Here is a 113,085-nt window from a genome sequence, read left to right on the forward strand (position 1 = left end):
TTGATAGGCCGGATATGGAAGCCCTGTAAGGGGTGGAGTTGACCGGTACTAATAGGCCGAGGGCTTGTCCTCAGTTGCTCGCGTCCACTGTGTTGTTCCCAGACAACGAACAGCGTTGTCGGTTTGAACACCACTTAATTGAAAAGTGTGCTTGTTCGCTGACCCTGTTCAGCTCCGCACCTCGTGCGGAGAGTCTGAAAGGGTTTCGGTGGTCATAGCGTGAGGGAAACGCCCGGTCCCATTCCGAACCCGGAAGCTAAGCCTCAAAGCGCCGATGGTACTGCAAGGGGGACCTTGTGGGAGAGTAGGACGCCGCCGAACAATCTTTGGAGGACCCCCGGTCCCGGCGTACACGCTGGGACCAGGGGTCCTTTCTGTTTTTCGTACACTTTTTCTGTAGGACCACCGCTCGTCAGGTACGCGGTGGCAGCCAGTCCCGAGGAGTTCCGCATGTCCCCCAACCCTTCCGACGAGCGTCCCGAGCGCCGAGGCCGCGACCGGGACGGCGGTGAGCGGGGCGGACAGCGCGGCGGCTTCCGCCGTGACGGCCAGCGCGACGGTCAGCGTGGCGGCGGTTTCCGCCGTGACGACCGTGGCGACCGTCGTGACGACCGTGGCGGTTTCCGCCGCGACGATCGGGGCGAGCGGCGTGACGACCGTGGTGGTTTCCGTCGTGACGACCGGGGTGACCGGCCGGCCTTCCGCCGTGACGACCAGGGCGGACGCCCCCCGTTCCGTCGCGACGACCGCCGTGACGACCGGCCTCCGTTCCGTCGCGACGACCGCCGTGACGACCGGCCTCCGTTCCGTCGCGACGACCGCCGTGACGACCGGCCTCCGTTCCGTCGTGACGACCGTGGCGACCGCCCCGGTTTCCGTCGTGACGACCGCCGTGACGACCGCCCCGGTTTCCGTCGCGATGACCGTGGTGACCGGCGTGACGACCGTGGTGGTTTCCGTCGTGACGACCGGGGTGACCGGCCGGCCTTCCGCCGCGACGACCAGAGCGGACGCCCCCCGTTCCGTCGCGACGACCGCCGTGACGACCGGCCCTCCTTCCGCCGTGACGACCGCGACGCTCCCCGTCGTGACGACCGCCGTGACGACCGCGCTGGGTTCCGACGTGACGACCGAGGCGACCGCCCCGCCTTCCGCCGTGACGACCGGCCTTCGTTCCGCCGTGACGACCGCGACGCCCCGCGTCGTGACGACCGCCGTGACGACCGCGGTGGGTTCCGGCGCGACGACCGTGGCGACCGGCCCTCCTTCCGCCGTGACGACCGTGACGCCCCCCGTCGCGACGACCGACGTGACGACCGTGGCGGTTTCCGTCGCGACGATCGGCCTCGGCGTGATGACCGGGGCGGGTTCCGTGGCGGACGTGACGGGCGGCCCTCCGGCGGGCCTCGGCGGGACGACCGGCGCGACGACCGGCGTGGTGGCGGGTTCCGGGGACGCGACGACCGCGGGGGTCGGGACCGGGACCGTCGTGACGACCGCGGTGGTTACCGCGGGGACCGGGACCGGGAGCCCGTCAAGCGGCTGCCGATCCCCGAGGAGGTCACCGGCTTCGAGATCGACGGCGCGGTGCGCCAGGAGCTGATGAGCCTGCCGAAGACACTCGCCGACGACGTGGCGCGCAACCTCGTCATGGTCGCGCAGCTCATCGACGAGGACCCCGAGAAGGCGTACGGCTACGCGAAGGTCGCCCTGCGGCTCGCCTCGCGCGTCGGCGCCGTCCGCGAGGCGGCCGGCTTCGCCTCGTACGCGACCCAGCGCTACGACGAGGCGCTCAAGGAGTTCCGCACCGCGCGGCGCATGTCGGGCAGCGTGGAGCTGTGGCCTGTCATCGCGGACTGCGAGCGTGGGCTCGGACGGCCCGAGAAGGCCCTTGAGATGGCCGGGGCGCCGGAGGTGCAGAAGCTGGACAAGGCCGGGCAGGTCGAGATGCGGCTCGTCGCCGCCGGGGCCCGTCGCGACCTCGGGCAGCTCGACGCCGCGATCGTGACCCTTCAGAGCCCCGAGCTCGCCTCGAACGGCGTCCACCCCTGGACCGCGCGGCTGCGTTACGCCTACGCCGATGCGCTGCTCGCCGCGGATCGTACCGAAGAGGCCCGCGAATGGTTCGCGAAGGCCGTCGAGTCCGACAAGGACGGCACCACCGACGCCTCCGACCGGCTCGCGGAGCTGGACGGTGTCGAGTTCACGGACGCCTACGAGGAGGAGGAAGCGGAGGCCGGCGAGGAGCCCGGCGCCGCCGAGCACCTCACTGCCGAGGACGCGGAGCCGAAGGACGTACGGCCCGAGGGCGCGCGTGGCGTGGACGACGGGCGCGAGGCGCGGCAGGACGACTGACCGACGCGGTCATTGAGCCACCGGCACGAAAGCGGGCGGTGCGCCCTCGACGAGGGAGCACCGCCCGCTTTCGTCTGTCCGGTGCCGGCCGGAACACCGGATCGCTCAGACCGTCAGATCGCGGAGGACGAGACCCGTCGCCGGTTTCGGGCCGAACGAGGTCGATTTGCGGGGCATCCGCACGCCCTGCCCGGCCAGTTCCCGTACGACCGCCTCGGAGACAGGGTGGAGGAGGACCGCCGTACCGCCCGTGCGCGCGGCCTGTTCGGTGACGGCCGCGGCGTCGTGCAGATAGCTGATCGAGCCGGGGGCGTCCGGTACGTGCCACAAGTGGTCGAGAAGCGTCGTGTGCAGGACGGTCGCGTCCAGGGCACGCCACGCGGGCGGCGGGCCGGCCGGGACGGTGCGTTCGAGGAGGGTGGGTTCGGGGCGGTCGGCGAGGTGGAAGGTGACGCCGTCGGTGAGGAGGAAGGCATTGCCGTCCTCGGCGGCGTCCGCGAGGGCCTGGCGGGCGTGCGGCAGCGGGCCGTCCACCTGGCGTACGCGGAAAGTACCGTCCAGGGCCGCGAGGGCCTCCTTCAGGGGGAGCGCGGGCAGCAGGCGGTGGATCGCGCGTACCCGTAGCGGGAAGCGCGCCGTGTCCACCAGGAGGACGAGACCCTCGTCCCAGGGACCGGGGGAGGGGTGCTGCCGCCTCAGCCGCAGGTACGTGGCCCAGCGGTGGTGTCCGTCGGCGATCAGCGCCTGGCGCTCCGCGAGGTCGGCGCGGACCTCGGCGATCTCGGCCGGGTCCGTCACGGCCCACAGCCGGTGGGCGAAGCCGTCCTCCGTGGTCGTGGCGAGCAGCGGGGCGGTCCGTACGGTCTCCTCGACGACCCGTGCCGCGCCGGGCCCCTCCTCCTCGGGGCCGTGGTACGTGAGAAGGAGCGGTTCCAGGTTCGCGGCCGTCGCGCGGAGGAGGTCGGCCCGTTCGGCCACCACCTCGGGGATGACGTCCTCATGCGGCAGGACGACGCCCTCGGACGGCTCCGAGAGACGCAGCGCGCCGATGACGCCGCGCTGGAGGACGCCGTCGCCGTGTTGCTCGTACACGTAGAGCGCCGGTCGCGCGTCGACGGCGAGGATGCCGTCGGCGAGCCAGGCGCGCAGCGTGCGGGCGGCCTGCTCGTCGCGTACGGCCGGGGAATCCCCCTGCGGGAGGATGAGCCGGACGATGTTGTGCGGATCAGCGTTCTCCAGGTGCAGCAGGCCGTCGGGGCGCACGACGACGTCGTACGGCGGAGAGGTCACGGCCGCGAGCGAGCGCACCCGCTCGGCGACGTAGCGCACGCCGCGGAAGGGCGACAGGTGCAGTCCGTTCTGCTCGGGCCCCGGAGAAGTCATCCGTGCATCGTATGCGCGAAGCGGCGGCGGACGCCGGGCGGTGCGTGCGGTGCGGGGTGAGCACATCGGGGATGATCGGGAAGACGGATGATCGTGCAATCGCGCAGACGACGCCGAGCGAGGAGTGCCGCAACATGACCGAGGATGTCCGAACCGCGACCGGAGCGAGTAAGGAACGGCTCGACGCGGTGTACGACACGGCGCTGCTCGACCTGGACGGGGTCGTCTACACCGGCGGCGAGGCCGTGGCGCACGCCGTCGACTCGCTCGCCACCGCGCGCGAGGGCGGGATGCACCTCGCGTACGTCACCAACAACGCGCTGCGCCCGCCGTCGGCGGTGGCGGCGCACCTCAGTGAGCTGGGCGTTCCGGCGGACGCCTCGGACGTCATCACGTCCGCGCAGGCCGTCGCGCGGCTCATCGCGGACGAGCAGCCGGAGGGCTCGCGTGTGCTGCTCATCGGGGGCGAGGGGCTGCGGCAGGCGCTCGTCGAACGCGGCCTCGTGCCCGTCGACTCGGCGGACGACGAGCCCGCGGCGGTCGCGCAGGGGTACGGAGGGCCCGACTTCCCCTGGTCGCGGTTCGCGGAGGCGGGGTACGCGGTGCGGGCGGGGGTGCCGTGGTACGCCTCGAACACCGACCTCACGATTCCGAGCGGACGCGGGATCGCGCCGGGCAACGGGGCGGCCGTCGAGGTGGTGCGGATCGCCTCGGGCGGGGAGCCCAAGGTCGCCGGCAAGCCGCTCCCCCCGATGCACCGGGAAACGATTCTGCGGACCGGGGCGAAGCGACCGCTCGTCGTGGGGGACCGACTGGACACGGACATCGAGGGCGCGCACGCGGGAGGCGTGGACTCGCTGCTCGTACTGACCGGAGTGACGGACGCGGCGGCGTTGCTGCGGGCGGTGCCGGAGCAACGGCCGACGTATGTGGGACGTGACCTGCGGGAGTTGCTGGTGGGACACGGGGCGCCGCGCGCGGAGGGCGACGGCGCGTGGGTGTGCGGCGGGGCGCGGGCGCGCGTCAGGGACGGGCGGCTGGTGCTGGAGAAGGACAGGGCGGGTTCGGGCCAGGGGGCGAGCGCGGGGGACGGCGCGATGCTCGACGGGCTGCGGGTGTTGTGCGCGGCGGCGTGGACCGCGGGGGGAGAGCGCGGCTTCGAGGGGGAGATCGCGGGGGCGGTGAAGGCGCTGGAGGCGTAGGGGGCGCTTGAGGCCGAAGGGGGGCGCTTGGGGGGGGAGGAAGGGGTGCGGGGGCGCTTTTGGGTGGGGGAGGGGCGTGAGGGGCGCTGCTGGGTGGGGGGCTGAGAGTGGGAGGCGTGGGGGAGATCGCGGGGGGTGACGGGGGTTGTGTGGGAGGGGGTTGTGGATGCGGCTGGGGTTGCGTGAATTCCTTTCACTCTGAAGAGTGAGCGGATTTTTGAGTTGGGCGGAGTTATCCACAGATTTGTTGAGCGGGGGGTGGGGCGGGGTGGGGGTGCGAAAGACTGGTGTTGGGGCTGCCCCCCGGGTGGGTGGGGGTGCGTCCACTGGGCAGGTGGGGGTGTGTCCACGGGGCGGCCTGGGGGTGGGGCCGTCTGCGGGGAGGGGCTGCCCCCCGCGTGCTGGTTGGCGCTCCGTGGCTGCTTCCGCTTACCAGCTGCGCTCCTCAGCAGTTCGGGTCCGACGTCGGTCCCCGCCCGGCGGCTGTCCCGCTCGATGCTGGTCCTTGCCCGGCAGTGGTCGCGGTCGCAGGAGGGGCGCCCGGCCGGCACCGGTCGCGGCCCTGACGGCGGTTCGGGCCCCTTCGGCGGGGTAGCGTCGGCGGCATGAGCGACGAGAAACCGGCGGTGGGGGGAGCCACTCCCGGGAGCGAGGGCAGCGCCTCGGCAGAGGCCGGGGCTTCCGGTGGCGGGAGCTTCGCCGCTGCCGTGGAGGCTTTCGCACGTGCGGTGGTCTCGGGCGATCCCGCACCGGCGGACCAGCCGGGACGGCACAGGCCCGCCCCCCATGCTTCGCCGGGCCAGCCGGGCCAGCCCGGGCCCGCCCCCGACGCTTCGCCGGATCAGCCCGACCAGCCCAACCAGCCCGGCCAGCCCGACCAGCCCGACCAGCCCGGCCCCGTACCTCCCGCACCGGTCGATCAGCCCGAGCGGGCGGGAGCGCCGGATGAGCCCGTACGCCGGTCCATGGGCGAGGAAGTCCCCGCGTCCGGCCTCGCCGGTGGGCCCGGCGGGCCCGCGCCCGCCAGGGATGACGTGGGCGTCCCGTCCCCCAGTGACCCCCGGGCCGCCGTCCCGTCCCCCAGTGACCCCCGGGCCGCCGTCCCGTCTCCCAGCGCGCTCCCTGCGGGCCTCCCGTCTCCCGATGCCCCGCAGGCCCCCGTCCCGTCTGCCGGTGAGTCGGCCCCGGCCCATGGGCAGGTGGACGACGCGCCCCGGCCGCTCGGAGTCGTACGGGTCGAGAGCGGGGACGGCCGGGTGGACGGTCTGCTCGGGCGGCTCGCGGATCTGGACGAGTTGCCCGTGGCCGAGCACCAGGGTGTGTACGAGGAGACCCACGAGGGGCTGCGGGCCGTTCTCACCGCACTCGACGTGGCGCAGGGGCCGCCCCCTCCGTCCGTGCGCTGACCGTGGCGGGGGCTCTTGTCGGACCCGCGCCGTAGCATGCCCTCAAGGCGCGTGACCTGCATCGCCACGCGTGCCCCGGCATCCCGTGCCGATGATGACCAGCAAGGAGCTGAACCGAACGTGGCAGGAGTGGCCCGCCGCCGCCTCGACGCCGAACTCGTCCGTCGCAAACTCGCCCGCTCGCGGGAGCACGCCAGCCAGCTCATCGCAGCCGGGCGGGTCAGCGTCGGCGGCGCGCTCGCGCTGAAACCGGCCACGCAGGTCGAGACGAGCGCCCCCGTCGTCGTCACCCCCGACGAGGACGATCCCGACTACGTCTCGCGGGGCGGGCACAAGCTCGCCGGGGCCCTTGAGGCGTTCGTGCCGCGCGGCTTGCGGGTCGAAGGACGGCGCGCGCTCGACGCGGGCGCGTCCACCGGGGGCTTCACCGATGTGCTGTTGCGCGCGGGCGTCGCTCAGGTCGTCGCCGTCGATGTCGGGTACGGGCAGCTCGCCTGGTCCCTCCAGAGCGATCCCCGCGTCGTCGTCAAGGACCGCACCAACGTGCGCGAGCTGAGCCTCGACCTCATCGACGGCGAACCCGTCGGCCTCGTCGTCGGGGATCTCTCCTTCATCCCGCTCGGCCTCGTGCTGCCCGCTCTCGTCCGCTGCTGCGCCCCCGACGCCGATCTCGTGCTCATGGTCAAGCCGCAGTTCGAGGTGGGCAGGGAGCGGCTCGGCAGCGGAGGTGTCGTACGCAGCCCCGAGCTGCGCGCCGAGGCCGTCCGGCACGTCGCCGCGCAGGCGGACGGGCAGGGGCTCGGCGTGGTCGGTGTCACCGCGAGCCCCCTGCCAGGACCCTCGGGGAACGTCGAGTACTTTCTTTGGCTGCGTGCCGGGGCTCCCCCGCTCGACCCGGCCGACGTCGACCGAGCGGTTGCGGAAGGACCCCGATGACCGAGACCGCCAAGCCCGCCCACACCGTCCAGCCCGGTGAGGGCCCCCGCAGCGTCTTCCTCCTCGCCCACACCGGGCGCCCCGCCGCGATCCGCAGTGCCGAACTCGTCGTCCAGGGCCTCCTGCGCTGCGGCCTCGGCGTCCGGGTCCTGGAGGAGGAGGCGTCCGACCTGCCACTGCCCGAGACCCCGCAGGTCGAGCTGATCCAGGAGGCCACGCCCGAGGCGCTCGACGGCTGCGAACTCCTCGTCGTCCTCGGCGGCGACGGCACCCTGCTGCGCGGCGCCGAACTCGCCCGCGCCTCCGGCGTCCCCATGCTCGGCGTCAACCTCGGCCGCGTCGGCTTCCTCGCGGAAGCCGAGCGCGACGACCTCGACCGCGTCGTCGACCGCGTCGTCACCCGCGCCTACGACGTCGAGGAGCGCATGACCCTCGACGTCCTCGTGCACAGCGGCGGCAGGCTCGTGCACACCGACTGGGCGCTCAACGAGGCCGCCGTGCAGAAGATCTCCCCCGAGCGCATGCTCGAAGTCGTCCTGGAGATCGACGGCCGCCCCGTCACGGGCTTCGGCTGCGACGGCATCGTCTGCGCGACCCCCACCGGGTCCACCGCCTACGCCTTCTCCGCCGGAGGCCCCGTCGTCTGGCCCGAGGTCGAGGCGCTGCTCATGGTGCCCATCAGCGCCCACGCCCTCTTCGCCAAACCCCTCGTCACCTCGCCCTCCTCGATACTGGCCGTCGAGGTGCAGGAGGGCGGTTCGCCGAGCGGGGTCCTGTGGTGCGACGGACGGCGCACCGTGTCGCTGCCCCCGGGGGCGCGCGTCGAGGTGCGGCGCGGCGCCGTCCCGGTCCGCCTCGCCCGGCTCCACCACGCCTCCTTCACCGACCGGCTCGTCGCCAAGTTCGCCCTGCCCGTCTCCGGCTGGCGCGGCGCGCCCGCCTGAGCCGCGAAGAGCGGGGAGGTCACCGGGGGGCCAGGGGCCGGGGAAGCGCGGCCGGGCCGCCGGTTCGTCGCACGGCCGCGTGTCGCTCGTACGCTCGTACGGGGGACACCCGACCCCGCGCCACCGCGCCGCGGCGGCCGTGCGCACACCCTCACTCGTGTCAACCGGCCGGGGTGACGTCGCCCGGGAGGAAGAAAACCTCGTATGGTCATGTGCGTGTTGGAGGAGATGCGGATACGGTCGCTCGGCGTCATCGACGACGCGGTGGTGGAGCTGTCACCCGGCTTCACGGCCGTGACAGGTGAGACCGGCGCGGGCAAGACGATGGTGGTCACGAGCCTCGGGCTGCTGCTCGGGGGGCGTGCCGACGCGGCGCTCGTACGGATCGGGGCGAAGTCGGCCGTCGTCGAGGGCAGACTCACGCTGCCACCCGGCTCCGCCGTGGCGCGGCGGATCGAGGAGGCCGGCGCCGAACTCGACGAGGACGCGCTGCTCATCAGCCGTACCGTCTCCGCCGAGGGCCGCTCGCGCGCCCACCTCGGGGGCCGCTCCGTGCCCAACGGCATGCTCGCCGAACTCGCCGACGAACTCGTCGCCGTGCACGGCCAGACCGACCAGCAGGGACTGCTCAAGCCCGCCCGGCAGCGCGCCGCGCTCGACCGGTACGCGGGCGAGGCCGTCGCCGCCCCGCTCGCCGCGTACCGCACCGCCTACCGCGGTCTGCGCACCGTCGCGGGCGAGCTCGCCGAGCTGACCACGCGCGCCAGGGAACGCGCCCAGGAGGCCGACCTGCTGCGCTTCGGTCTCGACGAGATCGCCGCCGTCGAGCCGCTCCCCGGCGAGGACGCAGAACTCGCCGCCGAGGCCGAGCGGCTCGGCAACGCCGAAACCCTGCGCGCCGCGGCCGCCGGGGCGCACACCTCGCTCGTCGGCAACCCCGAGGACCCCGAGTCCATCGAGGCCACCTCGCTCGTCGCCGGGGCGCAGCGCGCCCTCGACAGCGCGGGCGCCCACGACCCGGCCCTCGCCAAGCTCGCCGGACGCCTCGGTGAGATCGGCATCCTCCTCACCGACGTCGCCGGCGAACTCGCCGGGTACGCCGACGACCTGGACGCCGACCCGCTCAGGCTCGCCGCCGTCGAGGACCGCCGTGCCGCGCTCGCACAGCTCACCCGCAAGTACGGGCCCGACAGCGACGCCGTCCTGGAGTGGGCCCGCACCTCCGCCGAACGGCTCGGCGAACTCGAAGGCGACGACGAACGCATCACCGAACTCGCCGCCGAACGCGAACGGCTCGCCGCCGCACTCGCCGCTCTCGCCGCCGAGCTGACCCGCGCCCGTACCGAGGCCGCCGAGCGCTTCGCCGAGGCCGTCACCGCGGAACTCGCCTCGCTCGCCATGCCGCACGCCCGCGTCAGCTTCGCCGTCTCCGCGACCGAGGTCGACGAGGAGAGCGAGGGCCTCGTCCTCGACGGGCGGCGCCTCGCCTACGGCCCGTACGGGGTCGACGAGGTCGAACTGCTCCTCGCCCCGCACCCCGGCGCCGCCCCCCGGCCCATCGCCAAGGGCGCCTCGGGCGGTGAACTCTCCCGCGTCATGCTCGCCGTCGAGGTCGTCTTCGCCGGGACCGACCCCGTGCCCACCTACCTCTTCGACGAGGTCGACGCCGGGGTCGGCGGCAAGGCGGCCGTCGAGATCGGGCGGCGGCTCGCGCGACTCGCGCGCGGTGCGCAGGTCGTCGTCGTCACCCACCTGCCGCAGGTCGCCGCCTTCGCCGACCGGCAGCTTCTCGTCGAGAAGACGCACGACGGCAGCGTCACCAGCTCCGGCGTCAAGGTCCTCGAGGGCGAGGCGCGCGTGCGGGAGCTGTCGCGGATGCTCGCCGGGCAGGAGGACTCGGAGACGGCCAGGGCGCACGCGGAGGAGCTGCTCGCCACGGCGCGCGGGGACCGGGACGGTGACACCCAGGGGTGACCGCCGCGCGGGAGCGGGCCTCTCGTGGCCGATACCGGTCCGTGGAGGGCACACCGGTCCCGGCACAGCTGGCATCCTGTCAGGCAGCAACGTCCGGGGACCCATTCGCCGAGCAGCCGAGCAGGAGCGCCAGCCACCGTGAGCAGTCCGTCGAGCGCGTCGAGCCGAGCAGGGCACCCTCCGCTGCGCACGGTGCAGGTACTCGGCGGGGGCAGCGCGGGCAGCGGTGCGCACGTGCGCTCGCTCGCCGCCGGGCTCGCCGCGCGCGGGGTACGGGTCACCGTCTGCGCGCCCCACCCGCTGGAGACCGCCTACGACTTCACCTCCGTCGGCGCCCGCCACATCCACATCCCGCGCAGCGGCGACCCCGTCTCGCTCGCCGCGCTCCGCACCGTCTGCGCCGACGCCGACCTCGTCCACGCGCACGGCCTGCACGCCGGGCTGCGCACCGCGCTCGCCCTCGCCGGACGCCGCGTCCCGCTCGTCGTCACCTGGCACACCCGCGGCCACGCCGAAGGCACCCGCGCGCACGCCCGGCGCCTCCTGGAGCGCCGCGTCGCCCGCGCGGCGACCGTCCTCCTCGCCACCTCCTGCGACCTCGTCGACCGGGCCCGCGCCCGCGGCGCGCGCGACGCCCGCCTCGCCCCCGTCGCCCTGCCGCCCCCGCCGCCCGCGCACGCCCCCGCCGCGCAGAAGACGCGCGCCGACATCGGCGCGGTCGAGCGGCCCCTCGTCCTCGCGGCGGGTTCCCTCGTACGGCACCGGGGGTACGGGGCGCTGCTCGACGCGGCGCGCGCGTGGCGGGCGCTCGACCCCGTACCGCTGCTCGCCGTCGCGGGCGAGGGACCGCTGCGCGGCGAACTCCAGGCGAGGATCGAGGCGGAGGACCTCCCCGTGCGGCTGCTCGGCGGCCGCGACGACCTGCCCGCGCTGCTCGCGGCGACCGATGTCGCGGTGCTGCCGAGCCGCTGGGAGGCGCGCGCCCTCTTCGCGCAGGAGGCGCTGAGCCTCGGCGTGCCGCTCGTGGCCTCGGCGGTCGGCGGCATCCCCGAACTCGTCGGCGACGCCGCCGAACTCGTGCCGTACGGCGACGTGCCCGCCCTCGCCGCGCGCGTCGCGGCCCTCCTCGCCGATCCCGTCCGGCGCGCGGAGCTGGGCCGCGCGGGGCGGCGGCAGGCGGCCGGCTGGCCGACCGAGGACGCGACGGTCGCGCAGGTCCTCAGCGTGTACGACGAACTGACACACCCCGAGCCGCTGTTCTGAGCCCGCGGCCCCCGGTCACGCGTGCCGCCTGGCCCGCAGCGCCAGGCTCAGCGAGAGCACCGTGTGCGGGTCGTCGAGGTCGGTGCCGAGGAGCTCACCGATCCGCGCGAGGCGGTTGTAGAGGGTCTGGCGGTTGAGGTGCAGGGCGCGCGCCGTCTCCGCCTTGCGGCCCGCGTGGTCGAGGAACGTCTCCAGGGTCGGCAGGAGCGGGGGCCGGGCCGTGCGGTCGTGGCGCAGGAGCGGGCCGAGTGCCCGCTCGACGAAGGCCGCGAGGTCCGGATGGCCGCGCAGCCGCCACAGCAGCAGGTCGATGTCGAGACGCCGCGCGTCCCACCACGGGCGCGGGTCCAGGCCGGGGGCCGCGTCCGCCGCGCGCGCCGCGTGGCCCAGCCCCGCTGCCGCCGCCGCCCAGCCCCCCGCCGGGCCCACCACGACCACCGGCTCCGGCGCCCCCGGCCGCAGCAGCCCGGCCCGCTCCGTACCCGCCCGCAAAGCGGCGGCGGCACGGTCCGCGAGCCCCGGGCGCTCCGCCTCCTCGCGCAGCCCGAGCAGCAGCGGCACCCGCCCCTCCACCGGCCGCACGCCGAGCAGCACGGGCACGCCGAGCCCGCTCAACTCCTCGTGCACGGCCCGTACGAGCTGCCCCCAGCCACCGCCCGGCGCGAGCGCGCCCGTCGTCTCGGGGAGCTTCATCACGAGCGGAAGGAGCAGCCCGGTGGCCGGTCTGAAGCCGAGCACGGCCGCACGCGCGGGCGCGTCCTCGGGGGTGGTACGTGCCTGGGCGAGGTCCGTGAGGAAGTCGCCCCTGCCGAGCGCCGCCAGCTCGTCCTCCTGCCGCGCCTGCATGAGCACCACGGCGAGGATGCCGGCGACCCGTTCCACCGCGAGCCGGTGCGCGGGCCGCACCGGGCCCGCCACCGGGAGCAGGACCAGCCGGGCCCGTACCGCCTCCGGCGCTCCGGGCGCCGCGCCCGCCACGTCCACGAGCACCGAACCCGCGGGCGGGCCCTCCGCGCGGGCCGCCCTGCTGCCCCGCAGCCGCTCCCACACCGGCAGCGCCTCGCTCTCGCCCGGGCCGCCCCACGCCCCGTACAGCAGGCTGCCGCCCGCCGTCTCCAGGAAGATCGGGTTGCCGCCGAACTCCGCGAGCGTGGCGAGGACCTGGGGCACGCCCCCGCCACCGAGCACCGCCTCGGTGCAGCGCCTGTGCACCTCCTCGGCCTGGCGCAGGAGGGCGTAGTGCCCGTTGACGATCTCGGTGTGGATCTCCTCGGTCACCGCGACGAAAGCGACCTCGCGGTGCAGCTGGACGAGCGGGAGACCGGCCGCGCGAGCGGTCTCGACGAGGGCCGCGGGCAGGCGCGCGAAGCGCGGGCCGAGTTCGACGACGAGCGCCGCGATACCGCGCTCGGCGAGCCGCCGGACGAAGGCGCGCTGCTCGGCGGGACGGTCGCCGAGCCCGAGCCCCGTGGTGAGCAGCAGTTCGCCGCCCTTGAGCAGCGAGGCGATGTTCGGGACCTCGCCCGCGTGCACCCACCGCACCGTGCGGTCGAGCCGCTCCGCGCAGGCCAGCACCTCCGGCAGCCCGCCGCGCAGCCCCGGCAGCTCCAGTGCCCGCCGTACCGTGATCCCGCCCTGACTCTCCACGCGCGGACGCTACCGCGCCGAACGCGGACCCGTCACCCGCCCGTCGACCGAGGTCACGGCACACGAGGGGCCCCGGACCGAACGGTCCGGGGCCCCTCGCCCGCGGCGGGCGCGCCGCTCAGCCCCCGTACGCCCCGCTCGCCGTCAGCCGCAGGGCCGTGTCGATGAGGGGGACGTGGCTGAATGCCTGCGGGAAGTTGCCGACCTGCCGGCCGCGGACCGGGTCCCACTCCTCCGCGAGGAGGCCGAGGTCGTTGCGCAGGGACAGCAGGCGCTCGAAGAGCTTGCGGGCCTCGTCGACGCGGCCGATCATCGCGAGGTCGTCCGCCATCCAGAACGAGCAGGCGAGGAACGCGCCCTCGTCGCCCGCGAGCCCGTCCACGCCCTCGTCGTCGCCCGAGGTCGGGTAGCGCATGATGAAGCCGTCCTTCGTGGACAGCTCGCGCTGGATCGCCTCGATCGTGCCGATGACGCGCTTGTCGTCGGGCGGCAGGAAGCCCATCTGCGGGATGAGCAGCAGCGAGGCGTCCAGCTCCCGGGAGCCGTACGACTGCGTGAACGTGTTCCGCTCGGGGTCGTAGCCCTTCTCGCACACGTCCCGGTGGATGTCGTCCCGCAGCTCCTTCCACCGCTCCAGCGGGCCGTCCGCGTCCCCGGACTCGATGAGCTTGATCGTGCGGTCCACCGCGACCCACGCCATGACCTTGGAGTGCACGAAGTGGCGGCGCGGGCCGCGCACCTCCCAGATGCCCTCGTCCGGCTCCGACCAGTGGTGCTCCAGGTACTGGATGAGCTTGAGCTGGAGCAGCGAGGCGTAGTCGTTGCGGGCCAGGCCCGTCATGTGCGCGAGGTGCAGGGCCTCGGTGACCTCGCCGTAGACGTCGAGCTGGAGCTGCCCGGCGGCGCCGTTGCCGACCCGTACGGGCGTCGAGCCCTCGTAGCCGGGCAGCCAGTCCAGCTCGCTCTCGCCGAGTTCCCGCTCGCCCGCGATCCCGTACATGATCTGGAGGTTCTCCGGGTCGCCGCCGACCGCGCGCAGCAGCCACTCGCGCCAGGCGCGGGCCTCGTCGCGGTACCCGGTGCGCAGCAGCGAGGAGAGCGTGATCGCCGCGTCACGCAGCCACGTGAAGCGGTAGTCCCAGTTGCGGACCCCGCCGATCTCCTCGGGCAACGACGTCGTCGGCGCGGCGACGATCCCGCCGGTCGGCGCGTACGTGAGCGCCTTCAGCGTGATGAGCGAGCGGATCACGGCCTCGCGGTAGGGGCCGTGGTACGTGCACTGCTCGACCCACTCCTGCCAGAACTCCTCGGTCGCGGCCAAGGCCTCGTACGGCCTCGGCAGCGCGGGCGGGGCCAGGTGGCTCGCCTGCCAGGAGATGACGAAGTACACCTTGTCGCCGGGGCCGACGGTGAAGTCGGAGTACGTCGTGAGGTCCTTGCCGTATGTCTCCGCGTCGGTGTCGAGCCACACCGAGTCAGGGCCGGAGACGGCGACCGTGCGCTCGTCGACCCGGTGCACCCATGGCGTGATCCGCCCGTAGCTGAACCGCATGCGCAGGCTGGAGCGCATCGGCACCCGGCCGCTGAGCCCCTCCACGATGCGGATGAGCTGGGGGGCCTCCTCGCGCGGGCCCATGAAATCGGTCACGCGCACACTGCCGCGCGGGGTGTCCCACTCGGACTCCAGGATCAGGGAATCCCCCCGGTACGTTCTGCGGTCGGCGTCGGGCGGCGGGGTACCCGGGGCGAACGCCGGTCCCAGCCGCCAGAATCCGTGCTCCTCGGTCCCGAGGAGCCCCGCGAAGATCGCCTGCGAATCGAAGCGGGGCAGGCACAGCCAGTCGACCGTGCCGTCCCGGCAGACCAGTGCGGCGGTCTGCAAGTCTCCGATGAGTGCGTAATCCTCGATGCGCCCGGCCACGTGCATCTCCAGTCGAACGGCCACGGCACGCCCCTTCGCGGGGCACCATGCGCTGCGGTCATAGGGTGAGCCGCCGGGCCGCTGTTCCAGGGTGGGCGGGGGGATTCTTCTGGCCTCCCCCCGTCGCCCACCTCCACCCCCTGTGGGAAGCGCTTGCGCGGTCCAGTTTCTTCGAGCCCGGCGGCGGATGTCCGAGCAGGATACGACGCCCCGTGGTGATCCGTGCGACCGTCGGGACACGGCGGTAGGGCCGAATGGGTGAGGCTTGTGTTGTGGCGCGGTAAAAGCCGGGCGCGTTGGACGTGCCCGGTACTCGCGCATACACGCAGCGTGGAGGGTCTGCCCTCGTACGGGCCCGGCGAAACCCGCGCCGCCGGAAGGCTCCGCCGACGCTGATACCCTGGTAGCCCGTGGACCGGTGGGCCCTTTACGGACCGTGAGACCCCCGCCCGCAGCGACGGACCTTCCCACCGGCTCATCGAGCCGGCTCGGAATTCCGGTCCGCACTCCAGACCGCGACCACGGGAGCCCCCTCTTGGCCATGCCGAACCGCACCTCGTCCACGACGACCAAGCACATCTTCGTCACCGGGGGTGTCGCCTCCTCACTCGGCAAGGGCCTCACCGCCTCCAGCCTGGGGGCGCTCCTGAAGGCGCGCGGTCTGCGGGTGACGATGCAGAAGCTCGACCCCTACCTCAACGTGGACCCGGGGACGATGAACCCCTTCCAGCACGGTGAGGTCTTCGTCACCAACGACGGCGCCGAGACGGACCTCGACATCGGCCACTACGAGCGATTCCTCGATGTCGACCTCGACGGCTCCGCGAACGTCACCACGGGCCAGGTCTACTCGCAGGTCATCGCCAAGGAGCGGCGCGGCGAGTACCTCGGTGACACCGTGCAGGTCATCCCGCACATCACCAACGAGATCAAGGGCCGCATCCGGCGCCTCGCGAGCGACGACGTCGACGTCGTCATCACCGAGGTCGGCGGCACCGTCGGCGACATCGAGTCGCTGCCCTTCCTGGAGACCGTCCGCCAGGTGCGGCACGAGGTCGGCCGCGACAACGTCTTCGTCGTGCACATCTCGCTGCTGCCCTACATCGGCCCTTCCGGCGAGCTGAAGACCAAGCCGACCCAGCACTCGGTGGCCGCGCTGCGCAACATCGGCGTCCAGCCCGACGCGATCGTGCTGCGCGCCGACCGCGAGGTGCCGCTGTCGATCAAGCGCAAGGTCTCGCTCATGTGCGACGTCGACGAGACCGCCGTCGTCGCCTGCCCCGACGCCAAGTCGATCTACGACATCCCGAAGGTCCTGCACGGCGAGGGCCTCGACGCCTACGTCGTCCGCAAGCTCGACCTGCCCTTCCGCGACGTCGACTGGACGACGTGGGAGGACCTCCTCGACCGCGTCCACAACCCGGACCACGAGGTCACGGTCGCGCTCGTCGGCAAGTACATCGACCTGCCCGACGCCTATCTCTCGGTCACCGAGGCGCTGCGCGCGGGCGGCTTCGCCAACCGTGCCCGCGTCAAGGTCAAGTGGGTCACCTCCGACGACTGCAAGACCCCCGCCGGAGCGGCGGCACAGCTCGGCGACTGCGACGCGATCTGCATCCCCGGCGGCTTCGGCGACCGCGGCGTCGTCGGCAAGGTCGGCGCGATCACGTACGCACGCGAGCACAAGGTCCCGCTCCTCGGGCTCTGCCTCGGTCTCCAGTGCATCGTCATCGAGGCCGCCCGCAACCTCGCGGGCATCGAGGACGCCAACTCCACCGAGTTCGACCCGGCGACCGGGCACCCGGTCATCTCCACGATGGCCGAGCAGCTCGACATCGTCGCCGGTGAGGGCGACATGGGCGGCACGATGCGGCTCGGCATGTACCCGGCGAAGCTCGCCGAGGGCTCCATCGCCCGCGAGGTCTACGACGGCCGCGAGTACGTCGAGGAGCGCCACCGCCACCGCTACGAGGTCAACAACGCCTACCGCACGGAGCTGGAGAAGAAGGCCGGCATCGTCTTCTCGGGCACCTCGCCGGACGGCAAGCTCGTCGAGTACGTCGAGTACCCGCGCGAGACGCACCCCTACCTCATCGCGACCCAGGCCCACCCCGAGCTGCGCTCCCGCCCGACCCGCCCCCACCCGCTCTTCGCGGGCCTGGTGAAGGCGGCCGTGGAGCGGCAGCGGAAGGCCTGAGCGGCACCGTCGCTCCGAGCGCCAGGGGCGCCCCGCACGTACGCGTGCCGGGGGCGCCCCTGTCCGCGTCCCCGGATGCGTACGCCTGTCCCCGGGCGACCTTTCGGGTGTGGTGGTTCCCGCGCGGGGGCAGGCGGGCTGCGGGAGGATGAGGGCATGACGATCAAGGACAACTCCGAGCAGTGGCGGACCACGGCGAGCGAGACGCCGTGGCAGGGCGCCAAGACGAGCGTGCGCAGCGAGAAGGTCGTGATGCCGGACGGCGAGGTCGCGACCCGCGACTACCAGGTGCACCCCGGGTCCGTCGTGATCCTCGCGCTCGACGAGGAGCGGCGCGTCGTCGTCGTCAACCAGTACCGGCACCCCGTGCGCGAACGGCTGTGGGAGCTGCCCGCCGGGCTGCTCGACGTCCCCGGCGAGAACCCGCTGCACGCCGCCGAGCGCGAACTCTTCGAGGAGGCGCACCTGGAGGCCGCCGAGTGGCATGTGCTCGTCGACCACTACTCCTCGCCCGGCGGCTCCGACGAGGCGGTACGGGTCTTCCTCGCGACCGGGCTGCGCGACGCGGGCCAGGAGCGGTACACCCCGGACGGTGAGGAGGCCGATATGCGCACGGCGCGCGTGCCGTACCAGGACCTCGTCCGCGGCTGCCTCGGCGGGGAACTGCACAACAGCTCCCTCGTCATCGGCGCCCTCGCGCTCGGCGCCCTCCTCGACGGCTCGGAGGACACCGAGGCCGTACTGAGCGGACTGCGCCCGGCCGACGCGCCCTGGCCCGCCCGGCCCTTCTGAGCCCGGTCCCGCAGAGGCCCCGTCCGTCCCGGCACGCGGCCCGGAAGACCCTCCTCACGCGCTCTCCTCTTCCGAAGCGTGGTCAGCAGCGGTCAGCAGCGGTCATCGGAAGAAATACTCATCCGATAGAGGGATGGTCACGCCAGGTCGTCGCCGGTTCGCCACGCACGGTGACGTACGCTCTGAGTCGCGCGTCCGTCCTGCCCTGGGCGGGGCGCGCGGCTCGGTGAGCGTGCGGCTGAACGGGAGCGTGGCCCGTGACGGACCAGGTGGTGGACACCGGCGGGGCGAACGGCGCCGGGGTGAGCGGTGTCGCCCCGGCGCGGACCCGTCACGGGCGCGTGACCGGCGCGGACGCCCTCCTCGGCAGGGAACGCGAACTCGCCTCGCTCCACGAGGACATCGGCCGTACCGGGCTCGACACCCTCGCCGGGCAGACCCCGCCCCGCGCCCGTGTCCTGCTGGTCGCGGGACGACCCGGTTCGGGCCGTACCGCCCTCGCGGAGACCTTCGCCGCGGCGCTCACCGAGCGTTATCCCGACGGGCTCCTGCGGGTCCGGCTCACCGACCCCGCGGGCGCCCCGGTCCCCGCCGGGGACGCCGCGCGGTCCCTCCTCGCCGACCTCGGCGAACAGACCCCGGCCGGGGCCGCTGAGGACGTCCTCACCGAACAGCTGCGCACCGCGCTCGCCGAGCGGAGCGTCCTGCTGCTCCTCGACGACGCCCACGACGCGGGGCAGGTGGACGAACTCCTCCCCGACAACCCCGCCTGCCTCCTCCTCGCCGTCGCCACCGGCCCGCTCACCGGGCTCAGCGACGTCCGCCCCTGCACCCTCGGCGGCCTGGAGCGGCAGGCCGCCGTACGCCTCGTCGAGCGGTACGCGGGGCCCGGGCGGGCCGCGGCCGACCCGCACGCCGCCGAGCGGCTGGCCGAGGAATGCCGGGGGCAGCCGGCCGCGCTCGTCCTCGCCGCGGGCTGGCTCGCCACGCGCCCCGAGTCCTCCGTCGCCGGCCTCCTCGCCCGCCTGGAGACGCACCGCGCCGCCGTGCCCCGCGCCCTGCCGCAGCCCGCGATGGGCGAGGAAGGCGCCGACGGCGCGGCCCCGCCCCGCGGGAAGACCGCCGCCGAGCTGCCCGTGGACCGGCTCCTGCGCTTCAGCCACGACCAGCTCCCCGCCTTCGACCAGCGCCTGCTGCGGCTGCTCCACCTCGCGCCCGAAGGGCTCGCCGACGCGCACACCGCGTCCGCGCTCGCGGGCTGCTCCGTCCAGCACGCCGCCGCGCGCCTGGAGCACTTCGTCCGGCACGGGCTGCTGCGCCCGCTCCCGGGCCCCCGCCCGGCCTACGAGGTGCCGGGCTGCCTCGTCCCGGGGCTGCGCGCCCTCGCCCGCGAGACCGACCGCCCGGCCGAACTCCAGCTCGCCCGCGCCCGCATGCTGGAGCGCACCGTGCGCCTCCTGCACTCCTGCCGTGCCACGAGCGAGCCGCTCGGCTCCCCGGCCCGCCAGCGCCTCGCCGGGCTCCCCTCCAGCCTGCGCTTCGCCGGCCCAGGGCCCGCCGCCGAGTGGCTCGCCGAGCGGCTGCCCGCGCTCCTGGCCGCGGCCCGGCTCGCCGTCGCCGAGGGCGCGTTCGACACCCTCGCGCGCCGCTACGTGGCGGCCCTCGTCCGCGCGCTCGTCGCGCACCGGGGCACCGAGGCCGCGGCGCCCGAACTGTACGGCCTGCACCGCCTCGTCCTCGATGTCGCGCGGCGCAGGGGCCTGCACCGCGAGGAGGCGGCGGCGCTCCTCAACCTCGCCGACCTCGACGCCCGCACGGGCCGTACCCGAGAGGCGCTCGCCCGCTACCGCGCGGCGCTCGACGCGGCCCGCACCGGGCGTGACCCGCACGCGGCGGGGCGCGCGATGGAGTCCCTCGCGGGCGCCCACCAGGAACTGGGCGACTGGGCGCGGGCCGCCGATTGGTACGGCAGGGCCCTCGCCCACCGCCTCGTGCGCGCCGAGGACGGCGAGGCGGCGCGCCTGTACGGCAAGTTGGCCGCCGTGCACGCGTACGCGGGGCGGTACGGGGACGCGCGGCGCAACTGGGGCTCGGCGATCGCCGTGCACAAGCGGCGCGGTGACGTGGCGGGCCAGGCGCGGGCGCTCGCCGAGCTGGCCAGGGTCCAGGAGTACGCGGGGCGGCCCGAGGAGGCGCTGCGCACCTGCCGCGAGGCGGTGGCCCTCGCCGAGCGCGCGGAGGACGAACGGCTGCGGGCGGCGCTGCACGTACGCCTCGCCGACACCCTCGACCGGCTCGGCGACCCGGCGTCGGCCCGCCACCACAGGGGACTCGCGGCGCGGCTGCTCGGCCCCGGCGAGGCGGCGGTGCTGCGGACGGGGATGTAGCGGGTTCCCGGGCGGCGCGTAGGGCTCGCGCAGGGGGCGTGTAGGGGGTCGCGTAGGGGGTCGCGTAGGGGGTCGCGCCTCTGGTTCACCTACGAAATCCGTAGCACTTCCCGGAAAGAATGATGCTTTGAAAGGCTGGACAGCGGGAATCCCTTCATTAGACTGGCGAAGCCGCAGATCAGCGGCTCTTCCCCTGGTGCGCCCTCGTGGATACGGGTATGTAGTTCCGTGCCCCTTTTGTCCCGGGCCCTCTCTAGTCAAGGATCGTGATCGACGATGAAGGTCGGCATCCCCCGCGAGGTCAAGAACAACGAGTTCCGGGTGGCCATCACCCCGGCCGGGGTCCACGAGCTGCGCCGCCAGGGGCACGAGGTGTTCGTCGAGGCGAGGGCGGGCGCGGGCTCCTCGATCACCGACGAGGAGTTCGCGGTGGCGGGAGCGGTCATCCTCCCCACGGCCGACGAGGTGTGGGCCCGCGCGGATCTCCTCCTCAAGGTGAAGGAGCCGATCGCCGAGGAGTACCACCGGATGCGCAAGGACCAGGTGCTCTTCACGTACCTGCACCTCGCCGCCTCGCGCGCGTGCACCGACGCGCTCCTCGCGTCCGGGACCACCGCGATCGCCCTGGAGACCGTCGAGACGGCCGACCGCAGGCTCCCGCTGCTCGCCCCGATGTCGGAGGTCGCCGGGCGGCTCGCCCCGCAGGTCGGCGCCTACCACCTCATGCGGCCCGCCGGCGGGCGCGGCGTGCTCCCCGGGGGAGTGCCCGGGGTCGTCGCGGGCAAGGCCGTCGTCATCGGCGGTGGCGTCTCGGGGTGGAACGCGGCGCAGATCGCGATCGGCATGGGCTTCCACGTCAAGCTCCTCGACAAGGACGTCACCAAGCTCAAGGAGGCCGACAAGGTCTTCGGCACCCGCGTCCAGACCGTCGTCTCGACCGCGTACGAACTGGAGATCGCCTGCCTCGAGGCGGACCTCGTCGTCGGCGCCGTCCTCGTGCCCGGGGCCAAGGCCCCCAAGCTCGTCTCCAACGACCTCGTCTCGCGCATGAAGCCGGGAAGTGTCCTTGTCGACATCGCGATCGACCAGGGTGGCTGCTTCGAGGACTCGCGCCCCACCACGCACGCCGAGCCGACCTTTCCCGTGCACGACTCGGTCTTCTACTGCGTCGCCAACATGCCGGGCGCCGTCCCGCACACCTCCACCCACGCCCTCACCAACGCCACGCTCCCGTACGTGCTCGAACTCGCCGGGCGCGGCTGGATCGACGCGCTGCGCCGCGACGCCTCCCTCGCCAAGGGTCTCAACGTCCATGACGGCAAGGTGTATTACCGCGAGGTCGCCGAGGCGCACGGGCTGGCGTACGCCGAGACCCACACGCTCCTGGACTGACGCGCGCGCCCCTCTTCCCCGGCGTCCGCGAGGCAGGGGGGCGCGTCAACAGGTGTCGCGTTTCTCACGCCAACGGCCGGACCTTCGCGAGCAGGTCCGGCCGTTGGCGTGCGGCGATGTGACAGCTTTTGCGCGAAAGTCTTCCAACTGGGCGGCCGCGTCACGCTTCGAGGGCGTTTGACGTGCCGAACTCGCGTGTGCCGAGGGGGTGATGCGCGACCGTGCACCCTTGACATCCGCCCTCGCGCACACCGACACATCGGGCCGGGTCCGGCGGATTGTGTTGCTGCGGAGTGGTGACACGCCATAGAGTCGCCAACCGTCGGCATGGTGCCACGCTGACCTATCCAGAAGTTTCCTGGTCGCCAAGGAGGTAAGACGACTTGTGAATGAGTCGACATTTTCTCCCGGGGGTGGCCAACCGGAGCTGGCCGCGCGGAGCGGTGGTCTCGCGAGTCCGTCGACGGTCGCTCCCGCTGGTTCCGTCGCCGTCCGCACCTTCGCGGCCCGCCAGAGTCTCCCGCCGACGCAGACCGCACACCACAGCATGGATGGCCATATCGTGAACGCCATGGCCGGCGACCCGAGCGGCGACACCTTCGCCGACTACGAGGAGCTGCCCGAGGGGCACTTCTACGACCCGGACGCCGAGTACGAGCCGGACCCCGAGTACGCGGCCACGCTGGCCCCCGACGCCGCGCGGCAGCGCCGCGAGCGGATCGGCCCCACCGGGCGCCCGCTTCCCTACTTCCCGATCCCCGGGCCCCTCACCGACCACGGCCCGGCGAAGATCATCGCGATGTGCAACCAGAAGGGCGGGGTCGGCAAGACGACCTCGACCATCAACCTCGGCGCCGCGCTCGCCGAGTACGGACGCCGCGTCCTCCTCGTCGACTTCGACCCGCAGGGCGCCCTCTCGGTCGGCCTCGGGGTCAACCCGATGGAGCTGGACCTGACGGTCTACAACCTCCTTCTCGAACGCGGGATGTCGCCCGACGAGGTGCTGCTCAAGACGGCCGTGCCCAATATGGACCTGCTGCCGAGCAACATCGACCTCTCGGCCGCCGAGGTCCAGCTCGTCTCCGAGGTGGCCCGCGAGTCCACCCTCCAGCGGGCGCTCAAGCCGCTCATGGCCGACTACGACTACATCGTGATCGACTGCCAGCCCTCGCTCGGCCTGCTCACCGTCAACGCGCTCACCGCGGCGCACAAGGTGATCGTCCCGCTGGAGTGCGAGTTCTTCGCGCTGCGCGGCGTCGCGCTGCTCACCGAGACGATCGAGAAGGTGCAGGAGCGGCTCAACCCCGAGCTGGAGCTCGACGGCATCCTCGCCACGATGTACGACTCCCGCACGGTGCACAGCCGCGAGGTGCTCGCGCGCGTCGTCGAAGCCTTCGACGATCACGTGTACCACACCGTCATCGGCCGTACGGTGCGCTTCCCCGAGACCACCGTGGCCGGGGAGCCCATCACCACCTACGCCTCCAACTCCGTCGGCGCCGCCGCCTACCGCCAGCTCGCCAGGGAGGTGCTCGCCCGGTGTCACGCCGAGTGAGTCTGCCCGGAGCCGAAGAACTCTTCCGTACGACCGGGGGCATGGCCCTCCAGCCCTCCTCGGGTCCGCGCCCGCAGCCGACGGGCGCGCGGAGCGGGACCGGGGAGGCCGCGACCGAGGAGGACGCGGGCGAACACCAGGGGCGGGACTCCGCGCCCGCTCCCGTGGACGGCGGGCCCGCGGTTCCCCCGCCGGTGCCCGGAGTGCGCCCCGCGCGCCGTCCCGGCGCCGAGGCGGGGCAGCAGGCCCCGGTGCCCTCCGTGCCGCAGGCCAGGCAGCCGGGCCCCGGCGCGGGCGGCGCCCCGGCCCCCCAGCCGCCGCAGGGCCAGCCCCGCCGCAGGGGTCGTGGCGCGGGCCGCAGGCCGAGCGGCCGCGAGCGGCACGACGAGAAGATCACGGTGTACGTCTCGGCCGAGGAACTCATGGACCTCGAACACGCCCGCCTCGTCCTGCGCGGCGAGCACGGACTCGCCGTGGACCGGGGCCGCATCGTCCGCGAGGCGGTCGCCGTCGTCCTCGCCGACCTGGAGTCGCGCGGCGACGCGAGCATCCTCGTCCGGCGGCTGCGGGGACGCTGAGGCGCGGCGGTTACGGGGCGCGGGTGCGCGGGGCGCTCCGCTGGTGTGCGGCCGGTGAGCCGGTGCGCCCCGCCCGCCGGGGCCACGCCCGGAGGTAGCGTGCGAGGCGAACTCCCCGGCCCCCGAACCCTCCAGGACCTGCCCGCCATGCCGCCCACCCCCGCATCCGAGCCGCCCCACCGAGGCCGCCGCCCCCTCGGCCGCGGCGGCGCCACGAGGCGTCCGCGCCTGGGGGAGGGCGCCCGGCGCCCGAAGGCGGAAGCCGCGGGGAGCGAGGCGGCGCCGCACGACGTACGAGAGGCGAATCCCTCGCCCGCAGGCGTACGGGACGCGGAGACGTCCCCGGCGGGCGCGGGGGAGCCGGACAACGGACCGGTCGCACCCGCGGCGGCGCGGCCCTCCCGCGCGAGGCCCACCGACCACGTACGCACGTCCCCGCCGGACCTCCCGCCCCCGGGCGGCCCGACAGCGGCCGAGGCCGCCGCTCCCGGCACCCCGGCCGGCTCCGCCGACACCGGGCCCCCCGCCCCCGACGCCCCCGCCAAGGGCGCCTTCACGCTGCGGCTCGACAACTTCGAGGGGCCCTTCGACCTGCTGCTCCAGCTCATCTCGCGACACAAGCTCGACGTCACCGAGGTCGCGCTCTCGCGCGTGACCGACGAGTTCATGGCGCACATCCGGGGGATGGGGAGCGAGTGGGACCTCGACCAGACGACCGAGTTCCTCGTCGTCGCCGCGACCCTGCTCGACCTGAAGGCCGCCCGGCTGCTGCCCGTCGCCGAGGTCGAGGACGAGGCGGATCTCGCCCTCCTTGAGGCGCGGGACCTGTTGTTCGCGCGGTTGTTGCAGTACCGGGCGTACAAGCAGGTCGCGGACATCTTCGCGGGGCGCCTCGCGCGTGAGGCGCGGCGCTTTCCCCGTACCGTCGCGATGGAGCCCCGCTTCGCCGAGCTGCTGCCCGACGTCGTGATCAGGATCGGGCCCGAGGGCTTCGCGCGGCTCGCCGTCAAGGCGATGCGGCCGAAGCCGGAACCCGCCGTGTACGTGGACCACATCCACGCCCCGCTCGTCTCCGTACGGGAACAGGCGGGGTTGCTCGTGGCACGTCTTCGCGAGGTGGGCGAAGCCGATTTCGGGGTCCTCGTCGCGGACACCGACGACACCCTCACCGTCGTCGCCCGCTTCCTCGCGCTCCTGGAGCTGTACCGCGAGAAGGCGGTGGCGCTGGAGCAGGAGGAGGCGCTCGGTACGCTCACCGTCCGCTGGACCGGCGGCGAGGAGGACGCGGCGGCCTCCGCCGTCACCGACGAGTTCGACCAGGAGCACACCCCATGAGCCAGGACATCGACACGAGCTTCGCGCGGGAGGAGGAACTCGTCCCGGAGCTGGCCGCTCTCGATCTGCGGCCCGCGCTCGAAGCCGTGCTCATGGTCGTCGACGAGCCCGCGACCGAGGAGCACCTCGCCAAGGTGCTCCAGCGGCCCGTACGGCAGGTCGCGGGGGCGCTGCGGGCGCTCGCCGACGAGTACACGGCGCAGGGGCGCGGTTTCGAGCTGCGGCTCGTGGCCGGCGGCTGGCGGTTCTACTCGCGGGCGACGTACGCGGCGGCCGTCGAGAGCTTCGTGCTCGACGGGCAGCAGGCCCGGCTCACGCAGGCGGCGCTGGAGACGCTGGCGGTCGTCGCGTACCGGCAGCCGGTCAGCCGCGCGCGGGTCTCGGCGGTGCGCGGGGTCAACTGCGACGGCGTCATGCGCACCCTCCTCCAGCGCGGGCTGGTGGAGGAGGCGGGCACGGAACGCGAGAGTGGTGCGATCCTGTACCGGACGACGCACTACTTCCTGGAGCGGATGGGCCTGCGCGGCCTGGACGAGCTTCCGGAGCTGGCCCCCTTCCTGCCGGAAGCGGAGGCCATCGAGGCTGAGACACTGGAAGGTGTGCCGTCGTTCGATCCGGACGCCGAAGACGACGGCGCCGCGCACGGTCACGGATACACCGGGGCCGTCGAAGACGACCATCTCGACCACCTCGATCCGACGGAACACTGATGCGAAGCAGCGGCAGGGACAGCGGGCGCGGGAATCACCGGGGAGCCGGTAACCAGCGCGACGACAAGCAGAAGAGGGCGGGACGCCCCCGTCCCGAGGAACGCCGCTACGACGTGCCGGGAGCGCACGGCGGCAGCGAGGACAAGCGCACGGGCGGCAGGCCCGGGGGCGGCGCGGGCAGGCCGGGCGGCTCCGGCAAGGGCTCCGGCTCCGGCTCGCGGGGCGGCTCGGGCTCCGGTACGCGGGGCGGCTCGGGCTCGTACGGTTCGGGCTCCGGCTCCTACGGCTCCGGCTCGGACTCGTACGGCTCCGGCTCCGGCGCCCGCTCCGGCGCCCGCGGGGACTCCGCGCGCGGCGGGGCCAAGGGCGGCCCGAAGCGCGGCACGAAGGACGGCCCGGGCTCGCGCCGCCCCCGTACCGCCGCCGCGCGGCCGCGTGAGCTGGACGCGAAGCTGGAGGAGCGCAACCGCGAGCGGTACGCCGAGAAGGACTCCCGGCCGAGGCCCCCGAAGACGTTCCCCGGGGCCGAGCAGGAGGGTGAGCGCCTCCAGAAGGTGCTCGCGCGCGCCGGTTACGGCTCGCGGCGGGCCTGCGAGGAGCTCATCGAGCAGGCGCGCGTCGAGGTCAACGGCGAGATCGTCCTGGAGCAGGGCCTGCGTGTGAAGCCGAGCGACGAGATCAAGGTCGACGGGCTCACGGTCGCCACGCAGTCGTACCAGTTCTTCTCGCTCAACAAGCCCGCCGGTGTCGTCGCCACGATGGAGGACCCCGAGGGCCGCCAGAACCTGGGCGACTACGTCAACAACCGCGAGACCCGGCTCTTCCACGTCGGCCGGCTCGACACCGAGACCGAGGGCGTCATCCTCCTCACCAACCACGGTGAGCTGGCCCACCGCCTGACCCACCCCCGCTACGGCGTGCGCAAGACGTACCTCGCGCACATCGTCGGGCCGATCCCGCGCGACCTGGGCAAGCGACTCAAGGACGGGATCGAGCTGGAGGACGGCTGGGCGCGCGCCGACCACTTCCGGGTCGTCGAGCAGACCGGCAAGAACTACCTCGTCGAGGTGACCCTCCACGAGGGCCGCAAGCACATCGTGCGCCGCATGCTCGCCGAGGCGGGCTTCCCCGTCGACAAGCTCGTGCGGACCGCCTTCGGGCCGATCACGCTCGGGGACCAGAAGTCGGGCTGGCTGCGGCGGCTGAGCAACACCGAGGTCGGGATGCTCATGCGCGAGGTCGATCTGTAGGACGCGCGCTACGCAGGGGCGGTGGGCCGGTGCGGCCCGCCGCCCCTGCGGCGTTTCCGGGGTGTCCGGGGTGCGGCGGGCTCGTGCGCGGGGCGTGGTGCGAAGGGCTTGTGCGGGGCCCCGCGCCCCCTTATCGTCATTCTGACGATGAATGAAGAGGTAACGCGCGAGATGACGTACGAGACGACGACCGCCCCCGCCCGCGACGACCGCCCCGCCACCGGCGCCCTCCTGGGCCTCGCGCTGGGCGACGCGCTCGGCTTCCCGACCGAGTTCGACGACGTGCCGGGCATCCTCGCGAAGTGCGGGCCCTGGCGTGAGATGGACCTCCCGCGGCCGACCGCCTGGATCTCCGACGACACCCAGATGACCTTGGCCTTCGCGCGCGGCCTGGAGACCGCCGCCTCGCGCGGCACGCTCGCCCCCCTGCGCTGCGAGCGCCCCGTGCGCGAGGAGTTCGTGAACTGGTACCAGTCCCCGGACAACAACCGGGCCCCCGGCAACACCTGTCTGCGCGCCTGCCTCGTCCTCAAGGACCCCGCCAAGCCCTGGCAGGACGCGAGCCAGGTCCACTCCAAGGGCTGCGGCGCCAACATGCGCGTCGCGCCCGCCGCGCTGCTCCCGGGGCTCGGCCGCGAGACCCGTTCCGCGCTCGCCCAGTGGCAGGCCGCCCTCACCCACGGCCATCCCACCGCGCTCGCCGCGAGCGACCTCACCGCGCACACCATCCGGCTCCTCGCCGACGGCACGGAGCCCGCCGCGCTGCTGCCGCGCTTGCGCGCCTACGCCGAGGAGCACCGCACGACGTACCACGAGGCGTGGCTCGGGGACCTGTGGCGGCGGGCGGGCGACCCCTCGCCCGGCGTGTACGCCGCGCGCGGCTGGGACGAGTGCCTCGCGATCCTCGACCGCGTCGAGGCCGCGCCCCGCGATCCCGAGCGCGACCCCTGCGAACTGACCGGCGACGGCTGGATCGCCGAGGAGGCCTTCGCGACCGCGCTCCTGTGCTTCCTGCTCTTCCCCGGGGACCCGCTGCTCGTGCTCCGACGGGCGGCGTGCACGCGCGGCGACTCGGACTCGCTCGCCTGCGTCGCCGGGGCCTTCGCGGGCGCGCACGCGGGCGAGGCGGCGTGGCCGGGGGAGTGGGTGGAGCGGGTGGAGCACCGCGACGAGCTGCGGGCGATCGGGTGGCGGTGGGACGGGTCAGCGCAGCGCTGAGGCACGCCTGACCCGTACGAGGAAGTCCTCCACCCGGGCGTGGTCGGGCCCGGCCGGGAGCCTGGTGCGGGCCGCCTTCGCCTCCGTCTCGGCGAGGAGCCGCTCGGTGCGGCCCGACCAGGACTCCCACGTCGTCTCGCCGTGCCGGACGGCGAGCAGTTCCTCGCGGTACGGGGTCATGTCGACCACGTACCTGCCCGTGCGCAGCAGCTCGCGTGCCGTGAGCAGCAGGCGCAGCAGGTGCATCGCGTGCTTCCAGCGCGGCGCGCCCTGGCCGCGCAGGTCGGCGGCGAGCTTGCGGCCCTGACTGTGCGCGTAGCGCGTCAGCGCGTCGACGACCGTGCGCGAGAGGAAGGCGTCCCGCAGCGCGAGCAACTCGGCGCCGACCGGCTCGACGCCGAGGACGAGCGGGGAGTGCAGCGCCTCGATGACGTTCGGGTCGCCGCGCAGCGCGAGCGCGCAGGCACGCTCCAGCTCCCAGCTCAGTTGCTCGCGCGCGGGGCCGGGGACGTGGGTGGGCGGTTTCTCGAAGCGCCAGAAGTCGGGCGTGGGCGCGAGGAAGATCCCGCGCAGGTCGGTGTCGCTCGCCGGGGTCGCGAGGCCCTGGGCGCGCGAGCCCGTGACGCAGGCGTAGACGGTGTGGTCGCGGACGTAGCGCGCGCCGTCGGGGACGGGCACGGCGGGGGCGGTGGGAGCGCGGACGGGTTCTGCGGGACTCATCCCGGGAGCGTAGGACGCGGGGACGGTGGCCGCCCGCCAATTTAGGGCGCGGGGCGCCCTGCCGGGTGACTACCCTGATCAGGGGCCGCGTTCCGGCCCCGTACGCCACCCCGCCCCCCGCCCGTGACCGCGCAAGGAACCACCCTGTGAGAACCGCACTCGTCGTCGGCACCGGACTCATCGGTACCTCGCTCGCCCTCGCCCTGACCCGGCGGGGCGTGACCGTGCACCTCGTCGACCAGGACACCGACGCGGCCCGCACCGCCGCCTCGCTCGGCGCGGGGACGACCGAGCCGCCCGCGGGAACCGTCGACCTCGCGATCGTCGCCGTGCCGCCCGCGTACGTCGCCGGGACCCTCGCGGAACTCCTGGGCGCGGACGCCGCGCACGGTTACCTCGACGTCGCGAGCGTCAAGGGTGGCCCGCGCCGCGAGCTGGAGGCCCTCGGCACCGACCCCGGGCGGCTGCGCCGCTACCTCGGCACCCACCCCATGGCGGGCCGGGAGCGCTCCGGGCCGCTCGCCGCGACCGCCGAGCTCTTCGAGGGCAGCCCCTGGGTCCTCACCCCCGCCCGCGACACCGACACCGAGGTCCTCAACCAGGCACTCGAACTCGTCGCGCACTGCCGCGCGGTGCCCGTCGTCATGGACGGCGGCGCGCACGACAGCGCCGTGGCGCTCGTCTCGCACATGCCGCAGCTCATGTCCACGCTCGTCGCCGCGCGCCTGGAGCACGCCGACGACACGGCGGTCCGGCTGTGCGGGCAGGGCATCAGGGACGTGACCCGCGTCGCGGGCTCCGATCCCGCGATGTGGATCGACATCCTCTCGGCCAACCCCGGCCCCGTCGCCGACCTGCTCGACGCGATCGGCGAGGACCTCGGCGAGGCGGTACGGGTCCTGCGCCTCCTGGAGTCCGCCGATCCCGCCAAGCGCACCGAGGGCGCCCAGGGCGTCGAGCGGCTGCTGCGGCGCGGCAACGCGGGCCGCGCCCGCGTCCCCGGCAAGCACGGCAGCACCCCGGCCGCCTATGAGGTCATCGCCGTCCTCATCAGCGACCGGCCCGGCGAGCTGGCCCGCATCTTCGCGGACGCGGGGCGCGCCGGGGTCAACATCGAGGACGTGCGCATCGAACACGCCACCGGACAGCAGGCGGGCCTCGTGCAGCTCTCCGTGGCCCCGGAGGCCGCGCCGGGGCTCGCGGCGGCGCTGCGGGAGCGCGGCTGGTCGCTGCGCGCCTGAGGGAGGCGGGGGCGGGGCGGCGCGGGGCCCCCACCGGGCCGCGTACCCGACGACCCGTACCGCCCCGGTAACCTAGGTTTCCGCCATTCAGCCCAACCGCCGGCCCCGCGAAAGGTCCACCGTGGAATCCGTGATCGTTGCCATCGACGGCCCCTCCGGGACGGGGAAGTCCAGCACATCGAAGGCGGTCGCCGCCAAGCTGGGGCTGAGCTACCTCGACACCGGCGCCCAGTACCGGGCGATCACGTGGTGGATGCTGCGCAACGGCGTGGACGTCGCGGACCCGGCCGCGATCGCCGCCGCGGCCGGCAAGCCCGAGATCGTCTCGGGCACCGACCCCGCCGCACCCACGATCACCGTGGACGGCACGGACGTCGCCGCCCCGATCCGCACCCAGGAGGTCACCTCGAAGGTCAGCGCGGTCAGCGCCGTCCCCGAGGTGCGCCGCGCGATCACCGAGTTGCAGCGCTCGATCGCCCGCGCCGCGCGCGAGGGCATCGTCGTCGAGGGCCGCGACATCGGTACGACGGTGCTGCCCGACGCCGGCCTCAAGGTCTTCCTGACCGCTTCGCCCGAGGCGCGCGCCGCGCGCCGCAGCGGTGAGCTGAAGGGCAAGGAGGCGAGCGACCTCGCCGCGACCCGGCAGGCGCTCGTCGCGCGCGACGCCGCCGACTCGGGTCGCAAGACCTCCCCGCTCGCCAAGGCGGACGACGCCGTCGAGGTGGACACCACCGACCTGAGCCTGGAACAGGTCATCGAGTGCGTCGTCACCCTCGTCGAGGAGAAGCGAGCGGGGCGGTGACCTCCGCACGGGGGGCGGCGACGGGCGCCGCGGCGGCCTCCGACCGCGGTGCGGCGGTGGGCCGGGGCATCGGCGTCGGGCTCATGAACGCGCTCTGGCGGCCCCGGGTGCTCGGCGCCTGGCGCGTACCGGCGAGCGGCCCGGTGATCCTCGCGGTCAACCACACGCACATGATCGACGGCCCGATGCTCATGGGCACCGCGCCCCGGCCGGTGCACTTCCTCATCAAGAAGGAAGCCTTCGTCGGGCCGCTCGACCCCTTCCTGCGGGGTATCGGACAGCTCGCCGTGGACCGCTCCGGTACCGACCGCACGGCGATCACCGGCGCACTCGACGTCCTCGCCGCCGGGCACGTCCTCGGGATCTTCCCCGAGGGCACACGCGGCGAGGGCGACTTCGCGGCGCTGCGCGCGGGGCTCGCGTACTTCGCGGTCCGCAGCGGCGCCCCGGTCGTGCCCGTCGCCGTGCTCGGCTCCACGGACCGGGCGAGCAGGATCGTCGGGAAGCTGCCCGCGCTGCGCAGCCGCGTGGACCTCGTCTTCGGCGAGCCGTTCACGGCCGGGGACGGCGGCGGACGCCGGACCCGGGCCGCGCTCGACGCGGCGACGACCGGCATCCAGGAGCGGCTGAGCGCGCACCTGGCGCAGGCCAGGCGGCTCACGGGGCGCTGACACCGGGGGAGCGGGCGCCCGCTGAGCGGGCCGGGCGGGCGGCTCGAGCGGGTGGTCCGCATCCGCTCCCGCGCTGAGCGACACTTGACCGGGGACCGAGAACGGTCCCCGACGACAGACGACAGAGGTACGCACTTCATGAACGACCACCATTCCTTCGAGGGCGAAGAGCACGGCGCGCTCGGGGACGCCGAGTACGAGCGGTTCATGGAGCTTGCGGCCGAGGAGGGCTTCGACGTCGAGGACGTCGAGGACGCCATCGGCGAGGCCGGGCACGGACCGCTGCCCCGGCTCGCCGTCGTCGGCCGCCCCAATGTCGGCAAATCGACTCTCGTGAACCGCATCATCGGCCGCCGCGAGGCCGTCGTGGAGGACCGGCCCGGCGTCACGCGCGACCGCGTGACCTACGAGGCCGAGTGGGCCGGACGCCGCTTCAAGCTCGTCGACACCGGCGGCTGGGAGCAGGACGTCCTCGGCATCGACGCCTCCGTCGCGGCGCAGGCCGAGTACGCGATCGAGGCGTCCGACGCGGTCGTCTTCGTCGTGGACGCGACCGTCGGCGCGACCGACACGGACGAGGCCGTCGTGCGGCTGCTGCGCAAGGCGGGCAAGCCCGTCGTGCTGTGCGCCAACAAGGTCGACGGCCCCTCGGGCGAGGCGGACGCGGCGATGCTGTGGTCCCTCGGCCTCGGCGAGCCGCACCCCGTCTCCGCCCTGCACGGGCGCGGTACGGGCGACATGCTCGACGCCGTGCTCGAAGCGCTGCCCGACGCGCCGAAGGAGACCTTCGGCTCCGCGGGGATCGGCGGCCCGCGCCGCGTCGCCCTCATCGGGCGCCCGAACGTCGGCAAGTCCTCACTGCTCAACAAGCTCGCGGGCGAGGACCGCGTCGTCGTCAACGAGCAGGCGGGCACGACGCGCGACCCGGTGGACGAGCTGATCGAGCTGGGCGGCGTGACCTGGAAGTTCGTCGACACCGCGGGCATCCGCAAGCGCGTCCACCTCCAGCAGGGCGCCGACTACTACGCCTCGCTGCGCACCGCCGCCGCCGTCGAGAAGGCCGAGGTCGCCGTCGTCCTCATCGACGGGGCCGACTCCATCTCGGTGCAGGACCAGCGCATCCTCACGATGGCCGTCGACGCGGGCCGCGCCCTCGTCCTCGCGTACAACAAGTGGGACACGCTCGACGAGGAGCGCCGCTACTACCTGGAGCGCGAGATCGAGCGCGAACTCGGTCAGGTCGCCTGGGCGCCGCGCGTGAACATCTCGGCGCGGACCGGGCGGCACATGGAGAAGCTCGTACCGGCGCTGGAGACGGCGCTCGCGGGCTGGGAGACGCGGGTGCCGACCGGTCGCCTCAACGCGTTCCTCGGTGAACTGGTCGCCGCGCACCCGCACCCGGTGCGGGGCGGCAAGCAGCCGCGCATCCTCTTCGGCACGCAGGCGGGGACGAAGCCGCCCCGGTTCGTGCTCTTCGCCTCGGGGTTCATCGAGGCGGGGTACCGGCGCTTCATCGAGCGGCGGCTGCGCGAGGAGTTCGGGTTCGAGGGGACACCGGTGCAGATCTCGGTGCGGGTGCGGGAGAAGCGCGGACGCAAGAAGTGAGGTGAACCCCCGCGGGGGCGCGGGGCGGGTCCGGGTTCACGGGTCCGCCCCGTTCGGCGTTCTCGCGCGGGGGCCGGGTGCGGTGCCGGACCGGCGGGCCCGCGGGCGCAGTCAGGACTCCGTGCGCCTCGGGGCCGGGGGCAGGGCCGCCCGGGGATGCGTGGCGGGGCGCTGCCAGTCGGCGGGTGGCTGGGGGGCCGGGGCGGCCCAGCCGTAGCCGGTGTGGACCGAAGCCGAGGGGGGCGTGCGCGGGGACTGGTGGTGGAACAGGGGCAGGCCCAGTTCGTCCTCGCCGCCCCACTCGCCGGGCACGGTGCGGAACAGGCGGCGGTACTCGGCGAAGAGCGCGTCGTAGATGGGGGTCGCGGAGAAGCCGGGACGGTGCTCCTGCGCGGGGCGCATCGCGGGGATGGCGCGGTGTCGGGGGGACTCGCGGGGGGACTCGTAGGGGTGCACGTCCTGCCAACGACGGGGCCCGCGCGGGGATGCGGGCGAATACCCCACCGGCTCAGCCGGGCGGGCGCGGAGCCGCTCCCCGCGCCCGCCCGCGCTCCCGTCCGCCCCTGGGGACGCACGGGAGGAGGGGGTGCGCGCGTCGCTCGGGCGCGTACCCCCGGTCGAAAGCCGCCCGCGGGCTCGGGGGACGCGGGCGGCCGGGTGGTCCGGTCAGGTACCGGCGAGCGGCATCGCGGCGGCGACGAGCAGGCCGCGCGCCGCCGCCTTGTCGAGCGCCTCGCGGAGCAGGTCCTCGCGGGGCTGGCGGCCGATGCCGCCGACCGGGGCCGCGTACACGAGGACGGTCTGCCGCTTGTTCGCCGCGGTGCGCCAGCCCTCGGTGACCTGGAGCGGCTGGTGGGCCTGCCACCAGGCGACGGGGGCGCCGCCGTCGGGGCCGGGCTGGAGCACGGCGTGCAACTGCCCCACCGCGAGCAGCACCGACCAGCCGTGCAGGACCTGCGGCACCGCGCTCACCTCGTGGACCGGGGCGAAGCCCTGCTCCTGGAGCAGCGGCAGGAAGGCGTCGTCCGGGCCCGTGGTGCCGGGGCGGGCGATCGGCCCCGTCGGCTCCACGACGAGCGCGGGGTGGAGTTCGCCGTCGAGCAGTACGAGGCCGCTCGTGACGCCGAGCACCGCCTGCTGCGGCCCCGCTTCCTCACTCGCCTCGCTCGCGGTGATCGAGGCGACGGCGCCCTGCAACTGCTCCTCGGTGACCCGTACGACCTGCGAGGGCAGACAGCCCGCGTGCGCGAAGGCGAGCACGGCGGTCTCCTCGCCGACGAAGAGCACGGTGCTGGTGTGCTCGTGCTCCGAGTCCCCCGGAGTACGGCAGGAGGTGCAGTCGTAGGCGCCGGGAGCACTTTCCCCGGCGAGCAACCGATCGGCTTCTTCGTCACCGATCTCGGCGCGTACGTCGTCGGCGACGTCGAGAATGCGCGGCACGGGGGCTCCTCGGTCTCGTATACCCGCGTGCCCGGGGCGTCCGGCGCACGCACGTACCGGGCGGGTCCCGGCACACGTCCGGTCAACGGGCGACCGCGGCCCGGGTCACGCCGCACCCGGCGCGGAATGGCCGCGTCCGTTCCTCGCCCGCGTCCCGGGCCCACGTCCCCGCCGTGCCCCGCGCCAACTGGGCTTCGTACGGATGCGCGCCGCGACGGCGGAGCGCGATCCCGCGGACCCCGATAGGGCAAAAGGGGTAAAGAGGGAGCAAACGACCCGTCAGGTGTGGCTGAAAACAGTCGAACGAGCCTCGGAAACGCAGCCATCCGGCTGGACTTCTCCCCCTCCTGGCTCAGCGCCCGCCACCGCCCCGTGACCTGCGCGGGAACCACCCGGTTGCCGACTGCGGCAGGGTTGCCCTGCCACGCACCGGCAACAAGGACGTGAAGACGACCCAACCACCAGGCCTCCTCAGAGGTCTCAGGTAGTGACAGGCGGCCCTGGAAGGGCCGTGCGCGACGGCGGGACACACACGCATGCAGATCTCCTTCCTCATCCACAACGGGTACGCCATCGGCGGCACCGTCCGAACGACGTACAACCTGGCGGCCCAGCTCGCCGAGCACCACGACGTGGAGGTCGTCTCGGTCTTCCGCCACCGGAACACCCCCTCCCTCACCCCGGACCCGCGCATCCGCGTCCGGCACCTCGTGGACCTGCGCGCCGACAGCCGCGGCTCCGACCGCGACCACCCCCTGCTCAAGCGCCCCGCCGCGGACTTCCCGCGCGCGGAGGTCCGCTACGCCAGGTACAGCGCCCTCACGGACGAGCGGATCAACGCCTACCTCGCCGGCCTCGCCTCCGACGTCGTCATCGGCACCCGCCCCGGACTCAACGTGCACCTCGCCCGCCGCACCCGCCCAGGGCCGGTCCGCATCGGGCAGGAGCACCTCACCCTCGGCGCGCACGGCCCGGAGCTGCGCGAGGAGCTGGAGGCCGCCTACCCGCTGCTCGACGGCTTCACGACGACGACCGAGGCCGACGCCCGCGCCTACCGCGCCGGGATGAACCTGCCGGGCGTCCCCGTGTGGAGCATGGCCAACCCGGTGCCGGCGCCCACGCTGCCCCCCGTCACGGGCGACAGCAAATGGGTCGTCGCCGCGGGACGGCTCACCGGGGTCAAGCGCTACGACCTGCTCATCCGCGCCTTCGCCCGCGTCCGCGCCGAACGCCCCGACTGGCGCCTGCGCATCTACGGCACCGGCAAGCAGGAGAACAAACTGCGCAGACTCGTCCACGAGCTGGGCCTCTACAACCACGTCTTCCTCATGGGCCCCGCGCACCCCATCGAGGCCGAGTGGGTCAAGGGCTCCATCGCCGCCGTCACCTCCTCGCTCGAATCCTTCGGCATGACGATCGTCGAGGCGATGCGCTGCGGACTGCCCGTCGTCTCCAGCGACGCCCCGCACGGCCCCGGCGAGATCATCGACGACGGCGTCAACGGCCGCCTCGTCCCGGTCGACGCCGGTCCCGAGACCTTCGCCGCCGGGCTGCTCCAGCTCATCAACGACGACGAACTGCGGGCCAGGATGTCCGCCGCGGCGCTGCGCTCCTCGGCCCGTTACGACCCGGCGGCGATCGCCGAACGGTACGAGTCCCTGTTCACCTCCCTCCGCGCCGCCCGGGGCCCGCGCCCGTCGGGACTGCTGCGCGGAGCCGTCCACCGCGGGCGTGCCCGGCTCCTGGGCTCGGTCCTGGCCCCCCGCGCCGCCGCGAAGAAGGGCCGCCCCGAATGAAGACCACGGCAACCACCCCACCCGCCCAGCGCCGTCCCGACGACACCGCCCCCGCCGGCCGCCGGGACACCCGGGTGCCGTGGAACGCTCACTGCGTCGCCGACGCCACGGGCGCCCTCGCCTTCGTCGTCACCGAGCCCGAGGGGCTCACGGGCGGCCGGCTGCTGCTGCGGCGGCGCGGCGACGGCGAGGAGAGGCGCCTGCCGTTCACGGCCGCGGGCCCCGGCCCGCTGCGCGCCGTCCTGCCGAGCGACACCCCCCTCGCCGAGGGCTACTGGGAGGTGCACGCGGAACCCCCGGGCAGCGAGCCGGTACGCCTGCGCCCCGGGCTCGACGACCTGCGCGCGCTCCTCGACCGCGACCCGGGGGACGCCGACGCCGTCGCCGTCCACCTCCCGTACGCCAGCAAGTACGGCAATCTCGCGCTCCGCACCTGGCTGCGCGCCCCGCACGCCGAGGCGGGCGCCGTCCACGTCGCGCCCGGTGAGACGACGGTGCGCGGGCGCTGCTACGGCGTCGAGCCCACGCCCGCCGCGTACGCCGAACTGCGGCCCGTGGAGGGCGAGGGCGAGCCGGTGCGCGCGGAGGTGACCGGCGAGGACCGCGACTTCCGGCTGCGTATCGCGCACGCGCCGCTCCTCGCGCACGGACCGTGCCACTGGCAGGTGTGGCTCCGTCCCGAGGGCGGGCAAGGGCCCGAGGTCCGGGTCGCCCGGCTGCTCGACGACCTCGTCGACCGGCACGCGGTCTTCACCTATCCGGCCACCGTCCAGGAGGGCCTGCGCGCCCGCCCGTACTACTCCGGCGGCAACAACCTCGCCTTCCGCGTCACCGCCGTCGCCCCCGCCACAGCCCCCGAGACCGACCCGGCCGGCCCGGCCGACTGAGGGCGGCGACGGGCCCCGCATTCGCCGGGGACCGCCGCGACCCGCGCATTACGTGAGGATTTCGCGGAGGCCCGCCCGCACCCTTCGGGCGGGGCGCGCTTTCGTGCCGGGAGCGGTTTATCGGGGGTGCGGGGAAGGGCCGGGACGCGGGATAAGGCGCGGAGGGAAAAGACGGGAAGAGTGTCCGGGTATTCAGTCCGATATAACGGCCGTATAAGAAAAGGGAGTCCGAACGTGTGACGAACACCGCCCGAAACGTCCCCCGGCGCGCCGTAACCGAAGCGTGACCCCCCGCACCCGGGCGCGTCCCGGCGCGCTGCCGCTTCCCCCGCACGCCGAGAGCCCCTAGCGTGGTCCCATGGCAGCTTTCCCCCCGCCCCAGGAGCCCCGCGACGAGCCCGCCGCGTACGTCGGCGTCGAGGCCGAGGAGGCCGAGCGACGCGCGCGTGCCCGGGGCTGGCGCACGGTGCGCGCGCTCGCCCCGGGCACGGTGATCACGATGGAGTACCAGGCCGGCAGGCTCAACTTCGAGGTCGACGAGGGCCGGGTCAGCCGCTGCTGGAAGGGCTGATCCCTCCCCGGCGGACGCGCCCGGACGCGTGACGGGCCCGGACCTGTGACGGGGCAGGCCTCGGCCGGTCTGCTCGTGCTGCTCAGCCGCCCGCCAGCGGGCGGGCCGATTCGCCGCGGGGCTGCGTGCGGTCGTGGGCCTGCGGGCGCCGTGTGCCGCCCGTGGGGGACGCGGGGCGGCTGTGCTCGGGGCGCACCGACGCACGCGGGCCGTGGGCGGGGTCCTTGCGGACCGCCGCGGTGGCCCCGGTGGCGGGCGTGGCGCGCGGGCTCACCGGCGTCAGCGGTCGCGGGGTCGCCCCCGGCACCGGCTCGCGGCGCGCGGCACGGCGGCGGAGGTAGCCGTCCCGCGCCCGCAGGATGAGCACCTCGGCGCGCGCCACGAGCGGCTCGCACCACGGCAGCGCGAGGAGTACGAGCAGCCCGGCCGCCCAGCCGAGCACGACGTCGCTGAGCCAGTGCGTGCCCAGGTAGACCGTGGTGAGGCCGACGCTCAGCGAGACGATCGCCGAACCCGCCGACAGATACCTTCTGGCCCGGGGGGTCGAGGCCAGATACGCGAGAATCCCCCAGGTCACGACCGCGTTCGCGGTGTGCCCCGAGGGAAATATGTCCCCGCCGAGCCCCATCTCGTTCGAGCCGATGACGGTCGCGTAGTGCGGGCCGAGCCGTCCCATGCCGATCTTCGCCGCGCCGACCGTGATGTTGAGCAGGAGCAGCGAGGCCCCGAGGACGAGCAGCGGGCGCAGCGTGTGCTGCCGCCAGGAGCGCCAGCCCAGCCAGGCGAGCACCATCACCGCCGTGGGGCCGCGCTGCCCGAGTACCACCAGGTAGTCGAGGAAGGCGTGCACCTCGGGCCACTGCTGGTAGGGCCGGAAGAACATGAGCTGCCAGTCGAGGCGCACGAGCCAGGTCGTGGCGGCGACGGCGACGACGATCGCGAGGTAGAAGGCGAGCGTCGCGAGCAGGAGGACGAGCCGGTGCCGGCTCATCACGGGGACGTGCGGGTTGGCCGGCCGCTCCGGCTCGCGATCGAGCCGGGCGAAGAGCCGCGCGAGGCGGCCGGGGGTCGGTTGGGTACGCACCCGATCGACGTTACAGCGGGTGAGTGTCAAAGCCGAACGAAACAACCGTTTCGTGATGGGCATGTGATGTGCCGCGGCCCGCCCGCGGCGCTTTATCCGAAGGCTTTCCCTAAAGGCGTCCCAAGGAGTGAGAGAGACCGCGGCGGGACCCGCCCGCGCATTCCCCGGAGGATTCCCCGCTTTTCCCCGCCATCCGTTTTCCGTTCACCACCTTTGGCGCGGCCCGCACGCGGCACCCCGGCCGGCACGAGGCTCCTGGGCGCGGGCGCGGGCGCGGGCGCGGGCGGAGGGGGAGCGGCGGCTGCGGGCGGGCATGGCACGGCACGGGGAGAGCCGGGACGTACCGGCGTGGGCGCACCAGGGGACGCCCGTGCGCAGGCAGGCGCGGGGCGGGGACCGGCGCGAGCCGTCCGGGACGGAGGGCGGGGTACGGCGTACGGGGGTGCCGTACCGCCCTCGGTCGCCCCGGGCGGCTAGCTCTGGTTGAAGAAGCCGTCGCGGGGGCGGGCGCCCGCCGCTTCGCCCGCGACGATCTCCGTGCCGGAGGGGGTGAGGAGGAAGACGCGGGTCGCCACCTTCTCGATCGAGCCGCGCAGCCCGAAGATGAGCCCGGCCGCGAAGTCGACGACGCGCTTGGCGTCGGCGGGCTCCATCGCGGTCAGGTTCATGATGACGGGGACGCCGTCGCGGAACAGCTCACCGATGTGCCGGGCGTCCCGGAAGCTGCCCGGGGTGACGGTGCCGATTCTGTGGTCCCGTTCCTCGGCGGCCTGCGCCGCGACCCGCACGCGGGGGTCGGTGACCCAGCTCTCGCCGGGCTCGGGGCCCGCCTCGGGCTCGTCCGCGTAACCGTCGTAGTAGCGCTCGGCCCCGGTGTCGTCGTCGACGAGCCCGAGCCAGGCACTTGCCTTGCGCACCGATCCCATGGACGCCTCCTCTCACATCACAGCGGTCCTTGTTCCCTGGGTTCCCTGTGTTTCCTGCCCCCATCGTCGTCCATCAGGCGAAGCGGGCGCCAAGGGGAGGGGGGCTTCTCGGTGTTTTCGTGACGGTACTGGTGCACAGTGCCCCGTGTCCTGGGCGGAGAACACCGGGGCGAGGCACCTGACGAGGGGTGAAAAACGATTCTTCACACCCTTTGAGTACCTCTGGGTGATGCCGGGGGGCGTACGGGTGACGACGAGGCCGACGGTAACCGCCGGTACGATGCGGCGATCGTAGCGGTACGCGCGGGACAATGGGGGGTCATTTCACGATGTTCGGGATGGTGCGGCCGTGCGCCCACAGCCTCGGCGAGAAGCTCAAGAACCGCTGGATGGCCCATCTGTGCGGGCTCTGCCTCGCGCTGAGGGGGAATCACGGGCAGTTCGCCCGCATAGCCACGAATTACGACGGCATCGTCATATCCGTGTTGACGGAGGCTCAGACACCGCGCGAGCGGCAGGGCCGACGCCGCGCCGGACCCTGCGCGCTGCGCGGGATGCGCACGGCACGGGTCAGTGAAGGCGAGGGGGCGCGCCTCGCGGGCGCGGTCTCGCTCGCGCTCGCCGCGGTGAAGGTACGGGACCATGTCGCCGACGGGGACGGGATGCTGGCCCGCCGCCCTGTCGCCGCGGCCGCCGGACGCGTGGCGAGCGGCTGGGCCGAGGCGGCGCACCGCTCGGCCGCCGGGCTCGGCTTCGACACGGGGGTCCTGCTCGCCGCCGCCGAACGCCAGCCCGGTATCGAGGCGCTCGCGGGACCGGGCACCTCGCTCCTGACCGTCACGGAGCCGACCGAGACCGCGACCGCCGCCGCCTTCGCGCACACCGCGCTCCTCGCGGACCGCCCGCACAACGCGGCGCCGCTCGCCGAGGCCGGCCGCCTCTTCGGCCGCCTCGCACACCTCCTCGACGCGGTCGAGGACCAGGCCGAGGACGCCGCGCGCGGGGCCTGGAACCCGCTCACCGCGACCGCGACCCCGCGCCCCGAGGCCCGCCGTCTCGCCGACGACGCCCTGCACGGCATCCGCCTCGCCCTCGCGGACACCGACTTCGCCGACCCCGCGCTCGCCCACCGCCTCCTCGTCCACGAACTGCCGCGCTCGGTCGACCGCGCCTTCGGTACGGCCCCTTCCTGCGCGCACCAGCAACCGGGCGCCCCCGTTCCCGGGAACCCGTACACGCAGGACCCGCCCGGCGGGGACGCCCCCGAACCCCCGCCCACACACTCGGGGCGCGGCTTCTGGGCGGGCTGCGGCGTGTTCCTCGCGCTGGGATGCACGTGCCGGATGTGCTGCGCGGAGGAGTACGAGGGCCCGTGGTCGGGCAAGACCCGGCACGGCTGCTGCCACTACGCGGACTGCTGCGATGCGTGCGACTGCGATTGCTGCGGTTGCGACGGCTGCGGGTGCGACGGTTGTTGCTGCGACTGCTGAACGCGCGGCGCCGGTGCCTCAGCGGATCTCGGGCGGGGAGATCCGTGAGGTGGGCAGGGCGGAGTCCGAGACGCCCCACTTCTCGAGGATCTCGGCGTAGGTGCCGTCGGCGATGAGGACGTTGACGGCCTTCTGGAAGGCGGGGGTGAGGTCGCTGCCCTTCTTGAAGGCGAAGCCGACGTCGAGACGGTGGTACTCGTTGAGGAACTTCAGGCCCTGCTGCTGGTCGACCGCGTAGCGCAGCCCGTTGATCGTCGACATGACGACATCGGTGCGGCCCTGCTGGAGCGAGCCCCAGATGGCGCCCTGCTCGGAGTAGGTCTTGACGCTGTACGGCTTCTTTCCGGCCTTCTCGCACAGCGATTTGTTCTGCTCCAGCGTCACCTCGAAGGTCGTGCCCGCGCCGGTGCCGATGTTCTTGCCGCACAACTGGGTGAGGTCGGTGATCTTCGGGAGCTTCTCGTCGGCGCGGGTCGCGAAGCCCTGGCCGTCGTTGATGTACGTGACGAAGTCGATCGTCTTGCGGCGCTCGTCGGTGACCCCGAAGTTGCCGGTGCCGACGTCGTACTTGCCGCTGCCGAGGGCCGGCAGGATCGCCTCGAAACTCGCCTCCTGCCGGTCGATCCCGATGCCGAGGACCTTGGCGACGGCCTCGGTGATCTCCACGTCCACACCCGCGGCGGTCTTGCCGTCCTCCAGGTACGTCGCGGTGGGCGGGGCGCCGATCGCGCCGCCGAGCGTGAGCTTGCCCCTCTTCCTGACGCGCTCCGGCAGCAGCCCGGCAGCGGCGGCGTTCTTCTTCACTCCGGAGACGACGTCCCTGGTGGGGAGCCCGCCGGCCTTCTCGCCGGCGGACCCGGCGGCGGCCGCCGCCCCGCCGCCCGTTCCCCCGCCGCCGCCCGAGCCCGAGGGATCACCGGAACCGCAGGCGGTGAGTGAGGCGAGCGCGGAGGCGGTGAGCAGGGCGAGCACGGCGTAACGGCGCGCGGAACGAGGGGGTGGGGCACTCATGGCAGGACTCCAGGACGGCAGGCGTGAACGACGCGGGGCAGGGTGGCGCGAGGGGAGGGGTGTGCGCGTGAAGGCGGGGCCGCGGGGCGGAAGCGGGAAGCGGGCACGACGGCGTGGCCCGCACAGGCGCGTCACGGCGTCACGGCACGTACCGCCTCACGGGAACGCGAAACGGCACGGCGGCAGGACACCGGGGACGGCGAAGAACAGGAAGAGGGGGCGCGAGCCCGGCCTGAAGGCCGTCAGCTGCGAGGCGCGCCACCGCAGCACGTACGACAGGACGCCGACCACACCCGACCGAAGTCGATGTGAGACCGCGTCACCAGACGCCGCTGCGACAGATTCATGCGGACCAGTGGAACAGGCGCCCGGGCCGCCGTCAACGAATGGGGACGGGCTGTTCAGGATGTGGGACGGGGCCCGGGGGCAGGGGCTTGACAGATGCGCGAGCGGCTCCCGTACTCTCGCTGAAGGTCCGTGCTGAGGGGCGCGGGCCACGTGAAGACGGAACACCGTGCGGCGACTTCGCCACGGAGTTCCGCATGCCTTTCGACGCACCAGCCTCCGACGCTCCCGCCGCCGGTGAGCGCGCCGCCCCCGACGCTCCCGCTTCCGCATCCGCTTCCGCTGAGCGCGCCGCTTCCGCTGAGCGCGCCGCTTCCGCTGAGCGCGCCGCTTCCGCTGAGCGCGCCGCCTCCGAGGCCCGCGCCCTCGCGGACCACCCGCAGGGGCCGCCGCCCGACCCGGGCCCGCCCCCCGAGCCGGGCGAAGAGACCGCCGGCACGCTCCGTATCGTGCCCGTGCGCCGTACCGGCCAGTGGATCGCCGCGCTCCTCGTGCTGCTCCTGCTCGCGATGGCGGTCAACTCGCTCGCGCGCAACAAGGCGTTCCAGTGGGATGTCGTCGCCGACTACTTCACGACCTCCGCCGTGCTGCGCGGACTCGGCCTGACCGTGTGGCTCACCGCGCTCGTCATGGTGCTCGGCTTCGTGCTCGGCACGCTGCTCGCGCTCGGCCGGATGTCGTCGAACCCGGTGCTGAGCTGGGTCTCCTCGGGGTACATCTGGTTCTTCCGCTCGACGCCGATCCTCGTCCAGCTCCTCTTCTGGTTCAACATCGGCGCCCTCTACCCGCACCTCGGGCTCGGCATCCCCTTCGGCCCCGAGTTCGTCACGGTCAAGACCGTCAACCTCCTCGGCCCCGTCACCGTCGCCGTGCTCGGCCTGACCCTCCACGAGGCCGCGTACGCCGCCGAAGTGGTGCGCGGCGGACTGCTCTCGGTGGACAGGGGGCAGATCGAGGCCGCGCAGTCGCTCGGCCTGAGCCCCTGGCGCCGACTGCGCCGCATCGTGCTCCCGCAGGCGATGCGCGCCATCGTGCCCCCGGCGGGGAACATGCTCATCGGCGCGCTCAAGGGCACCTCGATCGTCAGCGTCATCGCCGTACAGGACCTGCTCTACTCCGTGCAACTCGTCTACCACCGCACCTACCAGGTCATCCCGCTGCTGCTCGTCGCCACGATCTGGTACGCGCTCGTGACGAGCGTGCTCAGTGTCGGCCAGCACTACGTGGAGAGGCACTACGCGCGGGGAGCCGAGCGCTCATGAGCCCCGTGCGCGAGGACGCGCCCGTCGTCGTGGTGGTCGGGGCCGGGCCCCGGGCGACCGGGCTCCTGGAACGTATCGCCGCCAACACCACTGCCGGGTACGGAGGTTCGGACCCCGCCTTCGTCCTGCACCTCGTCGACCCGTACCCGCCGGGACCCGGGCGGATATGGCGGCGCGAGCAGTCGCCGCTGCTGTGGATGAACTCCATGGCCGAGGACACGACGCTCTTCACCGACGAGACCGTCGAGATCGAGGGGCCCGTCGTGCCGGGGCCCGCGCTGCACGAGTGGGCCGGGATCGAGGGCCGCGCCTTCCCCGACCGCCGCACCCAGGGCGCCTACCTGCGCTGGGCGTACGAGCGGGCCCGCGCCGCGCTGCCGCCCGGCATCGTCGTGCACGAGCACCGCACCCGCGCCGTGCGCGTCGAAGGACCGCGCGAGGGACGGCAATCGGTGTGGCTCGCGGACCGCGAGCCACCGCTCACCGCCGACCTCGTCGTCCTCGCACTGGGCCACCAGGAGGCAGAACTCGCTGTGGAAGAGCGGGAGTTCACCGCGCACGCCGCACGCGAGGGCCTCACGTACCTGCCGCCCGACTACACCGCGGACACCGACCTGCGCGGGCTGCGCGCCGGGGAACCCGTCCTCGTACGCGGCCTCGGCCTCGCCTTCGTCGACCTCATGGTGCTGCTCACCGAGGGCCGCGGCGGGCGCTGGACACCCGAGGGCCGGTACGTGCCCTCGGGCAAGGAGCCGGTGCTGTACGTGGGTTCGCGGCGCGGCGTCCCGTACCACGTCAAGCTCGGCTACCGCCTGGAGGGCGAACTTCCCGAGCTGCCCCGCTTCTTCGGCCCCGAGCAGACCGCCCGACTCCTCGCGCGACCAGGGCCCCTGGACTTCCGCACCGACGTGTGGCCGCTCGTCGCCAAGGAACTCGGCTGGGCCCACTACCACCGGCTCCTGACCACCCGCCCGCACGTCTTCGCCGTCGACCGGGCCGCCTTCGAATCCGGGTACGCGGCAGCCGACCCGTACGACGGAAGCCTCGACGCCTTCGTCCGTAGGGCGGTGCCCGAAGCGGCCGAGCGGCTCGACCTCGACGCGCTCGACCGGCCGCTCGCCGGGTGGACCGCGCGCAGCCAGGAGGAGGTGCAGGCACGGCTCCTCGCGCACATCGACGCGGACCTCGACCGGCGTCACGACCCCGCGCACAGCGAGGACCTGTCGGTCTTCATGGCGCTGCTCTCCGTCTACGGACAGCTCATGCGGCTCGGCGACCTCGGGGCCTGGTGGCACGGCTTCTTCAGCTTCCTCGCCTCCGGACCGCCCGGACCGCGCCTGCGCGCGCTGCGCGGACTCGCAGAGGCGGGACTCGTGCGCTTCCTCGGCGCCGACATGACCGTACGGGCCGTGGACGGGGCCTTCGAGGCGCGCTCGGCGAGCCTGCCGGGGCACCCGGTACGGGCCAGGGCGCTCGTCGAGGCGCGGCTGCCGCAGCCGGAGGCGGGGCGCGTGCGCGATCCGCTGCTGCGAGGGCTGTTCGCGGCCGGGGCGCGCGCGACGGCGGACGGGCTGCTCGCGGTGGCGCCCGCGGACGGGCGGGTGCGGTGGAACGACGGGAGCACGCACCCGCGCCTGTTCGCGCTCGGGCCGCACACGGACGCACGCGGGGCGGGGGCGTTCACGCGGCCGCGTACCAACAGCCCGGCGTTCCGGCAGAACGACGCGACGGCGCGGGCACTGTTGGCGGTGGTGACGGGCGAGCGGGGGGCGCCGGGGGCCACGGACGCGGCCGGGGTGGGGGCGGGGGCCGGGGTGCGGGATGTGGCGCGGGACGTGCCCGCCGGGCCGTCAGCCGGGCCGCCTGCCGGGCCGTCCGCCGGGCCGCCTGCCGGGCCGTCCGCCGGGCCGCCTGCCGGGCCGTCCGCCGGGCCGGGGGCTGAGCCGTCCGCCGCGCCTGGGGCCGAGCCGGACCCGCGTCCCCGCCCCGCCTCCGTATCGCCCCGTACCTCCGCTGTGAAGGAGTCCGTCCGTTGAGTACCGCAGGTGTGTCGAGTGCCGCAGGTTCCCCGCGTACCGGCGTCGCGCCCGCGCGGCCCATGGTGGAGATCAGTGGGGTGCACAAGAGTTTCGGGAAGCAGGAGGTGCTGCGGGGGATCGATCTCACCGTGCGCGCGGGCGAGGTGACGGTCGTGCTCGGTCCTTCGGGGTCGGGGAAGTCGACGCTGCTGCGCACGATCAACCACTTGGAGAAGGTCGACCGGGGGGCCGTGCACGTCGACGGCGAGCTGATCGGCTACCGGCGGCGCGGGGACACGTTGCACGAGTTGCGCGAGCGCGAGGTGCTGCGGCAGCGGACCGCGATCGGCTTCGTGTTCCAGAACTTCCATCTCTTCCCGCACCTGACCGTCGAGGAGAACATCGTCGAGGCGCCGGTCGCCGCGCTCGGTGTCCCGGTGCGCGAGGCACGGGAGCGGGCGCGGCGGCTCCTGGAGCGGGTCGGGCTCGGCGAGAAGGCCGACGCGTACCCGCGCACACTCTCCGGCGGGCAGCGGCAACGCGTCGCCATCGCCCGCGCGCTCGCCATCGAGCCGCGCCTGCTCCTCTTCGACGAGCCGACCTCGGCGCTCGACCCCGAGCTGGTGGGTGAAGTGCTCGACGTCATCCGGGACGTCGCGAGCCAGGGCGCCACGATGATCGTCGTCACGCACGAGATCGGCTTCGCCCGGGAGGTCGCCGACACGGTGGTCTTCATGGACGAGGGGCGGATCGTGGAGCAGGGGACGCCGGGGGAGGTGCTGGTGAGGCCGCGGGAGGAGCGGACGAAGGGGTTTCTGTCGAAGGTGTTGTGAGGGGGCGGGAGGGGCGGGAGGGGGACGCCCGCTCGCTGCGGCCCCGGCTGCGCGCCGGACGGGGGCAGCCCCCGCCCTCCCAGGGGGCGACCCCGAGACCAATTCTTCCAGCCCCTCCCCGCCCCTCCCGCCCGATTCCGCCCCCGCCCACCGAATCTGTGGACAACTCCGCGGAAGTCACCACGCCGCTCACCCGTACGAGTGGTGGGAATCGCGCGACACCCCGAGTTGTCCACAGGTTCCGGCCCGAACGCGCCTTTCGCGTCCACCCGCCGCACCGGAAACCACCCGAAAGAGAAAGAAGCCATGCCCGATTCCGCCCCCACCCCGCCCGTGCCCGCCACCTCGCCCGTGCCCGCCACCCCGCGCGTGCCCGCCACCCCGCCCGTGCCCGCCACCTCGCCCGTGCCCGCCACCTCGCCCGTGCCCGCCACCTCGCCCGTGCCCCCCACCCCCCGCCGACTCCACCTCGCCGCCGCCATCGACGTCCCCGGGGCCACCCGCGCCGCTGACTTCCTCGCTCTCGCCCGCTTCGCCGACGAGGGGCTGCTCGACTTCGTCACGCTCGGCGACTCCTTCGCCGCGCCCGGGCTCGACGCGCTCTCCGTCCTCGCGCGGCTCGCGCCCGGAACCCGGCGCGTGGGGCTCGTGCCGACCGTGACCACGACGCACACCGAGCCCTTCCACGTCCAGGCCCAACTCGCCACGCTCGATTGGGTCAGCCGGGGGCGGGCCGGGTGGCGGCCGGACGTCTCCACGAGCGAGGGCGAGGCGCGGCTCTTCGGACGGCGGGCCGCCGTGACCGCGCGCGAGGCGTGGCGGGAAGCGGGTGAAGTCGTCGAAGCGGCACGGCTGTTGTGGGACAGCTGGGAGGACGACGCGGAGATACGGGACATCCCCAGCGGCCGCTTCGTGGACCGCGACAAGCTCCACTACGCCGACTACTCCGGCACCACCTTCTCCGTGCGCGGCCCCTCCATCGTGCCGAGGCCGCCGCAGGGCCACCCCGTGATCGTGGCCGACGCGGACGATCCCGTACGGCGCGCCTTCGCGGTCCGCCACGCCGACGTACTCCTCGTCGCGGCGAGCAGCCGCGAGCAGGCCGCCGCGCTCTCCGCCGAGGTACGTGCCGAGGCGGCGCGCGCCGGACGGGAGCCCGCCGACGTACGTGTCCTCGCCTCGCTCACCGTTGACCTGAGCGGCGGCGAGCAGGCCGCCGAACCCGGGCACGGCGGGGGCGGGCCCCGGCCCACCGCGCACGGACCGCACTACAAGGGCGGGCCCGTCGACCTCGCCGAGCTGATCGGCGACTGGTACGCCGCCGGCGCCGTCGACGGCTTCCACCTGCGCCCCGCCGCACCGGGCCGCGACCTCGAACGCCTCGTCAACGGCACCGCCGCGCTGCTCCAGCACCGCGGCGTCTTCCGCGCCTTCCACCCCGGCAGCACCCTGCGCGAACACCTCGGCCTCGCCCGTCCCGCCAACCTCCACCTCGCCGCTCGACCCACCGGAGCCACCGCATGAGCCACCAGCGCCCGCCCCAACAGCCCCACCCCACCCCTCCCGCCCATTCCCATGAGCCCCGCCCCACCCCGCCCCACCGCTCCCCGGGGCCCCGTCCCCTCCCGCCGCCCGGCACCCACCGCCCCCTCCACCTCGCCGCCCACTTCCCCGGCGTCAACAGCACCACCGTCTGGTCCGATCCGCGCTCCGGCTCGCAGATCGCCTTCGACTCCTTCGTCCACCTCGCCCGCACCGCGGAACGCGGCCTCTTCGACTTCCTCTTCCTCGCCGAGGGACTACGGCTGCGCGAGCACAAGGGCCGCATCCACGACCTCGACGTCGTGGGCCGTCCCGAGTCGCTCGCCGTCCTCGGCGCCGTCGCCGCCGTGACCGAGCGCCTCGGCCTCGCGGCCACCGTCAACAGCACCTTCAACGAGCCCTACGAGCTCGCCCGCCGCCTCGCGAGCCTCGATCACCTCAGCGACGGCCGCGCCGCCTGGAACGTCGTCACCTCCTCCGACGCCTTCACCGGCGAGAACTTCCGCCGGGGCGGCTATCTCGACCGTGCCGAGCGTTACACACGCGCCGCCGAATTCGTCGCGACCGCACGGGAGTTGTGGGACAGCTGGAGCCCGGACGGCACGCCGCGCCCCTTCGCCCACCACGGCCGGCACTTCTCGATCGAGGGCGAGTTCACCCTTCCGCGCTCCCCGCAGGGGCACCCGGTCGTCATCCAGGCAGGGGACTCGGCCGAGGGCCGCGACTTCGCCGCGAGCACCGCCGACGTCATCTTCACGCGGCACGGCACGCTCACGGCCGGGCAGGAGTTCTACGCCGACGTGAAGGGCCGCCTGCCCGGGTACGGGCGCACGGCCGACGATCTGAAGATCATGCCGGGCGCCACGGTCGTCGTCGGCGACACCGACGCCGAGGCGCGGGAGAAGGCCGCGGAGATCCGCCGCCTCCAGGTCTCCCCGCAGAACGCCCTGCTCGCCGCCGAACAGGTCTGGGGCACCGACCTCTCCGGCTTCGACCCGGACGGGCCGCTGCCCGCCTTCGACCCCGTCGTCGACTCGGACGTCGTCCAGGGACGGGTACGGCAGGGCGATCCGCGCGCGCTCGCCGAGAAATGGCGCGCCCTCGCCCGTACCGAGAACCTCTCGCTGCGCGAGACGGCGATCGAGGCGAGTGGACGCCAGTCCTTCGTCGGCTCGGCGGCGACGATCGCCGAGGCGATGAGTCACTTCGTCGACTCCCGCGCCGCGGACGGCTTCATCCTCGTCCCGCACCTCACCCCCGGCGGCCTCGACGAGTTCGTCGACCAGGTCGTGCCCCTCCTCCAGGAACGCGGCGCCTTCCGTACGGCGTACACGGGCCCGACCCTGCGCGACCACCTCGGCCTGAGCCACCCCGCCACCCGCAAGGCCCCGAAGGGCGCCGCCGCATGAGCCCCGTCCAGCACGACACCACGAAGACCGACACCGCACCGGCCGACACCGCCCCCGCCGACTGGCGGCAGTGGCGCGCCGCGCGCGCCGAGGCGCTCACCGCCCCCTGGGGTCCGCTCTCCGTCACCGGTACGTACTGGCTCGACGACTACCCGGACGGACTGCTTCCGGACATTCCCGGGCGCTGGCGCGCGGCCGGGGAACACGTCTCGCTCACGCGCGGCGCGGGGCTGCTCGTACGGGGACGGCCCTACGCGGGCGAGACGCCGCTCGCCGCCGACACGGGTCCCGCCGGGCGCGCCCAGGTCGCCCACCGCCGCCGCAGGCTCGCCGTCCTGGAGCGCGAGGGGGCGTGGGCGGTACGGGTGCACGACCCCGACGCGCCCGCGCGCCGCGCCTTCCCCGGGCTCGAGGTGAGCCCGTGGGCGGCGCGCTGGGCGGTCGAGGGCCGCTTCGCCCCGTACGAGTCGGAGCGGACCGTGCGGGTGCCGAACGCGGACGGGCGTGCGCGCGGGCTCGTTCTCGGGGGTGAACTGCGCTTCTACGTCGACGGGTTGGCGTACGCACTGCATGCCGGTGTGCAGCCGGACGGCGGTCTGCTGGCGGTCTTCGCGGATGCCACGAGCGGCGTGGGCAGCCACCGTTTCCGCTTCCTGCCCACCCCCGCACCCGCCCCCGACGGCGCGGTCCCTGTGGACTTCAACCGGGCGGTGCTGCCGCCCTGCGCGTTGAGCCCGCACTTCCTGTGCCCGTTCCCGCCACCCGGGAACACCCTCGCTCTCGCCGTCGCCGCGGGCGAGCGGCGACTGGTGCGGACGGGCGGCGAGTAGCCGGGAAGGTAGTGAAGGAATTCTCAAGTGGACGGTGAGTAAAGGGAGTTGAGGGAGCTTTCGGGGTGATGGACGAGGCTGGAAGTCGCCCTTGTGCGGTCACGGCGCGGTCACAGAAACTCCCCAGCAGCGCCGGTTCGGTGTCCGTGTCCCGTGATCCGGGGCACGTGCATCGCACCGCGCCTCACGGGCCCGACCCCCACGGCAGGCCCCCCGATTCCCCACTGGAGGAACCACGTGAGGACCAAGCGCACCACCCCCCGCACCGGCACCACGAGACGGACCCGGCTGATCGCCGTGGCCTCCGGCCTCCTCGCCACCGCCGCCTTCGCGGTCCCCGCCGCGCAGGCCGGCGAGGCGAAGGCGTACTCCACCAACCAGCTCACCGCGGCGAGCGATGCCGTGCTCGACGCCGATGTCGCCGGCACGGCCTGGAACATCGACCCGAGCAACGGCAAGGTCCAGGTCACCGTGGACAGCACCGTCTCGCAGGCCGAGATCCAGAAGCTCAAGGACGCGGCCGGGAGCAACTCGGGCGCCCTGGAGATCGAGCGCACCCCCGGCACCTTCAGCAAGCTCATCTCCGGCGGCGACGCCATCTACGCCTCGTCCTGGCGCTGCTCCCTCGGCTTCAACGTCAGGAGCGGCAGCACCTACTACTTCCTCACCGCCGGGCACTGCACCGACGGCGCGGGCACGTGGTGGTCGAACTCCTCGCACTCCACCACCCTCGGCACCACCGCCGGGTCGAGCTTCCCCGGCAACGACTACGGCCTCGTGAAGTACACCAACTCCTCGGTCGCCAAGGACGGCACCGTGGGCAGCGTGGACATCACGAGCGCCGCCAACGCCACGGTCGGCATGAACGTGACCCGGCGCGGTTCGACCACCGGCATCCACAGCGGCACGGTCTCCGCCCTCAACGCCACCGTCAACTACGGCGCGGACGGCATCGTCAGCGGGCTCATCCGCACCAACGTGTGCGCCGAGCCCGGCGACTCCGGCGGCCCGCTCTACTCCGGCAACAAGGCGATCGGTCTCACCTCCGGCGGCAGCGGCGACTGCTCCTCGGGCGGTACGACCTTCTTCCAGCCGGTGACCGAGGCGCTCAGCGCCTACGGGGTCAGCATCTACTGACCCAGGCGGCACAGCAGTACAGGCAGTACAGGCAGTACAGGCAGTACAGGCGGTACGGACGGTACGGGGGTGGGCGGGCCCGGGGCGCGGGCTCACCCACCCCCGTACCCCCGCGCCCACCCCGTACCGCACGCCCCGGCCGCTTCGCCTACTCCGGCACCCCGCTCTCCGCCACGAGCAGCGCCACGGCCTCCGCGAGCGGCCGGGCCGGGAGCCGGTCCCCGTCCCCGCGGCGCAGCGCGACCTCGTCCGCCGCCACCTCGCGGGCGCCGAGCACCGCGAGGTGCGGCACGAGGCGCGCCTGCCGGACACGCGCCGCGAGGGTCCCCGCGTGCGCCGGGTACCGCCGCGCCCGCAGCCCCGCCGCGCGACAGCGCCGCACGAAGGCCTCCGCGGCCTCCTCCTGCTCCTCGCCCACCGGCACCACGCCCACCTGCACGGGCGCGAGCCAGGCGGGGAACGCGCCGCCGTGCACCTCGATCAGCAGCGCGAGGACGCGCTCCAGACTGCCGAGCACGCTGCGGTGCACCATCACCGGGCGCGGCCGGGAGCCGTCGGCCGCGCGGTAGTCCAGGCCGAAGGCGGCCGGCTGGTGGAAATCGGCCTGCACGGTCGAGAGGGTGAACTCGCGGCCCGCGGTGTCCCGCGCCTGCACGTCGATCTTCGGCCCGTAGAACGCCGCCTCGCCGGGCCCCTCCTCCCAGTCGAGCCCCGAACCCGCGAGCGCCTCGGTGAGCGCGGCGGCCGACCGCTCCCACATGCCCTCGTCGAGCGCGTACTTGACGCCCTCGCCCGGGAGCGAGAGCCGGTAGCGGCTCGGGGACAGGCCGAGGGCCCGGTAGGCGGTACGGATCAGGGCGAGCGCCCCGGCGACCTCCCCGGCGAGCGACTCCGGGGCGCAGAACAGGTGCGCGTCGTTGAGCTGGATCGCCCGCACCCGGGTCAGCCCGCCGAGGGTCCCCGAGGGCTCCGCGCGGAACATGCCGCCCAACTCCGCGATACGAAGCGGAAGTTCGCGGTAGCTGCGGGCCTGGGCGCGGTAGATCAGCGCGTGGTGCGGGCACAGGCTCGGGCGCAGCACGAAGTGTTCGCCGCCGACCTCCATCGGCGGGAACATGTCCGCGCGGTAGTGCGCCCAGTGCCCCGAGCGGACGTACAGCTCCTGTTTCCCGAGCACCGGCGAGTGCACGTGCTGGTAGCCGTCGGCGACCTCCAGGCCGCGTACGTATTCCTCCAGCGCGTGCCGCACGCTCGCGCCGTCGGGGAGCAGGTAGGGGAGGCCCGCGCCGAGCAGCGGGTCGGTGCCGTAGAGGCCGAGCGCGCGGCCGAGGCGGTGGTGGTCGTGTTCCCGGGCGGGGGCGGGGGCGTTCATGGTCGCTCCTGTGGGTGGGGGAGCGGGTGGCGGCGCGGAAAAGCCCCGGGGCACCCGCCCCGGGGCTTCGCTTCGGTACAGCTCTCAGCGCGCCGGGACGTACTCCGGCGTCGTCGTCCATCGGTGGTGCGCGGCGGGCTGCATGTCCCGCAAGGTAGCGGGGCGCGGGGGGAAGGGGCCACCGCTTTTCCGGTACGGGGCGCGGGCGTGTGACCGCCCCCTCACGCGAGGTCCCGGACCCGTCCGCGACTCCTTCACCGGGCCTTCGCCCGGTCGCGGGGGTCCGTGAGGGGTCAGGGGCGAGAACCGGCCAGGGGGTCGAGGGATGCGCGCTTTCGGTGCCGTACCGCCTCCACCGGGGCTTTACGCCTGCGAACTCCGAGCTGCATAGGCGTACTTGACAGCCGTGCGAGGTCGGTGCGGAGGTGCTCGTCCCCTTCGGGCGCGCGGCCGGATATCGACCTTGTGTGCGACTGCGGGCCGTCGGAATAGTGGTCGGCGCACGGTGGCGAGGACGCGGTTTCTTCCCGTCCGGCGGCACCGTGCGCGAACGCCTTCCGGTCCCGGCACCCCCACACCGCCGGGACCAACCCCCCACAGGAGGACGTGAAGTGACCGAACGACGGACCACCGCGCGGCGTGCCGCGATCGCGGGCACCGGAGTGGCCGCGCTGCTCGCGGCCGGATTCACCTTCCAGACCGCGAACGCCGCGGAGGCGACCCCCACCGCCCCGCACACCCTCTCGGCGCCGAAGGCCGAAAAGCTCGCCTCGCGACTCGCCCAGGACCTGGGTGCGCACGCGGCGGGAACCTACTACGACGCGCAGGCCAAGCACCTCGTCGTCAACGTGACGGACCAGTCGGCCGCGAAGACGGCCGAGGCGGCGGGCGCGAAGGCGAGAGTCGTCGCGCACACGCTCGCCGAGCTGAAGTCGGCGCGCTCCGCCGTCGCCAAGGAGACCACCGCGATACCCGGCACCTCCTGGGGCGTGGACCCGGTCTCCAACAAGGTCGTCGTGACCGCCGACCGCACCGTCGAGGGCGCTCAGCTCAAGAAGCTGACCACCGCCGTCGAGAAGCTCGGCACCGCGGCGACGCTCAAGCAGTCCAAGGGCACCTTCAAGCCCCTCATCGCGGGCGGCGACGCGATCCAGGGCTCCGGCGGGCGCTGCTCGCTCGGCTTCAACGTGACGGTGGGCGGCGAGCCCGCCTTCCTCACCGCCGGGCACTGCACCGAGGCGATCAGCAGCTGGAGCGACGCGGACGGCAACCCGCTCGGCAGCAACGCCGGCTCCGAGTTCCCGGGCAACGACTACGGACTCGTGAAGTACAGCGGGAACACCGCCCACCCGAGCGAGGTGGACCTCTACAACGGCAGCAGCCAGTCCATCACCGGGGCCGCCGACGCGACGGTCGGCCAGAGCGTCACCCGCTCCGGGTCCACCAGCGGCGTCCACAGCGGCGAGGTGACCGGCCTCGACGTGAGCGTCAACTACGGCGCGGACGGCATCGTCGACGGGCTCATCCAGACCACGGTCTGCGCCGAGCCCGGCGACTCCGGCGGCTCGCTCTTCGCGGGCAGCGACGCGATCGGCCTCACCTCGGGCGGCAGCGGCGACTGCGCCTCCGGCGGCGAGACCTTCTTCCAGCCGGTCACGGAGGCGCTGAACGCCTTCGGCGCCGAGATCGGCTGACACCCGCACCACCCTCCAGGGCCCCGGTCCCCGCCACGCGCGGGGGCCGGGGCCCTGGGCGTGCCTCCCCCCGCTCCCGCCCCGCGTACCTCGTCGCCCATCACTCCCCGTGCCCGTTCACCCGTCTGTTCGTACGACCGCCGCGCTAATCGTACGAACGTTCGAGCAGTGGTTTATCGTGGTGCCCAGGGGGTGAGCACGACGGTCCGAGGAGGTGCCGAATGAGCAGGTCTCCGGCCCTTTCGGGCCTCGGCTTCACGCACCTGCGCACCGTCTCGGGCAACTCGGCGCGGTACGGCGCCTCGCACCCCGAGGCGCTCGCCGCGCGGGCCGCGGAGCGGGGCATGGACGCCGTCGCGCTCACCGACCGCGACACCGTCGCCGGGGCCGTGCGCTTCGCCAAGGCGTGCGCCGAGGAGGGCGTACGGCCCCTGTTCGGGGTCGATCTCGCCGTGGACGTACCCGCCGCGAGGGACGTGCGCGGCGGCGGGCGGCGGCGCGCTCCCGTACGGGGCGGGGCCTTCATCGACGAGTCCGCGCCGCGTGTGACCTTTCTCGCCCGTGAGGGGGCGCGCGGCTGGGCCGCCCTGTGCGCGCTCGTGACCGCCGCGCACGCGGGCGGCGAGCGCCCGCCGCTGCTGCCCTGGGACGCCAACCACGGCGAAGGGCTCACCGTCCTGCTCGGCCCCGAGTCCGACATCGGCCGCGCCCTCGCCGCCGGACGCCCCGACCGCGCGGCCCGCCTCCTCGCCCCCTGGCGCGAGCGCTACGGCGACGCGCTCCGCCTCGAAGCCGTCCACCACGGACGCGGCGGTACGGGCCCGGGCTCCCTGCGCCTCGCCGCCCGCACCGTGGGCTTCGCCGCCGAGCAGGGCGTACGCCCCGTGCTCACCAACGCCGTGCGCTACGCCGACCCCGGCCAGGGCCGCATCGCCGACGTACTCGACGCCGCCCGCCGCCTCGTCCCCATCGACCCCGCCAAGGGCCTCGATGGCGGCGAGCGCTGGCTCAAGGACGCCGGGCTGATGGCCCGGGAGGCCGAGCGGATCACGACCGCCGCCGGTTTCGGCCCGGACGCCGCCGCCGCGCTCCTCGCCCACACGGCCCGTACCGCCGCCGAGTGCCTCGTCGACCCCGAGGACGACCTCGGCCTCGGCTCCGTGCGCTTCCCCGAGCCCCGCCTCGTCGGCGCCGGTCTGCGCACCGCGCAGCGGGCCCTCGCCTCGCGGGCCGCCGCCGGGATGATCCGCGAGGGCTACGACCGGGGGCCGAAGGCGCGCGCGTACTGGGAGCGGATGCACCACGAGCTGGACATCATCGGGCACCACGACTTCGCCTCGTACTTCCTCACCGTCGCCCGCGTCGTCGACGACGTGCGCGACCTCGGTATCCGTGTCGCCGCGCGTGGCTCGGGCGCGGGCTCCCTCGTCAACCACCTCCTCGGCATCGCGCACGCCGACCCGCTGGAGCACGGGCTGCTCATGGAGCGCTTCCTGTCCAAGCGGCGCTCCGTGCTGCCCGACATCGACATCGACGTCGAGTCCGCGCGCCGCATCGAGGTCTACCGCGCGATCCTCGGCCGCTTCGGGCCCGAGCGCGTCGCGACCGTCGCGATGCCCGAGACCTACCGCGTGCGGCACGCGATCCGCGACGTCGGCGCCGCGCTCTCGCTCGACCCCGCCGACATCGACCGCATCGCCACCGCCTTCCCGCACATCCGCGCCCGCGACGCCCGCACCGCGATGGACGAGCTGCCCGAACTCGCCTCCGTCGCCGCCGAGCGCGAGAAGTACGGCACCTTCTGGGAACTGGTCGAAGGGCTCGACGCGCTCCCGCGCGGTGTCGCGATGCACCCGTGCGGGGTGCTCCTCTCGGACGCCTCGCTGCTCTCGCGCACCCCCGTCGTGCCCACGAGCGGCGAGTCGCTGCCGATGGCGCAGTTCGACAAGGAGGACGTCGAGGACCTCGGACTGCTCAAACTCGACGTGCTCGGGGTACGGATGCAGTCCGCGATGGCGCACGCGCTCTCCGAGCTGGACCGGGCCACCGGCGAGGCCCCCGACATCGACGCGATCGAGCCCGGCGACGAGAGGACGTACCAGCTCATCCGCTCCACCGAGACCCTCGGCTGCTTCCAGATCGAGTCGCCCGGACAGCGCGACCTCGTGGGGCGGCTCCAGCCGTCCACCTTCCACGACCTCGTCGTGGACATCTCGCTCTTCCGCCCCGGGCCCGTCGCCGCCGACATGGTGCGGCCCTTCATCGAGGCCAGGCACGGCCGCGCGCCCGTGCGCTACCCGCACCCCGACCTCGCCCCCGCCCTGGAGGACACCTACGGCGTGGTCGTCTTCCACGAGCAGGTCATCGACCTCGTGCACACCATGACCGGCTGCGGGCGCGACGAGGCCGACCGGGTGCGGCGCGGGCTCTCCGACCCCGAGTCGCAGGGCCGCATCCGCTTCTGGTTCGCGCAGCGCGCCGCCGAACGCGGCTACGACGCCGAGACCGTCACGCGCACGTGGGAGATCGTCGAGGCCTTCGGCTCGTACGGCTTCTGCAAGGCGCACGCCGTCGCCTTCGCCGTGCCCACCTACCAGTCCGCCTGGCTCAAGGCCCACCACCCGGCCGCCTTCTACGCGGGGCTGCTCACCCACGACCCCGGCATGTACCCCAAGCGGCTGCTCCTCGCGGACGCGCGGCGCAGGGGCGTGCCGATCCTGCCCGTGGACGTGAACCACTCCGCCCCGGCCCATCGGATCGAACTGGTGTCCGAGGATGGGCCTCCGGCGGCCCGCTGGGGCGTCCGCCTCGGGCTCGCCGACGTGCACGGCATGAGCGAGGCCGAGGGTGAGCGGATCGCCGCCGCGCAGCCGTACACCTCGCTCCTCGACTTCTGGCAGCGCGCGCGGCCCTCGCGTCCCGTCGCCGAGCGCCTCGCGCAGGTCGGCGCGCTCGACGCCTTCGGCGCCAACCGCCGCGACCTCCTCCTGCACCTCGCCGAACTCCACCGCATGGGCAGGGGCGCCGCCTCGCACGGCACCCAGCTCCCGCTCTCCGGCGGCCGCCGCACCGCGCCCGCCGGGCTCCCCGACCTCGACGAGACCGAACGGCTCAGCGCCGAACTCGGCGTCCTCGGCATGGACGCGTCCCGCCATCTCATGGGCGACCACCAGGAGTTCCTGCGCGAACTCGGCGTCGTCTCCGCGCGCCGCCTGCGCGAGGCCCCGCACGGCGCGACCGTCCTCGTCGCCGGCGCCAAGGCCGCGACCCAGACCCCGCCCATCCGCTCCGGCAAACGCGTCGTCTTCACGACCCTGGACGACGGCACCGGCCTCGTCGACCTCGCCTTCTTCGACGACTCGCACGAGCGCTGCGCCCACACCGTCTTCCACTCCTGGCTGCTCCTCGTGCGCGGCACCGTGCAACGGCGCGGGCCGCGCAGCCTCAGCGTCGTCGGCACCGTCGCCTGGAACCTCGCCGAACTCCTCGACCTGCGCGCCGAGGGCGGCCTCGAAGCGGTCTCGGCGAAGCTCGCCGAACCGCTGGAGGAGCAGCCGGACGAACCCGCCTCGGCAGCGCGCCGCATCACCCTCCCCACCGGCTTCGAGCTCAACCCCTGGGCCGACCTCAAACCGGCGGGCGCGGACACGGCGGCGACGGGCCGCGGCATCGCGCGGGCGAAGCTGTGGCACCAGAGCCAGGGGAGCGCGGGATGAGCGGCCCGGTGCGGTACGGGGAGGGCGCGGGCCTGTACAGGGAGGGCGCGACCGGAGGTGCGGGCCTGTACGGGGACGACGCGGCCGGAAGCGCGGGCTCGTACGGGGACGACGCGGCCGGTGGCGCGGAAGGCGTGGCCGGGGGGACGGGGGAGGGGCCCGGGGCCGGTGTCCTCTGCGTCCGCTTCCGGCTCTCGCGCGAGCCTGACGCGCCCGACCTGCTGCCCGCGCTGCTCGCCACCGCCGAAGGGCTCACCCCGCTCGTCCAGGCGCTCCCGCCCGACACCGCGCTCGCCGACGTGCGCGGCGCGCGCCGCTACTTCGGGCGCGACGTCGCCGAACTCGCCGCGCTCGTACGGGTGCGGACCCTCGCCCTGCACGGTGTCGTCTGCGCGATCGGCGTGGGCCCGACTCCGCTCATCGCCCGCATGGCCGCGCGCGAGGCCCGCTTCGGCACGACCGTCACCGTCACCGAGGACGGGCTCGCCGACTACCTCGACCGCAAGCCCGTCATCGCGCTGCCGGGTGTGGGCCCCGCCACCGCCCGTACGCTCTGCTCCTACGGACTCGACTCCGCCGGACGCGTCGCCGCCGCCCCGCTCGGCACCCTCCAGCGCATCCTCGGCGCCCGCGCCGGACGCGAACTGCGCGCCCGCGCGCACGGCGTCGACCCCACCCCCGTCACCCCCGACGCGCTCTCCCGCGCCCTCTCCGCGCACCGTGCCTTCGACCGCGACGAACTCGACCACGACCGCCAACGCCGCGCCCTGCTCTCGCTCACCGAGGAACTCGGCACCCGGCTGCGGGCCGAGGAACAGGTGTGCGCGAGCCTCCAGCTCACCGTCCGCTACGCCGACCGCTCCACCACCGTGCGCTCCCGCGCCCTGCCCGAGCCCACCGCCCACACCCGGGCGCTCACCGCCGCCGCGTACGGCCTGCACGAGGCGCTCGGCCTGCAACGCGCCCGGGTGCGGGGGCTCGTGCTGCGCGCCGAGGGCCTGCGGCCCGCCGCCGGGGCGGCCCACCAGCTCAGCCTGGACCCCGGGGACGACAAGGCGCACCGCCTGGAGGCGGCGGCCGACCGCGCGCGGCGGCGCTTCGGCGCCGGGGCGGTGGTGCCGGGGACGCTGGCGGCATGAGACCGGCGGCCCGGGCGGACCCGGCGCGGGCCCGGGGGGCGGGGGCCGTTCACCTCGTCAGCGACTCCACCTCCGCCGCGTACAGCACCGCCGGGTCGAAGCCCATGCCGTTGAAGCCGCCCGCGAGTTCCAGCGAGAGGACTCCGTGCAGGCGGGTCCAGAGGGTGAGGGCGCGCAGGCGGGCGGCCGGGCTCGCTGGATGGCCCCTGGCCCAGTCGCCGTGCTCGGCGAAATATCCCTCCGCCGGGGGTACGACACCCGCGGGGCGGGCGTCCCGCTCGTCCCGCGCCGCGCACACGTCGAGGAGCACCGCCATGATCTCCGCCGCCGTGCGGGCCGTGTCCTCGGGTGCGTGGTAGCCGGGCAGCGGGGTGCCGTAGACGAGGAAGTACCGCTGCGGGTCGGCGAGCGCCCAGGCGCGCAGGGTCCGCGCGAGGTCCGGAAGGTCGGTGCCCTCGGCCGCGCGGGCCAGGAAGGCGTCGGCGAGGCTGCGGTAGGCGTCCCTGACGAGATCGGTGATCAGGTCGTCACGGCTGGTGAAGTACCGGTAGAGCGCCGGGCCGCTCATGCCGATCCGCTTCGCGATCGCGTTGAGGGACAGGGCGCTCGCCCCCGCCGTCGCTATCTGCTCCCAGGCGTGGCGCTTGATGTCCTCGCGCACCTGGGCGCGGTACCGCTCGCGGGACGTCTTCGGCTCGCTCACACGCACTCTCCTCGGCTCCGGACCCTGATGGTTAGAGGCTATCACTGTCGCTATTGACTCTCATGGCAGAGTGAGTTACAACTTCTTACGAAAGCGAGAGCTTCAAGCGAACGTCGAACGAGCTGCTACGGAGCGGGGAACGTCATGAGTGACAGCGCACGTCTTGTCGAGGTCGTCCTGCCGGGCGTCGTGGAGCCGGAGGGCCTTCAGGTGCGGGAGGCGGAGGCGCCTGTCCCGGGGGAGGGCGAGGTGGTGCTCGCGATGGAGGCGAGCGGCGTCTCCTTCGCCGAGCAGCAGATGCGGCGCGGCCGGTACTTCGACCAGCCGCCGTTCCCCTTCGTGCCGGGCTACGACGTCGTGGGCCGCGTCCACGAGGCGGGCCCGGGCGTCGATCCGGCTCTCGTGGGGCGGAGGGTGGCCGCGCTACTCAAGGTGGGCGGCTGGGCGAGCCGCGTCCGGGTCGCCGCCGCCGACCTCGTACCGGTGCCCGAGAGCGTGAGCGCCGAGGAGGCCGAGACCGTCGTCGTCAACGGCATCACGGCCTGGCAGATGCTCCACCGCAGGGCCGAGGTGCGCGCCGGGCAGACCGTCCTCGTGCACGGAGCGAGCGGCGGCGTCGGCTCCGTCCTCGTCCAGCTCGCCCGGGCCGCGGGCGTCGAGGTCATCGGCACCGCGTCGGCCCGCCACCACGAGGCGCTGCGGGGACTCGGGGTCACGCCGATCGACTACCACGACGGTGATGTGCCCGCGCGCGTGCGGGAGTTGGCGCCCGGCGGGGTCGCGGCCGTCTTCGACCACGTCGGGGGCCCGGGGATCGTCGACTCCTGGCGGATGCTCGCGCGCGGCGGCGCACTCGTCGCGTACGGGACCGCGTCGACCCGCGACGACACCGGCTCGCGGCACTGGCCGGTCATCAAGCTCTTCGCGCGCCTCGGGCTGTGGCACGTCCTGCCCAACGGCCGCCGTGCCGGTTTCTACAACATCTGGGCCGGCTCCCGGAACAAGGCCCGCTTCCGCGCCCACCTGCGCACCGACCTCACGGCGGTCCTCGCCGCACTCGGACGCGGCGAGATCACCGCCCGCGTCGCCGCGACGTTCCCGCTCGCGAGGACCGCCGAAGCGATGCGCCTCGCGGAGTCGGGCACGGTGAGCGGCAAGATCGTCCTGACGCCGTGAGGCCCGGGGAGGGGCGCGGGCAGGGCACCCGGCCAGGCGGGCTCCCGGCGCCGGACCGCCCCGCCTCGCCCCCCGCACCCTCGTCCCCGCACCCCCTCGCCTCACTCCGCCCCGGCGACCTCCCGCAGGTACCCGCCGAGCCGCTCGATCGCCGAGGGGTTGCGCGGGCTCTCCACCAGGTCCGCGTAGTCCAGCACGTACACGCGCTTGTTCTTGATCGCGGACACGTTCCGCAGCGGCGGGTACGACAGGAGGAAGTCCCGCTTCTTCCTCGCGCTCGTCGCCCCGTAGTCGTTGATGACGATGACGTCGGGGTTCCGCTTCACGACCGTCTCCCAGCCGACCGTCGTCCACGAGTCCTTGAGGTCGTGCAGGATGTTGACGCCCCCGGCCTCGCTGATGATCTGCTCGGGGGCCGCGTACCTGCCCGAGGTGAAGGGCTGGTCCTGGCCGCTGTCGTAGAGGAAGACGGAGGGCCGTTTCTCCGGGGCCTTCGCGCGGACGTCCGCGACCGTCGCCTTGTACTCCGCGACCAGCTTCGCGGCCCGCTTCTCGACGCCGAAGATCTTCCCGAGGTTGTCCAGATCGGTGTAGAGCGCGTCGAGCGGCGGCATGATGCCGCGCGAGGTGCCGGTGCGGGCGTTGCGGCAGGACTCCGTGAGCAGGTACGTGCCGATGCCGGCCTTGTGCAGCTCCTCGGGGGTCAGCGCGTTGTCGTTGAAGCCGTAGTTCCAGCCGGCGAAGACGAGATCGGCGCGCGCCGCGAGCGCGTCCTCCTTCGTGACGCGGTCCTTCGATATCCACTTCACCTTGTCGTACGCGTCCTTGTACGGCACGTCCTTCAGCGAGCCCTTGTCGGCGGGCATGACGTACCCGGCCATGCGGTCCTCCAGGCCGAGCGCGAACATCAGCTCGGTGATGCCGACGTCATTGGTCACGACGCGCTCGGGCGTCTTGTCGTACGTGACCTTCTCGCCGCAGTTGGTGACGGTCACCGCCTTCGCGGCCTTGCCGTCGTCGTGCTCGACCTTCGCGCCGCAGCCGGTCAGGAGGGCGGCGGCGAGGCCGAGCGAGGTGAGGGGGATGAGCTTGCGCACGGGGACCTTCCGGAAGGGGTGTGTCAAAAGCCGAGGGGATCGAACAGGAACTGGGTCGCGCCCGTCTCCGGGTGGCGTACGCGGTGCGCCCGCACACCGAAGACCTCCGCGAGCAGCGCGGCGGAGAGCACCTCGTCGGGCGGGCCCGACGCCACGACGCGCCCGCCGTGCAGGACGTGCAGGAGGTCGCAGTGCGCGGCGGCGAGGTTGAGGTCGTGCAGCGCGGCGAGCACGGTCGGGCCGCTCGCGCGGACCCGGCGCAGGACGTCGAGCTGGTGGGCGATGTCGAGGTGGTTCGTGGGCTCGTCGAGGACGAGGACGCGCGGCTCCTGGGCGAGCGCGCGGGCGATGAGCACCCGTTGCTTCTCGCCGCCCGACAGCGACTGGAAGCCACGCGCGGCGAGGTGCCCGACGCCCGCGTCCGCGAGCGCCCGCGCGCAGATCGCCCGGTCACGCGCGGCGGAGCGCTCGCGGTGCGGGAGCCTGCCCATCGCGACGACCTCGGCGGCGGTGAAGTCGAAGTCGGCGGCCGTCTCCTGCGGCAGCGCGGCGAGCAGCCGCGCGGCGGCACGCGGGGGGAGACGGTGCACGTCCTCGTCCCCCACCCGTACGACGCCCGCGTCCGGGCGCCGCGCCCGGTACACGCACCGCAGCAGCGTCGACTTGCCGCTCCCGTTCGGCCCGACGAGCCCCACGAAGGCCCCGGCCGGCGCGTCGAGCACGACCTCGTCGACGAGCCGCGCGCCCGCCACCTCGACCGAGACGCCTTCGACGTCGAGCCGCATGTCACTTCCTCCGGAGGGGTCCTTGATACGGATACGGGATGCGGGGACACGGGTGCGGGGCGGCCTCACGGGCCGTCCGCCCTCAACGCCCCGCGAGCGCGTGCCCGCCGCGCCGCATGAGCAGCAGGAAGGCGGGCACCCCGAGCGCCGCCGTGACGACCCCGACGGGCAGTTCGGTCGGGGCGAGGAGCAGGCGCGAGAGCAGGTCGGCCCAGACGAGGAGCACGGCCCCGGCGAGCGGCGCGACCGCGAGGACCCGCGCGTGCGAGGCCCCGACGAGCATCCGTACGAGGTGCGGCACCATGAGCCCGACGAAACCGATCGCCCCGCTCACCGCGACGACGGTCCCCGTCACGGCCGCCGTCACGACGAAGAGTTCGCGCCGCAGCCGGTCGGGCGGCACGCCGAGCGCGGCGGCCGTCTCGTCGCCCATCGCGAGCGCGTCGAGCGCCCCCGCCCGCACCCCGAGCCACAGCAGCCCCGCGAGCACCGTCACGGCGACGAGCGGCACCTTCGGCCACGTCGCCCCGCCGAGGCTCCCGAGCAGCCACATCATCGCCGAGCGTGCCGCCTCGCCCCGCTCCGCGCCGAAGACCATGACCGTCGTGACCGCCTGGAAGCCGTACGCGAGCGCGGTTCCCGCCAGGACGAGCCGCAACGGGCTCAGCCCGAGCGGCGAACGGGCCACCGCGTAGACGAGGGCGGTCGCCGCGAGCGCGGAGACGAAGGCCGAGAAGGAGAGCGCCCACACGCCGAAGCCCGCGAGCGCGCCGAAGAGGATGACCGCGTTGGCGCCCACGGCGGCGCCCGAGGAGATGCCGAGCACGAAGGGATCGGCGAGCGCGTTGCGTACGAGCGCCTGCACCGCGACCCCCACGGCCGCGAGCCCCGCGCCGACCACGGCCGCGAGCACGACGCGCGGGAAGCGGATCTCCCACACGATCGTGTAAGCCCCGGCGTCGTCCGCGCCGACGCTCCCCCCGCTCAGCCCGGCCCACATCAGCCGCGCCACCTGCCCCCAGCCGATCCCCGTCGCACCGAGCGCGACCCCGCAGACGAGCGAGGCGAGCAGCGCGAGCGCGAGCCCGGTCAGCAGCGGGGGCACGGGTATCCGACGGGACCCTTCGGCGCGGGGCGCGGGGACGCGGCGGGGCCCTTCGGCGCGGGACGCGGTGGTACGGGACATGACGGGCGCGCATCCTCCGGGTGGGCGGCCACCGGCGGATACGCGCAGGGTGCCGGTGGGGCCCGGAGGGGCAACGCGCGGTCCCTGCTCGCAGTCCACGGCGAGCGGTCGACGGGGTCGGTACTCCTGCCGTGGGCGATCGGGCTCGCGTGGCCTCAGGTCACCCTGGGGCCACGCACACCGTTGCGGGTCAGCGCCGGATTCCCACCGGCTTCCCCCACGAGAGGCCCGTGCAGGCTAGCAAACCCCCGTCAGGGGCGAACCGCCGGGCGGGCCCTTACCCGCTCACTTCTCCGGCACCCGCCAGCCCCGCTTCCCCGCCAGCTCCAGCGCCGCCGTGGGCCCGAACGAGCCCCGCGCGTACGGCAGCGGCACACCCCCCGCGCCCTGCACGTCCGCGCACACCTCCCACAGACGCTCGATCTCCTCCGCGCCCGTGAACCACGTCGGGTCGCCCGCGAGCGCGTCGAGGAAGACCCGCGCGTAGGCCGTCAGCGGCGGATCGTCGGGGAAGGCCGTGCCCTCGTCGAGCATGAGCGGCGCCCGGACGAACCGGAAACCGGTCCCTGGCCGCTTCCCGTACGCCTCGACACCGAAGCGGGGCGGGTCGGTGAGGTCGAAGACCCACTCCGAGGGCCGGTCGCAGGCCGCGTAGTCGGCGCCGGGGACCCGCGCCGCCTCGCGCAGCCCGATCGTCACCTGCTGCCGCGAGACCCCCATCGCCTTGCCCGTGCGCAGCAGGAACGGCACGCCCTCCCAGCGCGGGTCGTCGACCCAGGCGCGCAGCGCCACGAAGGTCTCGGCGGTCGAGTCGGGCGCCACGCCCTCCTCCTCGCGGTAGCCCTCGTACTGCCCGAACACCGTCTCGTCGGGCGAGAAGGGCCGCAGCTTCCGGAAGAGCGCGGTCCGCGCCTCGCGCAGCTCGTCGGCGCCGTACCGCTCCGGCAGGTCCAGCGCGACGATGCCGAGCACCTGCCCGAGGTGCGTGGGGATCATGTCGCGGAAGGTCCCGGTGGACTCCATGAAGGAGGCCCGGCCCTCGATATCGATCTCCTCGGGCACGTCGATCTGCACGTACGCGAGGTGCTCGCGGTTCCACACCGACTCCAGCCAGCCGTTCGCGAGGCGCAGCGCGAGGAGGTTGCGCACCGCCTCCTTGCCGAGGAAGTGGTCGACGCGGAAGACGCGTTCCTCGGGGACGATCTCGTGCAGCCGCTTGTTGAGCGCGCACGCGCTCGCGACGTCCTCGCCGAACGGCTTCTCCATCACGAGCACCGCGTCCTCGCTGAGCCCGGTCGAGCCGATCATGCCGAGCATCCCCGACATGCTCGCGGGCGGCACCGAGAGGTACAGGAGGGTACGGGTGTCCGCGCCGAGCCCTTCGCGGGTCTCGCGCACGACGCGGGCCAGATCCTCGCCGTCCTCGGCCGACGAGGACTGGAAACGGAAGCGCGCGGTGAAGTCGTCGAGCCCGGCCGGGGCCTCGCCGCCGTGTGCCCCCTTCACCGCGTCGGCGACGATCCCCCGGAAGTCGTCGTCCGTGCCGGGGGAGTGGCGGCCGGAGCCGATCACGGCGTAGTCCTTCGACGTGAGGCCGCGCGCGTGCAGCTGGAAGAGCGCCGGGTACAGCTTGCGCCGGGCCAGGTCGCCGGTGGAGCCGAAGAGGACCAGGAGCAGCGGACGGCCGTCGGCCGGGGAGTCGGAAGCCATGCGGGAAGCGCCTCTCGTAAGGGGTCGGGCGGGGGCCCGGGACGGGGATCGGGTACCCGGTCCCCAGCCTTGTGTGCCTGGCGTCTCGTCACCTCGCCGCCGGGGCCGCTCGGGTGAGGGCCGTGCCCCGGCCGGAGTATCAGCGCTGGTCAGAGGGCGTTGTCAGGGGGTGGTGACAGGATCGGCGGCGCACGGGTCACGCGCGGCGCGGGGCCGGGGGACGTACGGGCGGAAGGCGGGGCGCATGACGGACGCGGACACCGGCTGGGGGGCGGGGACGGACTGGGACGCGGTCGCGCCCGGCTTCGACACCGAGGCCGATCACGGGCTGCGCGACCCCGTCGTACGGGACGCCTGGGCGAGCCGCCTGACGGCCTGGCTGCCCGCCGCCCCCGCCGAGGTGCTCGACCTCGGCTGCGGCACCGGCAGCCTCGCCCTGCTCGCGGCCCGCGCCGGACACCGCGTCACCGCCTGCGACCGCTCCGCCGCGATGCTCGCCGAGGCCCGTGCCAAGCTCGCGGGGACCGGCGCCCGCCTCCTGCGCGCCGACGCCGCGCGGCCGCCCTTCGCACCCCGCTCCTTCGACGTCGTCCTCGTCCGCCACCTGCTGTGGCTCTTCGCGGACCCGGCGGCCGTGCTGCGCCGCTGGTGCGCGCTGCTGCGCCCCGGCGGGCGGCTCGTCCTCGTCGAGGGCCGCTGGAAGGAGGCGGGCCTGCCGCTCGCCGAGGTCACCGCGCTCCTCGCCCCGCTCACCGAGCGCCTCCACACCGAGTCGCTGAGCGGGGACCCGCGCCTGTGGGGCGGCCCGGTCGACGACGAGCGGTACGCGGTCGTCGCGAGCCCCGCGCCGGCCCGCAGGCACAGCGAGATCGTCGACGTCCACCTCTTCCTGCGGCGCGGCGGCGAGGTCCTCCTCGCGCGCCGCGCGAACACCGGCTACGCGGACGGCCTGTGGCACGCGCCGTCCGGGCACGTCGAGGCGGGCGAGGACGTACGGGCGGCGGTGCTGCGCGAGGCGTACGAGGAGACGGGCCTGCGGCTGACCCCCGAGGACGTGAGCGTCGCCCTCGTCATGCAGCACGCGGCCCCCTCGGGCGGGAGCCGTATCGGCTGGTTCTTCGAGGCCGTGCACCCGGCGGGCGGCGAGCCGTTCAACGCCGAGCCGCACAAGTGCGACGCCCTGGAGTGGTTCCCGCTCGACGCCCTCCCGGACGGGCTCGTCGCCTACTGCGCCGCCGGGCTCGACGCCTACCGCGCGGGCGACCGCTTCGTCCTCCACCGCCACGCCCCGGACGACCCGGTGGCACGGGTCGCGGGAGTGCCGGGGCGGGCGGTGGTGCTGCGCGAGAGCGGGGGACCGGTGACCGGCTGAGGGGTGGCCGCGCCCGGGGGGGCCGGACGGCCCCGGGCGCGGCCCGGGGTCAGTATGCGAGGAGCGCGCGGAAGGCCGTGCGGTCCCCGTCCCGCCGCGCCAGGGCTTCGAGGTCGGCCAGGGCCGCCCGTGCCCGTTCCGCCGCGTGCGGGTCGCTCGTGGGCAGGCCGCTCGCCAGGAACTCGTCCTCGTCGAGGCGGAGGGCCTGGCCCCCACCCGGCGGGGGCACCCACAGGTCGAGTTCGAGGTCGTCGACCCGTACCGACCCCTCCTCGCGCACCGCGGGGCGGGTCACGTCGCAGTACCAGCCCTTGAGCCGGCCGTCCGCCGCCCGCACCTCCTTGACCGCGTACCACGTCGTCGTCCAGTAGTGCTCGGTGAACACGTCGCCGGGCGCGAAGCGCACGAAGCCGAAGTCGCGCGCCTCCGGCGAGGCCCACGGGGCCTCCACGACGAGGTGCGTGCCGTCGTCGGCGAGCCGCCGGGCCGGGTAGCTCTTCTTGACGCGACCCGCCTTGGTGAGCACGACGGTCAGGGCGTCAGCCGAGGGACTTGGCATGCCGCACCTCCGCCGCCGCCGGTACGTACCCGAACCACTTGTTGATCGCGAGCATCGGCTCGTTGCCCGCGTCGTTGTTCGTGAACGCGTCCGTGAACCCGGCCGCGCGGGCCCGGCTCAGCGAGTCGTGCTTGGCGAGCTTCGCGAGACCCCGGCCCCGGTGGGCGCGCGTGGTGGCCGTCATCCCCGTGAAGTACCGGCTCGCGCCGTCCGTGTGCGCGAGGCTGAAGGCGGCCGGCACGCCGTCCACGAGCGCCACCGTCGTCAGGTCCCGGTCGAACAGCGGGTGTGCCCAGGTGTGCGCGAGCCAGTCCTCGTAGTCGTCCAGCTCCGCGCCGACATCGCTCGGCTCGTCGCCCGCCCCCTCGGCGTCCAGGCGGAAGAGCGGGCGCGGATCGTCCGCGAAGGCGGCGGCGGGCCGCAGCTCGACACCCGGCGGGGGCGGCGCGAGCGGGGGCAGCGGGGCCGTCAGGTCCAGGCGCAGGAAACGCGCGGAGCGGGCGGGGACCCAGCCCGCCCGGCGCGCGAAACCGAGGTTGCGCTCCCCGTCGAGCACCCAGCAGAAGGCGGTACGCGCGCCGATCGACGTCAGGTACTCCTCGGCAGCCGTCACGAGCGCCGTGCCCACGCCCCGGCCCTCGTGCTCCGGATGGACGTACACGTTGCAGAACGCGAGGCCCGGTTCGGGGCTCTCGTGCGCGAGCCCCGTGCTGCCCCGCCCGACGACCCGCCCCTCCTCGTCCTCGGCGAGCAGCAGCCGGTGGCGCTGCGCGGCGGGCGCCGCAACGGACTGCCACCGCAACAGCTCCGGGGTCACCAGCATCGGCGGTATCGCGGCCCGCAGGACGGCGGTGACGCCGTCGAGGTCGGCGGGGGAATCGGGATCGAGGTCACGCACGTGAATGGTCATCGGCGCGAACGGTAGGCGCGGGCGGCGGGGCGCCGCACCCGAATTTGCGCGGGGACCGGGCCACCGCACCCGCACGAGCGCGGCGCGGGGACCGGGCCACCGCACCCGCACGGGCGCGGCGCGCCGGGCCGCCGCTCAGCCCACCCTCAGGTCCTGGTTCCCGAGCACCCCCGCGAGCGCCAGTCGCTCCGCGTCCGTCGTGTCCGGTTCCGCTGTGTAGACCATGATCCGCAGGTCGCTGTCGTGCACGGTGAGGACGTCGCAGTCCAGGTGGATCTCGCCGACGTGCGGGTGCGCGATGATCTTGCGCGAGCCGGCGGGCGAGCCGACCACCCCCCGCTCCCACAGCGCGGCGAAGCGCGGGCTCCCGGCGCGCAGTTCGGCGACGAGCGCGGCCGGGCGCGGGTCCTCCGGGTAGCGCTGGGCCACCGCGCGCAGCTCGGCGGCCATGCCCGCCTCGAAGGCGGCGCGTTCACCCGGGGTCATGACGGCGCGCGAGCCCGAGCCGAGGAAATTGCGCCAGGCCGCGTTGCGCTCGCGACTGCCGAGCGCCGAGGAGTCGCCCATGAGCGCCTCGTACGGGGGATTGGCGACCAGGAGCGTCCACATCGCGTCGAAGACGGCGACCGGGACCCCGGCGAGACGGTCCAGGAGGCGCTGCACGCTCGGCGGGACCCAGCCGGGCACGGTCCCCGGGCCCGGCGGGGCGAGCCCGGCGGCGCGGTAGAGGTGCGCGCGCTCCTCGGGCGAGAGCCGCAGCGCGCGGGCCAGCGCCTCGACGACCTGCGCCGAGGGGTGCGTGGCGCGGCCCTGCTCCAGGCGGGTGATGTAGTCGGCGGAGATCCCGGCGAGCTGGGCCAGTTCCTCGCGGCGCAGTCCCGGGGCGCGCCTCCTGCCGCCCGCGGGGAGCCCGGCCGCCCGCGGGGCCAGCCGGTCGCGCCAGCGCCGTACCGCCTGTCCGAATTCACCCGTCGCCATAGGGGCAGTGTGCACGCGTGCGGGGGTCTCGTGCCTGGTACCGCTGTTCCCAGGAAAACGGGACCACTGGCCGGGGTGCCCGCGCGGCCGCACCGTGGAGGCATGACCACTTCACTGATCACCGGAGCGAACAAGGGCATCGGCTTCGAGACGGCCCGCCAGCTGATCGCCGCGGGGCACACCGTGTGGCTCGGGAGCCGCGACCCCGAGCGGGGCCGCGCGGCGGCGGAGAAGCTCGGCGCCAGGGCGCTCGTCATCGACGTCACCGACGACGCCTCGGTCGCCGCCGCCGTCCGTACCGTCGAGGAGGCGGGCACCGGGCTCGACGTCCTCGTCAACAACGCGGGGATCGAGCCGCGCGGCGAGGACGGCGGACCGCTGCCCGCGCTCGACGCCGGCGCGGACCGGCTCCGTACCGTCTTCGAGACGAACGTCCTCGGACCGCTGCGCGTCACGCAGGCGTTCCTGCCGCTGCTGCGCCGCTCGGACTCGGCCGCCGTCCTCAACCTGAGCAGCGGCCTCGGCTCGCTCGCGGGCGGCGGCGGTTCGCCCTACGGCTACCCGAGCGTCGAGTACCCCGTCTCGAAGGCGGCCCTCAACATGCTCACCATCAAGCTCGCCGCCGCGCTCCCCGGCATCCGCGTCACGGCCGTCGACCCCGGCTTCACGAAGACGGACCTCAACCACCACGCGGGCACGCAGACCGTCGAGGAGGGCGCCGCGGCCTCGGTGCGCGAGGCGCTCGCGGGCAACGAGGGAGAGACCGGCACCTTCGTGTCGGCCGCGGGTCCCCTCCCCTGGTAGACCCGGCGGGCGTCGGCTCCACCGCACCTCGCGGGGGGAGCGCGAGCCGCCGCCCGTCCACCCCGGCCCGTACCGGCGTGGCACGTGCGACGACCACGAGGAGGCGGTGCGCGTCCACGAGGACGCGGACCGCCTCCCGCGCGCCGGGCGCGACCTCGACGGAGCGGTAGCGGGGGTGGGTGAAGCCCCGGCCGAGCGCGGGCCCACCGGTGGGCCCGCGCCCACGTCGAGAAGGACGGTGAGTCGCCCCCGCCGCCCCCCGCCTCCGCCTGGTGACGCCCCGTCACTCCCGCGACAGGGGGCCACGCGGCAGTGCGACAGCTTCCGCTTCCGCCGGGATCGGCGGGAAAGGCCCCGTCAGTCCCCGTACGCCGTCCGCAGCGCGTCCTCGATCAGCGCCCGCGCCTCGCTCGCGTCGAGCCCGAGACGCCGCGCCCGCTCCGCGTACGCGAGCGCCGTCGCCGCCGCCTCGCGGTGCGCGGAGTCCCCGGCGGCGGCCACCACCGTGCCGTGCCTGCCCCGCGTCTCCACGACGCCGTCCGCCTCAAGCGCCCGGTACGCCTTCGCGACCGTGTTGACGGCCAGGCCCAGTTCCTGCGCGAGACCGCGCACGGTCGGCAGTCTGTAGCCCGCCGGGAGCGCGCCCGAGCGGGCCTGTTCGGCGATCTGCGCCCGCAGTTGCTCGTACGGGGCGAGGGCGGAGGCGGCGTCGACCGCGATCTTCAGGCTCACGCCCCGATTCTGCCCCACCGCGCCGCCCCGGCGACTGAGCGTCCCGCGCCCTGACGCCACCGACAGGTGCTCCTCACGCCGGCGTCACGAAGCCGCACGCACGTCGCCACCACGATCACCACGACCACCGCGAACGGCGGCGTGCACCGGAAGTCCCCCCGCGGCAAGGAGAAGCCGGGCCTGGGGTGCTCATGTGGCCCAAGGAGAAGGCGAGTTGAAACCCATCCCAGGTGAAACTTTCCGCCCGGTAACTTCTTGGCATGCACACTCCCGCGAGGCGGCCGCGGGTGGTACGAACAGGAGCGCAGAAATCCTGCTACACGGAGGTCCCATGAGATTCCCCCGCGTCACCGCGATCGTGTCCTCGCTCCTCCTCGCCGCCGGCGCCACCCTCGCCTCGGCCGCGACCTCCCACGCCGCCGCCCCCACGGGCTACGTGGCCCTCGGCGACTCCTACTCCTCCGGGGTCGGCTCCGGCTCCTACGACAGCGCGAGCGGCGACTGCAAGCGCAGCTCCAAGGCGTACCCCGTCCTGTGGAAGAACGCGCACTCACCCTCCAGCTTCAACTTCGACGCGTGCTCCGGCGCTCGTACGAGTGAAGTTCTCGCCAACCAGCTCGGCCACCTCAGCTCCTCCACGGGCCTCGTGACGATCTCCATCGGCGGCAACGACGCCGGTTTCGCCGACGTCATGACGACGTGCGTCCTCCAGTCCACCGACACCTGCGTCGCCAAGGTCAACACCGCCCGCGCGTACGTGCAGAACACGCTCCCCGCGGCCCTCGACAACGTGTACAACCAGATCCGCGCCAAGGCCCCGGCGGCGAAGGTCGTCGTCCTCGGCTACCCGCGCTTCTACCAGCTCAACGGCTCCTGCATCGCGGGCCTCGCCGAGGCCGAGCGCTCCGCCATCAACGGTGCGGCCGACCTCCTCGACAACACCATCTCGGCCCGCGCCGCGAGCCACGGCTTCTCCTTCGGCGACGTCCGCAGCACCTTCGCGGGCCACGAGATCTGCTCGGGCGACGCCTGGCTGCACAGCGTCGACTGGCTCAACATCGGCGAGTCCTACCACCCCAAGCCGGCGGGCCAGTCCGGCGGTTACCTCCCGGCCCTGACGAAGTACGCCCCCTGACGGGCGGGTCCGTACGGACCGGGTCGTCCACGCGCGGACGCTACGCGCGTGGACGACCCGCCCCGGGACCTCACGGGTGCCTGCCGGCGCCCGGCCCGTACCGGTCCCGCCCCGCCGTCCGGTCCGGGTCACTCCCGCCCCACCACCACCCACACCAGTACCGCCGCCACCACGAGCACCGCGATCCCGGCGCCGAGCAGCGCGGTGTACGAGGCGGCGCGGCCGGTGCCCCGTGCGGGCGCCTCCGGCGTGATCGGGGCGGGCGTCGCCCCCGAGGGGGTCACCGCTCCCTGACCCGTCGCTCCCTCCGCCCCGCGACCCCACCCGGGTGCCGCGTCCCGCTCCTGGGCCGGTTCCCTGCCCTCGGCGACCTCGCCCAACTGCCGCCCGGCCAGCTCCGGCGAGATCCGCAGCGCCGGGTTCTTGCGCAGCAGCCCTTCGAGGACGGGCGTGAGCGGGCCCGCCTGCGCCGGGTGCGGCAGCGGGTCCTCGACAGCGGCCCGTACGGTCGCGAGCGGCGTCGCCCCGCGGAACGGCGGATCGCCCTCGACCGCCGTCCACAGCACGACGCCGAGTGACCACAGATCCCCCTCCGGCCCCGGCTCGGCACCCTCCGCGCGCTCCGGGGCGAGGCTCGCGGGGGAGCCCACGACCTCGCCCGCGAGGGTCAGCCCGCGCGCCCCGCGCAGCGCGGCGGTCCCGAAGTCGGTGAGGACCACGCGGCCGTCGTTGCCGAGCAGGATGTTCGCCGGGGTCACGTCGCGATGCACGACGCCGACCGCGTGCGCCGCGCCGAGCGCGTCGAGCACGGCGAGCCCGACGCGCGCCGCCCGCGCGGGCGGCAGCGGCCCGTCCGCCGTGAGCGCGTCCGCGAGGCTCAGGCCGCGTACCAGCTCCATCACGATCCACGGCCGCCCGTCCGCCACGACGACGTCGTACACCGTGACGACACCCGGGTGCCCCGAGCGCGCCGCCGCGAGTGCCTCGCGCTCCACCCGCGCGTACTGGCGCTCGCGCTCCGCCGCGTCCACGCCCACCGGGACGCGTACCTCCTTGACCGCGACCTCCCGCGCGAGGTCCTCGTCCCGCGCCTGCCACACCGTCCCCGTACCGCCCGCCCCGAGCACGGCACCGAGCCGGTACCGGCCCACCAGCAGCCGCCCCGCGGCACCCTCCGCCCCGGGACCTCTCGCTTCGCGTCCGTCCATCGCCCCGCCTCTCGTCGCGCCGTCCACCGTGACGACCTGTGACCACCGTTCCCGCATGGGACCCGAACTACTCGGCGATACGCGGGATTCGGGCGGACCATCCCTATTTCCACCTTCTGGAGCGGCTCGCCCCGAATTGCTCCGGAGAGCGTGAGGGTGCGTCAACCCCCTTACGGGGTAGGTGAATCACTTGACCGGGATACAAGGTGTCAGCCGGGGGCGATAGGGTTACCCTGCCCGGGGCCGGGTGCCTGACGACGGGTGGGGAGTGACATGGAACAGATAACGGTCCGCAGCAGGCCGCGTGTGCCTGCCATCACGTACGGGAGCGGGGCGAGCAGCTCGCGGCTCGACCGGCACCTCGCGGTGCTCGGCGGTCCCGCCGTCCCGCAGCGCGAGGCGGCGGAGGCCACTTCCCTGATGCGCGAGCTCACCTCGCGCAAGGCGGCGACCGGACTCGCGGCACAGCCCGACAGCAGGACGCGGATGAGCAAGGTCTCACTCCTCGCCCCGCTCAAGAAGCTGCGCCGCACCCTGTTCGGCGGGCGCTGACCGGGGCTCCCGCCCCGGCCCACCACCCGAGCCGCCCCCCAGGACCGGCCGCCGCCCCACCCGGGCGCCGGCCGGCCCACACCCACGCCCCTCCCCGCGCCTGAACCGAGCTCAACACCGCGCCACCTCAACACCGAGCCACCTCAACACCGAGCGCCGCCCCCGCACCCACCCCGGTCCAGGGCTGTCCGCGCGCGGCCTTCCGCCGCGCGCGGGGCCGCTCTCCGTCGACGGACCGGCGGCGACCACCGTGCGCCCGCGTCCAGTCGCCCCCCTCCCGACACCCTCCGTGCCGCCGTGACCTGTCCCGATAGGGTGCGGAGGGCGGTCCCGGCGGGCACGAGGCCCGTCCGGGCGGGCGCGAGGAAAGGGCGAGGGCGTATGGGTGAGACCGGGATTCTGCGCTGGAGCGACTACCGCGCGATGCCGTGGCGCAACGGCGGCGGCACGACGCGGGAGGTCGCCTCGGGCACGATGCCGGGCGCGGCGTCCGGCCAGGAGGGACCCGGGGCGGCGGCGTCCGGCCCGGACGCCTTCGACTGGCGGGTCAGTATCGCGGACGTGGACGCGGGCGGGCCCTTCTCGGCCTTCCCCGGCATCGACCGCGTGATCACCCTCGTCGAGGGCTCCGGCATGGTGCTGACAGTGGACTCCGGCACGCCCCGCCTCGTCGAGCCCCTGACCCCCTTCGCCTTCCCGGGCGACGCGCGCACCGACTGCCGGCTGGAGGCCGGAGCCGTGCGCGACATGAACGTCATGACCCGCAGGGGCCACGCGTCGGCACACGTACGGATGGTGCGTGTCAGCGAAGGAGGCACGGAGCTGACGGGCACCGCGGAGGAGATCGTGCTCATCCTGGCCGTCACCGAGGGCGTCGTCCTCGACGCACGGGGCACCGCGACCCCGCTCGGCCGCCTCGACTGCGCCCGCGCGACCCCGCGCCTCTCGCTGCGCGGTGAGGGCACGGTGGCCGAGATCCGGATCGCCCCGGCGCGCTGAACCGCGCCGGGGAAGATCTCACAGCAGGGCGAACTGCCCCTCCGGGCCCTCCTCCCGCGTCTCCAGGACGGTCGCGGGCCGCCGCGCGGAGCGAGGGACGGGGAGCACCCCGGCCGCGCGCAGTTCCGCGGCCCCGATCCGGCCGCCCTCCGCTGCGGCCGCCGCGAACTCCACGCACCGGGCCGCCCGTTCGGCGTGCAGCGTCAGGTCCGTGAGCAGTGCGAGGAGATCCGAGGTCCACGCGCGGGGCCACGCGCGCGGCACGATCGCCGCGAGGCCCCGCTCCCCGGGGTCGCCCACGCGGGCGCGGAACCACCGGGTGAGGACGCGTTCCCCCGCGCTGTGCGCCTCCCAGGCGGCGGGCGCGACCGGGGCGAGCACGCCCGCCTCGCCGACGCGCAGGGCCTGGTCCCCCGGCTCGTACGAGAGGGACGGGAGCGCGCCGCGCGGCGAGAGCTCCAGCGCCTCGCGCACCCACGGACGGCGGCCCCCCGGCAGCCGGGGCCGCGCGCCCGCGTGCGCCCCCTGGCCCCGCAGTGCCACCTCCCGCACCCCGCGCCCGAGCGCGGCCCCGGCCGCCCACTCCTCGTACGTCCCCGGCAGCCGCACCTCGCGGCCGGGGTGCGCCGCGCGCGCCGTGGCGAGCAGCCAGTCGAGCACGTCGAGCGGGGCCACGGGCCGCCCGTAGCGGGACGCGAGGTGGGCGAGGAGGCCGGGGGCGAGGTTGGGCTCGTGGCCGCCGGGGCGGCGGAAGAGCGGGTGGACGCGGCTGCCCGGGCCCGTGCCGAAGGGGAGGAGCGCGGTGACGGTGAGCCCTGGGGCGCGAGGGTCGTCCACGAGGAAGAGCTGCGAGGCGTCGGCGACGCGCCACAACTCGGGACGCGGGGCGTCCAGGAGGCGGTGGTCGGGGAGCAGGAAGCGCTCCTCGTACGGGCCGAAGGCGACCCGTACGGGCTCGGGAGCCGGGCCCGACTCGCGCGCGAGCCGCCCCGTCCCCGTGGACTGGCCGGGCAGTTGCGCGACCGCCGTGTGCAGCGTCCTGGCCCGGCTCGGCACCAGCAGCGCCGCGCGCGCCTCCTCCTCGCGCGCGGCGAGGAGCGCGGTCCAGCGGGCGCGCGCGGTGTCCGGGTCCGCGGCGAGCGGCCAGTCGCGCCCGGCGCGGGGCGCGGGCACCGACCACGGAAGGACGGCGTTCAGGGGCAGCCGGTCGTCGTCGCTCACACAATCCCTCGCACGGTATGCCTCGCACGGTCCCTCACACGGCCCATCGTAGGCAGCCGTCCGCGCGCGGGCGGACGGATGAGCGGAGGGGGCGACCGGCCCGAGGCGCCAGGCCTCCGGCGGCGGAGGCGTCCGGCCTCTGGCCAGTCAAAACTAACGCCGCTAGTTTGGCTGGGGTCGCCCGGTGGCCCCGGGCCCAGGAGAACGAGCGAAACCGAGCGACGCCGAACGATGCCGGCGACGCCCAGCAACGCCGGCGACACCGAGGAACGGAGACAGACCGTGGTGCGTGCAGCCGTCCAGTCCGCCGTGGGAGCGCCCCTTGAGATCACCCGGATCGACCTGCCGGAGCCCGGTCCCGGTCGGGTGAGGGTCCGGCTCGCGGCGGCCGGGGTCTGCCACTCGGACCTCTCGCTCTCCAACGGCACCCTGCGCGTGCCGCTGCCCGCCGTGCTCGGCCACGAGGGCTCGGGGACCGTCGTGTCGATCGGCGAGGGCGTCCGCTCCGTCCGTCCCGGCGACCCGGTCGTCCTCAACTGGGCCCCGTCCTGTGGGACGTGCGCGGCCTGCGGGCGGGGCGAGGTGTGGCTGTGCGAGAACGCCCTCGTGGGAGCGGCCGCCGACTACGCCCGCACCGAGGACGGCACGACGCTGCACCCGGGGCTCAACGTGGCGGCCTTCGCCGAGGAGACCGTCGTCTCCGAGGCCTGCCTGCTGCCCGCGCCGGAGGGAGTCGCGCTCGACGAGGCCGCGCTCCTCGGCTGCGCGGTCCTCACCGGCTACGGGGCCGTGCACCACGCGGCGCGCGTGCGCGAGGGGGAGTCCGTGGTCGTGTTCGGCGCGGGTGGCGTCGGGCTCGCGGCGCTCCAGGCGGCGCGCATCGCGGGGGCGGGGAGCATCCTCGCGGTCGACGCCTCGCCCGCCAAGGAGGACCTCGCCCGCCGGGCCGGGGCCACGGACTTCGTGCTCGCCTCGGAGACGACGGCCAAGGAGGTGCGGCGCCGCACGGGCGGGGGCGCGGACGTCGCGATCGAGTGCGTGGGCAGGGCCGTGACGATCCGTACCGCCTGGGAGTCGACCCGGCGCGGCGGGCGCACCACCGTCGTCGGCATCGGCCCGGTCACCGAGGAGGTCCGCTTCAACGCGCTCGAACTCTTCCACTGGGGCCGCACGCTCTCCGGCTGCGTCTACGGCAACAGCGACCCGGCGGCGGACGTGCCCGTCCTCGGCGAGCACGTCCGCGCGGGCCGCCTCGACCTGAGCGCCCTCGTCACGGAGCGCGTGCCGCTCGACGCCATCCCCGATGCCTTCGCGGCGATGCGGGAGGGGAAGGGCGCGCGGGCACTCGTGGTGTTCTGAGGGACGGCGGGGCCGCCCGCCCTCACCCCGGCAGTTCCACCGTCGACACGACCCGTACGAGACAGGGCCTGCGGGGCGTCTGCGCGAAACCGAAGCGGGGCGGCGGTGCGAGCGGTCCGGGCGCGCCGAGGTCCACGCCGTCCCAGCGCCCGCCCGCCGCCGCGAGCCCCCACATGTCGCGCGCCCCGTACCACTCGCGCCGCCCGTTCCCCGCCGTGCCGTAGGTGCGCACGCCGGGCAGCAGCCGCGCGGGCAGGTCGGTCAGGCGCGCCCAGGCGGGGTGCGTGGCGAGCCGCGGCGGTACGGCGCGCAGGACCGCGCCGAGCGGGGTGCGGCGCCCGGTGCGCAGGCGCAGCCGCAGCGGACCCGCCGTCACGCTCCACGCGGGGCCCTCCCGTAGGACCTCGACCGGTACGACGCACACCTCCTCGAAGCGGTACGTGGCCGCGACGAACTCCGCGACGTCCGCGCGCGGCGCGAGCAGTACCCGCCGTCCGTCCGGGCGCGCGACCATCACGTCGCTGAAGGCGCCGAACGGGGAGCGCGGCCAGTGCCCGAGCACGAGCCGGGTCCCCGAGGCGGTGCCGAGCCCGGCGATCCAGCCGTCGAAGCGGAGGCGGCGGGGCGGCGGGACGGGGGCGGGCCGGGGTGCGGTCATGCGGGGAAGTCTGGCGGGCGTGCGGGGCTCCGGGCGGCAGCACACGCGGGGTTCAGGCTTCGGCGGGCTGCACACGCCGGGCACGCGCGGCGTTCACGCGGTGCGCGGCGGCAGTTCCGCGTACTGCCGCTCGAAGCCGTCGAGCAGCGCGCGCAGGCCCGTCGCGAAGGCGCGTTCGTCGACCGTGCCGCCGCGTTCGGCGAGGAGGTGGGCCTGGCCGAGGTGGGGGTAGTCGGCCGGGTCGTAGGCGTTCTCGTCGGGGACGAAGCCGCCGGCGAAGGAGCCGAGGGCCGACCCCACCACGTACCAGCGCAGCACCGCGCCGATCGACGTCGCCTGCGCGGGCGGCCAGCCCGCCTCCGTGAGCGCGCCGAAGACCGCGTCCGCGAGCCGCAGGGCCGCGGGGCGGCGCCCGGGGCCGCGCGCGAGGACGGGGGCGAGGTGGGGGTGGCGGGCGAGCGCGGCGCGGTAGGAGCGGGCCCAGTCGTCGAGCGCGGTGCGCCAGGGGCGGCCGTCCTCGAACATCGACAGATCGACCCGCGCGCTCACCGAGTCGGCGACCGCGTCGAGCAACTCGTCCTTCGTGCCGAAGTGGTTGTAGAGGGAGGGCCCGCTCACGCCGAGTTCCGCCGCGAGCCTGCGCGTGGACAGCGCCGCGAGCCCCTCCGCGTCGACGAGCGCGCGAGCGGCTTCGACGATGCGCCCCGTACTCAGGAGGGGCTTGCGCGGTCGGGCCATGCGGCACATAGTAGGGCCGGACGCTAAAACTAGCGGTGCTAATTAAAGTGCTCGTGGAACGGTGGAGGCACGGCGTGGACCTGCGGCTGAGCGAGGAACAGGAGGCGGCCCGCGGCCTGGCGCGGGACTTCGTGGCGCGCGAGGTGGTCCCGTACGCGCGCGAGTGGGACCGCGCCGAGAGCGTCGACCGCGGCATCGTCGCGAAGCTCGGCGAGGTCGGCTTCCTGGGCCTGACGATCGACGAGGAGTACGGGGGCAGCGGCGGCGACCACTTCACGTACTGCCTCGTGACGGAGGAACTGGGCCGCGCCGATTCCTCGGTGCGCGGCATCGTCTCGGTCTCGCTCGGGCTCGTCGCGAAGACCCTCGCCGCGTGGGGCGACGAGGCGCAGAAGCGGCGCTGGCTGCCGGGGCTGACGTCCGGCCGGTCCGTGGGCTGCTTCGCGCTCACCGAGCCGGGCACCGGGTCCGACGCGGGCGCGCTCACGACGCGCGCCGTGCGCGACGGGGACGACTGGGTGCTCACCGGCGGCAAGATGTTCATCACGAACGGCACGTGGGCCGACCTCGCCCTCGTCTTCGCCCGCTCGGGCGACGCGCCCGGGCACAAGGGCGTCTCCGCCTTCCTCGTCCCCACCGACACCCCCGGATTCGCGCGCCGCACCCTGCACGGGAAGCTCGGCCTGCGCGGCCAGGCGACCGCGGAACTCACCCTCGACGGGGTGCGGGTGCCGGGCTCCGCGCTGCTCGGCCCGGAGGGCAAGGGCTTCTCGGTCGCGATGTCCGCGCTCGCCAAGGGCCGCATGTCGGTCGCCGCGGGCTGCGTCGGCATCGCGCAGGCCGCGCTGGACGCCGCGCTCGGCTACGCCAAGGAGCGCGAGCAGTTCGGCAAGCCCATCGCGGGCCACCAGCTCGTGCAGGAACTCCTCGCCGACATCGCCCTCGACGTCGACGCGGCCCGGCTGCTGACCTGGCGCGTCGCCGACCTCGTCGACCGGGGCGAGCCCTTCACGGGCGCCGCGTCCCGCGCCAAGCTCTTCGCCTCCGAGGCCGCGGTGCGCGCCGCGAACAACGCGCTGCAGGTGCACGGAGGGTACGGCTACATCGACGAGTACCCGGCGGGCAAGCTCCTGCGCGACGCCCGCGTCATGACCCTCTACGAGGGCACGAGCCAGATCCAGAAGCTCCTCATCGGACGGGAGCTGACGGGGGTCTCCGCCTTCTGAGGGCTGGGGCGCCTGGCGGTGACGTCGTGCTCACCCCCGGATGAGTAGCCGAGCGGATGTCCGCCGGGACTCCGCGCGGCACGCTCGTGCCATGACCGACACATCCGCCAAGGCCGGGCCCACCGGGGCCTATTTCGGCCAGGCCATCGCCTCCTTCGCCGTCGCGCTCCTCGCCACGGCGCTCGGTATCCTCCGGCTCGAAGCGGACGCGTGGGTGCGGGGTTTCCTCGCCGTCGCCGTCCTCTTCCTCGTCACCTCCGCCTTCACCCTCGCCAAGGTCATCCGCGACCGGCAGGAGGTGGGCCAGCTCATCAACCGCGTCGACCAGGCACGCGTCGACAAGCTCCTCGCGGCGAACGACCCCTTCAACTGAGGGCCCGACCGGAGGACCGTCCGCTAAGCGCCCGCTCAGTTTTGGGGTTAGGGTGTGTCTCCGTGAAGCGGTTCCGTACGGGAAGAGGTGGGCGATGAGCGCGGCGCGGCGGCCCGAGGACGAGTCCCCGGTCGACGATGCGGAGGACGCCCCCTGGTCCGACGTGACGCCGGACGCGGCACGGCGCCTGCTCGTCGCCGCCGTGGAGGCCTTCGCCGAGCGCGGCTTCCACGCCACCACGACCCGCGACATCGCCGGGCGCGCGGGCATGAGCCCCGCCGCGCTCTACATCCACTACCGCACCAAGGAAGAACTGCTCCACCGGATCAGCCGGGTGGGGCACGACAAGTCCCTCGCCGTACTCAGCGAGGCGGCCGAGGGCCCAGGCGGCGCGGCGCGGCACCTCGCCGAGGCCGTCCGCGCCTTCGTCCGCTGGCACGCGGCGCACCACACGACGGCCCGCATCGTCCAGTACGAACTCGACGCGCTCGACCCCGGGCACCGCACCGAGATCGTCGCCCTGCGCCGCCGCACCGAGGCGGTCGTACGGGGCGTCATCGAGGACGGCGTGCGCACCGGGGCCTTCGACGTGCCGGACGTCCCGGGGACCACGCTCGCCGTGCTCTCGCTGTGCATCGACGTCGCCCGCTGGTTCAACGCGGCCGGGCGCCGCACCCCGGAGCAGATCGGGGACCTGTACGCGGACCTCGTACTGCGGATGGTGGGGGCGGCGCCGACGGGGAGCGCCGAGAGCTGAGAGCCGGGGCTCAGAGGTAGAAGCGGCTCACCGACTCCGCGACGCACACCGGCTTCTCGCCGCCCTCGCGCTCCACGGTGAAGGCGATCGTGACCTGCAGGCCGCCCGTCACCTCGCTCACGTCTGTCACCGTGCCCGTCGCCCGCAGCCGCGAGCCGACCGGGACCGGGGCGGGGAAACGGACTTTGTTGGTGCCGTAGTTCACGCCCATCCTGACCCCGGTGAGGCCCATGAGCTGGGGCGCGAAGAGCGGGAGCAGCGAGAGCGTGAGATAGCCGTGCGCGATCGTCGTGCCGAAGGGGGACTCCTTCGCCGCGCGCTCCGGGTCCACGTGAATCCACTGGTGGTCACCGGTCGCCTCGGCGAACAGGTCGATGCGCCGCTGGTCGATCTCGACCCAGTCGGTGTACCCGAGCCGGTCCCCGACCGCGCCCTTCAGCTCCTTTGGCGAGGAGAAAACCCTCGGCTCCGCCATGACTGCCACCTTCCGCGAGTATGTCTAAGCGCTTGCTCAGCATTATGGGTACGGGCTCCGCTGTCAACGGCGGCAGGCGCAGGCCCTCCCGTACGCTGGGCCGGGTGCCGCAGATCCCGGAAACCGTGCAGGAACTCACCGTCGGACAGCTCGCCGCGCGCAGCGGGGCCGCCGTCTCCGCGCTCCACTTCTACGAGGCCAAGGGGCTCATCGCGAGCCGCCGCACCTCCGGCAACCAGCGCCGCTACGCGCGCGACACCCTGCGCAGGGTCGCCTTCGTCCGCGCCGCGCAGCGCGTCGGCATCCCCCTCGCCACGATCCGCGAGGCGCTCGCCGGCCTGCCCGAGGAGCGCACCCCGACCGAGGAGGACTGGGCCCGTCTCTCGGAGCGCTGGCGCACCGAACTGGACGACCGCATCCGCCGCCTCCAGCTCCTGCGCGACCAGCTCAGCGGCTGCATCGGCTGCGGCTGCCTGTCCCTGGAGACCTGCGTCCTCTCCAACCCGAACGACGTCTACGGCGAGCGCATCACGGGCTCCCAGCTGCTCCAGGCGCGGCGGGAGAAGCGGTAACGCGGGCGGACACGGGTCACGCGCCCTCGTCCGCCGCGCCCAGGGAGCGCACCATGCTCCGCAGGGCCCGGAACGCGTCCGCCTGCTCGGCCTCCGTCATGCCCGCGAGCATGCGGACCTCGACGGAACGTACCGCCGCGGTCGCCTTCTCCAGGCTCTGCCGTCCGCGGGGCGTGAGCCGCGCGGGGAGGACCTTCCCGCGCGGAGCCTGTGCGGGCCTGGTCACGTACCCGTCCCGCTCCAGGTTCTGGAGCAGCACGTTCATCGACTGCCGCGTCACGAACGCGCCGCGCGCCAGCTCGGAGTTCGACAGCCCCGGCCGCTGTGCCAGCAGTTCGAGGCACGAGTAGTGCGTCACGGTCATCCCGAGCGGCCGCAACACCGCCTCCATCGCGGTGCGCAGCGCGCTCGACGCCTCTTTCAGCAGGTAGCCCAGTGACTTGTCCAGGTCGATGCCGGCACCCTTTTGACTCATGTCAGTAGTCTGACATACGGTGACGCATGTCAGACACCTGACACGACACCGAGGAGTACCGCCATGCCCGCCACCGGTCCCGACTTCATCTCGCTCCAGGTACGCGACCTCGACGCCTCGCAGGCGTTCTACGAGCAGTACCTCGGCCTCGTCCGCTCGCAGGCCGGGCCCCCGCACGCCGTCGTCTTCGACACGAAGCCGATCGCGTTCGCGCTCCGCGACGTCATCCCCGGCACGGATCTCGCCTCCGCGCCCCACCCCGGCGTCGGCGCCGCGATCTGGCTCCACGCCACCGGCGTCCAGGCCATCCACGACGCCCTCGCCGCGGACGGCCACACCATCGTCTCCGCGCCGGTCGACGGCCCCTTCGGCCGTACCTTCGCCTTCGCCGACCCCGACGGCTACCGGATCACCCTCCACGACCGCGCCTGACACCCCCTCGGCACGGCGGCCGGGCCTCGCGGCCGCGCGCCTCGCGGCCGCGTTCCGCGGCGTGTGGTCTGGCGGAGTCGGGGCGGCGGGGGCAGAGTGGACGCGCCCCCCGCCCGGCCCGCCTCGCGCGGGCCTCCCCTCGCCACAGGAGCCCCTCATGACCTCCGGCATTCCGCCCGCCCGCCCCGGCCGGCCCCCGCTCTTCCTCAGCGGTGTCGTGCTCGACGCGCCGGACCCGCAGGCGCTCGCCGGGTTCTACCAGCGCCTGCTGGGCTGGCCGTTGACGCAGCAGGAGGAGGGCTGGGCGAAGCTCGTGCCGGACGGGGGCGGTACGGGGATCTCCTTCCAGGCCGAGCCCTCGTACACCCCGCCCGTGTGGCCCGCCGAGCCCGGCGGCCAGCAGATGCAGGTCCATCTCGACTTCCAGGTCGACGACCTGGCCGCCGCCGAGGCCCACGCCGTCTCCTGCGGCGCCCGCGTCGCCGCCTACCAGCCGCAGGACGACGTACGGGTGCTCATCGACCCGGTCGGCCATCCGTTCTGCGTGTTCCTGTAGCCGTACCTCACGCGCCACCGGTCGCGTACGCCCCATCCCACCGGCCGTACGCGGCCCTGCCTCACACCCCCACCAGGGCCCGCCCCTCGCCGCGCGCCCGCCGCACCGCCGCCGTGCTCAGCGCCGGGAGCGGGACCGTGATGCCGCAGCCCGTGCAGAGCGGTGCCACGTCCTCGCGCCAGCGCAGCGCCCCGCTCCCGCACACCGGGCACCGCTCGCCCGGTTCCCGCTCCAGGGCCGCGATGAGCCGCCCGAGCACCTCGGGCAGCGGGGCGTCCGGGTGCGTGCCCGGGGCCGCGCACCAGGCGATCCCGAAACCGCCCCACGTGCGCCGGTGCCAGTCGTCCACCGCGCCCGGGCGGCGCAGCCCCGCCCGCTTCTCGGCCCGCCGCCGGGCCGCGAAGGCCCGTTCGTAGGCGAGCCACACCTCGCGCGCCCGCTCCAGTTCGTCCACCGCGCCCCGCAGCCTCGCGGGGTCGGGGGCGCGGTCCTCGGGACCGAAGCCCCAGCGCGCGCACAAGTGGTCCCACGTCGCCCGGTGCCCGTAAGGGGCGAAGATCTCCAGGCACTTGCGCAGACTCCAGCGCCGCAGTGCCAAATCCGCCCGCGGGTCGCGGGCCTGTCTCGCGAGACTCCGGAATCCGGCCATCAGCCCTGCACCTCCGTCATCCGTACCGGCACCGCTCTCGGGGTGCTGTCGTTCGGACGAGGCAGCCCCTCGTTCGGCTCCCCCGAGGAAGCGGCGGCTTTGCGCCGATCCTGCGAACAGGTCCACCGACCCATGCCCCCACTGGGCGTACCGGCGGTAACCTCCCGCTCACCCTTGTCGGGAACCTCCCCCTCCGTGGGGGCGATTGGAGCCAGGATGCGGAGCCGCACCCCCCACCACGGCCGACTCGCCGGCCGTGGCCCAGCGCACCACGCCCGTACCGCCTCAGCCCGTACCGCCTCGATCCGTACCGCCGTCTCGTCCCGCGTCACCCGTACCACGCGAAGAACCACCACCTTCGTCGCCGCCGCCGTGTTCGCGCTCACCGCGGGCCTGTTGAGCCCGCTCGCGGCCGGGACCGCCGTCGCCGCCGGTGACCCGGACGACTACTGCGACCAGCAGTGCGCGGACATCCTGCCGCCGGGAACCAATGGAAACGCGACGCTCGCGGAGATCCTCGCCCACAAGGTCTTCGGCACCCAGCCCAAGCACGCCGAGGACCAGCTCGCCACCTATGACTCCCTGTCGTCCGGGTACCCCTCCCTCACGGACGCACAGCTCGGAAATTTCTTCGACGACGCCTCCTTCGGAGTGAGCAAGGCGGACACGGAGTCCGTGACCTCGCCGCGCGACGACGTCACGATCACGCGCGACAAGAAGTACGGCATCCCGCACATCAAGGGCACGACGCGCTACGGCACCGAGTTCGGCGCCGGGTACGCGGCGGGCCAGGACCGCATGTGGCTCATCGACCTCTTCCGGCACATCGGCCGCGGTGAGCTGACCTCCTTCGCGGGCGGCGCGCTCGCCAACCAGGGCCTGGAGCAGGAGTTCTGGCCGCAGGCCCCGTACACCGAGGACGATCTCCAGAAGCAGGTCGACTACATCCGCGACCACAACGGCGCGCGCGGCGAGCAGGCCATGGACGACGCGCAGGCGTACATCGACGGCCTCAACGCCTACCGCGAGAAGTCGAAGAAGGGCCGCTACTTCCCCGGCGAGTACGACCTGACGGGCAAGATCGACCCGATCACCAACGCCGGTGACATCGAGCCGTTCAAGGTCACCGACATGATCGCGCTCGCCTCCGTCGTCGGCGGGCTCTTCGGCAACGGCGGCGGCGGCGAGGTCGACCAGGCGCTCTCGCTCCTGTCGGCGCAGCAGAAGTACGGCGTCGAGAAGGGCACCCAGGTCTGGGAGTCCTTCCGCCAGCGCGACGACCCCGAGACCGTCTCCACGATCCACGACGGCACGGCCTTCCCGTACGCGGAGAAGCCCGCGAACGCCGCCGGGCTCGCGATGCCCGACGCGGGCTCCGTCACCAAGGAGCCGCTCCTCTTCGACCGCACCGGCAGTGCCGCGCAGTCCACCCCGGCCAAGGACCCCGTCAAGGCGCCGAAGAGCCTCAAGCCCTTGCAAGGCGTCTTCGACGACGGCGTCCTGCCGAGCGACCTCTTCTCCGGGGACGCGAGCAGGAAGGGCATGTCCAACGCCCTGCTCGTCTCCGGCAGGAAGACCGCGAGCGGGCACCCGGTCGCCGTCTTCGGCCCGCAGACCGGCTACTTCGCCCCGCAACTGCTCATGCAGCAGGAACTCCAGGGCCCCGGCATCAGCGCGCGCGGCGTCTCCTTCGCGGGCGTCGGCATGTACATCCAGCTCGGGCGCGGCCAGGACTACTCGTGGTCCGCGACCAGCGCGGGGCAGGACATCACCGACACGTACGCGGTCGAGCTGTGCAACGCGGACGGCTCGGCGGCCACCAAGGACTCCACCGGCTACCGCTACCACGGCACCTGCACGCCGATGGAGAAGCTGGAGCGGGTCAACTCCTGGAACCCGACCCTCGCGGACTCCACCGCGAAGGGCTCGTACCGCATGCGGGTCTTCCGCACCAAGTACGGCGTCGTGACCCACCGCGCCACGGTCGGCGGCAAGCCCGTCGCGTACACCTCGCTGCGCTCCACGTACCGGCACGAGGCCGATTCGATCGTCGGCTTCCAGATGCTCAACGACCCCGGCTACGTCAAGGACGCCAAGAGCTTCCAGGACGCCGCGAGCCACATCGCCTACGCCTTCAACTGGTTCTACGCCGACTCGCGCGACATCGCCTACTACAACTCGGGCTCCAACCCCGTGCGCGCAGCGAACGTCGACGGCACCTTCCCGGTGAAGGCAGAACCCGCCTACGAGTGGAAGGACTTCGACCCCACCGACAACACCTCGGCGCTCACCCCGCCAAACCAGCACCCGCAGTCGGTCAACCAGGACTACTACGTCTCCTGGAACAACAAGCAGGCCAAGGGCTACACCGCCGCCAACCTGAGCCTCGGCGCCGTGCACCGCGCCGACCTCCTGGACGACCGGGTCAAGGCACTCGCGGACAAGGGCGGCGTCACGCGCGCCTCGCTCACGCGTGCCATGGCCGACGCCGCCGTCACCGACCTGCGCGGCGAGGACGTCCTGCCGACGCTCCTGAAGGTGATCCGCAGCCAGCCCGTCACCGATCCCCAACAGGCGGCGGCGGTCCAGCAGCTGGAGTCCTGGCTCGACGACGGGGCGCGGCGCAAGGAGACCTCGAAGGGCTCGAAGTCGTACGGGCACAGCGACGCCGTGCGGATCATGGACGCGTGGTGGCCGCGCCTGGTCGAGGCCGAGTTCAAGCCCGGGCTCGGCGACGGGCTCTACGCCTCGCTCACCTCGCTCCTCACCGTCGACGAGTCCCCCTCCGCCGCGCACGGCCCGACCGGGGCGCACGCGGGTTCCGCGTTCCAGTACGGCTGGTGGGGCTACGTCTCCAAGGACCTGCGCGCCGTGCTCGGCGACAAGGTCGAGGGCCCGCTCGGCGCGAAGTACTGCGGCGCGGGCGACCTGAGCGCCTGCCGGACGACGCTCCTCACGACGCTCGCGCAGGCCGCCGCCGTCCCCGCCGACCAGGTCTACCCCGGGGACGACTCCTGCGCGGCGGGCGACCAGTGGTGCTCGGACGCGATCATCCACCGCGCGCTGGGCGGCATCACGCACCAGCCCTTCCAGTGGCAGAACCGGCCCACCTACCAGCAGGTCGTGGAGTACCCGCGCCACCGCTGAGGCACGGCTGAGGTACGGGGGAGGGGCGGCGACCCGCGCGGGCGCCGCCCCTCGCCCCGCCCCGCCGCGTCACCTGTACAGCAGGTACTTCCGCCGCGTCCGCCGGAAGCGCGCCAGCTCCGCCGCCCACGCCGCCGTGATCGCGTCCGTGCCCGCCCCCGCGTCGACCATCCTCCGCACGGTCGTGGACCCGCTCAGCCGGTCGATCGCCAGGTCCTCGCGCCACGCGAAGTCCGGCCACACCTTCTTCGCGGTCACGAGCAGCCCGATCCCGGTCCGTACCGGCTCGAAGCGCTCGCGGTCGGTGACGTGCACCTGCACCCCGCCGATCGTCTCGCCCGTGAACTTCGAGAACGAGGGCGCGAAGTACGCCTCCCGGAAGCGCACCCCGGGCAGCCCGAGCGCGTTCGCCTCCGCCGCCCAGCGCGCGTCGATCCCCTTGGCGCCGAGGAGTTCGAAGGGCCGTGTCGTGCCGCGCCCCTCGGAGAGCGTCGTGCCCTCGAACAGGCACGTGCCCGGGTAGACGAGCGCCGTGTCCGGGGTCGGCATGTTCGGGCTCGGCGGCACCCACGGCAGCCCGCTCGCGTCGTAGAAGTCCGTACGCCGCCAGCCCCGCATCAGCACCGTCTCCAGGCGCACCGGCTTCGCCAGGAACTCCCCGTTGAAGAGCCCCGCCAGCTCCGCGACCGTCATCCCGTGCTGCTGCGCGATCGGCTCGCGCCCCACGAAGCTCGCGAACTCCTTGTGCAGCACCGGTCCGTACGCCTCCCGGCCGCCCAGCGGGTTCGGCCGGTCGAGCACCACGAACCGCTTCCCCGCGAGCGCCGCCGCCTCCATGCAGTCGTACAGGGTCCAGATGTACGTGTAGAAGCGCGCCCCCGCGTCCTGGATGTCGAACACCACCGTGTCCACGCCCGAGGCGGTGAAGACGTCCGCGAGCGCCTGACCGCTCTTCAGGTACGTGTCGTAGACGGGCAGCCCGGTCGCCGGGTCCGTGCTCTTCCCCTCCGAACCGCCCGCCTGCGCCGTGCCCCGGAAACCGTGCTCCGGCCCGAAGACGGCCGTGAGCCGCACGCGCGGCTCGGCGTGCAGGACGTCCACGAGGTGGCGCAGGTCCCGCGTCACCCCCGTCGGGTTGGTGACGAGACCGACCGCTCTTCCCGCGAGCAGCCGGTAGCCGTCCTCCGCGAGGACCTCGAATCCGGTACGGGTGCCACGCGGCGCGGCGGCGGCGGGGGAGGCGAACGCCGGGGTGAGCGCGCCCGCGCCCGCGAGCCCGCCCGCCGCCAATAGCCCTCTTCTGGACAGGTTCATGCCATGCCTTCCAAGATCGCCGGGTACTGGTGTGCCCCGCACGCTAACCCTTGTCACCTCCCGTGACCATGCCTGCCGCGCTCCTGTCGCACCCCTTCCCCCATGACATACCGACTGGTTAGTCTGCCCGGTACGGGCCGGGGCGACAGGCAGGGCGCTCCCGGTCCGCGTCTCAGCGTCGAGTCGAAGGAGACCCGCTCGTGGAATCCCTGAAGGACGCCGCCGTCGTCGTGACCGGCGCGGGAGCCGGGATCGGCGCGGCGCTCGCCCGCCGGTTCGCCGGCGAGGGCGCGCGGGTCGCCGTCAACGACCGCGACCCCGAGCGCGCCGCGGCCGTCGCCGAGGAGATCGGCGGACTCGCGGTCCCCGGCGACGCCGCGACGGTGGCCGAGCGGGCCCGCGAGGCGCTCGGCGGGCGCGTCGACGTCTACTGCGCCAACGCGGGCGTCGGCGACCCGGGCACCGAGGCCGCCCCGGCCGAGGCGTGGGCCCGCGCCTGGGACCTCAACGTCATGGCCCACGTCCGCGCCGCCGACACCCTCCTCCCCGACTGGCTGGAGCGCGGCACCGGCCGCTTCGTGTCGACCGTCTCCGCGGCCGGGCTCCTCACCATGATCGGCTCGGCCCCGTACAGCGTCACGAAGCACGGCGCCCTCGCCTTCGCCGAGTGGCTCTCCGTCACGTACCGCCACCGCGGCCTGCGCGTGCACGCCGTGTGCCCGGAGGGCGTCCGCACCGAGATGCTCGACGCGGCCGGGAGCGCGGGCGACCTCGTGCTGCGCCCCACCGCCGTCGAGCCCGCCGCCGTCGCCGACGCGCTCCTCGCCGCGATGGCGGAGGACCGCTTCCTCGTCCTCCCGCACCCGGGCACCGCTGCCTACTACCGCGCCCGCGCCACGGACCCGGACGCCTGGCTCACCTCCATGAACCACCTCCAGCAGAAGTGGGAGGCCACGCGGTGACCACGTCTCCCTACGCGGCGAAGCCCTGGCTCGGCGTGCTCAACGAGGCCCAGCGGCAGCCGGTGACCCCTCCGCACTCGGCCGTCCACGCCTTCCTCGCCGTCGCCGCCGCGCACCCGGAACGCACCGCGCTCGCCTACTTCGACGGCCGCCTCGGCTACGCGGAGACCGAGGCGCTGTCCGCCTCCGTCGCGGGGCACCTCGCCGCGCGCGGCATCCGCCCCGGCGACCGCGTCGCGCTCATGCTCCAGAACACCCCGCACTTCGTCCTCGCGCTCCTCGGCGCCTGGCGCGCGGGCGCCGTCGTCGTGCCCGTCAACCCGATGTACACGACGGGCGAGGTGCGGCACGTCTTCGGGGACGCGGGCGTGAGCGCCCTCATCTGCTCCGGCCGCGCCTGGGAGAAGTACCTGCGCGAAGCCGTCGAGGGCAGCCCCGTACGGTTCGCGCTCACCGCCGACGAGCACGGCTTCCAGTCCCGTGAGGATTCCCGCGTCCTCACCTGGGAGCCGCTGCCGCGCCCCGCCGACACCGAGGACCTGGAAGCCGTCGCCCGCGCCGGGCACGCGGCCCCCGACCTCGTCCTCCCGGGCGGTGCCGACACGGCCCTCATCAGCTACACCTCCGGCACGAGCGGCACGCCCAAGGGCGCCACCAACACGCACGCGAACATCGCCTACAACGCCGAGCGCCAGCGCACCGGGTCGGGCATCCCCGAGGGCGCCGGCTACTTCGCGCTCGCGCCGCTCTTCCACATCACCGGCATGGTCTGCGAACTCGCCGCCTGCCTCTTCAACGCGGGGACGCTGATCCTCACGTACCGCTTCGAGCCCGGAGTCGTGCTCGACGCCTTCGCCGAGCACCGCCCCGCCTACACCGTCGGCCCGGCGACCGCCTTCATGGCCCTCGCGGCCCGCCCCGAGGCGAGGCGGGACCACTTCGCCTCCTTCACCTACATCGCCTCCGGCGGCGCCCCGCTGCCGCCCGCCCTCGTCGACGGCTTCGCCGAGCGCTTCGGCCCGTACATCCACAACGGCTACGGCCTCACCGAGTGCACGGCCCCCTGCGCCTCCGTGCCCCCGGGCCGCCGCGCCCCCGTCGACGCGGAGTCCGGCACCCTCGCGGTCGGCGTGCCGGGACCCGAGACCGTCGTACGCATCCTCGACGACGAGGGCCGAGAGGTACCCCTCGGCGTGAGCGGCGAGATCGTCGTGAGCGGCCCGCAGGTCGTCCCCGGGTACTGGCAGCGCCCCGAGGCGACCGCCGAGACCTTCCCGGGCGGCGAACTGCGCACCGGGGACATCGGCATCATGGACGCGGACGGCTGGCTCTACGTCGTCGACCGCAAGAAGGACATGATCAACGCCTCGGGCTTCAAGGTCTGGCCGCGCGAGGTCGAGGACGTCCTCTACAGCCACCCCGCCGTGCGCGAGGCCGCCGTGGTGGGCGTCCCCGACTCCTACCGCGGCGAGTCCGTCAAGGCGTACGTGAGCCTGCGGCCCGACAGCCCCGCGGACGCCGCGTCGCTCGTCGCGTACTGCCGCGAGCGCCTCGCCGCCTACAAGTACCCGCGCGAGGTCGAGATCCTGCCGGAGCTGCCGAAGACGACGAGTGGGAAGATTCTGCGGCGGGAACTGCGTTCCAGCTAGAACGACCGGTACGAGAGCGAGAGGCGGCGGCAGCGGTGGCCAGGACGACGGAGGGGGACGGCACCCCCGTGCCCCAGCGGCTGCTCGCCGCCGCGACGCGGCTCTTCGCGGAGCAGGGCTACGACCGCACCTCGGTGCAGGAGATCGTGGAGGCGGCCGGGGTCACCAAGGGCGCGCTCTACCACTACTTCGGCTCGAAGGAGGACCTCCTCCAGGAGGTCTACGCCCGCGTCCTGCGCCTCCAGCAACAGCGCCTGGACACGTACGTGAACGCGGAAGGGCCGGTCGCCGACCGCCTGCGCGCGGCGGCGGCCGACGTCGTCGTCACCACGATCGAGAACCTCGACGACGCCGCGATCTTCTTCCGCTCGATGCACCACCTGAGCCCCGAGAAGAACAAGGAAGTACGCGCCGAACGCCGCCGCTACCACGAACGCTTCCGCGCCCTCATCGAACTGGGCCAGAAAGAGGGCGTCTTCTCCACTGCGACCCCCGCCGACCTGGTCGTCGACTACCACTTCGGCTCAGTCCACCACCTGGCCACCTGGTACAAGCCTGGGGGCCCGATGGGCCCCCAGGAAGTGGCGGACCACTTGGCGGACCTGCTGCTGAGGGCGCTGAGCAATCCCGCACCAAATTCGCGACCGGCACCAAAAACCAGCCCGTCGGGCGATTGAGGACACCGCGCGAAGCGCGAATCGGCCCCCGCGAAAATCCCCCGCACCAAATCCAGCCCGTCTGGGGGTACCTCCCGGCCGAAGGCTGGGGGAGTTTGAGGACACCGCGCGCAGCGCGAAAGGGGGCCCGCCCCGCGAGGGGCGGACCCCACGACCCGCCATCAAGCGAAGCGCTTCAGCTCCCGCCGCGCGAGCGACCGCTGATGCACCTCGTCCGGCCCATCCGCCAACCGCAAGGTCCGCGCGGCGGCCCACAACTCCGCCAGCGGATAGTCCTGGCTCACCCCGCCCGCCCCGTACAACTGCACCGCCTTGTCGAGGATCTCGACCACCGTCCGCGGCGTCGCGATCTTGATCGCCTGGATCTCGGTGTGCGCCCCCTTGTTCCCCACCGTGTCCATGAGCCACGCCGTCTTCAGCACGAGCAGCCGCAACTGCTCCACCGCGACCCGCGCGTCCGCGATCCACTCGCCCACGACGCCCTGCGCGGCGAGCGGCTTTCCGAAGGCCGTACGGGAGACCGCGCGCCCGCACATGAGGTCGATCGCCCGCTCGGCCATCCCGATGAGCCGCATGCAGTGGTGGATGCGCCCCGGACCGAGCCGCGCCTGCGCGATCGCGAAGCCGCCGCCCTCCTCGCCGACGAGGTTCGCGGCCGGGACCCGCGCGTGGTCGAAGACGACCTCCGCGTGCCCCCCGTGCGCGTGGTCCTGGAAGCCGTACACCGACATCGCGCGCCGCACCTCGACGCCCGGAGTGTCGCGCGGGACGAGGATCATCGACTGCTGGCGGCGGATGTCGGCCCCGTCCGGGTCCGTCTTGCCCATCACGATGAAGATCGCGCAATCGGGGTTCATCGCCCCGGAGATGTACCACTTGCGGCCCGTGATGACGTATTCGTCGCCGTCGCGCTCGATACGCGTCTCGATGTTCGTCGCGTCCGAGGAGGCCACGTCCGGCTCGGTCATCGCGAAGGCCGAGCGGATCTCGCCCGCGAGCAGCGGCTCCAGCCACCGTTTCTTCTGCTCCTCGGTGCCGAACTGGTGCAGCACCTCCATGTTCCCCGTGTCGGGCGCGGCGCAGTTCGTGGCGAGCGGCGCGAGGTGCGGGCTGCGCCCGGTGATCTCGGCGAGCGGCGCGTACTGGAGGTTCGTCAGCCCGGCCCCGTACGCGCTGTCCGGGAGGAACAGGTTCCACAGGCCCTGCCGCCGCGCCTCGGCCTTCAGCTCCCGGACGACGTCCGTCGTGCGCCACGGCGAGTCGAGCGCGGCGCGCTGTTCGGCGTCCGTCTTCTCGGCCGGGTGGACGTGCGCGTCCATGAAGGCGAGCAGCCTCGACCGCAGTTCCTCGGTGCGCGCGTCGAAAGCGAAGTCCATGGATCAGCCCTCCTTGAGGGTGGTGAGGCCGTGGTGCAGGAAGACGGGGACGAGTTCGCCGATGCGGTCGAAGCCCGCGCCGACGGTCTGCCCGCGCGTGAAGCGGTAGTGGATGCCCTCCAGGATCACGGCGAGCTTGAACCAGGCGAAGGCCGTGTACCAGGACAGCGCCGAGACGTCCCGGCCCGAGCGGGCCGCGTACCGCTCGATCAGTTCGCCGGGCAGCGGGTGCCCGGGCGCGGAGGCGCTCGTCGAGATCGGGGAGCCCGGCAGCTCCAGCGGCGTGCTGTACATCGCGAGGAGGCCGAGGTCGGTGAGCGGGTCGCCGAGCGTGGACATCTCCCAGTCCAGTACGGCCGTGATGCGGTCCTCCGCGTCCACGAGGACGTTGTCGAGCCGGTAGTCGCCGTGCACGACCGTCGGCGCGGGGGAGCGCGGCAGCCGCGCGGCAAGGGCTTCCTGTAGCTGGTCGATCCCCGGCAGCTCGCGGCTGCGCGAGGCGTCGAGCTGCTTCGCCCAGCGGCGCAACTGCCGCTCCAGGAAGCCGTCCGGGTGCCCGAAGTCTCCGAGCCCCACCGCCTGCGGGTCCACCGCGTGCAGGTCCACGAGCGTGTCCACGAGCGAGAGCACGGTGGCGCGCGTGCGCTCCGGGCCGAGCCCGGCGAGCTGGCCGGCGGTGCGGTACGGGGTGCCCTCGACGAAGTCCATGACGTAGAACGGCGCCCCGAGCACCGCCTCGGCGCTCTCGCCCTCGCACAGCAGCACGGTCGGCGGCACCGGTACGGGTGTCCCGGCGAGCGCCGTCATCACGCGGTACTCGCGGCGCATGTCGTGCGCCGTCGCGAGCACGTGGCCGAGCGGCGGGCGCCGCACGACCCAGCGGCGGGCCCCGTCGGTCACCGCGTACGTCAGATTGGACCGGCCACCCTCGATGAGCCGCGCCCCCAGCGGGCCCGCCACGAGCCCGGGCCGTTCCCGGTCCAGGTACGCGCGCAGCCGCCCGGGGTCCAGGCCCGGCGGGGGGTCCTCACTCATGCTCGACTCCTTCACTGGCTCCAAGGCGCTGCCACGGTTCGGCGGGCACTGCCACTGTTCCCAAGGCTCTTCCGGATCATCATGCCGACTAGTCGGTATGTCGTCCAGACGGGGTACCGTGATCCGTCCCACGGGTCCGCCCGGGGCGGCGCTCAGCCCTCCTGCCCGAGCAGCGCGTCGAGCCGGGCCGCCTGCGAGCGCACCGTGCCGCGCGGGTTGCGCGGGCGCGCCGGGTCGTCGCGCGTGAGCATGAGCAGCCAGACGAGGGCGATCAGCCGCCGGCACTCCAGGAGCCTGATCCGCTCGCCCGCGTCCAGCGGCACCAGGCCGAGGAACTCCTCGGCGTCGAAGACCGTGCCGGGGTCGATCCACGAGCCGACGTGCTCGGTGATCTCGGCGAGTTCGAAGGCCCGGTCGCTGCGGCCCGACTCCTCGAAGTCGACGACACGCACCCGCTCCCCGTCCCACAGGAAGTTCGCGAGGTTCCCGTCACCCTGCCCGAGTACGGGTTCGAGCCCCGCCTCCTCGGCCACCGCGGGCCAGGGACGCTCCAGCCAGCGCATCCCCTCGGCGAGCACGGCGGCCACGGCGGGCTCCCGTGCGGCGGGGGTGCGGCGCGCGTACCACTGCCGTATCCGCGCGGTCGCCTCGGCCCGCCCCGCGCGCCGCTCGGGCAGCGCCGCGGCGGCGGCGGGCGGTACGGCGTCGAGCAGCCGGGCCACGGAGTCCGCGAGCGCCACGAGCGGGGGGCCCACCACGGGGGTGCCGCGCAGGGGCTCGCCGGGCAGCCGGGACATCACGAGGTCCGGTTGCCTCCCCCGCGTCCGGCGCAGCGGGCGCGGGGCGAGGCCGGGCGCGTGCCGCTGGAGCAGGACGAGCGCCCGCCACTCGCGCTCGGCGGGTTCCGCCCGCGTGTCGTGGTACCGCTTCGTCACCTCGTCGCTGCCGAGCCGCAGTTCATGTGTGTGCCACCGGGGCGTCGTGCGCCGTACCCGTACCGTCACACTGTCAGAGGATCACAGGAACGGCCGCGAGCGCCAGGGTTCCGGCGCAGCAGGCGGCGAGAAGTGCGCACCGGGGCGAGAGGGCGAGCGGACGCGGCGCCGCGAGGTCCCGCGCGCGCCGCGTCGCGAGGACGAGCAGCGCCAGGACGGGCACGACGCCGCCCGCCCACACCAGGGGCACGCCGTGCGCGAGCGCGGCCTTGAGCGCGAGGACCCCGGCGACGGTCGCGGAGAGCGCGGTACGGCGCCAGGCGAGGCGGGTCCGCTCGGGCTGGAGCCCGGGATCGCGCGCGAAGCCCCCGTCCCCGCCGCCCGTACCGCCCGCCCCGCTCGTTCCGCTCATCCCGCGAGCCCGAAGAGCACGACGACGACCATCACGACGGCGACCGCCGCGATGACGAGCCCGAGCAGGACGGGGAAGCGCGTCACCGGCAGGTCCTCGCCGCGCCGCATCGCGCGCTCGCAACGCAGCCAGTGCACGACCGCGCGCAGCGCGCACAGCACCCCGCAGCCGAGCAGCGCGAGCGCGAGCCCGACGCGCCAGCCCCAGCGCAGGTCGGGGAGGAACTGGTCGACGGCGAAACCGCCGCCGACGAGGGCGAGGGAGGTGCGCAGCCAGGCGAGGAAGGTGCGCTCGTTGGCGAGCGAGAAGCGGTAGTCGGGCGTCGTGCCCTCGCGCGCGACGCGGGCGGGGGAGAAGAGGAGCCGGCGCACGGTCTCCCGGGGGCGCTCAGCGGGCATCGTGCGCGCGCAGCCGGTGGTAGGCGGCGAGACCGTCGGGCACCCAGGGCCATTCCCCGAGCCTGGCCGCCAGCTCCTCGTCCGTGAGGAAGTCGTGCCAGGCGACCTCCTCGGCCTGCGGCGCGACGGGCAGGGCGCACCGCACGTCGTAGACGGCCGACCACCAGGAACCGGCCGAGGCGTCCTCGTACAGGAAGCGGAGGAGCGGTACGGGTTGGTCGAGCCCGCTCACCCCCAGCTCCTCCTCCGCCTCGCGCAGCGCGGCCTCGTCGTAGGACTCACCGGCGCCCACGACACCGCCGACGAACATGTCGTAGTGCGAGGGGAAGACGAGTTTGCCCGGCGTCCTGCGGTGCACGAAGATTCGCCCCGCCTCGTCCCTGACGCGGATGAACACGCAGCGGTGCCGCAGCCCGCGCGCGTACACGTCCCCGCGCCGCGCCCGCCCGGTCACCCGGTCGTCCAGGTCCACGACGTCGAGGATCTCGTCAGCGGGATCGGCGGGGGTCTGATGCGCGGAAGCCATGGAGCCATCCAACCACCGCCCGCGCGGGCGGCGCGGAGAGGGAGTGCCGGGTGGGCGAGCCGCGTGCGGACTCCGGCTCAGCCCGGTTGCAGGTCCTTCTCCGGTCGGGGCGGCTCCGCCTTCCCCGAGGGCATCGCGGGGTGCCGCCCGAGGAGCACGATCCCCACCACGATCGCCGCCAGCCCCGCGGCCTCGCCCGCGAGCGCCCCCGCGTCCATGCGCAGCTGGTCGCCCAGGAAACCGACCCCGCACACGATCCCCGCGAGCGGCTGGGTCGCCGAGAGCGCGGGCAGCGAGGTGCGCAGCGGGCCCGCCTCGAAGGCGCTCTGCACGAGGACGAGGCCGCTGATGCCGAGCGCCACGACGACGTACGGCTCCCACGTCAGGACGAGCGCCCCGAAGCCGCCCTCGCCGAAGACCTCGCCGCTCACCCGGGTCAGGGCGTCCTGCACCCCGTACAGCAGTCCGGCACCCGTGGCGAGGAGCGCGGGCGCGGCGGTGAGGCGGGAGCGGCGCGCGTACGCGGCGAGGAGCAGCGCGATCCCGAGCATGAGCCCGATGATCAGCCAGCGCCGCAGCGGGTCGGTGATCGCGTCGCCGCCGCGCGGGCGCCCCGCGAGGATGAACGCGGCGACGCCGCCCGTGAGCAGGATGAGCCCGCTCCACCCCTGCCGGCCCAGCGGCTGGCCCGTCTGCCAGCGCGAAAGGCCCATCGCGAAGAGCAGGTTGGTGGCGAGGAAGGGCTCGACGAGGGAGATCTCCCCGTCGCCGAGCGCGAGCGCGCTCAGGACCATGCCCGCGACCATGAGCGCGATGCCCGCGAGCCAGCGCGGCTTGCGGACGAGCACGAGGAGGAGGCGCGGCGAGAGGAAGTCGCCGGGCGGGGCGTGCTGCGCGGCGTTCTGCTGGAAGACGAAGCCCGTGCCCAGGCAGAACGCGGCGGCCACCGCCAGGACCAGGACCAGTACCGACACGTCGCGCACCTCAACACCGGGTGGGGGGTGGCTGCCGAGCCGACGATATCGCCCCGTCGCCCGTTTCGCCCGACGGGTACCCGCTTCCGGACGGTTGACGCGAGGCCCGCCGGACGGTTGACGCGCCCCCCTGGCCCGGCCAGGATCTGACGGGAACTGACCCACCGGTAACCCTCGCCGAGCAGGCGGGGCCCCGCCCCGTACGGGCCCCCGCGCCGACGGGCCTCACAGGACAGGAAGAGCCGCATGGCCTACGACGCGGACGTCATCGTGATCGGCGGGGGACTCGCGGGCCTCGCGGCGACCGCCGAACTCGCCGACGCCGGGCGCAAGGTGATCCTCCTCGACCAGGAACCCGAGCAGTCGCTCGGCGGCCAGGCGCACTGGTCCTTCGGCGGGCTGTTCCTCGTCGACTCGCCCGAGCAGCGCAGGCTCCGCATCCGCGACAGCCGCGAGCTGGCGCTCCAGGACTGGCTGGGCACGGCGGGCTTCGACCGCGAGGAGGACCTGTGGCCGCGCCGCTGGGCCGAGGCGTACGTCGACTTCGCCGCCGGTGAGAAGCGCGCGTGGCTGCACCGGATGGGGGTGCGGCTCTTCCCCGTCGTCGGCTGGGCGGAGCGGGGCGGCTACGACGCGGGCGGCCACGGCAACTCCGTCCCGCGCTTCCACATCACGTGGGGCACCGGTCCCGGGCTGCTCGCGCCCTTCGTACGGCGCGTGCGCGACGCCGCGGCGCGGGGGCTCGTCGAGTTCCGCTTCCGGCACCGCGTCACGGGGCTCGGGCGGAGCGCGGGCAGCGTGGACACGGTGAGCGGCGAGATCCTGGAGCGCTCGGGGGCCGCGCGCGGCACCGCGAGCAGCCGTACCGTGACGGGCTCCTTCGAGCTGCGCGCCCAGGCGGTGATCGTCACGACGGGCGGTATCGGCGGCAACCACGACCTCGTCCGCGCGGCGTGGCCGGCCCGGCTCGGGACCCCGCCCGAGAAGCTGCTCTCGGGGGTGCCCGCGCACGTCGACGGGCTCATGCTCAAGGTCGCGGGGGACGCGGGCGGGCACCTCATCAACGGGGACCGCATGTGGCACTACACCGAGGGCATCCAGAACTGGAACCCGATCTGGGCGAAGCACGGCATCCGCATCCTGCCGGGACCCTCCTCGCTGTGGCTCGACGCCGAGGGCAGGCGCCTGCCCGTCCCGCTCTTCCCCGGCTTCGACACGCTCGGCACGCTCGACCACATCATGAGCACGGGCCACGGCTACACGTGGTTCGTCCTCAACCAGCGCATCATCGGCAAGGAGTTCACGCTCTCCGGCTCCGAGCAGAACCCCGACCTCACCGGCAAGTCCGTGCGCGGCGTCATCGAACGCGCCCGCGCGGCGGTCCCCGGTCCGGTCAAGGCGTTCATGGACCACGGCGCGGACTTCGTCGTCGAGAAGGATCTCGGCGCGCTGGTACGCGGCATGAACGCGCTCACGGACAAGCCGCTCATCGAGGAGGAGGCCCTGCGCCGGGTCCTCGTCGAGCGCGACCGTGAGATCGCCAACCCCTTCACCAAGGACCTCCAGGTCACGGCGATCCGCGGCGCCCGCAAGTTCCTCGGCGACCGTCTCATCCGCGCCGCCGCGCCGCACCGCGTCCTCGACCCGGCGGCGGGCCCGCTCGTCGCCGTCAAGCTCCACATCCTGACCCGCAAGTCCCTCGGCGGCCTGGAGACGGACCTCTCCTCGCGCGTCCTCACCGAGGCGGGCGACCCGCTCCCCGGCGTGTACGCGGCGGGCGAGGCGGCGGGCTTCGGGGGCGGCGGCGTCCACGGCTACCGCTCTTTGGAGGGCACCTTCCTCGGCGGCTGCCTCTTCTCGGGCCGCACGGCAGGCAGGGCGGCGGCGAAGGCGGTGGCCTGAGCGGGACGGCGGTACGGCCCGGCGTGCCGTACGCGTGAGGGGCGGGCCCGTACCTCCGGGCCCGCCCCTCACGCTCGTACCTCCGCCGCTACAACACCAGCGACAGCAGCAGCACCATCACCAGGCCCATCACCGACAGGATCGTCTCCATGAACGACCACGTCTTGACGGTCTGGCCCACGTCGAGGCCGAAGTAGCCCTTCACGAGCCAGAAGCCGGCGTCGTTGACGTGGCTGAAGAAGAGCGAGCCCGCGCCGATCGCGAGGACCATGAGTGCCACGTGGGTCGTGGACATGCCGTCGGCGAGGCCCGAGGCGAGCCCGGCGGCGGAGACCGTCGCGACGGTCGCGGAGCCGGTGGCGAGGCGGATGATGACCGCGATGAGCCAGGCGAGCAGGAGCGCCGGGATCGACCAGTCCTTGGAGATGTCCAGGATCATCTGGCCCACGCCCGCGTCCACGAGCACCTGCTTGAAGCCCCCGCCGGCGGCGACGATGAGGAGCACGCCCGCGATCGGCATGAGCGACTTCTCGACGGTCTCGGAGAGCCGCTCCCGCGTGAAGCCGGCCGCGCGGCCCAGCGTGAAGAGGCCGAGCAGGCAGGCCACGAGGAGGGCGAACATCGGGTTGCCGATGACGTCGAAGACGCGCTGCGTCAGGTCGGTGGGGTCGTCGATGATGATGTCGACGATCGCCTTGAGCAGCATGAGGACGACGGGCAGGAGCAGCGTCGCGACGGTGGCGAAGAAGCCGGGGGTCTTCTCCAGGTCGTCGCTCGCGCGCTTCGGGGTCATCTCCTCGGGGGCCTTCACGTCGACCCAGCGGGCCGCGTACCGCGCGAAGAGCGGACCGGCGACGATCACCGAGGGGATCGCGACGACGATGCCGAGCGCGAGCGTGATGCCGAGGTTGGCGTGGAGCGCGTCGACGGCGACGAGCGGGCCGGGGTGCGGCGGGACGAGACCGTGCATGACCGACAGACCGGCGAGCGCCGGGATACCGATCCGCATGAGGGAGTAGTTGCCGCGCTTGGCGACCATCAGGACGACCGGGATCAGCAGCACGATGCCGACCTCGAAGAAGATCGGCAGACCGATCACGGCCGCGATGAGCACCATGGCCCACGGCATCTTCTTCGGGCTCGCCTTGGCGATGATCGTGTCCACGATCCGGTCGGCGCCCCCGGAGTCGGCGAGGAGCTTGCCGAGGATCGAGCCGAGCGCGATGAGCACGCCGGTACTGGCCACGGTCGAGCCGAGGCCCGTGGTGAAGCTGGTGATCGCCTTGTCGAGCGGGGCACCGGCCACGGCGCCGAGCACGAGCGCGCCGATCGTCAGTGCCAGAAAGGCGTGAAGCTTGAACTTCGCGATGAGGACGACGATGACGGCGATGCCGAGCACGACGGCTATCCCGAGCTGGGCGTTGCCCGCCGAGGTGATCGGCTCGGCGTCCGCTGCCAGCATCTCGACGCTGAGACTGGTCACGGTCTTTTCCTTGGGGGGAGTGGGGATGGGGAGAGGGAGGTGTGGGGGAGGGGCGGGTCAACCCGTGGGGGGAAGCCGTCCCGGGGCACGGCCCGCACGGTCAGGGCGCGGGTTCGGGGGCGGGCGCGGAGGCCGAGGGCCGCAGGGCCGCGACGGCGCGCGCCGCGATCTCCTCCGGGGTGCCGCGCACGTCGACCTCGACGCCGCTCTCGTCGGGGCCGAGCGGCTGGAGCGTCGCGAACTGCGAGTCCAGGAGCCTGGTCGGCATGAAGTGACCCTGACGGTGCCCCATGCGGTCCTCGATGAGGGCGCGGTCGCCGGTGAGGTGGAGGAAGACGAGCCCGGGAGCCTCGGCACGCAGCCGGTCCCGGTAGGAGCGCTTGAGCGCGGAGCAGCTGACCACTCCGCCCTGGCCCGCCCGTCCGTGCGCCCAGCGACCGATGGCGTCCAGCCACGGGGCGCGGTCCGCGTCGTCGAGCGGGGTCCCGGCGCTCATCTTGGCGATATTGGCCGGGGGGTGGAAGTCGTCGCCCTCGGCGTAGGGGACGCCGAGCTGTTCGGCCACGAGGGGCCCGATGGTCGTCTTGCCGGTTCCGGCGACGCCCATCACCACGACGACAGGGGGGGTGCTCATTGCTGCTCGGTGTCCTTCGCTGTCTTCTTCGACATCGTCTGCGCAAGCTACTGAAGCCCATACGTCATACGTATTCAAGAGAATGTGACGTAAAAGTCCTACGTATTGCGGAGTGCGCAACGCACCGTACCCTGAGCCCATGACTTCGCAGGACGGGGGCCTCCACGGCCGCGTACTCGACCACCTGGGCAAAGCCATCACGGGCGGCGAGTACCCGCCGGGCAGCGTGCTGCGCACCGACGCACTCGCCGAGCGCTTCGAGGTCTCGCGCTCGGTGATCCGCGAGGCGATCCGGGTCCTGGAGGCGATGCGCCTCGTCAGCTCACGCCGCCGCGTCGGGGTGACGGTCCGTCCCATCGAGGAGTGGAACGTCTACGACCCGAGCGTCATCGGCTGGCGCCTCGCGGGCGCCGACCGGCCCCGCCAGCTCCGCTCCCTGACCGTCCTGCGCTCCGCCGTCGAACCGATCGCGGCCGGGCTCGCGGCCCGCAACTGCACCCCCGAGGAGTGCGCGGCGCTCACCGAGGCGGCCCTCGGCATGGTCGAGACCTCGCACGGACGGCGCCTGGAGGCGTACCTCGTGCACGACGTCGAGTTCCACCGCATCGTGCTGACCGCCTCGCGCAACGAGATGTTCGCGCGCCTCGGCGACGTCGTCGCCGCGATCCTCACCGGACGCACCCGCCACCAGGTCATGTTCGAGGACCCCGACCCGGCCGCGGTGACGCTGCACGTGCGGGTCGCCGAGGCGGTACGGGCGCGGGACACGGCCCGCGCGGAGGCGCTGACGCGGGAGATCACGGTGGGCGCCCTCCACGAACTGGACGTCCTGGCCCCCTGAGCGTCGCCCCGCCCCGGGGGCGCGCTCAGTCCAGGAAGTCCCCGTCCACGTACGCCCATTCCCCGCCCACGCGCGTGAAGCGGCTCCGCTCGTGGAGCGCGCCGGGGGCGCCGCCCTCGCGGAAGCGGGCGCGGAAGGTGACGGTCCCGTCCTGGTGGAAGGCGCTGCCCCGCTCGCTCGCCTCGATCTCCAGGCCCTCCCAGCGCGTCCCGCCGTCGAGCCCGATCACGGCCGGACGCGTGTCGGGGTGCCAGCTGCGCCGCAGATAAGCCTCGTCGCCCACGACGAAGGCGCTGTACCTGGCCCGCATGAGGTCCTCGGCCCGCGCGGCGACCCCGCCCGCGTGCAGCTTGCCGCAGTGCTCCGCGTACGGGGCCGGGCTGCCGCAGGGGCAGGTGGCGGGGGCGGTACGGGGAGCCGCGGGGACGGTACGGGATGCTTTACGACGGGCCATGCCGCCCATTGTGCCGGGCGTGTGCCCGGCACCGTGCCCGCGGTGGGAACGTGGGGGCCCGCCCCGTGCCTACGCCGGCCAGGACTCCCGAAGCCACTGGTCGAAGGTCGTCGGCGCGATCGTCGCGTCACGCGGCGCCGTCAGCTCACGTCCCGGGACGGCGGCGAAGAGCCCCGCGTTCTCGTCCGTCACGACCGCCCGCCCGTCGGGGTGCAGGGCGAGTACGTGCCGGGCGAGGTCGTCGAGGGCAAGGGACTCGGGCCCCGCGAGGTTCGCGCGGTCCCGCGTCGGCGGCCCGAGCACGACCTCCACGAGCCGGTTCACGACATCCGCCGCGGCGACGGGCTGGAGCGGAGTGGACGGCAGCCGCACGACCCCGCGCTCGGTCGTCCAGTCCATGACGTCCGGGACGAACTCGTGGAACTGCGTGGCCCGCAGCACCGACCACGGGACCCCGGAGTCGGCGAGGGCCTGCTCCTGGTACGCCTTCGCCGCGTAATAGGGAACCTGGGGCACCTCGTCGCAGCCGACGATGGAGAGCACCACGAAGTGCTCGACGCCGGCCGCGCGCCCGGCCCCGACCATGTTGCCCATGGCCTGCTCCTGGAAGCCGCGGGCGCTCTCGTCGTACGCGGGGGGTGTCGACACATCGACACACACCTCGCAACCCTCAAGGCCCTCGCGCAGCCCCTCACCGGTCACGACATCCACTCCGGCGGACCGTACGAGGGCGACGCCCTGGTGCCCGCCGGCCCGCAGGTGCGCGATGAGCCGCGAGCCGATGCGGCCCGTACCGCCGATGACACCGACCTTCATAACGGCGACCTCCTGTGGGGGGCGGAGCGGCTTGCCCTGTCCACGCTAAGTCCCCCGTCCGCGGGGCGCCTCTCCTGGGACCCCGCCGCCGCAAGGGCTGGCTTTCAGCTCTGCCGACCCGCGATCATTCACCCCGGTCCTCGGCAGTCACGTTCCACGCCGAGATCACCGGCCGCCCGTGTTCCGTCCCCAGCCGGCTCAGCGACCCCACGTCCAGCCGGAAAAGCGCCCCGGCCGACACGTCAAGGCCGAGCCTTCGCGCAGTGAGCGCCCGCAGGAAGTGCGCGTGCGCGACCAGCACCACATCGCCCCCCTCCCCGTCCAGGTCCGCGTCGCGCAAGGCCTTGTCGACGCGCGCGAGGACGCGGTCGGCCCGCTCGCTCACCTCCTTCGGCGTCTCGCCCGGGTGCTCGGCGGGTCCCGTGTCGACCCCGTCGCGCCACAGGTCCCAGTCCGGGCGTTCCTGGTGGATGTGCGCGGTCGTCACGCCCTCGTACGCCCCGTAGTCCCACTCGTGCAGCTCCGGGTCCGTGAACGTGTCGCCGAGCCCGGCGAGCCGCGCCGTCCGCACGGCCCGTTGCATCGGGCTCGTGACGGTGAGCGCGATCCTGCGCCGGGCCAGCAGCGGCGCGAGGGACCTCGCCTGCTCCTCGCCGCGCTCCGTGAGCGGCAGCTCCGTGTAACTCGTGTGCTTGCCGGTCAGGCTCCACGCGGTCTCGCCGTGCCTGACCAGAATCACTTCACCCATGGGGTCACTCCTTGTCCGTACCGTCCAACCCTGCCACCGCCTGCCCCATTCCATCCGGCGCCCCTCGCCCGCACGGCGCATGATGGTCCGTGTGATCAGCGTCCTGTTCGCCGTGCTGACGGCCATCAGCAACGGCACCGCGTCCGTGCTCCAGCGGCGGGCCGCCGCGACCGTCCCCGACAGCGACGTGCTGCACGCGTCGCTGATCGGGAAACTCCTGCGGCAGCGGGTCTGGCTCGCGGGGATCGCCATGGTGCTCGTGGCGGCGGCGTGCCAGGCGGTCGCGCTCGCCACGGGGCCGATCGCGGTCGTACAGCCGATCTTCGTGATCGAACTGCCCGCGACGCTGCTCCTGGCCGGCCACCTCTTCAAGGTCCGGCTCGGCGCGCGCATCTGGACCGGCGTCGTCGCCGTGACGCTCGGCCTGGCGCTCGGCATGGCGAGCGCGGCCCCGGGCGGCGGCACGGAACGGGCGCACGGACTGACCTGGCTGCCGGTCCTCGTCGTGACGGGCCTGTTCGAGGTGCTCGTCCTCGGCCTCGCGCTCAGCACCAGGGGCAACCCACGCGCCGCCCTCCTCGGCCTCGCCGCCGCGTGCGGATACGCGCTCACCGCGGCCCTCATGAAGGACGCGCTGGCCCGTCTGGAGGACGGCGGCGGACTCGCGGCGCTCTTCTCCAGCTGGCAGCTGTACGGAACGGCCGTCGCGGGCGTCGGCGCCCTCTTCCTCCTCCAGAACGCCCTCCAGGCGGGCTCCCTCGCCGCCTCGCAGCCGATGCTGACCCTGGGAGACGCCCTGATCAGCATCGTCTACGGCGTCGTCCTCTTCGGCGAACACCTCCGCACCGGCTGGTGGCTGGTCCCGGAACTGGCGGGAGCGGCGATGATCGCGGTGGGAGTGGCCGAACTGGCCCGCTCCCCCCTGGCCCAGGGAGCGGTCTCGCGCGCGAAGACCTGATGTGCCAGCCGCGCCAAGAACCAGCCTCTCCGGCGCTTGAGGAGCGGGGCCCGGGGCAGCGCCCCGGAACCTCCGCAGGAACGGCAGCCCGCGCGGCTACCGCCCCACCCGCTCCAACCGCCCCGCCGCGAGATCCGCGGCAACGGTCTCCCGCAACTGGTAGTGAATCTTCTTCCCGGTCGACGTCACCGGCAGCGCGTCGACGAACCGATAGGCCCGCGGCCTCTTGTACGCCGCCAGCATCGCGTGCGCGCGACAGTGCTTCTCCAGGTCCGCCACCGTCACCGCCGGGTCCCTGCGCACGACGTACGCGGTCACGAGCTGCCCCCACTCCGGGTCCGGCGCCCCGACCACCGCCGCGTCCGCGACGCCCGGGTGCTCGTTGAGCACCTCCTCGACCTGCACCGGGTGCACGTTCTCGCCGCCCGAGAGGATCATGTCGTCGCGACGCCCCACGATCGTCACGTACTCGTCCTCGTCCCACGTCGCGAGGTCGCCGATGTAGAGCCAGCCGTCCCGGAAGTTCTCGGCCTGCTCCTCGGGGCGCCCGATGTAGCCGTAGCCGGACTTCGGGGAGCGCACGATGACCTCGCCGACCTCGCCGCCGTCCTTCGCCGCGAGGTCGTCGGGCTCGGCACGCCGGTCCTCGTAGACCTTCACGACGGCGACGTCGTCGTCCGTGCAGGCGCGGCCCGCGCTGCCCGCGTGAGCGGGCAGGTCGGCGGGGCGCAGGAAGGTGTTCCAGAAGGCCTCCGTCGTCCCGTACCCGTTGAAGATCCGCGGTGTCAGGACCTCCTGGTACCGCAGGCACGCGGCCCGGTCGAGCGGCGCGCCCATCGTCACGATGCCGCGCAGCGTGGAAAGGTCGCGCGGGCGGCGCTCCTGCGCGTCCGCGAGCCGTTCCAGGTTCGTCGGCGCCCCGATGAGGAACGTGATGCCGTGCTTCTCGACGAGGTCGAGGACGACGTCCGCGTCGAAGTGCCGCAGCGGCACGACCTCGCCGCCCACGTAGAAGACCGGGTTGGGGCCGCCCGAGTAGAGCCCGCCGCGGTGGAACCACGGGGACATGTTGAGGGTGCGGTCCTCGGGCGAGAGCGGGAAGTGCATGATCACGTCGTGCGCGGAGAGCACCTCGACCGCGTTGTTGAGCGGCACGCCCTTGGGCAGGCCCGTCGTGCCCGAGGTGTACAGACGCGTCGTCTCCGCGTAGATCCCGGCCTCGGGGGCGGGCGGCAGGGGCTGCCCCGCCCCGCGCTCGGCGAGCTGTACGAAGGGCACCGAGCCCGGCAGCGGGTGGTCCCCGTCCTGCCCGGAGGGGACGTGCACGACGAGCTTCGGCGCGTGCCCGGCCCGCTCCAGGGCCTGCCCGGCGGACTCGGCGACGGAGGTGTCGTAGACGAAGACGGCCGGGCGCCCGGTGTCCAGGATGTGCGCCGTCTCGCCCGGGGCGAGCCGGAAGTTGACCGGCGAGCCCACCGCTCCCAGGCGCTGCGTGGCGAGCCAGAGCAGGGCGAACTCGGGGCCGTTGAAGAGCTGGTAGGCGACGAGGTCCCCAGGCCCGACCCCGTGGGCGGCGAGGCCGGCGGCGAGCCGCTCGACCTCCTCGCCCAGCTCCGCGTAGGTCCAGGCGCGCCCCGTGGCGGGGTCGGACATCGCGGTGGAACGGGCGTAGCGGTGCGTGTTGCGCGCGAAACCGGCCCAGTAGGTGAAGCGCTGCTCGAAGACGTCCCGGAAACCGGCCGGGTCGTAGGCGGGGGTGGTGTTCATATCTGTGTCTCGCGTATCTCGCGTATAGCGGAAAGGGCCGTGTGCGGGCTGAGGAGCGCGGGCACGGCGGTGCTCAGACTGCTCTCAGCACGGCGACGCAGTTCTGGCCGCCGAAGCCGAAGGCGTTGACGGCCGCGGCGCGGACGTCTGCCTTGCGGGCGGTGTGCGGGACGTAGTCCAGGTCGCACTCCTCGCCCGGCTGGTCGAGATTGATGGTGGGCGGCACGACGCCGTCCCGGATGGCGAGCGCGGCGACCATCGCCGAGAGCGCCCCGGCCGCGCCGATGAGGTGACCCACCATCGACTTCGGGGAGCTGACGAGGAGGTCGTAGGCGCTGTTGCCGTACACCTCGCGGATCGCCTTGGACTCGGTGAGGTCGTTGATGCGGGTGCTCGTGCCGTGCGCGCAGATGTAGTCCACGTCGTTCGCCGCCGTACCCGTGCGCTCCAGCGCCTGCCGCATCGCGGAGACGGCGCCCGCGCCGGACGGGTCCGGCGCGCTCACGTGGAAGGCGTCCGAGGTGAGCGCCCCGCCCGCGACCTCCGCGTACGGGCGCGCGCCGCGCGCGGCGGCGTGCTCGGCCGACTCCAGGACGCACACGACGGCGCCCTCGCCGAAGACGAAGCCGTCCCGGTCCGCGTCGAAGGGCCGCGAGGCCCGCTCGGGCTCGTCGTTGCGCTTGGAGAGCGCGCCCATGTTCGACAGCCCCTGGAACATGACCCGCGTGATCGCCGAGTCCGTCCCGCCCGCGAGCACCACGTCGGCCTCGCCCGACAGGATCAGCCGCCGCGCCTCCAGGAGCGCGTACACGCCGCTCGCGCAGGCGAGCGCGCTCGCCGTGACAGGGCCGCGCACCCCGAGGTCGATCGCGACCTCGCAGGCCGGCATGTTCGGGATCACGGACGAGACGAAGTACGGGGAGATCGTGCGCGGATCGGCGTGCATCTGGTCCACCGCGCGCTCGATGCCGTCCATCCCGGCGACCGCGTTGTTCAGCACGACGCCGACGCGGCCCGCGTCCACGCCCTCACCGCCCACCGTGAGCGAGGCGTCGGCGACGGCCTCGCGCGCGGCGGCGATCGCGAGCTGCGAGAAGCGCGCCGAGCGGCGCTCGCGCTTGCGGTCGAGCAGCGCGGAGGGGGCGAAGCCCTTCACCTCGCCCGCGATCGTCGTCGGCAGCCCGGCCGCGTCGAAAGCGGTGATGGGCGCGATGCCCGACTTCCCCGCGAGGAGCGCCTGCCACGTGCTCTCCCGGTCGTTGCCGACCGGGGTGAGGGCCCCGAAGCCCGTCACCACGACTTGTCGATTGCTGTGCACGTACTCCTCCTAGAAAAAGACCAGCGAAAAACCGAAGCCCCGGCCCCGCACGCGCGCGGCCGGTGGCTCCCCCTACCGCCCGTCGAGCAGCCGGTGCGCGGCGCGCAGCCCCTCGGCCGTCGCGCGCACCGCGTTGAGCGCGCCGGTGCCCGCGGCACCGCCCGCCACCTCGAAGGGCACCCCCGCGCGCCGCAGCGTCACCGCCACGTCCCGCTCGGGCTCCTGCCCCGTGGCGAGCACGACGTGGTCGGCGGCGATCAGCTCCGTACCGCCCCCCGCGTCCCGCACCACCACACCGTCCCGGGTGATCTCCCCGACCCCCCGCTCCGTCAGGAGCCGCACCCCCGCCGCGCGCAGCTCGTCGAGCACGACCCACCGCGTCGAGGGACCGATGCCCGCCCCCATCCGCCGCCCGCGCCGCACGACGGTGACCTGCCGGGGGGCCACGGAGGGGGTACGGGGAGCGAGCGTCGCCTCCCGTACCGAAGCCGTCGCCGTCAGCGCGTGCCGGGCGAGGAACGCCTCCGGGGTCCGCTTCAGCTGCGGGTCCGCGGTCAGCAGGTGCGCGAGATCCACGCCGACCCCGCCGCCGCCGATGATCGCCACCCGCGGCCCGAGGGCCTCGGGATCGGCGAACGCCCGCTGGTAGTCGAGGACGTGCGGCAGCGCGAGCCCCGGCAGGTCGGGGCGGTGCGCGAGGACCCCGGTCGCGAGCACGACCCCGTCGAGCCCGCGCAGGTACGCGAGATCGCGGTGCCCCACGCGGTGGCCGAGCCGCAGTCTCACCCCCAGCTCGGCCAGCTCGCGCACGTGGTGACGGACCGTCTCGCCGAAGTCCTCCTTGCCCGGGACCCGCGCCGCCCAGCGGAACTGCCCGCCCGGCTCGCTCTCCGCCTCCAGGACCTCGACCTCCTGCCCGAGCCGCGCGAGCGTCCGCGCCGCCTCCAGACCGGCCGGGCCCGCGCCGACGACCGCGTACCGGCCGCGCCGCTCCCGTACCGTCAGCGGGAAGTCGGCCTCGTACCCGGAGCGCGGATTGACCAGGCAGGACACGCGCTCGGTCCCGAAGGACCTGTCGATGCACGCCTCGTTGCACGCGAGGCACACGTCCACCGTGTCCGGGCGCCCCGCGCGCGACTTCGCGACGATCTCCGGATCGGCGAGGAAGGGCCGCGCGAGCGCGACGAAGTCCACGTCCCCCGCGGCGAGCACCTCGTCGACCTGCGCGAGCCGTGAGTAGCGGTTCGAGGCGATGACGGGCAGCGCGCCGTGCCCGCCCGCGCGCAGCGCCCGCTTCACGTCCTTCGCGTACGTCGCCCACGTCCCCGCCGGGACCTGCGCCTGCACCGTCGGTACGGGCGACTCGTGCCACCCGATCCCGACCGCGAGCGCGTCCACCCCCGCCGCCGCGAGCGCGACGGCGAGCGCGCCGACGTCCTCGCGCGGCGTACCGCCCTCGACGAGATCGGCGCCCGACATGCGGAACAGCACGGGGAAGTCGGGCCCGACCGCTTCGCGCACCGCGGCGGCGACCGCGACGGGGAAGCGGCGTCTGCGCTCCGCGTCCCCGCCCCACTCGTCCTCGCGCGTGTTCGTGAGCGGCGCCGTGAACTGGTTGATCAGATACCCCTCGGAACCCATCACCTCGACCGCGTCGAAGCCGAGCTCCACGGCCCGCCGCGCGGCCCGCGCGAAGTCCTCGACGGTCGCGCGCACCCGCGCCTCACTCAGCTCGCGCGGCGTCGTGCGGGTGAAACGGCTCGCGACGGGCGAGGGCGCCCAGCCGGGCCCGCCGTCCGTGCCGGGGGCGCCGGGCAGCGCGTACCGCCCGGCGTGGAAGAGCTGGAGCGCGAGGAGCCCGCCCGCCGCGTGCACCGCCTCGGCGGTACGGCGCAGCGCCTCCTCGTGCGCGGGCTCCCCGGCGATCCCGTACCCCGGACCGCCCGCGCCCTCGGGGCTCACCGCGGTGCCGCCCGTGACGAGCAGCCCCGCGCCGCCGCGCGCGCGTTCGGCGTAGAACGCGGCGAGCGCGGCACCCCCGTCGCCGAGCGCCTCCAGGTTCAGGTGCATCGCGCCCATGACGACCCGGTGCGGCAGACGCAGACGGCCGAGCGTGCCGGGGCGGAAGACGTGGTCGAACAAGATCCCTCTCCTCGCTTCCGGCCCCGGGGCACAGCTCCCCGGGGTCTGGGTGATGAATGCCCGGCGGGCGGGGCGATCGATCCCGGAAAGCCCGTCCTGAAAAGGGGCTTCACCGGGCCGCCGCCCAACGGGGGTGCCCCGCCCGCCGGGCGCGGAACGTCAGCTCTCGCGCGTCGGCCGCGGCGGCAGCTGCAACTCGGGCCCCGCGTCCGCGAAGAACGGCGGCGCGACGACGCTCAGCCCGCCGTCCACGACGAGCGTCTGCCCGGTGATGTACCCCGAGCCCTCGCCGAGCAGGAAGTGGATGGTGTCCGCCATCTCCTGCACCGTCCCCGGCCGGTGGGCGGGGATGCGGTCGAGGACGCCCTGCATGTCCGGCATGCCCTCGACGTTGTAGAAGTACTCCAGCGAGTCCGAGTCGATGAGCCCGCCGTTCACGGCGTTCACGTTGATCCCGTACGGCGCGAACTCGACCGCCATGAACCGCACCCACGCCTCGATCGCGGCCTTCATCGCGCCGAGCGTCGCGTACGTCGGGTACGCGCGGATCGACCCGTACGACGAGAGCGCCACGATGCGGCCGCCCTTGTCCATGAGCTTCACCGCCTCCTGCGCCCCGAGCACGAAGGGCCGCAGGTTCATCGCGTAGGAGCGGTCGAGGTGGTGCGGACCGAGGTCCACGATGTTCTTGAACGCGCTCGCCGCGGCGTTCGACACGAAGTGGTCGAGCCGCCCGCAGCGCCGTGCCACCTCGTCGAAGAGCGCCTTGACCCCCTCGGTCGTCTCGACGTCGGCCTGCACGGCGAAGCCCTGACCGCCCGCCTCCTCGACGTCGGCGACGGTCTTCTCGGCGAGGTCCTGGTTCTTCTTGTAGTTGACGACGACGGTGCCGCCCTCGCGCGCGAGCGTCAGCGCGAGCGCGCGCCCGATCCCGCGCGAGGCGCCGGTGATCAGCGAGACGCGGCCCTGTGCGGTGCGGTCCTGCTCAGTGCTCATGGGAGCTGTGTTCCTTCGTGGTTCGGACGGGTACGGGTACGGGCCGGGCGGCGTTCAGCGCCCGGCCTCCGGGGCGGCCACCGGCGGCGTGCGGCGCAGCACCTCGCGGAAGACGACGGCCTTCTGCACCTCGTTGGTGCCCTCCTCGAAACGCTGCGCGCGGGCGTCCCGGTACACGCGCTCGATCTTCTGGCTCTTCCAGTAACCGAGCCCGCCGTGGATCTGGAGGGCCTTGTCG

The 113,085-nt window shown here is 74.1% G+C and carries 101 protein-coding genes, 1 rRNA gene and 1 riboswitch (1 of these 103 only partly in view); of the genes, 57 read left to right on the top strand and 45 right to left on the bottom strand.

Annotated features, from left to right (window positions below; all coding sequences use genetic code 11):
- The first annotated feature begins 204 nt into the window (after positions 1–204).
- The 3 genes from rrf (at position 205) to ACIP4O_RS20345 (ending at position 2,355) form a co-directional block, all read left to right on the top strand.
- Positions 205–321: ribosomal RNA gene (gene rrf, locus ACIP4O_RS20335) — 5S ribosomal RNA — on the top strand.
- 220 nt (positions 322–541) lie between these two features.
- Entirely contained in the window at positions 542–1,603 is a 1,062-nt protein-coding gene (locus ACIP4O_RS20340; RefSeq protein WP_401576840.1) for a hypothetical protein, read from the top strand.
- On the top strand, positions 1,543–2,355 hold the full coding sequence (locus ACIP4O_RS20345; RefSeq protein ID WP_401576803.1) for a hypothetical protein: 813 nt from the start codon (positions 1,543–1,545) through the stop codon (positions 2,353–2,355). The genes ACIP4O_RS20340 and ACIP4O_RS20345 overlap by 61 nt, the downstream gene beginning before the upstream one ends.
- 105 nt (positions 2,356–2,460) lie before the next feature.
- Here ACIP4O_RS20345 and ACIP4O_RS20350 read toward each other — a convergent pair whose 3' ends face one another.
- Positions 2,461–3,738, bottom strand: coding sequence for a DUF1015 family protein (locus ACIP4O_RS20350; protein ID WP_401576269.1), 1,278 nt, complete (start codon positions 3,736–3,738; stop codon positions 2,461–2,463).
- Positions 3,739–3,872: 134 nt separating this feature from the next.
- Between ACIP4O_RS20350 and ACIP4O_RS20355 the strand changes: the two genes are divergently transcribed.
- The 6 genes from ACIP4O_RS20355 to ACIP4O_RS20380 all read left to right on the top strand — a co-directional run bounded on the left by ACIP4O_RS20355 (position 3,873) and on the right by ACIP4O_RS20380 (position 11,463).
- Positions 3,873–4,940 (top strand): HAD-IIA family hydrolase, encoded by a 1,068-nt coding sequence (locus ACIP4O_RS20355; RefSeq protein ID WP_401576271.1) that lies wholly within the window; start codon positions 3,873–3,875, stop codon positions 4,938–4,940.
- A gap of 1,199 nt (positions 4,941–6,139) precedes the next feature.
- Positions 6,140–6,346 (top strand): hypothetical protein, encoded by a 207-nt coding sequence (locus ACIP4O_RS20360; protein ID WP_401576273.1) that lies wholly within the window; start codon positions 6,140–6,142, stop codon positions 6,344–6,346.
- Positions 6,347–6,466: 120 nt separating this feature from the next.
- Complete coding sequence (locus ACIP4O_RS20365; protein ID WP_401576275.1) at positions 6,467–7,282, top strand: TlyA family RNA methyltransferase; 816 nt, start codon at positions 6,467–6,469, stop codon at positions 7,280–7,282.
- Positions 7,279–8,226 (top strand): NAD kinase, encoded by a 948-nt coding sequence (locus ACIP4O_RS20370; protein ID WP_401576277.1) that lies wholly within the window; start codon positions 7,279–7,281, stop codon positions 8,224–8,226. Before ACIP4O_RS20365 ends, ACIP4O_RS20370 begins: the two co-directional genes overlap by 4 nt.
- A 204-nt stretch (positions 8,227–8,430) precedes the next feature.
- Positions 8,431–10,200, top strand: coding sequence for a DNA repair protein RecN (gene recN, locus ACIP4O_RS20375; protein WP_401576279.1), 1,770 nt, complete (start codon positions 8,431–8,433; stop codon positions 10,198–10,200).
- A gap of 138 nt (positions 10,201–10,338) precedes the next feature.
- Positions 10,339–11,463 (top strand): glycosyltransferase family 4 protein, encoded by a 1,125-nt coding sequence (locus ACIP4O_RS20380; RefSeq protein ID WP_401576281.1) that lies wholly within the window; start codon positions 10,339–10,341, stop codon positions 11,461–11,463.
- Between the two features lie 15 nt (positions 11,464–11,478).
- Here ACIP4O_RS20380 and ACIP4O_RS20385 read toward each other — a convergent pair whose 3' ends face one another.
- Together ACIP4O_RS20385 and ACIP4O_RS20390 are read right to left on the bottom strand one after the other, a co-directional pair.
- Positions 11,479–13,110: a PucR family transcriptional regulator gene (locus ACIP4O_RS20385; RefSeq protein ID WP_401576282.1), complete on the bottom strand. Its 1,632-nt coding sequence runs from the start codon at positions 13,108–13,110 to the stop codon at positions 11,479–11,481.
- 118 nt (positions 13,111–13,228) lie between these two features.
- Positions 13,229–15,055 (bottom strand): glycoside hydrolase family 15 protein, encoded by a 1,827-nt coding sequence (locus ACIP4O_RS20390; protein WP_401576284.1) that lies wholly within the window; start codon positions 15,053–15,055, stop codon positions 13,229–13,231.
- Between the two features lie 517 nt (positions 15,056–15,572).
- Here ACIP4O_RS20390 and ACIP4O_RS20395 point away from each other — a divergent pair.
- From ACIP4O_RS20395 to ACIP4O_RS20440, 10 genes are all read left to right on the top strand, one after another.
- Positions 15,573–17,228 (top strand): CTP synthase, encoded by a 1,656-nt coding sequence (locus ACIP4O_RS20395; RefSeq protein WP_361331890.1) that lies wholly within the window; start codon positions 15,573–15,575, stop codon positions 17,226–17,228.
- 156 nt (positions 17,229–17,384) lie between these two features.
- Entirely contained in the window at positions 17,385–18,020 is a 636-nt protein-coding gene (locus ACIP4O_RS20400) for an NUDIX hydrolase (protein WP_361331888.1), read from the top strand.
- Between the two features lie 257 nt (positions 18,021–18,277).
- Positions 18,278–20,407 (top strand): tetratricopeptide repeat protein, encoded by a 2,130-nt coding sequence (locus ACIP4O_RS20405; RefSeq protein ID WP_401576287.1) that lies wholly within the window; start codon positions 18,278–18,280, stop codon positions 20,405–20,407.
- Positions 20,408–20,683: 276 nt separating this feature from the next.
- Positions 20,684–21,799: an alanine dehydrogenase gene (gene ald / locus ACIP4O_RS20410; protein ID WP_401576289.1), complete on the top strand. Its 1,116-nt coding sequence runs from the start codon at positions 20,684–20,686 to the stop codon at positions 21,797–21,799.
- 547 nt (positions 21,800–22,346) lie between these two features.
- Entirely contained in the window at positions 22,347–23,354 is a 1,008-nt protein-coding gene (locus tag ACIP4O_RS20415) for a ParA family protein (RefSeq protein WP_239096405.1), read from the top strand.
- A 41-nt stretch (positions 23,355–23,395) separates the two neighbouring features.
- Complete coding sequence (locus ACIP4O_RS20420; protein ID WP_401576805.1) at positions 23,396–23,932, top strand: hypothetical protein; 537 nt, start codon at positions 23,396–23,398, stop codon at positions 23,930–23,932.
- A gap of 147 nt (positions 23,933–24,079) precedes the next feature.
- On the top strand, positions 24,080–25,267 hold the full coding sequence (locus ACIP4O_RS20425) for a segregation and condensation protein A (RefSeq protein ID WP_401576807.1): 1,188 nt from the start codon (positions 24,080–24,082) through the stop codon (positions 25,265–25,267).
- Entirely contained in the window at positions 25,264–25,977 is a 714-nt protein-coding gene (gene scpB, locus ACIP4O_RS20430; RefSeq protein WP_401576292.1) for an SMC-Scp complex subunit ScpB, read from the top strand. Before ACIP4O_RS20425 ends, scpB begins: the two co-directional genes overlap by 4 nt.
- Positions 25,977–27,227 (top strand): pseudouridine synthase, encoded by a 1,251-nt coding sequence (locus tag ACIP4O_RS20435; RefSeq protein WP_401576294.1) that lies wholly within the window; start codon positions 25,977–25,979, stop codon positions 27,225–27,227. The genes scpB and ACIP4O_RS20435 overlap by 1 nt, the downstream gene beginning before the upstream one ends.
- A gap of 171 nt (positions 27,228–27,398) precedes the next feature.
- A complete protein-coding gene (locus tag ACIP4O_RS20440; protein WP_401576809.1) occupies positions 27,399–28,445 on the top strand; it encodes an ADP-ribosylglycohydrolase family protein in 1,047 nt (348 codons plus the stop codon).
- Here the strand turns inward: ACIP4O_RS20440 and ACIP4O_RS20445 are convergent.
- Complete coding sequence (locus tag ACIP4O_RS20445; protein ID WP_401576296.1) at positions 28,431–29,165, bottom strand: DNA polymerase beta superfamily protein; 735 nt, start codon at positions 29,163–29,165, stop codon at positions 28,431–28,433. The genes ACIP4O_RS20440 and ACIP4O_RS20445 overlap by 15 nt on opposite strands.
- 146 nt (positions 29,166–29,311) lie before the next feature.
- Between ACIP4O_RS20445 and ACIP4O_RS20450 the strand changes: the two genes are divergently transcribed.
- The 4 genes from ACIP4O_RS20450 (at position 29,312) to der (ending at position 33,484) form a co-directional block, all read left to right on the top strand.
- Positions 29,312–30,406: a prephenate dehydrogenase gene (locus tag ACIP4O_RS20450; protein ID WP_401576297.1), complete on the top strand. Its 1,095-nt coding sequence runs from the start codon at positions 29,312–29,314 to the stop codon at positions 30,404–30,406.
- A 121-nt stretch (positions 30,407–30,527) separates the two neighbouring features.
- Complete coding sequence (gene cmk, locus ACIP4O_RS20455) at positions 30,528–31,208, top strand: (d)CMP kinase (protein WP_361331872.1); 681 nt, start codon at positions 30,528–30,530, stop codon at positions 31,206–31,208.
- On the top strand, positions 31,166–31,879 hold the full coding sequence (locus ACIP4O_RS20460; RefSeq protein ID WP_401576299.1) for a lysophospholipid acyltransferase family protein: 714 nt from the start codon (positions 31,166–31,168) through the stop codon (positions 31,877–31,879). The genes cmk and ACIP4O_RS20460 overlap by 43 nt, the downstream gene beginning before the upstream one ends.
- 138 nt (positions 31,880–32,017) lie before the next feature.
- Positions 32,018–33,484, top strand: a complete 1,467-nt coding sequence (gene der / locus ACIP4O_RS20465; RefSeq protein WP_401576300.1) for a ribosome biogenesis GTPase Der — start codon at positions 32,018–32,020, stop codon at positions 33,482–33,484.
- Between the two features lie 111 nt (positions 33,485–33,595).
- On the opposite strand, the gene ACIP4O_RS20470 is transcribed toward der, so the two are convergent.
- Together ACIP4O_RS20470 and ACIP4O_RS20475 are read right to left on the bottom strand one after the other, a co-directional pair.
- On the bottom strand, positions 33,596–33,886 hold the full coding sequence (locus ACIP4O_RS20470) for a hypothetical protein (protein WP_401576302.1): 291 nt from the start codon (positions 33,884–33,886) through the stop codon (positions 33,596–33,598).
- A gap of 264 nt (positions 33,887–34,150) precedes the next feature.
- Complete coding sequence (locus ACIP4O_RS20475; protein WP_401576304.1) at positions 34,151–34,924, bottom strand: hypothetical protein; 774 nt, start codon at positions 34,922–34,924, stop codon at positions 34,151–34,153.
- Positions 34,925–35,460: 536 nt separating this feature from the next.
- Between ACIP4O_RS20475 and ACIP4O_RS20480 the strand changes: the two genes are divergently transcribed.
- The 3 genes from ACIP4O_RS20480 (at position 35,461) to ACIP4O_RS20490 (ending at position 38,178) form a co-directional block, all read left to right on the top strand.
- The gene (locus ACIP4O_RS20480) at positions 35,461–36,720 is read left to right on the top strand and encodes a glycosyltransferase family 4 protein (protein ID WP_361331862.1); all 1,260 of its coding nucleotides are present in this window, start codon (positions 35,461–35,463) and stop codon (positions 36,718–36,720) included.
- On the top strand, positions 36,717–37,607 hold the full coding sequence (locus tag ACIP4O_RS20485) for a hypothetical protein (RefSeq protein WP_401576306.1): 891 nt from the start codon (positions 36,717–36,719) through the stop codon (positions 37,605–37,607). Before ACIP4O_RS20480 ends, ACIP4O_RS20485 begins: the two co-directional genes overlap by 4 nt.
- A gap of 358 nt (positions 37,608–37,965) precedes the next feature.
- On the top strand, positions 37,966–38,178 hold the full coding sequence (locus tag ACIP4O_RS20490) for an I78 family peptidase inhibitor (protein WP_401576308.1): 213 nt from the start codon (positions 37,966–37,968) through the stop codon (positions 38,176–38,178).
- Between the two features lie 82 nt (positions 38,179–38,260).
- Here ACIP4O_RS20490 and ACIP4O_RS20495 read toward each other — a convergent pair whose 3' ends face one another.
- Positions 38,261–39,262 carry a phosphatase PAP2 family protein gene (locus ACIP4O_RS20495; RefSeq protein WP_401576310.1) on the bottom strand — a complete coding sequence of 334 codons (1,002 nt, stop codon included), beginning with the start codon at positions 39,260–39,262 and terminating at the stop codon, positions 38,261–38,263.
- 473 nt (positions 39,263–39,735) lie between these two features.
- Positions 39,736–40,188 (bottom strand): cell division protein SepF, encoded by a 453-nt coding sequence (locus ACIP4O_RS20500; protein ID WP_401576311.1) that lies wholly within the window; start codon positions 40,186–40,188, stop codon positions 39,736–39,738.
- A 311-nt stretch (positions 40,189–40,499) separates the two neighbouring features.
- On the opposite strand from ACIP4O_RS20500, the gene ACIP4O_RS20505 reads away from it, so the two are divergent.
- Complete coding sequence (locus tag ACIP4O_RS20505) at positions 40,500–41,678, top strand: DUF5685 family protein (protein WP_401576313.1); 1,179 nt, start codon at positions 40,500–40,502, stop codon at positions 41,676–41,678.
- Positions 41,679–41,696: 18 nt separating this feature from the next.
- Here the strand turns inward: ACIP4O_RS20505 and ACIP4O_RS20510 are convergent, their stop codons facing one another.
- Together ACIP4O_RS20510 and ACIP4O_RS20515 are read right to left on the bottom strand one after the other, a co-directional pair.
- Positions 41,697–42,689 carry an ABC transporter substrate-binding protein gene (locus tag ACIP4O_RS20510; RefSeq protein WP_401576314.1) on the bottom strand — a complete coding sequence of 331 codons (993 nt, stop codon included), beginning with the start codon at positions 42,687–42,689 and terminating at the stop codon, positions 41,697–41,699.
- 156 nt (positions 42,690–42,845) lie between these two features.
- Entirely contained in the window at positions 42,846–42,980 is a 135-nt protein-coding gene (locus ACIP4O_RS20515; RefSeq protein ID WP_401576315.1) for a hypothetical protein, read from the bottom strand.
- Positions 42,981–43,231: 251 nt separating this feature from the next.
- Here ACIP4O_RS20515 and ACIP4O_RS20520 point away from each other — a divergent pair, with 251 nt between their 5' ends.
- The 7 genes from ACIP4O_RS20520 to ACIP4O_RS20550 all read left to right on the top strand — a co-directional run bounded on the left by ACIP4O_RS20520 (position 43,232) and on the right by ACIP4O_RS20550 (position 52,065).
- The gene (locus tag ACIP4O_RS20520; RefSeq protein ID WP_401576317.1) at positions 43,232–44,296 is read left to right on the top strand and encodes an amino acid ABC transporter permease; all 1,065 of its coding nucleotides are present in this window, start codon (positions 43,232–43,234) and stop codon (positions 44,294–44,296) included.
- Entirely contained in the window at positions 44,293–46,332 is a 2,040-nt protein-coding gene (locus tag ACIP4O_RS20525) for an FAD/NAD(P)-binding protein (protein ID WP_401576319.1), read from the top strand. The genes ACIP4O_RS20520 and ACIP4O_RS20525 overlap by 4 nt, the downstream gene beginning before the upstream one ends.
- A gap of 62 nt (positions 46,333–46,394) precedes the next feature.
- Entirely contained in the window at positions 46,395–47,147 is a 753-nt protein-coding gene (locus tag ACIP4O_RS20530; protein ID WP_401576811.1) for an amino acid ABC transporter ATP-binding protein, read from the top strand.
- A gap of 306 nt (positions 47,148–47,453) precedes the next feature.
- Positions 47,454–48,671: an LLM class flavin-dependent oxidoreductase gene (locus ACIP4O_RS20535; RefSeq protein ID WP_401576321.1), complete on the top strand. Its 1,218-nt coding sequence runs from the start codon at positions 47,454–47,456 to the stop codon at positions 48,669–48,671.
- Positions 48,668–50,098, top strand: coding sequence for an NtaA/DmoA family FMN-dependent monooxygenase (locus ACIP4O_RS20540; RefSeq protein ID WP_401576323.1), 1,431 nt, complete (start codon positions 48,668–48,670; stop codon positions 50,096–50,098). The genes ACIP4O_RS20535 and ACIP4O_RS20540 overlap by 4 nt, the downstream gene beginning before the upstream one ends.
- Positions 50,095–50,928, top strand: coding sequence for a DUF1684 domain-containing protein (locus tag ACIP4O_RS20545; protein WP_401576325.1), 834 nt, complete (start codon positions 50,095–50,097; stop codon positions 50,926–50,928). The genes ACIP4O_RS20540 and ACIP4O_RS20545 overlap by 4 nt, the downstream gene beginning before the upstream one ends.
- A 237-nt stretch (positions 50,929–51,165) precedes the next feature.
- Complete coding sequence (locus ACIP4O_RS20550) at positions 51,166–52,065, top strand: S1 family peptidase (protein WP_361331839.1); 900 nt, start codon at positions 51,166–51,168, stop codon at positions 52,063–52,065.
- 148 nt (positions 52,066–52,213) lie between these two features.
- Here ACIP4O_RS20550 and thrS read toward each other — a convergent pair whose 3' ends face one another.
- Positions 52,214–53,437 carry a threonine--tRNA ligase gene (gene thrS / locus ACIP4O_RS20555; RefSeq protein WP_401576327.1) on the bottom strand — a complete coding sequence of 408 codons (1,224 nt, stop codon included), beginning with the start codon at positions 53,435–53,437 and terminating at the stop codon, positions 52,214–52,216.
- A gap of 611 nt (positions 53,438–54,048) precedes the next feature.
- Here thrS and ACIP4O_RS20560 point away from each other — a divergent pair.
- The 3 genes from ACIP4O_RS20560 (at position 54,049) to ACIP4O_RS20570 (ending at position 59,986) form a co-directional block, all read left to right on the top strand.
- A complete protein-coding gene (locus ACIP4O_RS20560; protein ID WP_401576329.1) occupies positions 54,049–55,131 on the top strand; it encodes a S1 family peptidase in 1,083 nt (360 codons plus the stop codon).
- 221 nt (positions 55,132–55,352) lie between these two features.
- Positions 55,353–58,847: a DNA polymerase III subunit alpha gene (locus tag ACIP4O_RS20565; RefSeq protein WP_401576331.1), complete on the top strand. Its 3,495-nt coding sequence runs from the start codon at positions 55,353–55,355 to the stop codon at positions 58,845–58,847.
- An 8-nt stretch (positions 58,848–58,855) separates the two neighbouring features.
- Entirely contained in the window at positions 58,856–59,986 is a 1,131-nt protein-coding gene (locus tag ACIP4O_RS20570; RefSeq protein WP_401576813.1) for a hypothetical protein, read from the top strand.
- Between the two features lie 49 nt (positions 59,987–60,035).
- On the opposite strand, the gene ACIP4O_RS20575 is transcribed toward ACIP4O_RS20570, so the two are convergent.
- Positions 60,036–60,689 carry a TetR/AcrR family transcriptional regulator gene (locus ACIP4O_RS20575; RefSeq protein ID WP_401576333.1) on the bottom strand — a complete coding sequence of 218 codons (654 nt, stop codon included), beginning with the start codon at positions 60,687–60,689 and terminating at the stop codon, positions 60,036–60,038.
- A 144-nt stretch (positions 60,690–60,833) separates the two neighbouring features.
- Here ACIP4O_RS20575 and ACIP4O_RS20580 point away from each other — a divergent pair, with 144 nt between their 5' ends.
- Complete coding sequence (locus ACIP4O_RS20580; protein WP_401576334.1) at positions 60,834–61,865, top strand: medium chain dehydrogenase/reductase family protein; 1,032 nt, start codon at positions 60,834–60,836, stop codon at positions 61,863–61,865.
- A 101-nt stretch (positions 61,866–61,966) separates the two neighbouring features.
- Here the strand turns inward: ACIP4O_RS20580 and ACIP4O_RS20585 are convergent, their stop codons facing one another.
- The 4 genes from ACIP4O_RS20585 to ACIP4O_RS20600 form a co-directional block, all read right to left on the bottom strand.
- On the bottom strand, positions 61,967–62,962 hold the full coding sequence (locus tag ACIP4O_RS20585; protein WP_401576815.1) for an ABC transporter substrate-binding protein: 996 nt from the start codon (positions 62,960–62,962) through the stop codon (positions 61,967–61,969).
- Positions 62,963–62,985: 23 nt separating this feature from the next.
- A complete protein-coding gene (locus ACIP4O_RS20590; RefSeq protein WP_401576336.1) occupies positions 62,986–63,747 on the bottom strand; it encodes an ABC transporter ATP-binding protein in 762 nt (253 codons plus the stop codon).
- Between the two features lie 82 nt (positions 63,748–63,829).
- Entirely contained in the window at positions 63,830–64,933 is a 1,104-nt protein-coding gene (locus ACIP4O_RS20595; RefSeq protein WP_401576338.1) for a FecCD family ABC transporter permease, read from the bottom strand.
- A 133-nt stretch (positions 64,934–65,066) separates the two neighbouring features.
- A riboswitch (cobalamin riboswitch) is annotated at positions 65,067–65,151 on the bottom strand.
- Positions 65,152–65,218: 67 nt separating this feature from the next.
- The gene (locus ACIP4O_RS20600; protein ID WP_401576340.1) at positions 65,219–66,643 is read right to left on the bottom strand and encodes a glucose-6-phosphate dehydrogenase; all 1,425 of its coding nucleotides are present in this window, start codon (positions 66,641–66,643) and stop codon (positions 65,219–65,221) included.
- Between the two features lie 244 nt (positions 66,644–66,887).
- Between ACIP4O_RS20600 and ACIP4O_RS20605 the strand changes: the two genes are divergently transcribed.
- Positions 66,888–68,015: a methyltransferase domain-containing protein gene (locus ACIP4O_RS20605; protein WP_401576342.1), complete on the top strand. Its 1,128-nt coding sequence runs from the start codon at positions 66,888–66,890 to the stop codon at positions 68,013–68,015.
- A 49-nt stretch (positions 68,016–68,064) separates the two neighbouring features.
- Here ACIP4O_RS20605 and ACIP4O_RS20610 read toward each other — a convergent pair whose 3' ends face one another.
- The 3 genes from ACIP4O_RS20610 to ACIP4O_RS20620 form a co-directional block, all read right to left on the bottom strand.
- Complete coding sequence (locus ACIP4O_RS20610) at positions 68,065–68,574, bottom strand: DUF402 domain-containing protein (RefSeq protein WP_401576344.1); 510 nt, start codon at positions 68,572–68,574, stop codon at positions 68,065–68,067.
- Complete coding sequence (locus ACIP4O_RS20615; RefSeq protein ID WP_401576346.1) at positions 68,555–69,484, bottom strand: GNAT family N-acetyltransferase; 930 nt, start codon at positions 69,482–69,484, stop codon at positions 68,555–68,557. Before ACIP4O_RS20615 ends, ACIP4O_RS20610 begins: the two co-directional genes overlap by 20 nt.
- Before the next feature lie 135 nt (positions 69,485–69,619).
- Complete coding sequence (locus ACIP4O_RS20620; protein WP_401576347.1) at positions 69,620–70,462, bottom strand: helix-turn-helix transcriptional regulator; 843 nt, start codon at positions 70,460–70,462, stop codon at positions 69,620–69,622.
- A gap of 102 nt (positions 70,463–70,564) precedes the next feature.
- On the opposite strand from ACIP4O_RS20620, the gene ACIP4O_RS20625 reads away from it, so the two are divergent.
- The gene (locus tag ACIP4O_RS20625; protein ID WP_401576349.1) at positions 70,565–71,266 is read left to right on the top strand and encodes an SDR family NAD(P)-dependent oxidoreductase; all 702 of its coding nucleotides are present in this window, start codon (positions 70,565–70,567) and stop codon (positions 71,264–71,266) included.
- A gap of 357 nt (positions 71,267–71,623) precedes the next feature.
- On the opposite strand, the gene ACIP4O_RS20630 is transcribed toward ACIP4O_RS20625, so the two are convergent.
- Positions 71,624–71,998, bottom strand: coding sequence for a GntR family transcriptional regulator (locus ACIP4O_RS20630; RefSeq protein WP_361331810.1), 375 nt, complete (start codon positions 71,996–71,998; stop codon positions 71,624–71,626).
- 331 nt (positions 71,999–72,329) lie between these two features.
- Here ACIP4O_RS20630 and ACIP4O_RS20635 point away from each other — a divergent pair, with 331 nt between their 5' ends.
- Positions 72,330–73,133 (top strand): SGNH/GDSL hydrolase family protein, encoded by an 804-nt coding sequence (locus tag ACIP4O_RS20635; protein ID WP_401576351.1) that lies wholly within the window; start codon positions 72,330–72,332, stop codon positions 73,131–73,133.
- Between the two features lie 128 nt (positions 73,134–73,261).
- On the opposite strand, the gene ACIP4O_RS20640 is transcribed toward ACIP4O_RS20635, so the two are convergent.
- The gene (locus tag ACIP4O_RS20640; RefSeq protein ID WP_401576352.1) at positions 73,262–74,341 is read right to left on the bottom strand and encodes a serine/threonine-protein kinase; all 1,080 of its coding nucleotides are present in this window, start codon (positions 74,339–74,341) and stop codon (positions 73,262–73,264) included.
- A 273-nt stretch (positions 74,342–74,614) separates the two neighbouring features.
- On the opposite strand from ACIP4O_RS20640, the gene ACIP4O_RS20645 reads away from it, so the two are divergent.
- The gene (locus tag ACIP4O_RS20645; protein WP_009063807.1) at positions 74,615–74,893 is read left to right on the top strand and encodes a hypothetical protein; all 279 of its coding nucleotides are present in this window, start codon (positions 74,615–74,617) and stop codon (positions 74,891–74,893) included.
- A gap of 381 nt (positions 74,894–75,274) precedes the next feature.
- The gene (locus tag ACIP4O_RS20650; protein ID WP_401576354.1) at positions 75,275–75,892 is read left to right on the top strand and encodes a HutD family protein; all 618 of its coding nucleotides are present in this window, start codon (positions 75,275–75,277) and stop codon (positions 75,890–75,892) included.
- An 18-nt stretch (positions 75,893–75,910) separates the two neighbouring features.
- Here the strand turns inward: ACIP4O_RS20650 and ACIP4O_RS20655 are convergent, their stop codons facing one another.
- Complete coding sequence (locus tag ACIP4O_RS20655) at positions 75,911–77,113, bottom strand: type ISP restriction/modification enzyme (RefSeq protein ID WP_401576356.1); 1,203 nt, start codon at positions 77,111–77,113, stop codon at positions 75,911–75,913.
- Positions 77,114–77,395: 282 nt separating this feature from the next.
- On the opposite strand from ACIP4O_RS20655, the gene ACIP4O_RS20660 reads away from it, so the two are divergent.
- On the top strand, positions 77,396–78,472 hold the full coding sequence (locus tag ACIP4O_RS20660; protein ID WP_401576357.1) for a Zn-dependent alcohol dehydrogenase: 1,077 nt from the start codon (positions 77,396–77,398) through the stop codon (positions 78,470–78,472).
- 22 nt (positions 78,473–78,494) lie between these two features.
- Here the strand turns inward: ACIP4O_RS20660 and ACIP4O_RS20665 are convergent, their stop codons facing one another.
- Together ACIP4O_RS20665 and ACIP4O_RS20670 are read right to left on the bottom strand one after the other, a co-directional pair.
- Positions 78,495–79,130: a hypothetical protein gene (locus ACIP4O_RS20665; protein ID WP_401576359.1), complete on the bottom strand. Its 636-nt coding sequence runs from the start codon at positions 79,128–79,130 to the stop codon at positions 78,495–78,497.
- Between the two features lie 93 nt (positions 79,131–79,223).
- Positions 79,224–79,868, bottom strand: a complete 645-nt coding sequence (locus ACIP4O_RS20670; RefSeq protein ID WP_361331796.1) for a TetR/AcrR family transcriptional regulator — start codon at positions 79,866–79,868, stop codon at positions 79,224–79,226.
- A 74-nt stretch (positions 79,869–79,942) separates the two neighbouring features.
- Here ACIP4O_RS20670 and ACIP4O_RS20675 point away from each other — a divergent pair, with 74 nt between their 5' ends.
- From ACIP4O_RS20675 to ACIP4O_RS20685, 3 genes are all read left to right on the top strand, one after another.
- Positions 79,943–81,094, top strand: coding sequence for an acyl-CoA dehydrogenase family protein (locus ACIP4O_RS20675; RefSeq protein WP_401576361.1), 1,152 nt, complete (start codon positions 79,943–79,945; stop codon positions 81,092–81,094).
- A 91-nt stretch (positions 81,095–81,185) separates the two neighbouring features.
- Positions 81,186–81,467, top strand: coding sequence for a YiaA/YiaB family inner membrane protein (locus tag ACIP4O_RS20680; protein WP_401576362.1), 282 nt, complete (start codon positions 81,186–81,188; stop codon positions 81,465–81,467).
- Positions 81,468–81,561: 94 nt separating this feature from the next.
- Positions 81,562–82,224 (top strand): TetR/AcrR family transcriptional regulator, encoded by a 663-nt coding sequence (locus ACIP4O_RS20685; RefSeq protein ID WP_401576364.1) that lies wholly within the window; start codon positions 81,562–81,564, stop codon positions 82,222–82,224.
- A gap of 10 nt (positions 82,225–82,234) precedes the next feature.
- On the opposite strand, the gene ACIP4O_RS20690 is transcribed toward ACIP4O_RS20685, so the two are convergent.
- Entirely contained in the window at positions 82,235–82,699 is a 465-nt protein-coding gene (locus tag ACIP4O_RS20690; protein ID WP_401576365.1) for a MaoC family dehydratase, read from the bottom strand.
- A gap of 104 nt (positions 82,700–82,803) precedes the next feature.
- Here ACIP4O_RS20690 and soxR point away from each other — a divergent pair, with 104 nt between their 5' ends.
- Positions 82,804–83,271, top strand: a complete 468-nt coding sequence (gene soxR, locus ACIP4O_RS20695; protein WP_401576367.1) for a redox-sensitive transcriptional activator SoxR — start codon at positions 82,804–82,806, stop codon at positions 83,269–83,271.
- A gap of 16 nt (positions 83,272–83,287) precedes the next feature.
- Here the strand turns inward: soxR and ACIP4O_RS20700 are convergent, their stop codons facing one another.
- Entirely contained in the window at positions 83,288–83,746 is a 459-nt protein-coding gene (locus ACIP4O_RS20700; RefSeq protein WP_401576369.1) for a MarR family winged helix-turn-helix transcriptional regulator, read from the bottom strand.
- A 63-nt stretch (positions 83,747–83,809) separates the two neighbouring features.
- Between ACIP4O_RS20700 and ACIP4O_RS20705 the strand changes: the two genes are divergently transcribed.
- Entirely contained in the window at positions 83,810–84,178 is a 369-nt protein-coding gene (locus ACIP4O_RS20705) for a VOC family protein (protein ID WP_361331782.1), read from the top strand.
- Between the two features lie 157 nt (positions 84,179–84,335).
- Complete coding sequence (locus ACIP4O_RS20710; protein WP_401576371.1) at positions 84,336–84,734, top strand: VOC family protein; 399 nt, start codon at positions 84,336–84,338, stop codon at positions 84,732–84,734.
- A gap of 61 nt (positions 84,735–84,795) precedes the next feature.
- Here the strand turns inward: ACIP4O_RS20710 and ACIP4O_RS20715 are convergent, their stop codons facing one another.
- Complete coding sequence (locus tag ACIP4O_RS20715) at positions 84,796–85,383, bottom strand: hypothetical protein (RefSeq protein WP_401576373.1); 588 nt, start codon at positions 85,381–85,383, stop codon at positions 84,796–84,798.
- Positions 85,384–85,599: 216 nt separating this feature from the next.
- Between ACIP4O_RS20715 and ACIP4O_RS20720 the strand changes: the two genes are divergently transcribed.
- Positions 85,600–88,530 (top strand): penicillin acylase family protein, encoded by a 2,931-nt coding sequence (locus ACIP4O_RS20720; RefSeq protein WP_401576374.1) that lies wholly within the window; start codon positions 85,600–85,602, stop codon positions 88,528–88,530.
- A gap of 69 nt (positions 88,531–88,599) precedes the next feature.
- Here ACIP4O_RS20720 and ACIP4O_RS20725 read toward each other — a convergent pair whose 3' ends face one another.
- Positions 88,600–89,844 (bottom strand): exo-beta-N-acetylmuramidase NamZ domain-containing protein, encoded by a 1,245-nt coding sequence (locus ACIP4O_RS20725; protein ID WP_401576376.1) that lies wholly within the window; start codon positions 89,842–89,844, stop codon positions 88,600–88,602.
- Between the two features lie 200 nt (positions 89,845–90,044).
- Between ACIP4O_RS20725 and ACIP4O_RS20730 the strand changes: the two genes are divergently transcribed.
- The 3 genes from ACIP4O_RS20730 to ACIP4O_RS20740 are packed head-to-tail and all read left to right on the top strand — an operon-like array spanning position 90,045 to position 93,132.
- A complete protein-coding gene (locus tag ACIP4O_RS20730) occupies positions 90,045–90,806 on the top strand; it encodes an SDR family oxidoreductase (protein WP_401576377.1) in 762 nt (253 codons plus the stop codon).
- The gene (locus tag ACIP4O_RS20735; protein WP_401576379.1) at positions 90,803–92,455 is read left to right on the top strand and encodes a class I adenylate-forming enzyme family protein; all 1,653 of its coding nucleotides are present in this window, start codon (positions 90,803–90,805) and stop codon (positions 92,453–92,455) included. Before ACIP4O_RS20730 ends, ACIP4O_RS20735 begins: the two co-directional genes overlap by 4 nt.
- A gap of 35 nt (positions 92,456–92,490) precedes the next feature.
- Positions 92,491–93,132, top strand: a complete 642-nt coding sequence (locus tag ACIP4O_RS20740) for a TetR/AcrR family transcriptional regulator (RefSeq protein ID WP_401576380.1) — start codon at positions 92,491–92,493, stop codon at positions 93,130–93,132.
- A 161-nt stretch (positions 93,133–93,293) separates the two neighbouring features.
- Here the strand turns inward: ACIP4O_RS20740 and ACIP4O_RS20745 are convergent, their stop codons facing one another.
- The 7 genes from ACIP4O_RS20745 to ACIP4O_RS20775 all read right to left on the bottom strand — a co-directional run bounded on the left by ACIP4O_RS20745 (position 93,294) and on the right by ACIP4O_RS20775 (position 98,788).
- The gene (locus ACIP4O_RS20745) at positions 93,294–94,508 is read right to left on the bottom strand and encodes an acyl-CoA dehydrogenase family protein (RefSeq protein WP_401576382.1); all 1,215 of its coding nucleotides are present in this window, start codon (positions 94,506–94,508) and stop codon (positions 93,294–93,296) included.
- 3 nt (positions 94,509–94,511) lie between these two features.
- Complete coding sequence (locus ACIP4O_RS20750; RefSeq protein ID WP_401576384.1) at positions 94,512–95,543, bottom strand: phosphotransferase family protein; 1,032 nt, start codon at positions 95,541–95,543, stop codon at positions 94,512–94,514.
- A gap of 152 nt (positions 95,544–95,695) precedes the next feature.
- Positions 95,696–96,547 carry a phosphotransferase family protein gene (locus tag ACIP4O_RS20755; protein ID WP_401576386.1) on the bottom strand — a complete coding sequence of 284 codons (852 nt, stop codon included), beginning with the start codon at positions 96,545–96,547 and terminating at the stop codon, positions 95,696–95,698.
- 4 nt (positions 96,548–96,551) lie between these two features.
- Complete coding sequence (locus tag ACIP4O_RS20760; protein WP_401576388.1) at positions 96,552–96,890, bottom strand: DUF202 domain-containing protein; 339 nt, start codon at positions 96,888–96,890, stop codon at positions 96,552–96,554.
- Positions 96,887–97,288, bottom strand: a complete 402-nt coding sequence (locus tag ACIP4O_RS20765) for a YidH family protein (protein WP_401576390.1) — start codon at positions 97,286–97,288, stop codon at positions 96,887–96,889. The genes ACIP4O_RS20760 and ACIP4O_RS20765 overlap by 4 nt, the downstream gene beginning before the upstream one ends.
- Positions 97,278–97,814 carry an NUDIX domain-containing protein gene (locus tag ACIP4O_RS20770; protein ID WP_361331757.1) on the bottom strand — a complete coding sequence of 179 codons (537 nt, stop codon included), beginning with the start codon at positions 97,812–97,814 and terminating at the stop codon, positions 97,278–97,280. The genes ACIP4O_RS20765 and ACIP4O_RS20770 overlap by 11 nt, the downstream gene beginning before the upstream one ends.
- A gap of 77 nt (positions 97,815–97,891) precedes the next feature.
- On the bottom strand, positions 97,892–98,788 hold the full coding sequence (locus ACIP4O_RS20775; protein ID WP_361331755.1) for a DMT family transporter: 897 nt from the start codon (positions 98,786–98,788) through the stop codon (positions 97,892–97,894).
- 246 nt (positions 98,789–99,034) lie between these two features.
- Between ACIP4O_RS20775 and ACIP4O_RS20780 the strand changes: the two genes are divergently transcribed.
- On the top strand, positions 99,035–100,690 hold the full coding sequence (locus ACIP4O_RS20780; RefSeq protein WP_401576392.1) for an FAD-binding dehydrogenase: 1,656 nt from the start codon (positions 99,035–99,037) through the stop codon (positions 100,688–100,690).
- An 88-nt stretch (positions 100,691–100,778) separates the two neighbouring features.
- Here ACIP4O_RS20780 and ACIP4O_RS20785 read toward each other — a convergent pair whose 3' ends face one another.
- Both ACIP4O_RS20785 and ACIP4O_RS20790 read right to left on the bottom strand, forming a co-directional pair.
- Positions 100,779–102,173 carry a GntP family permease gene (locus ACIP4O_RS20785; RefSeq protein WP_401576394.1) on the bottom strand — a complete coding sequence of 465 codons (1,395 nt, stop codon included), beginning with the start codon at positions 102,171–102,173 and terminating at the stop codon, positions 100,779–100,781.
- Positions 102,174–102,273: 100 nt separating this feature from the next.
- Positions 102,274–102,807 (bottom strand): gluconokinase, encoded by a 534-nt coding sequence (locus ACIP4O_RS20790; protein WP_361331751.1) that lies wholly within the window; start codon positions 102,805–102,807, stop codon positions 102,274–102,276.
- Positions 102,808–102,946: 139 nt separating this feature from the next.
- Here ACIP4O_RS20790 and ACIP4O_RS20795 point away from each other — a divergent pair, with 139 nt between their 5' ends.
- Positions 102,947–103,648: a FadR/GntR family transcriptional regulator gene (locus ACIP4O_RS20795; protein ID WP_361331749.1), complete on the top strand. Its 702-nt coding sequence runs from the start codon at positions 102,947–102,949 to the stop codon at positions 103,646–103,648.
- 25 nt (positions 103,649–103,673) lie between these two features.
- Here ACIP4O_RS20795 and ACIP4O_RS20800 read toward each other — a convergent pair whose 3' ends face one another.
- From ACIP4O_RS20800 to ACIP4O_RS20810, 3 genes are all read right to left on the bottom strand, one after another.
- Positions 103,674–104,102 (bottom strand): YchJ family protein, encoded by a 429-nt coding sequence (locus ACIP4O_RS20800; protein ID WP_401576396.1) that lies wholly within the window; start codon positions 104,100–104,102, stop codon positions 103,674–103,676.
- Between the two features lie 69 nt (positions 104,103–104,171).
- Complete coding sequence (locus ACIP4O_RS20805; RefSeq protein ID WP_361331745.1) at positions 104,172–104,918, bottom strand: NAD(P)H-binding protein; 747 nt, start codon at positions 104,916–104,918, stop codon at positions 104,172–104,174.
- A 124-nt stretch (positions 104,919–105,042) separates the two neighbouring features.
- Positions 105,043–105,666, bottom strand: a complete 624-nt coding sequence (locus tag ACIP4O_RS20810; protein ID WP_401576398.1) for a histidine phosphatase family protein — start codon at positions 105,664–105,666, stop codon at positions 105,043–105,045.
- Between the two features lie 79 nt (positions 105,667–105,745).
- Here ACIP4O_RS20810 and ACIP4O_RS20815 point away from each other — a divergent pair, with 79 nt between their 5' ends.
- Entirely contained in the window at positions 105,746–106,624 is an 879-nt protein-coding gene (locus ACIP4O_RS20815) for a DMT family transporter (RefSeq protein WP_401576400.1), read from the top strand.
- A gap of 96 nt (positions 106,625–106,720) precedes the next feature.
- On the opposite strand, the gene ACIP4O_RS20820 is transcribed toward ACIP4O_RS20815, so the two are convergent.
- From ACIP4O_RS20820 to ACIP4O_RS20840, 5 genes are all read right to left on the bottom strand, one after another.
- Positions 106,721–108,391, bottom strand: coding sequence for a class I adenylate-forming enzyme family protein (locus tag ACIP4O_RS20820; RefSeq protein ID WP_401576402.1), 1,671 nt, complete (start codon positions 108,389–108,391; stop codon positions 106,721–106,723).
- A 73-nt stretch (positions 108,392–108,464) separates the two neighbouring features.
- On the bottom strand, positions 108,465–109,709 hold the full coding sequence (gene fabF, locus ACIP4O_RS20825) for a beta-ketoacyl-ACP synthase II (protein ID WP_401576404.1): 1,245 nt from the start codon (positions 109,707–109,709) through the stop codon (positions 108,465–108,467).
- A 72-nt stretch (positions 109,710–109,781) separates the two neighbouring features.
- Positions 109,782–111,851, bottom strand: coding sequence for an FAD-dependent oxidoreductase (locus ACIP4O_RS20830; protein WP_401576406.1), 2,070 nt, complete (start codon positions 111,849–111,851; stop codon positions 109,782–109,784).
- Between the two features lie 159 nt (positions 111,852–112,010).
- Positions 112,011–112,847: an SDR family oxidoreductase gene (locus ACIP4O_RS20835; RefSeq protein WP_361331733.1), complete on the bottom strand. Its 837-nt coding sequence runs from the start codon at positions 112,845–112,847 to the stop codon at positions 112,011–112,013.
- Positions 112,848–112,901: 54 nt separating this feature from the next.
- Positions 112,902–113,085 carry the 3' end of an acyl-CoA dehydrogenase family protein gene (locus tag ACIP4O_RS20840; protein ID WP_401576409.1) on the bottom strand. 986 nt of this gene lie beyond the right edge of the window, so only the last 184 of its 1,170 coding nucleotides appear in the window; its start codon lies beyond the right edge, outside the window — the gene reads right to left on this strand; it ends in the stop codon at positions 112,902–112,904.

The organism is Streptomyces sp. NPDC088923 (genome assembly GCF_044749745.1).
Lineage (GTDB): Bacteria > Actinomycetota > Actinomycetes > Streptomycetales > Streptomycetaceae > Streptomyces.

Excerpts from the sequence above, each read along its gene's own strand:
- ald (WP_401576289.1), top strand. The coding sequence starts at position 20,684 with ATGAAGGTCGGCATCCCCCGCGAGGTCAAGAACAACGAGTTCCGGGTG.
- ACIP4O_RS20415 (WP_239096405.1), top strand. The coding sequence starts at position 22,347 with ATGGATGGCCATATCGTGAACGCCATGGCCGGCGACCCGAGCGGCGAC.
- ACIP4O_RS20525 (WP_401576319.1), top strand. The coding sequence starts at position 44,293 with ATGAGCCCCGTGCGCGAGGACGCGCCCGTCGTCGTGGTGGTCGGGGCC.
- ACIP4O_RS20505 (WP_401576313.1), top strand. The coding sequence starts at position 40,500 with ATGGGGGGTCATTTCACGATGTTCGGGATGGTGCGGCCGTGCGCCCAC.
- ACIP4O_RS20395 (WP_361331890.1), top strand. The coding sequence starts at position 15,573 with ATGCCGAACCGCACCTCGTCCACGACGACCAAGCACATCTTCGTCACC.
- ACIP4O_RS20715 (WP_401576373.1), bottom strand. The coding sequence starts at position 85,383 with ATGGCCGGATTCCGGAGTCTCGCGAGACAGGCCCGCGACCCGCGGGCG.
- ACIP4O_RS20370 (WP_401576277.1), top strand. The coding sequence starts at position 7,279 with ATGACCGAGACCGCCAAGCCCGCCCACACCGTCCAGCCCGGTGAGGGC.
- ACIP4O_RS20780 (WP_401576392.1), top strand. The coding sequence starts at position 99,035 with ATGGCCTACGACGCGGACGTCATCGTGATCGGCGGGGGACTCGCGGGC.
- ACIP4O_RS20760 (WP_401576388.1), bottom strand. The coding sequence starts at position 96,890 with ATGAGCGGAACGAGCGGGGCGGGCGGTACGGGCGGCGGGGACGGGGGC.
- ACIP4O_RS20685 (WP_401576364.1), top strand. The coding sequence starts at position 81,562 with ATGAGCGCGGCGCGGCGGCCCGAGGACGAGTCCCCGGTCGACGATGCG.
- ACIP4O_RS20725 (WP_401576376.1), bottom strand. The coding sequence starts at position 89,844 with ATGAACCTGTCCAGAAGAGGGCTATTGGCGGCGGGCGGGCTCGCGGGC.
- ACIP4O_RS20485 (WP_401576306.1), top strand. The coding sequence starts at position 36,717 with ATGAAGACCACGGCAACCACCCCACCCGCCCAGCGCCGTCCCGACGAC.
- ACIP4O_RS20435 (WP_401576294.1), top strand. The coding sequence starts at position 25,977 with ATGCGAAGCAGCGGCAGGGACAGCGGGCGCGGGAATCACCGGGGAGCC.
- ACIP4O_RS20710 (WP_401576371.1), top strand. The coding sequence starts at position 84,336 with ATGACCTCCGGCATTCCGCCCGCCCGCCCCGGCCGGCCCCCGCTCTTC.
- ACIP4O_RS20750 (WP_401576384.1), bottom strand. The coding sequence starts at position 95,543 with ATGAGTGAGGACCCCCCGCCGGGCCTGGACCCCGGGCGGCTGCGCGCG.
- ACIP4O_RS20425 (WP_401576807.1), top strand. The coding sequence starts at position 24,080 with ATGCCGCCCACCCCCGCATCCGAGCCGCCCCACCGAGGCCGCCGCCCC.
- ACIP4O_RS20350 (WP_401576269.1), bottom strand. The coding sequence starts at position 3,738 with ATGACTTCTCCGGGGCCCGAGCAGAACGGACTGCACCTGTCGCCCTTC.
- ACIP4O_RS20815 (WP_401576400.1), top strand. The coding sequence starts at position 105,746 with ATGATGGTCCGTGTGATCAGCGTCCTGTTCGCCGTGCTGACGGCCATC.
- ACIP4O_RS20745 (WP_401576382.1), bottom strand. The coding sequence starts at position 94,508 with ATGGACTTCGCTTTCGACGCGCGCACCGAGGAACTGCGGTCGAGGCTG.
- ACIP4O_RS20700 (WP_401576369.1), bottom strand. The coding sequence starts at position 83,746 with ATGAGTCAAAAGGGTGCCGGCATCGACCTGGACAAGTCACTGGGCTAC.
- ACIP4O_RS20680 (WP_401576362.1), top strand. The coding sequence starts at position 81,186 with ATGACCGACACATCCGCCAAGGCCGGGCCCACCGGGGCCTATTTCGGC.
- ACIP4O_RS20650 (WP_401576354.1), top strand. The coding sequence starts at position 75,275 with ATGGGTGAGACCGGGATTCTGCGCTGGAGCGACTACCGCGCGATGCCG.
- ACIP4O_RS20530 (WP_401576811.1), top strand. The coding sequence starts at position 46,395 with ATGGTGGAGATCAGTGGGGTGCACAAGAGTTTCGGGAAGCAGGAGGTG.
- ACIP4O_RS20520 (WP_401576317.1), top strand. The coding sequence starts at position 43,232 with ATGCCTTTCGACGCACCAGCCTCCGACGCTCCCGCCGCCGGTGAGCGC.
- recN (WP_401576279.1), top strand. The coding sequence starts at position 8,431 with ATGGTCATGTGCGTGTTGGAGGAGATGCGGATACGGTCGCTCGGCGTC.
- ACIP4O_RS20540 (WP_401576323.1), top strand. The coding sequence starts at position 48,668 with ATGAGCCACCAGCGCCCGCCCCAACAGCCCCACCCCACCCCTCCCGCC.
- ACIP4O_RS20490 (WP_401576308.1), top strand. The coding sequence starts at position 37,966 with ATGGCAGCTTTCCCCCCGCCCCAGGAGCCCCGCGACGAGCCCGCCGCG.
- ACIP4O_RS20610 (WP_401576344.1), bottom strand. The coding sequence starts at position 68,574 with ATGCCAAGTCCCTCGGCTGACGCCCTGACCGTCGTGCTCACCAAGGCG.
- ACIP4O_RS20645 (WP_009063807.1), top strand. The coding sequence starts at position 74,615 with ATGGAACAGATAACGGTCCGCAGCAGGCCGCGTGTGCCTGCCATCACG.
- ACIP4O_RS20595 (WP_401576338.1), bottom strand. The coding sequence starts at position 64,933 with ATGTCCCGTACCACCGCGTCCCGCGCCGAAGGGCCCCGCCGCGTCCCC.
- ACIP4O_RS20820 (WP_401576402.1), bottom strand. The coding sequence starts at position 108,391 with ATGAACACCACCCCCGCCTACGACCCGGCCGGTTTCCGGGACGTCTTC.
- ACIP4O_RS20765 (WP_401576390.1), bottom strand. The coding sequence starts at position 97,288 with ATGCCCGCTGAGCGCCCCCGGGAGACCGTGCGCCGGCTCCTCTTCTCC.
- ACIP4O_RS20835 (WP_361331733.1), bottom strand. The coding sequence starts at position 112,847 with ATGAGCACTGAGCAGGACCGCACCGCACAGGGCCGCGTCTCGCTGATC.
- ACIP4O_RS20670 (WP_361331796.1), bottom strand. The coding sequence starts at position 79,868 with ATGGCCCGACCGCGCAAGCCCCTCCTGAGTACGGGGCGCATCGTCGAA.
- ACIP4O_RS20800 (WP_401576396.1), bottom strand. The coding sequence starts at position 104,102 with ATGGCCCGTCGTAAAGCATCCCGTACCGTCCCCGCGGCTCCCCGTACC.
- ACIP4O_RS20805 (WP_361331745.1), bottom strand. The coding sequence starts at position 104,918 with ATGAAGGTCGGTGTCATCGGCGGTACGGGCCGCATCGGCTCGCGGCTC.
- ACIP4O_RS20500 (WP_401576311.1), bottom strand. The coding sequence starts at position 40,188 with ATGGGATCGGTGCGCAAGGCAAGTGCCTGGCTCGGGCTCGTCGACGAC.
- ACIP4O_RS20600 (WP_401576340.1), bottom strand. The coding sequence starts at position 66,643 with ATGGCTTCCGACTCCCCGGCCGACGGCCGTCCGCTGCTCCTGGTCCTC.
- ACIP4O_RS20790 (WP_361331751.1), bottom strand. The coding sequence starts at position 102,807 with ATGAGCACCCCCCCTGTCGTCGTGGTGATGGGCGTCGCCGGAACCGGC.
- ACIP4O_RS20545 (WP_401576325.1), top strand. The coding sequence starts at position 50,095 with ATGAGCCCCGTCCAGCACGACACCACGAAGACCGACACCGCACCGGCC.
- ACIP4O_RS20420 (WP_401576805.1), top strand. The coding sequence starts at position 23,396 with ATGGCCCTCCAGCCCTCCTCGGGTCCGCGCCCGCAGCCGACGGGCGCG.
- ACIP4O_RS20690 (WP_401576365.1), bottom strand. The coding sequence starts at position 82,699 with ATGGCGGAGCCGAGGGTTTTCTCCTCGCCAAAGGAGCTGAAGGGCGCG.
- ACIP4O_RS20400 (WP_361331888.1), top strand. The coding sequence starts at position 17,385 with ATGACGATCAAGGACAACTCCGAGCAGTGGCGGACCACGGCGAGCGAG.
- ACIP4O_RS20535 (WP_401576321.1), top strand. The coding sequence starts at position 47,454 with ATGCCCGATTCCGCCCCCACCCCGCCCGTGCCCGCCACCTCGCCCGTG.
- ACIP4O_RS20770 (WP_361331757.1), bottom strand. The coding sequence starts at position 97,814 with ATGGCTTCCGCGCATCAGACCCCCGCCGATCCCGCTGACGAGATCCTC.
- ACIP4O_RS20580 (WP_401576334.1), top strand. The coding sequence starts at position 60,834 with ATGAGTGACAGCGCACGTCTTGTCGAGGTCGTCCTGCCGGGCGTCGTG.
- ACIP4O_RS20705 (WP_361331782.1), top strand. The coding sequence starts at position 83,810 with ATGCCCGCCACCGGTCCCGACTTCATCTCGCTCCAGGTACGCGACCTC.
- ACIP4O_RS20625 (WP_401576349.1), top strand. The coding sequence starts at position 70,565 with ATGACCACTTCACTGATCACCGGAGCGAACAAGGGCATCGGCTTCGAG.
- ACIP4O_RS20605 (WP_401576342.1), top strand. The coding sequence starts at position 66,888 with ATGACGGACGCGGACACCGGCTGGGGGGCGGGGACGGACTGGGACGCG.
- scpB (WP_401576292.1), top strand. The coding sequence starts at position 25,264 with ATGAGCCAGGACATCGACACGAGCTTCGCGCGGGAGGAGGAACTCGTC.
- der (WP_401576300.1), top strand. The coding sequence starts at position 32,018 with ATGAACGACCACCATTCCTTCGAGGGCGAAGAGCACGGCGCGCTCGGG.
- ACIP4O_RS20355 (WP_401576271.1), top strand. The coding sequence starts at position 3,873 with ATGACCGAGGATGTCCGAACCGCGACCGGAGCGAGTAAGGAACGGCTC.
- ACIP4O_RS20510 (WP_401576314.1), bottom strand. The coding sequence starts at position 42,689 with ATGAGTGCCCCACCCCCTCGTTCCGCGCGCCGTTACGCCGTGCTCGCC.
- ACIP4O_RS20565 (WP_401576331.1), top strand. The coding sequence starts at position 55,353 with ATGAGCAGGTCTCCGGCCCTTTCGGGCCTCGGCTTCACGCACCTGCGC.
- thrS (WP_401576327.1), bottom strand. The coding sequence starts at position 53,437 with ATGAACGCCCCCGCCCCCGCCCGGGAACACGACCACCACCGCCTCGGC.
- ACIP4O_RS20445 (WP_401576296.1), bottom strand. The coding sequence starts at position 29,165 with ATGAGTCCCGCAGAACCCGTCCGCGCTCCCACCGCCCCCGCCGTGCCC.
- ACIP4O_RS20620 (WP_401576347.1), bottom strand. The coding sequence starts at position 70,462 with ATGGCGACGGGTGAATTCGGACAGGCGGTACGGCGCTGGCGCGACCGG.
- ACIP4O_RS20810 (WP_401576398.1), bottom strand. The coding sequence starts at position 105,666 with ATGGGTGAAGTGATTCTGGTCAGGCACGGCGAGACCGCGTGGAGCCTG.
- ACIP4O_RS20440 (WP_401576809.1), top strand. The coding sequence starts at position 27,399 with ATGACGTACGAGACGACGACCGCCCCCGCCCGCGACGACCGCCCCGCC.
- ACIP4O_RS20480 (WP_361331862.1), top strand. The coding sequence starts at position 35,461 with ATGCAGATCTCCTTCCTCATCCACAACGGGTACGCCATCGGCGGCACC.
- ACIP4O_RS20640 (WP_401576352.1), bottom strand. The coding sequence starts at position 74,341 with ATGGACGGACGCGAAGCGAGAGGTCCCGGGGCGGAGGGTGCCGCGGGG.
- ACIP4O_RS20615 (WP_401576346.1), bottom strand. The coding sequence starts at position 69,484 with ATGACCATTCACGTGCGTGACCTCGATCCCGATTCCCCCGCCGACCTC.
- ACIP4O_RS20665 (WP_401576359.1), bottom strand. The coding sequence starts at position 79,130 with ATGACCGCACCCCGGCCCGCCCCCGTCCCGCCGCCCCGCCGCCTCCGC.
- ACIP4O_RS20795 (WP_361331749.1), top strand. The coding sequence starts at position 102,947 with ATGACTTCGCAGGACGGGGGCCTCCACGGCCGCGTACTCGACCACCTG.
- ACIP4O_RS20590 (WP_401576336.1), bottom strand. The coding sequence starts at position 63,747 with ATGCGGCTCGACGTCGAAGGCGTCTCGGTCGAGGTGGCGGGCGCGCGG.
- ACIP4O_RS20720 (WP_401576374.1), top strand. The coding sequence starts at position 85,600 with ATGCGGAGCCGCACCCCCCACCACGGCCGACTCGCCGGCCGTGGCCCA.
- ACIP4O_RS20635 (WP_401576351.1), top strand. The coding sequence starts at position 72,330 with ATGAGATTCCCCCGCGTCACCGCGATCGTGTCCTCGCTCCTCCTCGCC.
- ACIP4O_RS20470 (WP_401576302.1), bottom strand. The coding sequence starts at position 33,886 with ATGCGCCCCGCGCAGGAGCACCGTCCCGGCTTCTCCGCGACCCCCATC.